At 34.7% G+C, this 106,933-nt stretch carries 95 protein-coding genes, 4 tRNA genes and 3 pseudogenes; 47 read left to right on the forward strand and 55 right to left on the reverse strand.

Going from position 1 to position 106,933, the window contains the following annotated elements; all coding sequences use genetic code 11:
- The coding region (locus A9G40_RS13320; protein ID WP_141675279.1) for a transposase at positions 1-679 on the forward strand (679 nt) is incomplete at its 5' end.
- 41 nt (positions 680-720) lie between these two features.
- Here the strand turns inward: A9G40_RS13320 and ilvC are convergent.
- Complete coding sequence (ilvC, locus tag A9G40_RS13325; protein WP_065583417.1) at positions 721-2,199, reverse strand: ketol-acid reductoisomerase; 1,479 nt, start codon at positions 2,197-2,199, stop codon at positions 721-723.
- Between the two features lie 174 nt (positions 2,200-2,373).
- Between ilvC and A9G40_RS15935 the strand changes: the two genes are divergently transcribed.
- From A9G40_RS15935 to ruvC, 7 genes are all read left to right on the forward strand, one after another.
- Complete coding sequence (locus A9G40_RS15935; RefSeq protein WP_065583418.1) at positions 2,374-2,610, forward strand: YhdT family protein; 237 nt, start codon at positions 2,374-2,376, stop codon at positions 2,608-2,610.
- Between the two features lie 7 nt (positions 2,611-2,617).
- Positions 2,618-4,078, forward strand: coding sequence for a sodium/pantothenate symporter (panF, locus tag A9G40_RS13335; RefSeq protein ID WP_065583419.1), 1,461 nt, complete (start codon positions 2,618-2,620; stop codon positions 4,076-4,078).
- The gene (gene prmA, locus A9G40_RS13340; protein ID WP_065583420.1) at positions 4,053-4,943 is read left to right on the forward strand and encodes a 50S ribosomal protein L11 methyltransferase; all 891 of its coding nucleotides are present in this window, start codon (positions 4,053-4,055) and stop codon (positions 4,941-4,943) included. The genes panF and prmA overlap by 26 nt, the downstream gene beginning before the upstream one ends.
- 12 nt (positions 4,944-4,955) lie before the next feature.
- A complete protein-coding gene (dusB, locus tag A9G40_RS13345; RefSeq protein ID WP_065583421.1) occupies positions 4,956-5,963 on the forward strand; it encodes a tRNA dihydrouridine synthase DusB in 1,008 nt (335 codons plus the stop codon).
- A 7-nt stretch (positions 5,964-5,970) separates the two neighbouring features.
- A complete protein-coding gene (gene fis / locus A9G40_RS13350) occupies positions 5,971-6,267 on the forward strand; it encodes a DNA-binding transcriptional regulator Fis (protein ID WP_034883623.1) in 297 nt (98 codons plus the stop codon).
- Between the two features lie 185 nt (positions 6,268-6,452).
- Entirely contained in the window at positions 6,453-7,196 is a 744-nt protein-coding gene (locus tag A9G40_RS13355; RefSeq protein ID WP_065583422.1) for a YebC/PmpR family DNA-binding transcriptional regulator, read from the forward strand.
- A complete protein-coding gene (ruvC, locus tag A9G40_RS13360; RefSeq protein ID WP_065583423.1) occupies positions 7,196-7,684 on the forward strand; it encodes a crossover junction endodeoxyribonuclease RuvC in 489 nt (162 codons plus the stop codon). The genes A9G40_RS13355 and ruvC overlap by 1 nt, the downstream gene beginning before the upstream one ends.
- 133 nt (positions 7,685-7,817) lie before the next feature.
- On the opposite strand, the gene A9G40_RS13365 is transcribed toward ruvC, so the two are convergent.
- Positions 7,818-11,027 (reverse strand): efflux RND transporter permease subunit, encoded by a 3,210-nt coding sequence (locus A9G40_RS13365; RefSeq protein ID WP_065583424.1) that lies wholly within the window; start codon positions 11,025-11,027, stop codon positions 7,818-7,820.
- Positions 11,028-11,041: 14 nt separating this feature from the next.
- Positions 11,042-12,241, reverse strand: coding sequence for an efflux RND transporter periplasmic adaptor subunit (locus A9G40_RS13370; RefSeq protein WP_065583425.1), 1,200 nt, complete (start codon positions 12,239-12,241; stop codon positions 11,042-11,044).
- Between the two features lie 402 nt (positions 12,242-12,643).
- On the opposite strand from A9G40_RS13370, the gene zipA reads away from it, so the two are divergent.
- The 4 genes from zipA to A9G40_RS13390 all read left to right on the forward strand — a co-directional run bounded on the left by zipA (position 12,644) and on the right by A9G40_RS13390 (position 16,607).
- Positions 12,644-13,567 carry a cell division protein ZipA gene (gene zipA / locus A9G40_RS13375; RefSeq protein ID WP_176700507.1) on the forward strand — a complete coding sequence of 308 codons (924 nt, stop codon included), beginning with the start codon at positions 12,644-12,646 and terminating at the stop codon, positions 13,565-13,567.
- 225 nt (positions 13,568-13,792) lie between these two features.
- A complete protein-coding gene (gene ligA / locus A9G40_RS13380; protein ID WP_065583490.1) occupies positions 13,793-15,823 on the forward strand; it encodes an NAD-dependent DNA ligase LigA in 2,031 nt (676 codons plus the stop codon).
- 70 nt (positions 15,824-15,893) lie between these two features.
- Complete coding sequence (gene luxS / locus A9G40_RS13385; RefSeq protein ID WP_065583426.1) at positions 15,894-16,409, forward strand: S-ribosylhomocysteine lyase; 516 nt, start codon at positions 15,894-15,896, stop codon at positions 16,407-16,409.
- 9 nt (positions 16,410-16,418) lie between these two features.
- Positions 16,419-16,607 carry a 2-hydroxymuconate tautomerase gene (locus tag A9G40_RS13390; protein ID WP_065568141.1) on the forward strand — a complete coding sequence of 63 codons (189 nt, stop codon included), beginning with the start codon at positions 16,419-16,421 and terminating at the stop codon, positions 16,605-16,607.
- A gap of 178 nt (positions 16,608-16,785) precedes the next feature.
- Here the strand turns inward: A9G40_RS13390 and ribA are convergent, their stop codons facing one another.
- Complete coding sequence (ribA, locus tag A9G40_RS13395; protein WP_065568142.1) at positions 16,786-17,397, reverse strand: GTP cyclohydrolase II; 612 nt, start codon at positions 17,395-17,397, stop codon at positions 16,786-16,788.
- Between the two features lie 102 nt (positions 17,398-17,499).
- On the opposite strand from ribA, the gene A9G40_RS13400 reads away from it, so the two are divergent.
- The 6 genes from A9G40_RS13400 (at position 17,500) to A9G40_RS13425 (ending at position 23,154) form a co-directional block, all read left to right on the forward strand.
- The gene (locus tag A9G40_RS13400; RefSeq protein WP_081302275.1) at positions 17,500-18,219 is read left to right on the forward strand and encodes a phosphatase PAP2 family protein; all 720 of its coding nucleotides are present in this window, start codon (positions 17,500-17,502) and stop codon (positions 18,217-18,219) included.
- Between the two features lie 117 nt (positions 18,220-18,336).
- Positions 18,337-18,642 (forward strand): LapA family protein, encoded by a 306-nt coding sequence (locus A9G40_RS13405; protein ID WP_065568144.1) that lies wholly within the window; start codon positions 18,337-18,339, stop codon positions 18,640-18,642.
- A gap of 12 nt (positions 18,643-18,654) precedes the next feature.
- Complete coding sequence (gene lapB, locus A9G40_RS13410) at positions 18,655-19,833, forward strand: lipopolysaccharide assembly protein LapB (RefSeq protein WP_065583427.1); 1,179 nt, start codon at positions 18,655-18,657, stop codon at positions 19,831-19,833.
- A gap of 12 nt (positions 19,834-19,845) precedes the next feature.
- Positions 19,846-20,631 (forward strand): YchF/TatD family DNA exonuclease, encoded by a 786-nt coding sequence (locus A9G40_RS13415; RefSeq protein WP_065583428.1) that lies wholly within the window; start codon positions 19,846-19,848, stop codon positions 20,629-20,631.
- On the forward strand, positions 20,621-21,733 hold the full coding sequence (locus A9G40_RS13420; protein ID WP_065583429.1) for a ribosomal protein uL16 3-hydroxylase: 1,113 nt from the start codon (positions 20,621-20,623) through the stop codon (positions 21,731-21,733). Before A9G40_RS13415 ends, A9G40_RS13420 begins: the two co-directional genes overlap by 11 nt.
- Positions 21,734-21,918: 185 nt before the next feature.
- On the forward strand, positions 21,919-23,154 hold the full coding sequence (locus tag A9G40_RS13425; protein ID WP_065583430.1) for an MFS transporter: 1,236 nt from the start codon (positions 21,919-21,921) through the stop codon (positions 23,152-23,154).
- A gap of 354 nt (positions 23,155-23,508) precedes the next feature.
- Here A9G40_RS13425 and A9G40_RS15380 read toward each other — a convergent pair whose 3' ends face one another.
- The 5 genes from A9G40_RS15380 to A9G40_RS13450 form a co-directional block, all read right to left on the reverse strand.
- Positions 23,509-23,772 carry a hypothetical protein gene (locus tag A9G40_RS15380; RefSeq protein WP_065583431.1) on the reverse strand — a complete coding sequence of 88 codons (264 nt, stop codon included), beginning with the start codon at positions 23,770-23,772 and terminating at the stop codon, positions 23,509-23,511.
- Between the two features lie 425 nt (positions 23,773-24,197).
- A tRNA-Gly gene (locus A9G40_RS13435) sits at positions 24,198-24,273 on the reverse strand.
- Between the two features lie 71 nt (positions 24,274-24,344).
- The gene (locus A9G40_RS13440; RefSeq protein ID WP_065583432.1) at positions 24,345-24,602 is read right to left on the reverse strand and encodes a DUF1145 domain-containing protein; all 258 of its coding nucleotides are present in this window, start codon (positions 24,600-24,602) and stop codon (positions 24,345-24,347) included.
- Positions 24,602-25,165 carry a 16S rRNA (guanine(966)-N(2))-methyltransferase RsmD gene (rsmD, locus tag A9G40_RS13445; RefSeq protein ID WP_065583433.1) on the reverse strand — a complete coding sequence of 188 codons (564 nt, stop codon included), beginning with the start codon at positions 25,163-25,165 and terminating at the stop codon, positions 24,602-24,604. The genes A9G40_RS13440 and rsmD overlap by 1 nt, the downstream gene beginning before the upstream one ends.
- A gap of 13 nt (positions 25,166-25,178) precedes the next feature.
- Positions 25,179-27,710 (reverse strand): PBP1A family penicillin-binding protein, encoded by a 2,532-nt coding sequence (locus A9G40_RS13450; protein WP_065583492.1) that lies wholly within the window; start codon positions 27,708-27,710, stop codon positions 25,179-25,181.
- 257 nt (positions 27,711-27,967) lie between these two features.
- On the opposite strand from A9G40_RS13450, the gene A9G40_RS13455 reads away from it, so the two are divergent.
- On the forward strand, positions 27,968-28,372 hold the full coding sequence (locus tag A9G40_RS13455; RefSeq protein WP_081302276.1) for a protein YgfX: 405 nt from the start codon (positions 27,968-27,970) through the stop codon (positions 28,370-28,372).
- Positions 28,373-28,418: 46 nt separating this feature from the next.
- Here A9G40_RS13455 and tusA read toward each other — a convergent pair whose 3' ends face one another.
- From tusA to A9G40_RS13485, 6 genes are all read right to left on the reverse strand, one after another.
- The gene (gene tusA, locus A9G40_RS13460; RefSeq protein WP_065566163.1) at positions 28,419-28,655 is read right to left on the reverse strand and encodes a sulfurtransferase TusA; all 237 of its coding nucleotides are present in this window, start codon (positions 28,653-28,655) and stop codon (positions 28,419-28,421) included.
- Between the two features lie 16 nt (positions 28,656-28,671).
- Positions 28,672-29,478, reverse strand: a complete 807-nt coding sequence (locus A9G40_RS13465; RefSeq protein ID WP_065583434.1) for a Cof-type HAD-IIB family hydrolase — start codon at positions 29,476-29,478, stop codon at positions 28,672-28,674.
- Positions 29,479-29,598: 120 nt separating this feature from the next.
- Positions 29,599-30,930, reverse strand: coding sequence for a type IV pilus secretin PilQ (gene pilQ / locus A9G40_RS13470; RefSeq protein WP_218058038.1), 1,332 nt, complete (start codon positions 30,928-30,930; stop codon positions 29,599-29,601).
- The gene (locus tag A9G40_RS13475; RefSeq protein ID WP_065583435.1) at positions 30,923-31,294 is read right to left on the reverse strand and encodes a hypothetical protein; all 372 of its coding nucleotides are present in this window, start codon (positions 31,292-31,294) and stop codon (positions 30,923-30,925) included. Before A9G40_RS13475 ends, pilQ begins: the two co-directional genes overlap by 8 nt.
- Entirely contained in the window at positions 31,291-31,764 is a 474-nt protein-coding gene (locus A9G40_RS13480) for a hypothetical protein (protein WP_065583436.1), read from the reverse strand. Before A9G40_RS13480 ends, A9G40_RS13475 begins: the two co-directional genes overlap by 4 nt.
- Positions 31,757-32,704 (reverse strand): PilN domain-containing protein, encoded by a 948-nt coding sequence (locus A9G40_RS13485; RefSeq protein ID WP_065583437.1) that lies wholly within the window; start codon positions 32,702-32,704, stop codon positions 31,757-31,759. The genes A9G40_RS13480 and A9G40_RS13485 overlap by 8 nt, the downstream gene beginning before the upstream one ends.
- Before the next feature lie 203 nt (positions 32,705-32,907).
- Between A9G40_RS13485 and A9G40_RS13490 the strand changes: the two genes are divergently transcribed.
- The 4 genes from A9G40_RS13490 to A9G40_RS13505 all read left to right on the forward strand — a co-directional run bounded on the left by A9G40_RS13490 (position 32,908) and on the right by A9G40_RS13505 (position 34,155).
- A tRNA-Val gene (locus A9G40_RS13490) sits at positions 32,908-32,983 on the forward strand.
- A 35-nt stretch (positions 32,984-33,018) separates the two neighbouring features.
- A tRNA-Val gene (locus A9G40_RS13495) sits at positions 33,019-33,094 on the forward strand.
- 9 nt (positions 33,095-33,103) lie between these two features.
- A tRNA-Lys gene (locus A9G40_RS13500) sits at positions 33,104-33,179 on the forward strand.
- A 367-nt stretch (positions 33,180-33,546) separates the two neighbouring features.
- Complete coding sequence (locus tag A9G40_RS13505; RefSeq protein WP_065583438.1) at positions 33,547-34,155, forward strand: tetratricopeptide repeat protein; 609 nt, start codon at positions 33,547-33,549, stop codon at positions 34,153-34,155.
- 437 nt (positions 34,156-34,592) lie between these two features.
- Here the strand turns inward: A9G40_RS13505 and A9G40_RS15110 are convergent, their stop codons facing one another.
- Both A9G40_RS15110 and A9G40_RS15940 read right to left on the reverse strand, forming a co-directional pair.
- Positions 34,593-34,742, reverse strand: coding sequence for an EexN family lipoprotein (locus A9G40_RS15110; RefSeq protein ID WP_218057699.1), 150 nt, complete (start codon positions 34,740-34,742; stop codon positions 34,593-34,595).
- Positions 34,743-34,976: 234 nt separating this feature from the next.
- A pseudogene (locus tag A9G40_RS15940) lies at positions 34,977-35,153 on the reverse strand (EexN family lipoprotein); the annotation flags it as partial.
- Between the two features lie 267 nt (positions 35,154-35,420).
- Between A9G40_RS15940 and A9G40_RS13510 the strand changes: the two are divergent.
- Complete coding sequence (locus A9G40_RS13510) at positions 35,421-36,380, forward strand: tetratricopeptide repeat protein (protein ID WP_065583439.1); 960 nt, start codon at positions 35,421-35,423, stop codon at positions 36,378-36,380.
- Between the two features lie 364 nt (positions 36,381-36,744).
- Here A9G40_RS13510 and A9G40_RS13515 read toward each other — a convergent pair whose 3' ends face one another.
- From A9G40_RS13515 to A9G40_RS13530, 4 genes are all read right to left on the reverse strand, one after another.
- The gene (locus tag A9G40_RS13515; RefSeq protein ID WP_065583440.1) at positions 36,745-38,703 is read right to left on the reverse strand and encodes a glycoside hydrolase family 3 protein; all 1,959 of its coding nucleotides are present in this window, start codon (positions 38,701-38,703) and stop codon (positions 36,745-36,747) included.
- A gap of 492 nt (positions 38,704-39,195) precedes the next feature.
- The gene (locus A9G40_RS13520) at positions 39,196-39,822 is read right to left on the reverse strand and encodes a LysE/ArgO family amino acid transporter (protein ID WP_065583441.1); all 627 of its coding nucleotides are present in this window, start codon (positions 39,820-39,822) and stop codon (positions 39,196-39,198) included.
- 84 nt (positions 39,823-39,906) lie between these two features.
- On the reverse strand, positions 39,907-41,253 hold the full coding sequence (locus A9G40_RS13525) for an APC family permease (RefSeq protein WP_065583442.1): 1,347 nt from the start codon (positions 41,251-41,253) through the stop codon (positions 39,907-39,909).
- Between the two features lie 106 nt (positions 41,254-41,359).
- Positions 41,360-41,779, reverse strand: coding sequence for an OsmC family protein (locus A9G40_RS13530; RefSeq protein ID WP_065583443.1), 420 nt, complete (start codon positions 41,777-41,779; stop codon positions 41,360-41,362).
- Positions 41,780-41,997: 218 nt separating this feature from the next.
- Here A9G40_RS13530 and A9G40_RS13535 point away from each other — a divergent pair, with 218 nt between their 5' ends.
- Complete coding sequence (locus tag A9G40_RS13535) at positions 41,998-42,804, forward strand: sulfite exporter TauE/SafE family protein (protein ID WP_065583444.1); 807 nt, start codon at positions 41,998-42,000, stop codon at positions 42,802-42,804.
- A 71-nt stretch (positions 42,805-42,875) separates the two neighbouring features.
- Here A9G40_RS13535 and mltB read toward each other — a convergent pair whose 3' ends face one another.
- Together mltB and A9G40_RS13545 are read right to left on the reverse strand one after the other, a co-directional pair.
- Positions 42,876-43,949 carry a lytic murein transglycosylase B gene (gene mltB, locus A9G40_RS13540; RefSeq protein WP_065566777.1) on the reverse strand — a complete coding sequence of 358 codons (1,074 nt, stop codon included), beginning with the start codon at positions 43,947-43,949 and terminating at the stop codon, positions 42,876-42,878.
- A 57-nt stretch (positions 43,950-44,006) separates the two neighbouring features.
- A complete protein-coding gene (locus A9G40_RS13545; RefSeq protein WP_065566787.1) occupies positions 44,007-44,996 on the reverse strand; it encodes a 2-hydroxyacid dehydrogenase in 990 nt (329 codons plus the stop codon).
- A gap of 333 nt (positions 44,997-45,329) precedes the next feature.
- On the opposite strand from A9G40_RS13545, the gene A9G40_RS13550 reads away from it, so the two are divergent.
- Positions 45,330-46,544 carry an AmpG family muropeptide MFS transporter gene (locus tag A9G40_RS13550; RefSeq protein WP_218058039.1) on the forward strand — a complete coding sequence of 405 codons (1,215 nt, stop codon included), beginning with the start codon at positions 45,330-45,332 and terminating at the stop codon, positions 46,542-46,544.
- Positions 46,545-46,553: 9 nt separating this feature from the next.
- Entirely contained in the window at positions 46,554-47,225 is a 672-nt protein-coding gene (locus A9G40_RS13555; RefSeq protein WP_065566775.1) for an NAD(P)H-dependent oxidoreductase, read from the forward strand.
- A 79-nt stretch (positions 47,226-47,304) separates the two neighbouring features.
- Here the strand turns inward: A9G40_RS13555 and A9G40_RS13560 are convergent, their stop codons facing one another.
- Positions 47,305-47,490, reverse strand: coding sequence for a hypothetical protein (locus A9G40_RS13560; protein ID WP_065566774.1), 186 nt, complete (start codon positions 47,488-47,490; stop codon positions 47,305-47,307).
- A gap of 367 nt (positions 47,491-47,857) precedes the next feature.
- On the opposite strand from A9G40_RS13560, the gene trxB reads away from it, so the two are divergent.
- Genes trxB through cydC form a run of 3 tightly spaced genes read left to right on the forward strand, consistent with a single transcriptional unit; the run spans position 47,858 to position 52,182 of the window.
- Positions 47,858-48,811, forward strand: coding sequence for a thioredoxin-disulfide reductase (gene trxB, locus A9G40_RS13565; RefSeq protein WP_065583446.1), 954 nt, complete (start codon positions 47,858-47,860; stop codon positions 48,809-48,811).
- Between the two features lie 15 nt (positions 48,812-48,826).
- On the forward strand, positions 48,827-50,557 hold the full coding sequence (cydD, locus tag A9G40_RS13570) for a heme ABC transporter permease/ATP-binding protein CydD (protein WP_065583447.1): 1,731 nt from the start codon (positions 48,827-48,829) through the stop codon (positions 50,555-50,557).
- Positions 50,551-52,182, forward strand: a complete 1,632-nt coding sequence (gene cydC, locus A9G40_RS13575; protein ID WP_065583448.1) for a heme ABC transporter ATP-binding protein/permease CydC — start codon at positions 50,551-50,553, stop codon at positions 52,180-52,182. Before cydD ends, cydC begins: the two co-directional genes overlap by 7 nt.
- Before the next feature lie 963 nt (positions 52,183-53,145).
- Here the strand turns inward: cydC and A9G40_RS13580 are convergent.
- The 3 genes from A9G40_RS13580 to A9G40_RS13590 all read right to left on the reverse strand — a co-directional run bounded on the left by A9G40_RS13580 (position 53,146) and on the right by A9G40_RS13590 (position 55,554).
- Entirely contained in the window at positions 53,146-53,784 is a 639-nt protein-coding gene (locus A9G40_RS13580; RefSeq protein ID WP_065583449.1) for a hypothetical protein, read from the reverse strand.
- Between the two features lie 222 nt (positions 53,785-54,006).
- Positions 54,007-54,579, reverse strand: a complete 573-nt coding sequence (locus A9G40_RS13585; RefSeq protein WP_065583450.1) for a DUF6037 family protein — start codon at positions 54,577-54,579, stop codon at positions 54,007-54,009.
- A 108-nt stretch (positions 54,580-54,687) separates the two neighbouring features.
- On the reverse strand, positions 54,688-55,554 hold the full coding sequence (locus tag A9G40_RS13590; RefSeq protein WP_065583451.1) for a DUF4238 domain-containing protein: 867 nt from the start codon (positions 55,552-55,554) through the stop codon (positions 54,688-54,690).
- A gap of 185 nt (positions 55,555-55,739) precedes the next feature.
- Between A9G40_RS13590 and A9G40_RS15945 the strand changes: the two genes are divergently transcribed.
- From A9G40_RS15945 to A9G40_RS13600, 3 genes are all read left to right on the forward strand, one after another.
- Complete coding sequence (locus A9G40_RS15945; RefSeq protein WP_442902737.1) at positions 55,740-55,958, forward strand: IS3 family transposase; 219 nt, start codon at positions 55,740-55,742, stop codon at positions 55,956-55,958.
- 139 nt (positions 55,959-56,097) lie between these two features.
- Positions 56,098-56,670 carry an SLATT domain-containing protein gene (locus tag A9G40_RS13595; protein ID WP_065583452.1) on the forward strand — a complete coding sequence of 191 codons (573 nt, stop codon included), beginning with the start codon at positions 56,098-56,100 and terminating at the stop codon, positions 56,668-56,670.
- A gap of 10 nt (positions 56,671-56,680) precedes the next feature.
- Positions 56,681-57,964: an SMODS domain-containing nucleotidyltransferase gene (locus A9G40_RS13600; protein WP_065583453.1), complete on the forward strand. Its 1,284-nt coding sequence runs from the start codon at positions 56,681-56,683 to the stop codon at positions 57,962-57,964.
- A gap of 69 nt (positions 57,965-58,033) precedes the next feature.
- Here the strand turns inward: A9G40_RS13600 and A9G40_RS13605 are convergent.
- The 3 genes and pseudogenes from A9G40_RS13605 to A9G40_RS15615 all read right to left on the reverse strand — a co-directional run.
- A pseudogene (locus A9G40_RS13605) lies at positions 58,034-58,263 on the reverse strand (IS3 family transposase); the annotation flags it as partial.
- A 12-nt stretch (positions 58,264-58,275) separates the two neighbouring features.
- Positions 58,276-58,686, reverse strand: a complete 411-nt coding sequence (locus A9G40_RS13610; RefSeq protein WP_065583455.1) for an Arm DNA-binding domain-containing protein — start codon at positions 58,684-58,686, stop codon at positions 58,276-58,278.
- On the reverse strand, positions 58,664-58,789 hold the full coding sequence (locus A9G40_RS15615; RefSeq protein WP_255305766.1) for a hypothetical protein: 126 nt from the start codon (positions 58,787-58,789) through the stop codon (positions 58,664-58,666). Before A9G40_RS15615 ends, A9G40_RS13610 begins: the two co-directional genes overlap by 23 nt.
- Before the next feature lie 187 nt (positions 58,790-58,976).
- Here A9G40_RS15615 and mutS point away from each other — a divergent pair, with 187 nt between their 5' ends.
- The gene (gene mutS, locus A9G40_RS13615; protein WP_065583456.1) at positions 58,977-61,538 is read left to right on the forward strand and encodes a DNA mismatch repair protein MutS; all 2,562 of its coding nucleotides are present in this window, start codon (positions 58,977-58,979) and stop codon (positions 61,536-61,538) included.
- 96 nt (positions 61,539-61,634) lie between these two features.
- Here the strand turns inward: mutS and dld are convergent, their stop codons facing one another.
- The 3 genes from dld to rlmF form a co-directional block, all read right to left on the reverse strand.
- Positions 61,635-63,332 carry a D-lactate dehydrogenase gene (gene dld, locus A9G40_RS13620; protein ID WP_065583457.1) on the reverse strand — a complete coding sequence of 566 codons (1,698 nt, stop codon included), beginning with the start codon at positions 63,330-63,332 and terminating at the stop codon, positions 61,635-61,637.
- 467 nt (positions 63,333-63,799) lie between these two features.
- Complete coding sequence (locus tag A9G40_RS13625; protein WP_065583458.1) at positions 63,800-64,636, reverse strand: YcxB family protein; 837 nt, start codon at positions 64,634-64,636, stop codon at positions 63,800-63,802.
- Between the two features lie 305 nt (positions 64,637-64,941).
- Positions 64,942-65,934: a 23S rRNA (adenine(1618)-N(6))-methyltransferase RlmF gene (rlmF, locus tag A9G40_RS13630; protein WP_065583459.1), complete on the reverse strand. Its 993-nt coding sequence runs from the start codon at positions 65,932-65,934 to the stop codon at positions 64,942-64,944.
- Positions 65,935-66,229: 295 nt separating this feature from the next.
- Between rlmF and A9G40_RS13635 the strand changes: the two genes are divergently transcribed.
- The 3 genes and pseudogenes from A9G40_RS13635 to mscM all read left to right on the forward strand — a co-directional run bounded on the left by A9G40_RS13635 (position 66,230) and on the right by mscM (position 71,611).
- Positions 66,230-67,663, forward strand: coding sequence for a sodium:proton antiporter (locus A9G40_RS13635; RefSeq protein WP_065583460.1), 1,434 nt, complete (start codon positions 66,230-66,232; stop codon positions 67,661-67,663).
- A gap of 476 nt (positions 67,664-68,139) precedes the next feature.
- A pseudogene (gene asd / locus A9G40_RS13640) lies at positions 68,140-68,985 on the forward strand (archaetidylserine decarboxylase); the annotation flags it as partial.
- 7 nt (positions 68,986-68,992) lie between these two features.
- The gene (gene mscM, locus A9G40_RS13645; RefSeq protein WP_065583462.1) at positions 68,993-71,611 is read left to right on the forward strand and encodes a miniconductance mechanosensitive channel MscM; all 2,619 of its coding nucleotides are present in this window, start codon (positions 68,993-68,995) and stop codon (positions 71,609-71,611) included.
- Here the strand turns inward: mscM and A9G40_RS13650 are convergent.
- Positions 71,608-72,138 (reverse strand): DedA family protein, encoded by a 531-nt coding sequence (locus tag A9G40_RS13650; RefSeq protein ID WP_065583463.1) that lies wholly within the window; start codon positions 72,136-72,138, stop codon positions 71,608-71,610. The genes mscM and A9G40_RS13650 overlap by 4 nt on opposite strands.
- 183 nt (positions 72,139-72,321) lie before the next feature.
- Between A9G40_RS13650 and fdhD the strand changes: the two genes are divergently transcribed.
- The 5 genes from fdhD (at position 72,322) to A9G40_RS13675 (ending at position 78,196) form a co-directional block, all read left to right on the forward strand.
- Positions 72,322-73,128, forward strand: coding sequence for a formate dehydrogenase accessory sulfurtransferase FdhD (gene fdhD, locus A9G40_RS13655; RefSeq protein ID WP_065583464.1), 807 nt, complete (start codon positions 72,322-72,324; stop codon positions 73,126-73,128).
- A gap of 278 nt (positions 73,129-73,406) precedes the next feature.
- Positions 73,407-74,225: a purine-nucleoside phosphorylase gene (locus tag A9G40_RS13660; protein WP_065568446.1), complete on the forward strand. Its 819-nt coding sequence runs from the start codon at positions 73,407-73,409 to the stop codon at positions 74,223-74,225.
- 59 nt (positions 74,226-74,284) lie between these two features.
- Entirely contained in the window at positions 74,285-75,523 is a 1,239-nt protein-coding gene (locus A9G40_RS13665; protein ID WP_065583465.1) for a nucleoside permease, read from the forward strand.
- Between the two features lie 181 nt (positions 75,524-75,704).
- Positions 75,705-76,628, forward strand: coding sequence for an EamA family transporter (locus A9G40_RS13670; protein ID WP_065583494.1), 924 nt, complete (start codon positions 75,705-75,707; stop codon positions 76,626-76,628).
- Positions 76,629-77,722: 1,094 nt separating this feature from the next.
- Positions 77,723-78,196, forward strand: coding sequence for a hypothetical protein (locus A9G40_RS13675; RefSeq protein WP_065583466.1), 474 nt, complete (start codon positions 77,723-77,725; stop codon positions 78,194-78,196).
- A 115-nt stretch (positions 78,197-78,311) separates the two neighbouring features.
- On the opposite strand, the gene amtB is transcribed toward A9G40_RS13675, so the two are convergent.
- The 9 genes from amtB to A9G40_RS13720 form a co-directional block, all read right to left on the reverse strand.
- Positions 78,312-79,592: an ammonium transporter AmtB gene (gene amtB, locus A9G40_RS13680; protein ID WP_065583467.1), complete on the reverse strand. Its 1,281-nt coding sequence runs from the start codon at positions 79,590-79,592 to the stop codon at positions 78,312-78,314.
- Positions 79,593-79,613: 21 nt separating this feature from the next.
- Positions 79,614-79,952, reverse strand: coding sequence for a P-II family nitrogen regulator (gene glnK, locus A9G40_RS13685; RefSeq protein ID WP_065568451.1), 339 nt, complete (start codon positions 79,950-79,952; stop codon positions 79,614-79,616).
- Between the two features lie 256 nt (positions 79,953-80,208).
- Positions 80,209-81,696 (reverse strand): dGTPase, encoded by a 1,488-nt coding sequence (dgt, locus tag A9G40_RS13690; RefSeq protein ID WP_065583468.1) that lies wholly within the window; start codon positions 81,694-81,696, stop codon positions 80,209-80,211.
- 47 nt (positions 81,697-81,743) lie between these two features.
- Positions 81,744-82,820: a 5-(carboxyamino)imidazole ribonucleotide synthase gene (purK, locus tag A9G40_RS13695; protein ID WP_065580861.1), complete on the reverse strand. Its 1,077-nt coding sequence runs from the start codon at positions 82,818-82,820 to the stop codon at positions 81,744-81,746.
- A 1-nt stretch (position 82,821) separates the two neighbouring features.
- Positions 82,822-83,322, reverse strand: coding sequence for a 5-(carboxyamino)imidazole ribonucleotide mutase (gene purE, locus A9G40_RS13700; RefSeq protein ID WP_065568453.1), 501 nt, complete (start codon positions 83,320-83,322; stop codon positions 82,822-82,824).
- A gap of 166 nt (positions 83,323-83,488) precedes the next feature.
- Positions 83,489-83,839 (reverse strand): RidA family protein, encoded by a 351-nt coding sequence (locus tag A9G40_RS13705; protein WP_065583469.1) that lies wholly within the window; start codon positions 83,837-83,839, stop codon positions 83,489-83,491.
- Between the two features lie 24 nt (positions 83,840-83,863).
- Positions 83,864-85,867 (reverse strand): excinuclease ABC subunit UvrB, encoded by a 2,004-nt coding sequence (gene uvrB, locus A9G40_RS13710; protein ID WP_065583470.1) that lies wholly within the window; start codon positions 85,865-85,867, stop codon positions 83,864-83,866.
- Between the two features lie 383 nt (positions 85,868-86,250).
- Positions 86,251-87,723, reverse strand: a complete 1,473-nt coding sequence (gene modF / locus A9G40_RS13715) for a molybdate ABC transporter ATP-binding protein ModF (protein WP_065583471.1) — start codon at positions 87,721-87,723, stop codon at positions 86,251-86,253.
- Between the two features lie 15 nt (positions 87,724-87,738).
- The gene (locus A9G40_RS13720) at positions 87,739-88,515 is read right to left on the reverse strand and encodes a TOBE domain-containing protein (protein ID WP_065583472.1); all 777 of its coding nucleotides are present in this window, start codon (positions 88,513-88,515) and stop codon (positions 87,739-87,741) included.
- A 294-nt stretch (positions 88,516-88,809) separates the two neighbouring features.
- On the opposite strand from A9G40_RS13720, the gene modA reads away from it, so the two are divergent.
- The 3 genes from modA to modC are packed head-to-tail and all read left to right on the forward strand — an operon-like array spanning position 88,810 to position 90,964.
- On the forward strand, positions 88,810-89,562 hold the full coding sequence (modA, locus tag A9G40_RS13725) for a molybdate ABC transporter substrate-binding protein (RefSeq protein WP_065583473.1): 753 nt from the start codon (positions 88,810-88,812) through the stop codon (positions 89,560-89,562).
- A gap of 25 nt (positions 89,563-89,587) precedes the next feature.
- Positions 89,588-90,277, forward strand: coding sequence for a molybdate ABC transporter permease subunit (modB, locus tag A9G40_RS13730; RefSeq protein WP_065583474.1), 690 nt, complete (start codon positions 89,588-89,590; stop codon positions 90,275-90,277).
- Between the two features lie 6 nt (positions 90,278-90,283).
- Complete coding sequence (gene modC, locus A9G40_RS13735; RefSeq protein ID WP_065583475.1) at positions 90,284-90,964, forward strand: molybdenum ABC transporter ATP-binding protein; 681 nt, start codon at positions 90,284-90,286, stop codon at positions 90,962-90,964.
- Here modC and A9G40_RS13740 read toward each other — a convergent pair.
- From A9G40_RS13740 to A9G40_RS13785, 8 genes are all read right to left on the reverse strand, one after another.
- Positions 90,943-91,695 (reverse strand): UDP-2,3-diacylglucosamine diphosphatase, encoded by a 753-nt coding sequence (locus A9G40_RS13740; protein ID WP_065583476.1) that lies wholly within the window; start codon positions 91,693-91,695, stop codon positions 90,943-90,945. The genes modC and A9G40_RS13740 overlap by 22 nt on opposite strands.
- Positions 91,688-92,179, reverse strand: coding sequence for a peptidylprolyl isomerase B (gene ppiB / locus A9G40_RS13745; RefSeq protein WP_065568462.1), 492 nt, complete (start codon positions 92,177-92,179; stop codon positions 91,688-91,690). Before ppiB ends, A9G40_RS13740 begins: the two co-directional genes overlap by 8 nt.
- Before the next feature lie 58 nt (positions 92,180-92,237).
- The gene (gene folD, locus A9G40_RS13750) at positions 92,238-93,095 is read right to left on the reverse strand and encodes a bifunctional methylenetetrahydrofolate dehydrogenase/methenyltetrahydrofolate cyclohydrolase FolD (RefSeq protein WP_065583477.1); all 858 of its coding nucleotides are present in this window, start codon (positions 93,093-93,095) and stop codon (positions 92,238-92,240) included.
- 59 nt (positions 93,096-93,154) lie between these two features.
- A complete protein-coding gene (locus tag A9G40_RS13755; RefSeq protein WP_065583478.1) occupies positions 93,155-93,847 on the reverse strand; it encodes a DUF2884 family protein in 693 nt (230 codons plus the stop codon).
- A gap of 785 nt (positions 93,848-94,632) precedes the next feature.
- A complete protein-coding gene (locus A9G40_RS13760) occupies positions 94,633-94,935 on the reverse strand; it encodes a hypothetical protein (RefSeq protein WP_065583479.1) in 303 nt (100 codons plus the stop codon).
- Positions 94,936-95,160: 225 nt separating this feature from the next.
- The gene (locus A9G40_RS13765; protein WP_141675280.1) at positions 95,161-96,492 is read right to left on the reverse strand and encodes a hypothetical protein; all 1,332 of its coding nucleotides are present in this window, start codon (positions 96,490-96,492) and stop codon (positions 95,161-95,163) included.
- 704 nt (positions 96,493-97,196) lie between these two features.
- The gene (locus A9G40_RS13780) at positions 97,197-98,537 is read right to left on the reverse strand and encodes a hypothetical protein (RefSeq protein WP_065583483.1); all 1,341 of its coding nucleotides are present in this window, start codon (positions 98,535-98,537) and stop codon (positions 97,197-97,199) included.
- Between the two features lie 715 nt (positions 98,538-99,252).
- Positions 99,253-100,572 carry a hypothetical protein gene (locus A9G40_RS13785; RefSeq protein ID WP_065583484.1) on the reverse strand — a complete coding sequence of 440 codons (1,320 nt, stop codon included), beginning with the start codon at positions 100,570-100,572 and terminating at the stop codon, positions 99,253-99,255.
- Positions 100,573-101,212: 640 nt separating this feature from the next.
- Between A9G40_RS13785 and A9G40_RS13790 the strand changes: the two genes are divergently transcribed.
- Entirely contained in the window at positions 101,213-101,479 is a 267-nt protein-coding gene (locus A9G40_RS13790; RefSeq protein ID WP_065568466.1) for a GrxA family glutaredoxin, read from the forward strand.
- Between the two features lie 53 nt (positions 101,480-101,532).
- Here the strand turns inward: A9G40_RS13790 and tsaB are convergent, their stop codons facing one another.
- The 4 genes from tsaB to A9G40_RS13810 all read right to left on the reverse strand — a co-directional run bounded on the left by tsaB (position 101,533) and on the right by A9G40_RS13810 (position 106,342).
- Positions 101,533-102,213, reverse strand: a complete 681-nt coding sequence (gene tsaB / locus A9G40_RS13795) for a tRNA (adenosine(37)-N6)-threonylcarbamoyltransferase complex dimerization subunit type 1 TsaB (protein WP_065583485.1) — start codon at positions 102,211-102,213, stop codon at positions 101,533-101,535.
- Positions 102,214-102,236: 23 nt separating this feature from the next.
- Positions 102,237-104,147, reverse strand: coding sequence for an ATP-dependent DNA helicase (locus A9G40_RS13800; RefSeq protein WP_065583486.1), 1,911 nt, complete (start codon positions 104,145-104,147; stop codon positions 102,237-102,239).
- A 231-nt stretch (positions 104,148-104,378) separates the two neighbouring features.
- Positions 104,379-105,353 (reverse strand): glycosyltransferase family 8 protein, encoded by a 975-nt coding sequence (locus A9G40_RS13805; RefSeq protein WP_176700508.1) that lies wholly within the window; start codon positions 105,351-105,353, stop codon positions 104,379-104,381.
- Between the two features lie 11 nt (positions 105,354-105,364).
- Entirely contained in the window at positions 105,365-106,342 is a 978-nt protein-coding gene (locus tag A9G40_RS13810) for a glycosyltransferase family 8 protein (protein ID WP_065583488.1), read from the reverse strand.
- Between the two features lie 145 nt (positions 106,343-106,487).
- Between A9G40_RS13810 and A9G40_RS13815 the strand changes: the two genes are divergently transcribed.
- On the forward strand, positions 106,488-106,933 hold a 446-nt coding region (locus A9G40_RS13815), incomplete at its 3' end, for a glycosyltransferase family 8 protein (protein ID WP_304363260.1).

The raw sequence follows: 106,933 nt of genomic DNA on the forward strand, positions 1-106,933 counted from the left end.
CCAGTTAGAGCGGTTTGGCTTTAATCCGGTTGGTGTCGGCCTTGATGCGGGTTATTTTACGGCTCCCATTTGCCATTTACTGCTGGCAGAGCAGATATATCCGGTGTTGGGTTATCGTCGTCCCACCCATGGTGCGAATCCCATCAGAAAAAAGCAGTTTATCTATAACAGTCAAAACGATACTTATACTTGCCCAAACGGGCAAACATTAATATATAAAACTACCAGCAGGGAAGGTTATCGTCATTATCATTCTGATGCAACAACCTGCAAAATCTGTCCGTTATTGTCACAGTGTACACAGAGTAAAAATACACAGAAAGTCATCACACGGCATATCTGGGAAGCAGATAAAGAGAAAGCCAACGAGATTCGTTTAAGTCAGTGGGGTAAAAAAGTCTATGCTCGGCGAAAAGAAACGATAGAGCGCAGCTTTGCTGATGCTAAACAACATCACGGACATCGCTATGCACGATTTAGAGGAAGAGCGCAGGTTCAAATGCAGTGTTTATTGGCCGCAACGGCTCAAAATATCAAGAAAATAGCGATAAAGCTATTTTTGTTACGTTTTTTTAAGCTATTTTTTAATTTATTTAATAAAATCCAAATTAAAAATCCTATTTATGGTTTAAATAAAAAAATAAACCCCGAATTATATCGAGGTTTGTCATCAATCTGAAAGGTGCTTTTGAGCACCTTTCTATTCTATGATAACATAGTTTAGCTTGCTACATTAATACGTTTCATATCTGTCATATAGCTACGCAGTTTTCGTCCAATAATTTCGATTGGATGATTGCGAATTTCATCATTTACATCACGTAAATAAGCATTATCAACACGACCTTCTGGAATCGCTTTACCAAGATCACCAGATTGCAACATTGGCATAAATTTCTCTCTTAGCAATGGTACCGCTGCATTAGCAAACAGATAGTTACCATACTCAGCTGTATCTGAAATGACGACATTCATTTCATACAAGCGCTTACGCGCAATAGTATTAGCAATAAGTGGTAATTCATGTAATGATTCATAATAAGCTGATTCAGGTAAAATACCAGATTCAAGCATAGTTTCGAACGCAAGTTCAACACCAGCTTTAACCATCGCAACCATAACAACTCCTTGATCAAAATAAGCTTGCTCGTCAATTTTACCTTGATATTCGGCGGCTTTTTCAAATGCGGTTTCGCCAGTTTCTTTACGCCATCTAAGCAGGTTGGCATCATCATTAGCCCAGTCTTTCATCATCGTTGATGAAAACTCGCCAGAAATAATATCATCCATATGTTTACGATAAAGATCGGTCATGATCACTTTTAATTCTTTTGCTAAAGCATTTGCTCTTAATTTAGCTGGGTTTGATAAACGATCCATCATTAAAGTAATACCGCCTTGTTTTAAGGCTTCAGTGATCGTTTCCCAACCAAATTGGAGTAATTTACATGCATAAGCTGGATCAACGCCATCTGAAACTAATTTATCAAAACAAAGTAATGATCCTGTCTGTAACATACCACAAAGAATGGTTTGCTCCCCCATTAAATCTGACTTAACTTCAGCGACAAATGATGACTGTAGAACACCCGCTCGATGCCCGCCAGTTGCTGCTGCCCATGCTTTAGCAATAGCTAAACCCTCACCTTTTGGATCGTTTTCTGGGTGAACAGCAATAAGTGTAGGCACTCCAAAGCCACGTTTATACTCTTCACGCACTTCTGTTCCTGGGCATTTAGGTGCTACCATTACAACAGTGATATCAGGTCGAATCTTTTCCCCGACTTCGACAATATTAAAACCATGTGAATAACCTAGCGTTGCGCCTTGTTTCATCAATGGTTGGATAGCTTGTACAACAGCTGAATGCTGTTTGTCTGGTGTCAAGTTAATGACAAGATCTGCTGTAGGAATTAATTCTTCATAACTGCCAACTTTAAAACCATTCTCGGTTGCTTTTTTCCATGATGCACGCTTTTCAACAATAGCCTCTTTACGTAATGTATAAGCAATATCTAAACCCGAGTCACGCATATTAAGACCTTGGTTCAGTCCCTGAGCACCACAACCAACAATTACAATTTTCTTACCTTTTAGAAAATCAGCTTCCGACGCAAATTCATTGCGAGCCATAAAACGGCATTGACCTAGTTGCTCTAATTTTTCACGTAAATTTAGTGTATTAAAATAATTTGACATTATTCTCTCCATGAGTTGAATTATTCATAATCAATTTATCAAGCACTATATATTACTTTTGTTATTGCTGAAATTGATATATTTAAAAGACTATATTGCATAAATTGCAATAAACTTGCTAAGTTAAGTACTTTCTTTTAATCTAAGCCACCTTCAATTCATCAATAAATCAATATGGATGCTCGATATAAGCAAGCAAGTAAAGAAGCTAAACTATCATTAGTATTAACATTTATTTATCTTCTTGGCTGGATTATTTGTGCTTACTGCGTTAGTAACAAACTAGGTTTTTTAGGACTCCCATTGTGGTTTGAACTATCTTGCATTATGGTACCTCTAGGTTTTATATTGCTGTGCTGGGTAGTTGTAAAATTTCAATTCAAAAATATCTCGTTAGAACAAACTAAGTGATTAACCAATGCATTTTGATATTATTTTACCGCTTGTTATCTACCTTATTTTTGTATTTGCGTTATCAATTTATGCTTATGTTAAACGCAAAAAAGTAAATCAATTTACTGATTATTTTATTGGTAATCGAACTATGGGTGGATTTCTACTCGCCATGACATTAGCTGCAACTTATATTAGTGCAAGCTCGTTTATTGGTGGTCCTGGTGCAGCTTATAAACTTGGACTTGGATGGGTATTGCTATCCATGATTCAAGTCCCTACCGTTTTACTTTCACTTGGTATTCTAGGTAAAAAATTTGCGATTTTAGCACGTAAATATAATGCAATTACCTTAAGTGATATTCTCTATGCCCATTACCGAAGTAAACTTATTGTTTGGTTTGCAAGCATAGCGCTTGTCGTTGCCTTTATTGGCGCAATGACAGTACAATTTGTCGGTGGTGCTCGCTTACTTCAATCTTCAGTTGGAATTCCTTATCATACTGGATTATTAATATTTGGTATTGGTACTGTAATTTATACTGCTTTTGGTGGCTTCAGAGCTAGCATTTTAAATGATGCATTTCAAGGTTTAATAATGATCATTGGTGCTATATTATTACTTGGGGCTATTATTTATAATGGTGGTGGAATTACGGCAATTATCACTCGATTGGCACAAATAGATCCCGCACTGCTAGCACCACAAGGACCAAATGATTTTATGGATTTTCCTTTCATGGCTTCATTTTGGATATTAGTCTGTTTTGGTGTAGTTGGCTTACCTCATACTGCGGTGCGCTGTATGGCTTATAAAGATAGCAAAGCTGTACATCGGGGGATTATTATTGGTACTATTGTTGTTACCATTATCATGCTAACAATGCACCTATCTGGCGCTTTAGGTCGTGCTATTGTTGATGATCTAACAATTCCTGATCAAATAGTGCCAACATTGATCATCAATGTATTACCCCCTTTTGCCGCTGGAATCTTTTTGGCTGCGCCACTTGCTGCTATTATGTCAACAATTAATGCTCAATTATTACAAGTTTCATCGGTAATAATTAAAGACCTATTTTTAAGCACGAGACATAGTAAAAAATATAATGATAAAATGCTAACTCGCCTATCCGTTATTATCACCTTTATTTTTGGCGGACTACTTATTTTGGCTGCTTGGAATCCACCAGATATGATAATTTGGCTAAATTTACTCGCTTTTGGTGGGCTTGAAGCTGTATTTTTATGGCCATTAGTCCTTGGATTATATTGGAAAAAAGCCAATGCAACTGGTGCGCTTTACTCAATGCTTGCTGGAGCAGCGAGTTACATATTATTAGCTGGCTATAATATTAAACTACTATCACTTCATCCAATTGTGCCATCGTTAACTATTGGATTGATTGTTTTTATTATAGCCAATATATTCGGTATATTTTGTAATAGAGAGAAAAATTATGCCTTGGATTCAACTCAAAATTAACACAACTAACAAACTTGCTGAACAAATCAGCAAGCAGTTAGAAGAATCAGGTGCAGTATCAGTCACATTTCAAGATACTTATGATAATCCTGTTTTTGAACCTTTACCAGGTGAAACTAAGCTTTGGGGAGATACCGATGTCATTGGGTTATATGATGCGCAAACAAACATTGATGAATTAAAAGCAATATTAAATATTGAGCAATATTCTTACAAAATTGAGCAATTAGAAGATAAAAATTGGGAACGTGAGTGGATGGATAACTTTCATCCTATGCAATTTGGTAAACGCCTTTGGATTTGTCCAAGCTGGTGCGAGGTACCTAATTCAAATGCAGTTAATGTTATGTTGGATCCAGGCTTAGCATTTGGCACTGGCACTCATCCAACTACTGCATTATGCTTAACTTGGCTCGATAGTTTAGATCTTACAGATAAATTGGTTATTGATTATGGTTGCGGATCAGGTATTTTAGCCATTGCAGCACTAAAATTAGGTGCAAAACGTGTAATTGGTATTGATATCGATCCTCAAGCCATCCAAGCTAGCCGAGACAATGCACAGCGTAACGATGTTAGCGAAAAACTAGAACTTTATTTATCAAAAGATATCCCTAATGATTTACAGGCAGATGTTGTTGTTGCCAACATTTTAGCTGGGCCATTAAAAGAGCTTGAGCCACATATAAGCAAATTAGTAAAATCACAAGGTAAGCTAGGGTTATCTGGTATTTTGTCCAGCCAATCATCTAGTGTTTGCATGGCTTATCAACCCCATTTTGAACTAGACCCTGTAGTTGAACAAGAAGAGTGGTGCCGTATCACTGGCAAAAAAAGTAAAAAAAATAACATTACCCCCTTTTAAGTTAGAAAAAAAATGCGTAATATAGCCGACCTTAATTTGCTTAGCATTGGTGAAGTAAAATTAAAGAATAATTTAATTGCTGCACCAATGGCTGGAATCAGCGATAAACCATTTCGTAATTTATGTTATCGATTTGGTGCTGGTATGACAGTTTCAGAAATGTTTTTAGCAAATTCGGATGTTTGGCATACTGATAAATCAGCTTTGCGAATGAAAGCAAGTGATGATATTGGTATTCGTGCAGTACAAATTGTCGGTTCAGATCCTGATGAAATGGCAAGAGCTGCTGAGTTTAACGTCAAACATGGCGCCCAATTAATTGATATTAACATGGGATGCCCTGCAAAAAAGGTCAATAAAAAATTGGCTGGATCTGCCTTAATGCAGTATCCTAAACTTATTAAAAATATTTTGCAGAAAGTTGTCGGCGCAGTCAATGTGCCGGTAACATTAAAAACGCGGACTGGATGGAATAAAGATCATAGAAATTGCATTGAAATCGCACAAATTGCACAGGATTGTGGCATAAAGGCAATTACTATTCATGGAAGAACACGTGCATGCTTATTCAACGGTGTGGCTGAATATGACTCGATTAAGGCAGTTAAAGAAAACGTTACTATTCCTGTAATTGCCAATGGAGATATTTGTACACCAGAACAGGCAAAAGATGTTTTTCAATATACGCAGGCCGATGCTATAATGATCGGTCGAGCGGCACAGGGGAGACCTTGGATATTTGAAGAAATTGCATTCTATTTAACACATGGACAGTTACAAAAAAATAAAAGTATTGATGAAGTAGAGCAAGTTGTGTTATCGCATCTTGATGAGCTTTATCAATTCTATGGAGAATACAAAGGATTAAGGATTGCCAGAAAGCATGTAAATTGGTATACCAAGAATTATGCTGACAGCGATCAATTCAGGCGCTTTTTTAGTGTACTTAGTAATACAAGTGAGCAAGTAAGCACACTAAAAGCATTTTTTAGTCAAATTAGAAATAACCCAAAGAGTTAAGAATACTATGTCAGAACAACGCGTTACAGCTGCAGCACTTAAATTTACGACTGTAAATTCTCAAGACCAAATAACACAAAAACCTTTGCGGGATTCAGTGAAGCAAGCTTTAAAAAACTATTTATCTCAATTAAATGGTGAAGACCCTACTGATCTATATGAGTTAGTGTTAGCTGAAGTTGAACATCCATTCCTTGATATGGTTATGCAATATACACGTGGTAATCAAACTAGAGCAGCTAACATGCTTGGTATCAACCGCGGTACACTACGCAAAAAACTAAAACAGTATGGAATGAGTTAATCACCTATTGTTTTATATTATACTATGACAAAAAAGCGCCTTCACATAAGGCGCTTTTTTGCTAACAACTAAAAAAAATCACTATAATCAATCTATCAAAAATGAATAAACATATTGATAATGAATTTTAAGTAAAAGTTTGTTAAAATACAGCGATTTTAAAATTATTTAATCTGGAGAATTTTATGGCAGGTCATAGTAAATGGGCCAATACCAAACACCGTAAAGCAGCGCAAGATGCAAAACGCGGTAAAATATTTACCAAAATTATTCGTGAGTTGGTAACCGCAGCAAAACTTGGTGGCGGCGATCCAGCGTCAAATCCACGGTTACGTGCAGCAATGGACAAAGCATTATCGAATAATATGACCCGCGATACCATGAATCGAGCGGTTGCTCGTGGTGTTGGTGGTGAAGATGATAGCAATATGGAAACAATCATTTATGAAGGCTATGGCCCTGCTGGTACTGCTGTCATGGTTGAATGCTTAAGTGATAATCGTAATCGTACCGTATCAGAAGTGCGCCACGCCTTTACTAAAACGGGTGGCAATTTAGGTACTGATGGTTCAGTTTCATATTTATTTACCAAAAAAGGAGTTATTTCATATCCGACGGGTACCAATGAAGATCAAGTGATGAATGCTGCGCTTGAAGCAGGTGCTGATGATGTTGTTACTTACGATGATGGCGCTATTGATGTTTTTACCACACCAGAAACATTTGGTGAAGTAAAAGATGCACTTGATGCAGCAGGGTTAGTTGCTGAAGCCGCTGAAGTATCAATGATTCCAGCAACAAAAGTCGATCTTGACATTGAATCTGCACCAAAATTATTACGTCTGATTGATATGCTCGAAGATTGTGATGATGTTCAAGAAGTTTATCATAACGGTGAAGTTTCTGACGAGGTCGCAGCAACGCTTTAATGGCCATTATTCTTGGCATCGATCCAGGCTCTCGTTTGACGGGTTACGGTGTAATCCGCCAAACTGGGCGTCAACTTTCCTATCTTGGCAGTGGATGTATCCGTACTTCTGTTGATGATCTGCCTACTCGTTTAAAACGGGTATATGCAGGTGTCAGTGAAATTATACTCCAATTTCAACCCGATATATTTGTTATTGAGCAAGTGTTTATGGCTCGTAATGCCGATTCTGCGTTAAAATTAGGTCAAGCCAGGGGTGCTGCTATTGTCGCTGCGGTTAATAATAATTTACCAGTTTTTGAGTATGCTGCTCGTTTAGTTAAGCAGTGTGTAGTAGGAACTGGTGCTGCAGATAAAAAACAAGTACAGCATATGGTAAAATTATTATTAAAATTACCAGCTAGCCCGCAAGCCGATGCTGCTGATGCTTTAGCTATAGCAATTACCCACGCTCATACCAGCCAACAATTAATAAAGTCTCGTAAGTAATATATACTAAATATCAAGTAATGGTAGACATCTATAAACAAAAAATACGCCAATAAATTGGCGCATTTTTTATCTTAATATCGCGTTAAAATGCATGCCCAATATGCAATTTGATCCATGCATTAAAAACTAACTATTCAGTTTTTGCTTTTGAGCGGTTGGTTGGTAACACAGCTTTATTTTTATGTTTAGTAAATAATTTAGTTATAAATAAGAAGAATAACGGTACATAAAATATAGTTAAAAATGTTGCTGTTAACATACCACCAATTACCCCAGTACCTACTGCATTTTGACTTGCAGAACCAGCACCACTATTTAATGCTAGTGGTAGTACACCAAGAATAAAGGCAAATGAAGTCATCAAAATTGGACGTAGACGCAAACGGCAAGCTTCAAGTGTTGCATCTATTAACGATTTACCTTCTTTTTCAAGGGCATCCTTGGCAAACTCAACAATCAAAATAGCATTTTTAGCTGACAGCCCCATAGTGGTCAATAAACCAACAATAAAGTAAATATCATTATCAAGTCCTCTAAACATCGTTGCATAAACAGTTCCTAAAATACCAAGAGGAATAATGAACAAAATCGAAATAGGCACTGTCCAGCTTTCGTATAACGCGGCTAGTGACAAGAATACCACAATGATTGAAATAATATAAAGTGTCGTTGTTTGTGAACCTGTTTGACGTTCCTGATACGAAATGTCTGTCCAATCAAATGTAAATCCTTTTGGTAACTGTTTTGATAATTCTTCCATCACAGTCATTGCTTGACCAGAACTCATTCCAGGTGCAGCTAAGCCACTTATACCCATTGCTGCTACACCATCATAACGTTCTAAAGAGGGTGAACCATAAGTTTTTGTTGTGCTTGCAAATGCATCATAAGGTACCATTTGCCCATTTTTATTTTTGACATGCCAATAACTAAAATCATCAGGCAACATACGGTAAGGTGCATCAGATTGCAGATAGACTTTTTTAACTCGGTTATTATAAACAAAGTCATCAATATAAGCAGAACCTAATGCTGTAGATAATACAGTATTAACACTACTGACTGACACACCAAGAGCCTGTGCAGTTTCAAAATCAACATTAATTTTATATTGAGGAACATCTAACATACTAGCTGGACGTACTTGTTGTAAATCAGGATGATGAGAGGCTTGCTCAAGCATTTGGAAAAACGCAGCAACTAATGCTTGATGCCCTAATCCCGCAGTATCTTTAAGCATATAAGAGAAACCATTAGCCATACCTAAAGATGGCACTGCTGGTAAATTAGTTACAATTACACGACCTTCGGTTATGGTTGACGCAAATCTCATGCCGTCTCCAACTAAAGCGTTAACTTTTTGATCGGCTCGTTTGCGCTCATCCCAATTTTTTAATCGGATAAAACCCATCCCCATATTTTGCCCACGACCAACCATGCTAAAACCAGCGACAGTAAATATTTCCTCAACAGACTTTACTTTTTCTTCAGTATAAAAACGAGCGGTTTTATTTAAAACTGACATGGTTTGCTCTAATGTGGAACCCGGTGGTAATTCAACTAAAACTAAAAGCACGCCCTGATCTTCATTTGGTAAAAAACCTGTAGGTAAACGGTTAAAACCGAATAACAATCCAACGAGTATTAAAGCATAACAAACAAAAGCAACTATAGGCTTACGGATAACCTTAATAACGCTTTTCTCATAAGAACGTAAACTTTTATCATAAAAGTGGTTAAACCACTTAAAAAAGCGTTTAGTGCCTGTTGAGCACCAACTAAATGGAGGTACCGACTCTAATTTCTCACCTAATGAACTTTTCTTAACTTTATTTTTAGACGGCGCTTTCAAAATCTGCACACAAAGTGCCGGTGTCAATATAATCGCCATCAATACTGATAATCCCATTGCCGTTACTATGGTAATTGAAAACTGGCGATATATCCCCCCAGCAGCACCACCATAAAACGCCATCGGCACAAATACAGCAGATAAAACAACAGCAATCCCAACTAATGCTGAAGTGATTTGCTCCATCGATTTAACCGTTGCATCATAAGGCGATAAACCCTCATCATGCATGATACGTTCAACATTTTCAATAACAACGATTGCATCATCCACCAACAATCCAATAGCAAGTACCATAGCAAACATGGATAAGGTATTAATGGTAAATCCACAAATATAGAGGATCGCAAATGTCCCCAATAATACAACAGGTACAGTGATAGTAGGTATAAGTGTCGATCGAAGATTTTGTAAAAATACATACATGACAATAACAACCAAAATGATTGCTTCAATTAATGTATGAATTACATTGTTAATAGATAACTTAACAAATGGGGTTGTATCATATGGAAAAGAATATTTAATATCTTCTGGAAAAATTTTAGATAACTCTTCTAATTTTTTATCCACCTTTGCCGAAGTATCTAATTGGTTAGCGCCCGTTGCTAAATATATCCCGAGGCCAGCTGATACATTGCCATTATAATGAGAAATAAAGTTATAATCCGACGCGCCAATTTCAACGATTGCCACATCTTTTAATAAAATGTTAGAACCATCGGTATTAACTCGAACAAGAATATTTTGAAATTGTTCAGGTGTTTTTAAACGCGATTGTGCGGTAATGGTTGCATTAAGCTCTTGCCCTTCATTTACAGGTAAAGCGCCTAACTGTCCAGCGGTTACTTGTGCATTTTGCGCTTGAATGGCTGCAATAATTTCTTCAATTGATAGATTAAAGTAGGTTAATTTATTGGGATCAAGCCAGATACGCATAGCATATTCAGAACCAAATAATTGAGTATCACCCACCCCTTGAACTCGTCGAATTTGATCTTGCACAGTAGAATAGACGAAGTCAGCTATATCAGCCTGTGTTTTTTTCGGATTAGTTGAATAAAAACCAACAACTTTTAAAAAGCTGGTATTGTTTTTAGCAACAGATACGCCATTTTTTTGCACACTCTCAGGTAAGCGAGACTTAATACTCTCTATCTTATTTAAAACTTGCACTTGAGCAAAATCAGGATTGGAACCAGGCGCAAAAGTCAATGTTGTTTGGACAAAGCCTTGTGCACTACTGGTTGATTTCATATAAATGAGGTTATCTAGCCCTGTTAAATTTTGTTCAATCAACTGAGTTACTGTATTTTCAATAGTTTGTGCATCAGCACCCGGATAAGTTGCACTAACAGTTACAGAAGGGGGAGCAATATCTGGATACTGTTCAACAGCCAGCAACTTTATACATAAGGCACCGCCTAGCATCATCATGATAGCAATTACCCATGCAAACACTGGTCTATCAATAAAAAACTTAGCCATAATTCAATCTACCCTTATTTCATACTATTTTGGAGAATACCATCTAATTGCTCCTGCGAAAGCTTATCAGGATCACCTATTTTTGTTACTTTCATTGGAGGGGCATCTTTAATTGGCTTTTCGATAGCGGTTAAATTAAGTAATCCAGTGATAATGACTTCTTCTCCTGCATTAATCCCTTTTGTTACAATCCAATAGCCACCTATTCCTGCATATACTTGGATACCCTGGCGATATTCTACTGTATTATCTGGTTTTAAAATTTTTGCAGTATATTGTCCAAATTGATTACTCGTAATTCCTTTTTGTGGAACAAGTATAGCGTTTTTTATTATGCCTAATGTTAGTCTAGGTTTAACAAACATACCTGGTAAAATCTTTCCATCACTATTTGAAAATTGCGAACGCAAAGTTACAGTGCCTGTTGTTTCGTTAACCGTCATATCAGAGAATTTAATAGTACCAGCTTCGGGATATTTTGAACCATCGCTGAAAAAGAGTTCAACATTATTGCTTTTAATTGGTTCATAAATTACATTTTCATCTTGAAGATATTTATTGTAACGAGTTGCTGCTTCAGTCATATCAATATAAATAGGATCAAGTTGTTGAACTAATGCTAATGGGGAAGGCTGCCCTGCTGAAACCAAAGCGCCTTCGGTAATACTTGATTTGCCAATATAGCCATCAATCGGCGAATACACTTTCGTATAATCCAAATTGACTTTAGCGGTATGCTCTGCCGCTTGTGCAACTAATACTGCAGCTTCAGCTCGCTTAGCATCAGCGGCAGCTTTATCGTAATCTTGTTGGCTAATCGACTTACTATTTAATAATCCAGCATAACGCTTAAGAGTAAGTTGAGCAATATTTGCATTTGCTTTAGCACTAGCAACACTAGCTACCGCACTATCATAGTTAGCTTGATAAATAGCTGGATCTATCTGATAAAGAGACTGACCTGCCTTAACATTTGAACTTTCATCAAACTCACGTTTTAAAACAATACCACTCACTTGAGGTCTAATTTCGGCAATTTGAGATGCGACAACTCTACCTGGTAAATTAATTTTTAATGTATAACTTAATGGCTCAACCTTAAATACAGTTACCTTTGGTAAACCTCTCTGCGGTTTACCATTATCACAACTTGTTAGTAAAAGTAGGCTGGCAAGCGCCACAGGCAAGGCTAATAATAGCTTGTTAAATCTCATAAAAATGACCTCAGTACACTTAATAATTATTTTATTAAAAATAGATCTTATCTTTAAACGTGATTGGCGATTTTACAAAAAATATGCATAAATTGTAAGTAACTTTACAAGTTAATAGCACGGAGTTCTAAAAAATGGAGAACTAAGTTATGATATTAAAAATATATATTGATAATTATGAATATTGTCAGAAATCAAGTAATATATATTAATTAATTTTTAGTGCTATAACGTATTTCAAAGAAAATGTTATACTAAAAACTAGGTGGGGTTGCTTTAATGAAGATTAATCTAGATTGTTAAAGAAATTAATATTTACATTGCTATACTCCATAATCATTTTTTTCAAAATATGATTGAATAATTTAAGTCTATATTTAATTTAATACAGAGATGGTTATTATGGATAATTTACGTATTGTTCTAGTTGTTGTTGCATCCTTAGTCATTATTGCATTGTTCATCCATGGATTTTGGATTAATAAAAAGGAGCGATCTTCACTTTTTAGTTCAGATAAAAAAGAAAAATTTTCACAAAGCACGCAACAAGATCAAAACTTTCCTACAAATGATATAGAAGAGGATGAGGTGATTTTACTCACTCCAAAAACAACAAAAAATGATGAAATCGTTGAAAATAAAGTAATTATCAATGAATCTATAAAAGAAAATATACCACAGCAAGATGATTTATTTACTGATCGGGATGAGCAGCTCAAAATTAATACAGACGTAGCAAAAGAACCCGCTACCGACGAAAATCATGACCTTTTTGAAAATGAACAACAACTTAATCTAATCCAAACAACCAAGGAAAAACATGTTGATGTTGATGTTAATATTGATACCAATAATCAAATTAACCATAACAACAAACCTGAAAAACTAGATATAAATAAAGAAGATCCCGCAACCGAAATTATCGTATTAAATGTCACTGGTATTAATGGAAAATTACTTCAAGGTGATGTACTACTTGCAAGTATTATGCAATCAGGTTTTCAATTTGGTGATATGAGAATTTTTCACCGCCATGTAGATCCTGCAGGTAACGGTTCAATATTATTTAGTTTAGCTAATATGGTCACACCAGGATATCTGGATCCTGAAACAATGCATGAATTTACCACACCAGGTGTATCTATTTTTATGATAGCTCCAACTGAAGGTAACAATCAGCAAAACTTCAAATTAATGTTACAAACAGCACAACGCATAGCGGATGATGTCAACGGTGTGGTATTAGATGATGAACACCATATGCTGACACCACAAAAAATCGACAGTTACAAAGAGCGAATTAAAAAGTCTTGTAACAAAATTTAACCACAACATCAATATTTATCAGTAAATTTAACACAAATCACCAACCACGGTTGGTGAGTGCGAATAAATATTGATGAAAAATGTTTATTTAAATGATCTCATTTAATCATACATTATTTCAATTAAAGTTGTAATAATATTCCCAAACCCGACGTTTTAATTTAAGAGTCTATTATCATGTCCCTATCGAATAAAACTGAACACTCAGTAAATTTAACTGAATCGATTGAAGATATAACAAAACAATTGACCTCGCTACGAAGCCTAATTAGGCATCATGAGTACTGTTATTATGTGCTTGACACCCCAGAAATTCCCGATGTTGAATATGATAAATTAATAAAACAGCTACAAACTTTAGAACAACAATATCCAGCTCTTATTACTCCCGATTCACCAACACAAAGAGTTGGTGGCACCCCATTAGAGCAATTTTCATCGATAAAGCATGAAATACCTATGCTATCACTTGATAACGTCTTTGATGATACTGGTTTTATTGCATTTAACAAACGAGTTAAAGATCGTCTTCATTTTAATGACAATGAACATGTTGAATATTGTTGTGAGCTCAAACTTGATGGACTTGCCGTCAGCCTACTTTATGAAAATGGGCACTTTATACAAGCTGCAACACGAGGTGATGGAACAACTGGCGAAGACATCACCGCAAATGTAAAAACCATAAAAGTGATTCCGTTAATTTTAAAAGGTGACAACATCCCAACTCGATTAGAAGTGCGCGGTGAAGTATTTATGACACACAAAGGATTCGAGAAACTCAATTCAGACGCAGAAAAACGCAATGAAAAGATATTTGCCAATCCACGTAACGCAGCCGCTGGGTCATTAAGACAATTGGATCCTAAAATCACCGCTAAACGGCCACTGACATTTTTTTGTTACGGTGTAGGCATTGTCGAAGGTGTTGCATTACCTAACACTCATTATGATCGCCTAATGCAATTTAAAGCGTGGGGATTACCAGTAAGTGATAAAGTAGAAAAACGTCAAGGTGCGCAAGCTGCTTTAGACTATTTTAAACAAATTGGTGAACAACGAATGTCATTAGATTTTGATATCGACGGAGTGGTCATCAAAGTCAATAGCATTGAACAACAAAATAAACTGGGCTTTGTTGCTCGTGCACCAAAATGGGCTACCGCATTTAAATTCCCCGCCCAAGAAGAAGTGACACAATTAAACAAAGTAGACTTTCAAGTTGGACGCACAGGAGCAATTACTCCCGTAGCCAGACTTAAACCTGTTTCAGTGGCGGGTGTTATTGTCAGCAATGCAACATTACATAATAGTGATGAAATTGCTCGATTAGGTATCCGTGAAGGCGACTATGTAACAATACGTCGAGCTGGTGATGTTATTCCTAAAATTGTTGCTGTTATATTAGATAGAAGGCCCAAAAACACAAAAGAAATCATATTTCCAACGCACTGCCCAATTTGTGGCTCACAAATAGTTCGAGATGAAGGTCAAGCCGTTTCACGTTGTGCAGGAGGTCTAATTTGCCCTGCACAACGCAAAGAAGCCTTAAAGCACTTTGTTTCACGCCGAGCAATGAACGTAGATGGGATGGGTGATAAACTTATCGAGCAACTAGTTGATAAAGATTATGTTAAAACTCCTGTAGATTTATATAAACTAACACTGCCAATGCTATGTAGCTTAGATAAAGTTGGCGAAAAATCTGCTAATAATTTACTAAATGCACTAGAAGCATCTAAAAATACAACATTAAACCGCTTCATCTTTGCGCTTGGCATTCCCAATGTTGGTGAAGTTACAGCCGAGAATCTGGTTAACCAGCTTGGCAGTTTACCCGCAATTGAAAATGCCTCACTTGAACAGCTACAAACAGTAAATGACATTGGCGCCGTTATTGCAGAAAGCATTATAGACTTTTTCCAAGAACCGCATAATCGCGATGTCATTGAACAATTAACCAGCAATGAAATTGGCATTCACTGGCAAGATCTTAATCTACAAGAACAAAAATCTGACTCTAATTCACCTTTTTCAGGTAAAACTATAGTATTAACTGGTACTTTATCGGTTTTAACACGAGATGAAGCCAAAAACAAATTAAAGCAACTCGGTGCCAAAGTAACAGGTAGCGTATCAAAAAACACCGATCTAGTTATTGCTGGAGAAGCCGCTGGATCTAAACTAAATAAAGCCCAAGAATTGGGAATAAAAGTGATTGACGAGCAGGAAATGCTAAATTTAATTGCTCAATAAATATAAATTTTATTGGTGCTAATTAATAGATTGATTAAAATAACGAGTATCAAAAAACAAGGAGGATATTATGCCTTTATTAGATAGTTTTAAAGTTGATCATACAAAAATGAAAGCACCTTTTGTGCGAATTGCAAAAACAATGATAACCCCAAAAGGCGATGACATTACTGTGTTTGATCTTCGCTTTACTATTCCAAACAAAGATAATTTACCTGAAAAAGGGATTCATACATTAGAGCATTTATTTGCAGGATTTATGCGTGAGCATCTTAGCAGTGATAAAATTGAAATCATCGACATCTCACCAATGGGGTGCCGTACAGGATTTTACATGAGCTTAATTGGCAAACCCAACGAGGAATTAGTTGTTGATGCATGGCAAAAATCAATGCATGCAGTATTAGCTGTAAAATCACAAAACCAGATTCCTGAATTAAACGAATATCAGTGTGGTACTTATAAAATGCACTCATTAGATGAAGCCAAAGCCATTGCTGAACAAATTATAAAATCGGGTATTGGCATATGTCATAATGATGAAATTGCATTGACGGATGAACAACTAGCTAAAATAAATAACTAGGAGCAAACTATGCCAAATGTCGTTATCGACTTTTTAGAAGGTCGTACAATAGAGCAAAAAAGAGAAATGGCAAAACGCGTCACTAATGCTATTGTTGAAACCCTCAACTGCAAGCCAGAAGCCGTACAAATTATCATGCACGAAATATCAAAAGATCAGATCGCTAATGGTGGCGTGCTGCGCAGTGATAAAGATTGATATTAACATTAAAAAATTATTGGTAAAACAGACAAGATCAATAAGTTAAAATCGCTCTTATATTACATTTTGTAAAAAAATCTCAAATATAAAACATTTGAGATTTTTTATTCTAACAACTTTTGCTGTTTTATAAACATTCAATCATAAATGAATTGACCGCTATTTAACCAAAAACTTAATGTTTACAATGACAGTGATGCAAATGAAGTAAGTGCCCCATCTTGCTTGCTTTTGTTTCTAAATAGTGTTCATTATTAGGATTTTCGCCAACTTCCAATGGCTCACGTTGCGTAATTTTAATTCCAGACTGTTCAAGCACTCTTATTTTTTCTGGATTGTTGGTTAATAAACGTATCTGAGATACACCTAATAACGTCAACATATCAGCACATAGAGTAAAATCACGTTCATCGGCTGCAAAACCCAACTTTTCATTGGCTTCAACAGTATCTAAACCTTGATCTTGTAACGCATAAGCCCTAATTTTATTTAGTAAACCTATATTACGTCCTTCTTGGCGATGGTAAATTAAAACACCTTTGCCTTCTTTTGCAATTTGTTTTAAAGCTGCCTCTAACTGAAAACCACAATCACAGCGTAAACTAAAAAGCGCATCGCCAGTTAAGCATTCAGAATGAATTCTTGTAAGAACTGGTGTATCATCGGATATATCACCAAATACTAATGCAGCATGATCCTTTTTTGTTGCAATTTCTTCAAATCCAACAATAGTAAAACATCCCCATGGCGTTGGCAGTTTTGCTTGTGCAACACGTTTTAATTGCATTATTGTCTCCGTTTTAAGTAAAACATAAAAAATATTTTATAAAAATAAATTTATCTTCTATGCTAAAATATTAAGCAAGATTATACTTAATTGAGTTTATAAATGGGTTTAGTAATAAAAAAAACAATAGCCATACTAGCTATTTTCTTGATTGCACCTTTAATTATTATAGCCATAAATTGGCATTGGCAACCAGCATCATTAAATAATACATCTAAATATTTATTCTTAATAACTGAAACAGCAAGCTTTCCTTGGGCAATAATTACATCGACAATTTTATTTTTAGTCTTTTGCCTATTACAGTCCAGTAAAACCAAAAATAAAATTATATTATTATGGTTGCTTCTTGTTAGCGCAATATTAAGTGGGCAAATAATTAAACACTTTTTAAAATTGCAAACAGCTGAGCCAAGGCCTTATGTACTTTGGATGGAAAAAGAATTTAATATTAATAAACAACAATTTTATTCACAAACGACATCAGAAAAAAAAGAGTTTATCCAGCAATTATTTAAAAATTCATCTACAATCCCAAATTGGTTATCTTACCACTGGCAAAATGAAACTAGTTTTTCATTTCCGTCTGGGCATACTTTATTTGCTGTAACTTGGGCTTTTTTAGCTTTGCTATTACTGAAATTCAAACAGCATTATGTGATAACATCGGTTATGATTATTTGGTCGATATTAATTGAAATCAGCCGATTATTATTAGGAATGCACAGCCCTATTGATATAATAGCAAGCGTATTAATTGCATGGATAATTTCATTAATCTGCTGTTTTTGTAATAGAAAATGGCATATAGTAGAAAGGTAATTTTCGAACGTCACTATAGTTGATAGATAGATTAACTGGCCAAAGCAATTTGTATAAATAAACAGGTATAATAAACAAAAACGTTTTAACTAAAAATAAAAAAGAAAGGTCAACATTATGAAATTTGTTATCTCAATTTTATTAATAATTATCATCTTTGCTATCTCAATTGCGATAGGCTCGTCCAATGATCAAATTGTCACATTTAATTATTTGGTTGCTAAAACTGAAATCCGCTTATCGGTGTTATTAGCCATTTTATTTGGTTCTGGTTTCCTTGTTGGTTGGATCTTAACTGGTATTTTCTTTATAAAATCTAAATTACAGCATTCATCAACAAAACGAAAATTGAACAAGCTACAAAAAAAATATGATGAAAGCATGGCTAATCATCAACAATTAAACTTAACTAAAAACCATTAAGAACAGATTACTATGTTTGAACTGTTATTTCTGTTACTTCCTATTGCGGCTGGATACGGTTGGTATATGGGTGACAGAAATGCTAAACAAAAACATCTAAACCAATCTAATCGCCTATCTCGTGAATATGTAGATGGGTTGAACTTTCTTTTGTCTAACCAAAAAGATAGAGCCGTCGATCTTTTCTTGGACATGTTAAAAGAAGACGAAGGCACGCTTGAAGCTCATTTAACGTTAGGTAACTTATTTCGCTCACGAGGAGAAGTTGACAGAGCAATACGAATTCACCAAGCGCTATTAGAAAGCTCGTCTTTAACGTTTGAACAACGACTATTAGCCATTCAACAGCTTGGTCGTGATTATATGGTTGCAGGCCTTTACGATCGTGCTGAAGAGATGTTTTTGCAATTAATTGATGAAGAGGATTTCCAACAATACGCATTGCAACAACTTATCATCATCTATCAATCAACCAGCGAATGGATAAATGCCATTAACATGGCGTCAAAACTGGTCAAACTTGGTAATGAAAAATATAAAACCGACATTGCACAATTTTACTGCGAATTAGCATCACTGGCTATTGCTAATGATGAGCTTGACAAAGCAAATAGTTTATTACAAAAATCAGCAACCGCTGACACAAAATGCGCTCGAACTTCGCTCATGCAAGGACGAATTTTTATGATCCAAAATAAAACAGAGCAAGCTATCAACTGTTTTCAACAAATATTACAGCAAGATAAAGCCTTTATTGGCGAAGCATTACCTTTATTAAAAGAGTGCTATTTAAAATTAAATAACCAACATGAATTTCAGCAATTTTTACAGTTATGTGTCGATCAAGACTCTGGCAATGTAGCCGAATTAATGCTTGCCGATCTTATTGAAAAACAAAAAGGTCTAGATGCTGCACAATACTATATGTACCGTGAATTACTTAAACATCCTAATTTAAAAGGATTTTATCGATTAATGGACTATCATGTTGCTGATGCGGAACAAGGCAAAGCAAAACAAAGTCTTTTACTTTTACGCAACATGGTGGGAGAACAAATAAAAGCAGTGCCTAACTATCGATGCCAAAAGTGTGGATTTACAGTTAATTCCATTTATTGGTTATGCCCAGCTTGCCGTTCTTGGTCCACAATAAAACCCGTTCGTGATTTTGAACAACTTTCTGATAAATAAAAAGAGATCTTTATGTTTTTAATTGATTCCCACTGTCATTTGGATAGCTTGGATTTTAGTACTAAATCTATCGAAGATATTTTACAAGAAGCAAACAATAACGATGTTAAGCACTGCTTAAGCGTGGCAACAACATTATCGGGCTATGAATCGATGAAAAAGCAACTTTTGCCCTACAAAAATCAATGCTCGTTTTCATGTGGAATTCATCCGCTTAACCTTGATGATGAAACGTACGATGCAGAAAGATTTGAAATCTTAGCACAAGAAGACAACGTTGTAGCACTTGGAGAAACAGGGCTCGATTACTATTACCAACAAGACAATCTAGAATTACAACAAACTATATTTAAAGAACATATTCGACTAGGTCGAAAGTTCAGCAAACCAATTATTGTTCATACCCGTAATGCTAAACAAGACACTTTAAAAATATTAAAAGACGAGCATGTCTATTCAGGTGTACTACACTGCTTCACAGAAGACATCGAAACCGCAAAACAACTATTAGACATTGGTTTTTATATTTCATTTTCAGGGATTATCACCTTTAAAAATGCCGAAGCTCTGCGAGAAGTTGCTAAATATGTGCCACTTGATCGTATTTTGGTCGAAACTGACTCCCCTTATCTTGCCCCTGTTCCATACCGAGGAAAAGAAAATCAACCCGCTTATGTTCGTGAAGTTGCACAATATTTATCTGTGTTAAAAGGTGTTTCATTGGAACAGATCGCACAAAAAACCACGTATAATTTTTGTCAATTATTCAATCTGCAAGGAAAATTAAATGAATTATAAATTAGCCATTGATTGGGATGATTTTTTAACAAACTATTGGCAAAAAAAGCCTGTAATCTTGCGTAAAGCGTTTGCTAATTTTATTGATCCTATTACGCCTGATGAACTAGCAGGTCTAGCAATGGAAGAAGAGATAGATAGCCGTATCGTATCGAATAAAAATGGTATCTGGGACGCGCAATTTGGGCCATTTACCCAATATGATGACTTAGGTGAAGATCATTGGAGCTTGCTAGTTCAAGCCGTTGATCATTGGCATACGCAAGCAGCGCGCTTAATTGAACCATTTAAATGCCTTCCACAATGGCAATTTGATGACTTAATGATTTCTTATGCAACAAAAGGTGCTGGCGTTGGACCACACATTGATAATTATGATGTCTTTATTATTCAAGGTATGGGGCGTAGACGTTGGCAAGTAGGTGATCGCAATCAAAATTATAAGCAATATAGTGCACACAAAGCATTATTGCATGTTGAAGACTATCAACCAATCATTGACGAAGAGATCACCGCTGGTGATATTTTATACATCCCCCTAGGTTGTCCACATAATGGCGTATCAATTGGTGAATCATTAAGTTATTCTGTCGGCTTTATAACGCAAACATCGCAAACATTGCTAAGTAACTTTGCCGATTATATCATTGATAACTTACCAACAGCTATTTATTATCAAGATAAGGATTTGAAGCTACCTAACGATCCGTACCAAGTCCAACCTTATGAACTTGCAAAAATACAAGATCAACTCATCGACTTAATCAAAACACCCAAATTATTCAATGATTGGTTTGGTAAGCATATTACAATACCAATGCACGATTTAAATATTATCCCAGTTGAAACGCCATACGATTATTATGAATTTGAATCACTACTAAAAAATGGCGCACAGTTACATCGGGTTCCCAGCATTCGTATACTTAAAGTGGGTGAGTTTGGCTACATTCATGGTGAAAAAATTGATTTACCTATGCCAATTATTGATCTGCTTTGTAAAACAGACACACTATGTTACCAACAGATACAAGACAAAAATACACTTCAAGTAATGCTTGATTTTGTCAACAAAGGCTATTGGTATTTTACTGAAGAATAACATAACTTATCCACCGATAATAAAATAGGTGGATAAAAATACAATTTAAAAGCTTTAAACTTGGCTTTTTATAAGTTTTAAGTATATACTTGCCCCGCTATAATTTACCTGCCGTTTAATCACAAATTAAACACCATAAAACGCAAATTTTAAGTAACTATCTATTTTAATAACTAGAGGTAAACATGAAACCTGACGTAGACTTAACCACGCAAGCTGAAAGTGAACACACAACCCCATATCAAAAGAAAACACTTTTTGCATCCACAGTAGGTTATGCACTTGATGGCATGGATATGATGATTTTAGCCGTCTGCTTTAACTTAATTTCAGTCAGTTTTAACCTAACAAAAACAGATTTAGGAACTTTAACATCAGTAACCTTACTTGGCGCAGTATTGGGTGGTATTTTATTTGGGGTGCTTGCAGATAAATATGGACGAGTAAAAGTCTTTTCATGGACAATTTTGATATTCTCCCTCTTTACTGGGTTATGTGCAATTTCACCTAACTATGAATGTTTTTTGATATTCCGTTTTTTAAGTGGACTTGGACTTGGTGGCGAATTCGGCATTGGTATGACCTTAGTTTCTGAAAGCTGGCCTAAACATAAACGTTCAAGAGCCACATCAATTGTGGCATTAGGCTTTCAAGTCGGTATCATTTTGGCTGCACTAACGGTAAACTTTATTGGTGAAGTTTATGGTTGGCGCTGGGCGTTTGCCATAGGGGTACTACCTGCTCTATTTGTTGCATGGACACGTAATGGATTAAAAGAGCCAGAAATATGGCAAAATCTAAAAAACCAAAACAAAAACCAAATTGCTATAGGTAAATTATTTAAAACTCCACGAACCACAGCAACAACACTAGGATTAACCATTGCTTGTGCTGTACAAAACTTCGGCTTTTATGGGCTGATGGTTTGGATGCCAAATATGATTGCAACAGAACTCAAATTACCGTTTAAAAACACCATGTTTTGGACCATTTCAACCACCATTGGCATGTCATTAGGGATCTTAATTTTTGGCTGGTTATGTGATAAATTTGGTCGTCGCCCTTCTTATATCCTATTTTTATTCATTTCAGCTGTTTCGATTTGGTTCTATTTCCATCAAACGGATATGTTGATATTAATCATATTTGGCTCAGTCATTGGCTTTTTTGTCAATGGCATGATGGGCGGATACGGTGCATTGCTTGCTGAACATTATCCAACTGATGCACGCTCAAGCGCCGAAAATATTATCTTCAATGTTGGGCGAGGTATCGCGGGAATATCCCAAGTGCTTATCGCTTATTTAGCCGAAATATACTCAACTAGCTATGCACTTGCATTACTTTCAGCGGCTTACTTATTATCAGCAGCTGCATTTGTCTTTTTAATACCTGAAACAAAAGGTAAAGCACTAGAATAAATAGATAAATAAAAGATAGGGCGCTTGTCCTGTCTTTTATATCAGCGTTTATATCAACTTAACCTAATAATCACTAATCCTCACCAAAATATCAGACTGTACTAGCCGCTATAAATGCGTTATTAAGGTAATACTGATTTTGGTATTGCGCTGGTGACATCTAGCCATTAGCTCAATGTCGGCGAACCCGCTTATAATCGGTTTCAATATATGTAAATAGGGCTTTATTGGCTTCTTCCTTGTTTTGTGATCATCATGAATAATGTTTTTTTAACGTATAAAAAAATTTCAGCAATGGTATATCCTAACAATTGTCAACCATGCTCACACTTTGGCTAAGTCCATACTGTAAAACTAATCGCTTAAAATCTGCGTTACAATATTGACTTTCTCGGCTACTAGGTAGTGAGAAATTGACGACAAAATAAGCTTTTTTGGGAGTGGTACAAACCAAATACTTATCAATAGACTTAATGTATTGGCCTGTACATCATAAAATAGTCTTGCTGCAAAAGGATTAATGTTACTATTTGTTACCACAAAAAACTTAAATAAAATCAATATCTTTTCTGAATGACTTTTATCGTACTCGACTCCCCGTTCTTTTTGACACCGCATAACCTATCTCCGTGATTGGTGAGCTTAACCGTACTTTATGTTGCTAATAGAGCGCTTTGATATTATCAAATAACCCATTTGATTTTGATTCACGTTTACACCAAGCGTAATAATCTGGCACGCTAATCTTTAATTGACGGCTGATCGGAGGTGCAAGATACTATGATAAATGTTGTTCCCTATATTTATACTTCACCGATTTGGATTATTGATAAAGCACACTTACACCTTTCTTAAGATGCTATTTGTCATTTTCAGTTTTTTAGCAAGCTGCATATTAGATAAGGCATAACTCACCGTCTATTGTTTATAATCTGTACTAAATTTTCAGTACTATAATGTATTCTGGTATGATTTTTACTTATATTCTAGAGAAGGCATTTACCCATTTTCTTGGCGAGTATTGCAATGCTGTGATGTTATATTGGAGCGGGAAACGAGGTTCGAACTCGCGACCCCGACCTTGGCAAGGTCGTGCTCTACCAACTGAGCTATTCCCGCTTATTTGAATACTTCGGAAGAAGTGGAGAGCATTATACAAAAAATTTTTTATTTGGCAACTATTTTTGCTTTCATTTTTTATCTTTCCAGCTAAGTGATTCAAAAATACCAAATAAGAACAAACGTAATACTTTAAATTTGTCTTGCTGCTTTTCTTGATTGGTCATGGTAGAATTTAACATCAACGCTTGTAAACCATGAGTAACAGCAAACGCAATTAAACCGACATTGGCGACCACATTGGCTGGCTTTGGATAAGGGTGAATAAGATTAAATAATAAAAACAACCATATAAACGAATATAATACTTTACCAATAAATATAAACATTAAATGCCTTCTTGTATAAAAAGATAACTGTGAACCTGCCCAGCAGTTTTTTCGCGATGCAAATGCCAATTAGTTGGAATATAAGCTGTTAAATCATGCCCTATTTCTGTTTCAATATAAATATAAGCTGATGGTTTTAACCAGTTGTTATTACCAAGCGCACTCACCGTTTTTGCTACCAATGCTTGATGAAATGGTGGATCGATAAATACAATATCAAACTGTTTTTCAGTAGGCTTATTTAACCACTGTAAGGTGTCAGTATGATAGACATTGATAGTATCTTTATCAATAAGCTGTTTGTTTTTATTAAGTAGTTGTGCTACTTGCTTATCTTTTTCAAGCAAGGTAACACTTTTAGCGCCTCGCGATGCGGCTTCAAATCCTAATGAGCCGCTCCCTGAAAAACAATCCAAACAATCACTATCATGTATCACTGGCATTAACCAGTTATATAGGGTTTCTTTGATACGATCCGTGGTTGGACGCAATCCTTGTTTGTCTAAAACTGGCAATTTACGCCCACGCCATTTTCCGCCAATAATTCTTATTGAACCATTCATTTTAAATCCTTTATCAGAAAAGCTCTGAAGTATTACCCTCTGAATCTGTTACACTAGTACCAACTTCCTGCGTAGCATAACCTGTTGGTTCAGTCCCTTTGATAAAATATTCTGACATTGTTTTAGAGCCAGATTGAGGCAGTAATCCTGTTTTTTCATCGATAGTAACAGAAATTACATTCTCTGGTTTGACATCTTCTCTTATTGGTACATCTTTTAGGGCAACTTTCATATAATCAACCCATACAGGATTTGCAGTCACAGCCCCTGCTTCAGCTCGAAAAGTTCGCCCTAACTCACGCCGGTGATCATCAAATCCCATCCAAACAGTCGTTACAATATTGCCGCCAAATCCAGAAAACCAAACGTCTTTAGATGCATTGGTTGTTCCTGTTTTACCGCCAACATCTTTCCTACCCAATGCTTTTACACGCCATGCAGTACCTTGCCAATTTGAACCACCGAATACAATAGAACGAAGACCATCTTTCATAATAAATGCGATTCCACTATTTACCGTATGCGGTGCATATTTTGGCGTTACATCAATCGTTTTATTATTGAGGTTTATATCTGGCAACACGATATTATCGTCTGATTTAAGGTTGGCTTGTTCTGGCTCTTCACTATCAGATCCATCAGATTCATTCTCAACATTATCTAATGATATTGATTTTACTTCTTCTGTAACAACATCATCATTACAACTTTGACAAGCAATCACCGGTTGATGCTGATAAATTGTACCAGATCCATTATTGTATTCTATTTTTTCAATTAAGTATGGGGTAATTAAATAACCGCCATTAGTGATAACAGAATATGCTCTTGCTACTTGTAACGGTGTAAATGAAGCAGAGCCTAACGCTAACGATTCATTATGTGAAATATTTTCTTTAGGGAATCCAAAACGCTCTAAATAAGTCGCAGCATAATCAATACCAACTGCACGCAAGGCTCTTACCATCATTACATTTTTAGACATACCTAGCCCTATTCTTAAACGTAATGGACCAGCATAATTAGGTGGCGAGTTTTTCGGGCGCCATGTAGCACTACCTGTAGAGCGGACAATTGGTGCGTCATTAAGAAGCGTAGCCATTGTTAAACCTTGCTCTAACGTTGAAGTATAAATAAACGGTTTAATATTCGAACCTAATTGTCGAAGCGCTTGTGTTGCTCGGTTAAATTTACTTAAATTGAAATCATAACCGCCTACAATTGCTTTAATGGCGCCATTATCTGAATCAAGCGATACTAAAGCTGCATTAACTGCTGGGATTTGTGCTAACTCCCAATTATCAGCAGATTTTTTCACCCAAATTAGTTGTCCAGCTGTTAGCGTGTCAGACACCTTTTTAGGAAATGCCCCTTGCCGAGTATCACTAATAAATGGCCGAGCCCATTTCATATTTTGATATGTAATAGTAATATTACTTTTATCAGATAATACGGCCGTTGCTTCTTTATCTGATGAAGTCATGACAACCGCTGGGCACATACCGCTATAACAAATATATTTATCAAGAGTTTGTTGAATTTGCTCCGAATTCCATGGCGTTTCATTTTGCTTCCATAATACTTTTTCAGCACCTCGATAACCATGCCTGATATCATAATCAATAATATGTTTTTGTACTGATTCAGTAGCCGCTATTTGATCTGTTTTCGAGATAGTCGTATAGACTTTATAGCCGTCCGTATAAGCATTTTCACCAAACTTATCGTACATAAATTGGCGCGCCATTTCAGCTACATAAGGAGCAGAAAATTCAATTTGTGGTGAGTGATAACTTGCTCCTAAAGGCTTTGTAATCGCTTCATTATATTCAGCTTGAGTGATATAGGATTGATCTAACATACGACCTAACACCCAATTACGTCTAGCCAATGCACGATCAGGGTGTGAAATAGGGTTAAACGCAGATGGCGCGTTTGGTAAGCCTGCTAATAGAGCAGCTTCATCAATGGTTAACTGTTCTGGTGTTTTACCAAAAAATGTATAAGATGCCGCTGCAACACCATATGCTCTAGAACCAAAATTAATCATATTAAGGTACAGTGCCATGATTTCTTCTTTCGATAACTCTTTTTCCATACGAATAGCCAAAATTATTTCTTTAGCTTTACGGGTTATACTTTTTTCAGGAGTTAAGAAAAAGTTTTTTGCGACTTGCTGAGTGATTGTACTACCACCTTGAGAAAACCCTTTATGTTTTAAACCAATATACATCGCTCGAGCAATACCAATTGGGTCGATACCAAAATGTTCATGAAAACGAGCGTCTTCGGTTGCTATAACGGCATTAACCACAATTGGTGGAATTTCGTTATATTTTAATGGGGTTCTACGACGTTCACCAAAGGTAGCGATTAGCTCGCCATCTTTACTTAATACTTGCATTGGCGTTTGTAATCGAACATCTTTTAATGTTGTAACGTCCGGAAGGTCTTTAGAATAATAAGCATAACCAGCAATACCAATAACCAAGCCACAAAGAAATAAACCGATGAATAATTTTAGAAGAAATTTTAACACTTTAATTAATATCACAAATCTTTCCTATCTAAATTTTTAAGGCAAAAATAATGGCATCAGAGTTATCTCTGCGCCAAATTTACTCAACCTATCTTTCGATAAGGATCTTCACATTGACATTAAAAGAAAATGCTAATGATTGATCGCTCACCCATTAAAACACACTAAAATTGTGTGCATTATCTCCCATCTTTAGCATTATTTTAAGCAATTTTTAAAGAAATCGTGAAATAATTCTATTTTAACCCAATACATCTTACATTATGTGGAGCATAAAACTTAACATATCCAAGCTACAATTAATGATTTCAACTCTGTTTTATTCAATACTTATGATGCTTTGTCTAGTCATGTTTGCTAATACATCCTTAAATACTTATACCTTTATTATTCTAATCTTATTAATAATTCAATGGTGGCATAGCCTATGTTATTTCAAAACAATTAAAGGTGAATTTGTGTTATTTCACACTATCAATCAAATTTATTGGCATAAACAGCGCTGGTATTTAATGCATACACCGCTTATATTCCGCTATGTTATTATCCTGAATTTAAAATCCAGACATGACGGTAAGCACTGTACACTTTTGTTAATGGCCGATAATCTTCAAGCCAATGATTGGCGTACATTACGTTTTTACCTAAAACAAGTTGATCTAACTTAACTCACGTACTTTTTTTATAAAATTTTTCATCAAAATAGCTGTTTAACTAATGTGATTTTTTAATCCAGTACTGATAAGGTTGAGACTCTATTTGTGATGACAGCAATTGGTGCTCCATATGGCGACAAAAACTAGGAACATCACGGGTCGTCGCCAAATCATCGGCAATCACATAAAGGACTTGCCCGATAGCCAGATCTCGAATTGCTTTCCTGATTAACATAATCGGTTCAGGACAGCGCAGTCCTAATGTATTGAGTTCTTTATCAAAAATTATATTCATTTTTTGAATCTGATCATTATAAAAATAATTTACTTAGGTAATGTGGCACAGCCTCTTCAGCATTTGATCCAATAACCTCTAATTTTGGTAACAATGCCTTTAGCTCAGCACTACCATTTTGCATTATGCAACCTTTACCGGCAGCTTTTAGCATTTCGTAGTCATTCATGCCATCACCAAAAGCAATACTGTCTTGTAAACTATAACCTAGTTTTTCAACAACCTTTTTCAATGCACTACCTTTAGACACATTTTCAGCCATTACTTCAAGGCAATTTAATGTTGAAAAGGCAATGCTAATTTTATTACCGAATTTTGCTTCTAACCGATTTTTTAACTGAAGCAAATGTGGGTAAAGCGCATCATCAGTAGTAGTAAAATAAATTTTAGCAATATCATTAGTATCAAAATCAAGTGGGTTAAATAACTGATAAGTAAACTGCGTGTCTTGGTAAAATCCTAATGAAAATGTATCTTCTTTATTGATTAACCAATGATCGCCACGATATAAATGAGTATAAACTAAAGGGTCATCCATACTCATTTTAGCTATTTCACAAGCAAGCGATGGCTCAATACTTTGGCTAAAAACTAAATTGCCCGTACTATCATGCACTCTCGCACCGTTAGAAGTAATCATAAAAGCATCAATTTCCATATTTTCCCGCATTTGGGCAACATCAATGTGGTGCCGACCAGTTGCAAAAACAAAATGGATACCTTTTTTACGAAGCGCTTGAAGGACTTGTTTGGTATAAGGCGATAAGCTATGTTCAGGTGTTAATAAAGTACCGTCTAGATCAGAAGCAACAACATGCATAATATTCTCTACTTTTATAATAAATGGTAATAATAACGACTAAAATTATAGACTTTAAAACAATAATTACTTATCAAAGCCAAAGCTAAAACAAGTTAAAATATAATACAACTCCATTGACATTTACTCAACCAATTGTGGTGTAATAAAAATAACCAGCTCACGTTTTTGTTGTTTGTTACTATTGTGTTTAAATAAGCGACCAATTAATGGCATGTCCCCAGCACTAGGCACTTTTTGCTTATTTTTAGTATTAACTTGTTGAACTATACCGCCTAATACAACGGTTTCTCCATTTTTTATCTGAACTTGTGTTTTAATTTCTTGCGTATCAATAGCTAATACTTCACCGTTATCACTACGTTTTATTGAACGCCCAGCCGTATTTTGCGTGATATACAAATCTAAAACCATCAGCTCATCAGATAATATTTTAGGTGTCACTTCTAACCCCAAAACAGCATGCTTGAATTCAATTGAAGTAGCACCATTACTACCGCTAGAAACCTCGTAAGGAATTTCTGTACCTTGTTTTATTGACGCCATATTTTGATTAGCTGTAAGTAAATTAGGGCTGGCTATAATCTCAAGTTGATTCTCAGATTCAAGCGCTGACAACTCTAAATTGAGTAAATGCCCCGATAGTTTAGCTAAATTAAAACCAACTGTAGAGGTTGAATGGCTGACGCCAAGCCCAACATCAAACTTATCTAATAATTGCGATGAAGACCCTTCATACCCCCATTTAATACCTAGTTCTGACATACTTTCATCACTCATGGTAACAATATGCGCTGAGATATGAACTTGGGGCATCGGTTTATCCAGTGTTTTAACTAATTTTTTGATATTTGCAAATTGTTTTGGTACATCAGCAATAACGAGAGAATTGGTCCGTTTATCAAATGTAACCCGACCTCGTGGTGATAACAAATCTTGCTGTTGAATCATTTCAATTAAAGTTGTTGGATCTGCATAATTAACAGCTATAAATAAAGAACTAATAGGTTGGTTTAATTCTTTTTCTCTTTGTTCTGATTGTTGTTTTTGCAATAAAATTTCAGGATCTATCGCTTTAGAAATAAGCAAAATATTATCATCAATTTCTGCTTGTAAATTCGCTGAATCTAATATGATTTTTAGCGCTTTATGCCAATCAACATTATTAAGTTTAATGGTCTGTTTAATTGATATATCTTCTGACATAACCAGGTTCATTTGTTTACTATCGGCTAACGCTTGCAAGATAATTGCAATATCCGTTTGATAAAATGCCATTGAAATATTTTTTTGCTGATCAGCGTTTGATGATAGGAGTATATTGGCATTACTAGTATTTGTGTTGATTGCTAAAAATATAAATACTATCAGCAAACGGCTTTTAACCTTAGTTAATATGTAGATAACCAATTGTAACTCTTGATATTTTTGGTTTTCGGCAATTTTATTACTCATTTAGCAACATCGTCCATAATACAATATTATGGCAATAATCAGGTAAATCTGCTTGCCATATTATTTTATCGTTTAGTGAAGATTGTACATACCAAGGAAACAAAACATTTGGCACTGTATTATCAGTTATTGCTAACCAATGATTATCAGAGGCTAACCAAATTTGTTGATAATTCTGATCAATTTGTTTCATAAACCCTCTAAAATGCCAAGCTTGAATTTGCTCAAGTAGTAATGCTGTTTGTTCACTACAAGAAACTCGGTAATGTTGTTGAAAAGGATCGCTTTCCAACAGGATATTAGCTTTTAACTCAAAACAGATAGCACAAAATAAAACAATACATTTATAAAGATAGGGCTTCATTGATGATCCTTTTCAAACAATAAAGTAAACATTATTTGTAACTGTTGATCTTGCTTGCTGATTTTAAGATTTTTAAAATCAAGATAGTAAAAATCATCGGTTAATGATGAAATAAAATTAATAAAATCAAAAAACTGCCCCTCTAACTCAATATCCCAATTAGCTGTTTTATCTGTTTGATAATGCTTAAAAGATACTAATGAAAGATGATTTTGCTCGATCGCCAATGCGAATTCCCTATCTGATATCAAACTATATAAACTATTTTTACTTGCCTGATAACGGCTAGCTTTTGCTTGTAATTGCTCATTTTCAATAACTATTTGCTGATATGACTCGACTGCTAGCTGTGCTTGTTGCCGAATATCTTTAATAAACAACAGATAAACGATTACAAAAAACACCAAACCAAATAAAACACAAAGCATATATTGTTGCCAAATTGGGCGTTCAAAAAAATCACTATTCACTAAGCATTATTTCCATTTCAAAAAATAAATGATTTTTATTGGATAAGATTGTTTTAACTTGACTGTTACTTATATTTTTTAGCGTTAACAAACTTTGATTAAATTTAGTTAGCTCAACATAACTAAAGCTTTGCCCTTCAATCTTTACTTTTTGTGGCTCATAATAAAAACAATCAAGCCAGATTACAGAAGGCAACTGCTGTGAAAGCAATACTAAAGATTGCTGAATTTGTTTTTGACTTAATGATGGATTAGGCAAATCATGCATTAGCTCTTCAGTTAGCTTTTGTGTTATACCTTGTTGTTGCAAGCGTTTTTCATCATAAGTTTGTAGCTCGTTTTGAGCTTGCATCCACAAATAACAGAGCAAACAACCGATTACACCAATAACACTAGTTGCCACGAATATCAGTTGCCGTTGTTGCTTTGTTTGCTTCTCTTGCCGCCAAGGTAAAAAATTAATTTTAGTATTTTCAAACCCACACCCTACAAACGTTAATAACAATCCATACTTATTAAAAAGATTAATCCAATTTTCAATATAATGACGTTCAGCTATCACCACTGTAATTTGCTTTTTTTGTTCAGTTGAATAAGCGAAATCAAAAAACACACTTTTAGCTGGTAATTGAAATAATTTATGGATGTTAGCTTCAACATATAAACTCAATTCATTGAATTTGAGCTTTACATCAGGCAAAGCTAGTTGTTGCATTTGGGTTAAATTAATGTCCAAATTGAGCTCAAATTCAGTACGAGCAGAAAATTTTTTTTGTAGATCATCAATGAAAACCGCTAAATCAGCCTCATTTTGATAATTCCATACAATTAGATCTTCGCTAGCATTTGATGTAGTGTGTTGCTTAACTGCGCTCACTATCCTATAACGTAAAATAGTAGGTTCGACATAAATAATGATGCGTTTTTTATTAAAAAGCATGATGGACTATCTTTTAATTTTTGCTAACAACATGGCTTAATCCTAATTGCCCTTTTTAAAATAAGAATGGATAAAAGGTATTTTTGCGAACTATCACCCAAAAAATGTTTAAAATTAAATCGAACGAAGCAAATTTTAGAGAAATTTAAAAAAAAAGGTTGACTGAAATAAGGCGTGCCTTATAATGCACACCCACACGGTAAGGGTGATTAGCTCAGTTGGGAGAGCACCTCCCTTACAAGGAGGGGGTCACTGGTTCGAACCCGGTATCACCCACCAATCTTTACCGTGACGTTTCTATAATGAAACACGTGGGGTGATTAGCTCAGTTGGGAGAGCACCTCCCTTACAAGGAGGGGGTCACTGGTTCGAACCCGGTATCACCCACCATCTTTAGATGGGTCGTTAGCTCAGTCGGTAGAGCAGCGGACTTTTAATCCGTTGGTCGAGCGTTCGAATCGCTCACGACCCACCATTTCATCATATTGGCACTCAGCAGGTAGACATTACCTAATATAAAATAAGAAAAGTAATAGAAATACTAGCTAGTATTTAGCAAATTTATTTAAAATAAACTGTTATAATTGATAGTGCTGCCTTAAACGAATAAAACTCACAACATTCTGAATAGTTAAGATAAAAATTTACTATTTTTGCTTCAAAATCTAATCAATACTCATTCCCTAAGCTAAAAAGTCATGGTTAATTACAGTGTATTATTGAATAAATAACAATATTATACTTCTTTTACGATCGCGATTAAGGTTGAAACAAACTAATTAAGCTATACTAAACAAATAAATACGATAAAATACTCGGTATTTATTTTTGAAGGAAGTTGTATGCTAAAGTTTTTTGCTACGTTATCACTAGTTTTATGTTTTAGTGTTGCGGCAAATGCCGATCAACAAACTATGTTTGATTTTAATCAAGAGTATCAAAAAGCAACAGAACAAAATGATGCTGAAGCGCAGTACCACGTAGGCCTTATGTATGCCGATGGTTCATATGCTAAAAAACGCCAATTTAAAGGTATCGAAAATGGATTCGAACAGCAATCAGAAACACAGCCTGACTATATTAAAGCAAAAGAATGGTTTGAAAAAGCAGCCAATCAAGGCAATATTGCCGCTCAACATAGCTTAGCTTTATTGCACTTTAACGGGCAAGGCACAAAACAAAACTATTCAAAAGGAATTGAGTGGGATACAAAAGCAGCTAAAAAAGGGGATGCAATTGCCCAATATACATTAGCCATGCTCTACTACCAAGGCACAGGTGTAAAAAAGAACTATTTTAAAGCAAAACAATGGTTTGCTAAGGCTGCAGAACAAAACTATTCTGATGCAAAAGATCACTTAATTGTTGTAACAAAAAAGGTCAATGCCATTGTAGCCAAACAACAAGCCAAGAAAAAACAAGCTAGTGATAATGATTGCGGTTGTGACTAAAACCAAATGTGACTCAAAACAAATAATAGCAACGTATTGATTTAATGTTAACTTATAAGTTATAAGAAGTTAATGCAACGTTTTCCTATGCAACAGATAACCAAAGTGATATTGAGAAAGAACCAGGTTATTGACGCGCTAATTATCAATTTCAAATAAATGGTAAGCAGTCAGAATTTGCCAAATTAGTTGATGACAACAGTACCGAAAAAAATAATTTTATCGAAACAGATTAATCTATTTTTAAATGACAATAAAGCAGAAAAAGGAGATAAGATTATAACGCAAGATGATAAGTTAATAATTAATAATAATAAAATTAAGACTATAAACTTATCACAGATAGAATTTTAAAATCAGTGGATCACTATATTAATTCCAACTTGCATTACCAACTCTATTTTTGGAAAAAATTGCTTTGTGAGAGTTCTGGCAATTCAAACTATCGCATCAATTTCACCGTTCTCACATTTTTTACGGTATTCATCTAGTAGTTCTTTATTATTTTTGAAATCGTCAACCGTATAGGTTTTCTCATTACATCCAAATAAGAACATGGCAGTAATCAATATTAGTATTTTTTTCATATAAATTCCTTACAATCGTTGGTTAATATTAGATTAAGTTTTATTGTGTTTTATTAAAAAATCATTTACAGCTAACCTAAGTAAATCAGAAATTGTTTTCAAAGGTAACTTTGCCAAGAAATAAGATTACTATTCAAAATGGCGACATGTTTATAATAAATAAGAAAAATCAATTTATTATAAATGCGTCATCACAAAGAATATTAAAAGCCACAATGTAGCTTCTTAGTTAAATTAATTCCGTGCGTGAGGGTTGCTAGCTGACGTGCTTAAACTTAAAATTGCTTGGAAAGAATTTTCACAATTTAAACTATCCCCATCTATTTCACCGTTCTGGCACATTTTACGATATTTATCTGGTAATTCTTTGTTATTTTTGAATTCTTCTACACTATAGGTCTTCTCATTACATCCGAATAAAAAATATTATGATTCTTTTTGGTGCTTGTTTCTATATGGTAGAATCCAATCCTTTACCCTCACGTTCCATCACGTAAACTTGAAAACTAGACAGCAATAATAAATGAACATGTCTGCACATTAAAATAAATCGACATGTAATCAGATAAAGATAAAAAAGATATTTATGCTTATTAAATAATCATAAATAAGCTTGCAAATAAATAAAAAAGATCCTTTAATAAAAATAATATTTCCCCAACTAACACAGGCAGATAAATGAAAAAATTAACATTGATAATTTGCTTATTAATATCTGTAAACATTTCAGTTTTTGCACAACTAAATACAAAATACAATTTTAATGTTGAATATAAAAAAGCGACTGAACAAAATAACGCTCAAGCACAATACAATTTAGGTTATATGTATAACTATGGCCTAGGTGTTAAACAAGATTATGCAAAAGCTATTGAATGGTATCAAAAAGCAGTTAATCAAAATCACTCTGATGCCCAAGTAGCTTTAGGCTATATGTATGCTACAGGTCAAGGTGTAGAGCAAAATTTACTAAAAGGAAAAGAGTTATATGAAAAAGCAGCATTGAATGGTAATGCTCTAGGTCAATATAATATGGGGACACTTTACGAATTTGCAGAAAAAAAACATTATCGTAAAGGAATTGAACAAAATTTAAATGATAACAGTATCAGTCAAAATTATTTTAAAGCCAAAGAGTGGTATGAAAAAGCAGCAAAACAAGGTAATAAAGAGGCACTCAATAATCTAGGCGTTTTCTATTATAACGGAACTGCTGTAAAAAAAAGCTACACGACAGCCAGAAAACTTTATGAGCAAGCTGCCCAAAAAGGCAATATGATGGCAAAACATAATTTAGCTAATATGTATTACAATGGATTGGGTGGGTTAAAAAAAGATTTTGCCAAAGGCGTTGAGTTAGATACTGAAGCTGCGGAATCTGGCAATCCAGATGCGCAATGTAGCTTAGGCTGGTTATATTATCAAGGGTCATGGTTTGCAAAAGATTACAGTAAAGCATTAGAGTGGTTTCGGCTTTCCGCGCAACAAAATTATGCGGATGCTCAATACTATTTAGGTATCATGTATCAAAATGGCCAAGGAGTTGCACAAGATATTTACAAAGCAAAATATTATTTTCAGCAAGCTTGTAAAAATAACCATAAAGATGCTTGTAAATATGTAAAAAATATTCTTTGATTATGATTATTCCCAAACGAATTTTTCAGGCCTTATTGTATTGCTAATAAATAACTTTTTTATTTAAACGAGCAATGATATAAATGAGTTGTGGATGGGGAAAATAACTTTGTATCGGCAACATTATTAATTACCCTATTTCTGCATTGAGGGTAATTTTGATGATTTAATTTATTCAAAATTACCCAAATCGTCTTAATTTTTAATATGTTAGTTTTAATATCTTCGCTAATTCTATTATCAAGCCTATTAATCTTTTTTCACCCATGTTTATTGGCTTTCTTTGTGCATTAGAATGCGTTAAAAACAGGCAAACACACAAAATAATTTACAAAAATAATTTATAAAGCCAATGCGTTATCCCTCACTGCGTTAAACCATAACCAAGCGGATAGAGTGCTTTCATATCATTAGGCAGATCTGAAGATTGTTGCTGTACGCTATCCATTGAGTCTGGTAGTGAAAATGGTATTTTAGCTACGTAAGGTTTGTCACCAAATAATCTATCAAACAATACTTCATCATTTACCCCAAAATTAGCAATAACAGCACTAGCGTATTGTTTTAATGGAGTGACAATTGCTGGCCTATCTAAATAAACAGTAACAACAACAGGATGCGTTTTACTTGCTTGCGCAATAAATTCAATATCTTTATCGTTAGGAGGAAATGCTAAAGATCCCTCATGATGCTCTAAGCCAAAAAAGTAACCTTTATGATTTTGCTCATAAGGTGCATTTATTCGGGCAACAACCACATCAGCTTGCTCTAATTTATCAACAATATTCACTTTATTCTTTAACAGATTTTTAGCATTTGGTAAAAATCCATATAAATAGATTTTGTTATTGGCGTTTAATGGTAATGTTTTTTGTATATTTTCAAGTAATACCAAAGAATTATATTGGGCCTGACTCGCCATCTTTTGAAAATCTTTGTTGCCAACAATACTTGTTTTGTTTGGATCTACATATGGTGTTTCAAATTGACCTAGAGAAAATTTTTGAATCAAAATCGCTAAAACGGCTTTATCGATATTTTTTTCGGCAATTTTTTTATTCTTAACAGCAGTTACAATAATTGAACTATCGCTAACCCCGCCAAACTGTTGAATGCCAGCATGAAAAGCTTTAATAAAGCGTTGCTCTTTAGTAAGATCCTCAACTCCCCATGGCATGCCTTCAACTTTCGGTTTAATTCCCGAAGCTGTTCCATTAACACAAACATCATTACAATCATTAGTAATACTCCAATCACTTATAACAACACCTTTAAACTGATAAGTATTACGTAATAGATCTTGCAATAAAAATGAATTAAACCCACCGCCAACAGCATCAAATTTATGATCACCTAGCTGAGCATTTTTCAATATAGAATAAGTTGGCATGACACCTGCAACATTTACCTCAAAAGCGCCTGTAAATGGAATAATATGTTCTTTTAAGCTATCTTTATGGGTAAAAAGCGCATATTTACCATAAGCACTATGACTATCAAATCCATTTTCGGCAGCACCATATCCCACCCAGTGTTTCACAACGGCAGCGACACTTTGCGAATTTAGACCTGTACTACCATTTTGTATTCCAGATATATAACCACGAACCATTTTTTTGCTTAACTCAGGATTTTCACCAAATGTCCCCTCAAATCTAGCCCAACGCGGTTCTGTACCTAAATCGGCCATGGGTGACAAGGCTTGCGTTACACCTAATGAACGGTATTCTTGACGGATAATATCGCCATATTCATTGATATCTTTTTCACGACCAATAGCCGCCATGCCTAATGTTCCAGGCCACTGACTAAAACCACTTTTTATACCTAACTCATTACCATAATAAAACGTATTTCTAGGATCAACACTTATTGTCAATGGAATGGATAAACGAGAAGATTCAGCTATTTTTTGTAACTGATTATTCTGCTCCGCAAAATCTTTAGGATTAACTTCTAATCTGGTTATAAAGCTATTAACTTTATCTTTCAGAATCAAAACAGTCAGCTTTTTAAAATCATATTTATCACCACGCCCTATTTCATTATTTACACTTGGCGCATTGCCATGCATCATTATCCCAGCTTTCTCTTCTAATGACATTCTTGAAAGCAAATCCTGTGCTCGTTGCTGTGGCGATAAACGCCAATCTTCATATGGAGTTAATTTTCCATTTTTATCCATATCTTTAAACTCAAGACCATCCACAGTTATTTTTTTTAATTGATTGCTTTCAATTTTGACTTGGTCAATAGCAAATAATGGACTTGTGGTAAGAACCGCACTAATTAATAGTGTTAGTTTTAAAATATTACTTTTCATTGTTTTCTCCTTAAGTGATCTATTACGCATTTATTAATAGTAAATTTATAAAATAACTGAATTGAATAAACAGTAATAAACCATCTTATATCTACGCTATAACTAATCCATACGCTTCAACTTTCCTTTATATAAAACAAAACCCTTATATAAAAAAACCTAAACACTTTATTAACCAAAATGTTTAGGTTTTGCCTGTATAGACAATTAGCTGTACAGTAACAATCCAAATTTATACTATGTAAGCTAGCACTAATTATATAAAGAAGATATCTTATAATTTAACAAATACATGTAATTGTGATAATAGTCACATTATTATTTCATAATATTATTTGATAATTGCTCTCAAGGGGGAGATAAAAATGCCCAAAAGAGCCTTTATTATTTAAAGATCTTAAATGGATGTTTGATGAGCAAAGTAAGGATGTTTATTAATAGGCAGAACGCTCTTTGAATCATATAGGCTATAGCCTATTTACTGTTCTAACTTTAATTGTTATAAACGACATAAAAAACTAGCCGATAAGCGATGTACAACATGACAGTGCCAACTAGACAATCTAATATTACCCACATCTTTTTTTGTTTAAATAATGGCGCTAACAATCTTGCACCATAACCAATACCAAAGAACCATACAAAAGAGGCACAAACAGCGCCAATCAAAAATGCCAGTTTTTGTTCACTATTTAATGTGCCAGCTATTCCCCCAACAATCACAACCGTATCTAAATATACATGTGGGTTAAGCAAAGTGACCGCTAACGTTGCAACTACCACCTTGATTAAACGGCTATTATTCACATTTTGAGATTCTATTTGCATATTGCTTGTGCCTTTAATTGCACTTTTAAACGCACTAAAACCATACCAAATTAAAAAAAACACCCCCATTATTGCTAGCAGATTTGTGATTAAAGGATTACAACTAATGAAAGAGCCCACCCCTAGAATGCCAATCGACATTAATACAAAATCACAAATAAAACAAATTGCCGACACATAGAAAATATGGTTTTTTAATATTCCCTGTTTGAGAACAAATAAATTTTGTGCACCAATAGCAATGATTAGGCTAGCGGAAACTAACGCACCACGTAATATTTCTGATAGCATTTTATTATAACGCCTGTGGAAAATAGGAAAATACTGTCATCTTAATTAAGATGCAATAAATCTTCAATAAATGTATTAAGTTTATTATTCATGTTTTTCTAAGCAAACTAATTGAGCCTGCTCTTTGTTTAAATAGAGAATAATCATACCAATTGCTAACCAAATTACACCGACAATTTTTGCATCATTATCAATATGTAGTAATACAGGTAATAACACTATAATACCAATAATAGGCATAAAGATATTTAAAACCCAAGAACGCCAACCCTTTGAACGTTTTTTAAACTTAAAGTAGCCGATTACAGATAAATGTAACATAATAAATGCCGTTAACGCACCAATATCAACAAATGACACTAGAGCTGCTAATCCTTTATCATGATTGGCAGCAATAACAACTAAACATAAATTAAATAGCGCAGAGCATAAAATAGCCATTGCTGGCACGCCACTTTTTTTACCCACTTTAGCAAAAAATGAAGGTAAACGCTTATCGCGCCCCATACTGAATAAAAGACGACTTGCGGCAGCTTGCCCAACCATTGCAGCAAATGATGCACCAATGGCTTTCATCAAACTTAGCGCCCATCCTAGGTATAAGTTAATTTCTTGATTAACAATATTATAGTAAGCTTTACCCTGTAGTTCAGGATGACTACGCAAATATGCTGAATTATAAGGATTAAGTAAAGCACCAACATAAATTTGAATTACAAATAGGCAACCTGCTAAAATTAAACAACTCATAATTGCTTTACTCACTAAATTATGGGAACCACCGTTTTCTTCAGAAAAAGTTGCAATAGCATCAAATCCCAAATAAGAGAGCACCGCAATAGATACAGCATTAAACAGATTAGCCCAGCTAAATAAATCACCGCCCCAAAAAGGTTTCAACCAATCTCGACTAATATCACTAGTTGCTATTAGCCAAATAGCAACAAATAGCACAGCAAACAATACAATAATTTCAAATAGTAAGATAATTAATGTAATTTTCGCCGATTTTTTGATGCCAATTAAATTCAACGTGGTAGTTAATACAACCGCCAAGCAAGTCCATACCCATACAGGTACTTCAGGAATTAAGGCATTGAACGAAATACCGCTAAATAAGTAAGCAACAGCAGGAATAAACATATAATCAAGCAATAACAACCAACCGACTAAAAATCCCACATTAGCATGAATGCCAATCGAACAATAAGCATAAACCGCTCCTGCATGGGGTAAAGCATTTGCCATTCTAGCATAAGAAAATGCGGTAAATGCCATTACCAAAGTTGCTACAATATAAACTAAAACAACTGCACCATCACTGATTGCATCTAAAACACCAAATAATCCTATTGGTGCCGCTGGTCCAATAAAAAGCAATCCCAGAATAACCATATCCCGAAATCGCATAGTTTTACTTAACTGTTGCATAACCACTCTCTTATTACACTGACTAATAAAATGTTAAATGATTAATGCAAAACACACTAAGATCAGGTTGTTATTAGATTATAATTATTCGTTATAAGAATAGACTTTAATGATATTCCCTAACCTCATAGGTATAAGACATTTTTGCGGTTTCCCCTAGCATGATAGAGGCACTACAGTATTTTTCTGAAGCAAGCTTCACTGCTCTTTCTACTGCTTGATCATCAACATCGATGCCTGTAATCACAATATGGAAATTAATAGATGTATAGACTTTTGGTGAAGATTCTGCTTGAGTTTTATCAATTTCTATCCAAAGATCGCGAATATCTTTTTTATTATTTTTTAAAATAGCGATAATGTCATAAGCCATACAACCTGCTGCACCATGTAACAAAAGTTCCATAGGACGAGCACCGCGATTACGCCCTCCATGTTCAATACCACCATCCATAACTAACGAGTGTCCACTGGCTGTTTCGCCTAAAAAACCAAAATCATCAATCCACTTTAAACGATCTTTCATTATTCACTCCCGCCAATTTATTTTCAAACTTTTATTCGTTACCATCTGCTAAATAACATAAGATTTTTTAGCCATCTTGTCATCTTTTAATTTACTATTTTGCAATCAAACCTGATAATGATATTAAACGGTGGATCAGTAAAATCAATTATCTAATTTTAATTTTTACTTAACAAAAAAGATGGGTTATTAGTGTTACCATACCTTAAGGATTAAACATGATTCTTGAATTTATTATATTCCTTTCTATAGGCGCTGTTGCGGGATTATTAGCTGGTATGTTTGGTGTTGGCGGTGGTGCATTAATAGTGCCCTCCTTAATCTTTACCTTAAATTATTTTAATCTAGGTAATGCTTGGGTTAACCATATCGCGATTGCAACCTCATTAGCAACCATCATTGGCACAAGTTTATCTTCAAGCTATATTTATAATAAAAACAATAATATTCAATGGAATATCCTTAGAAAAATGGTTTTAGGTTGTATCATAGGCACTTTAGGTGGTTCGTATATGACGCCTTATATTCCAGGGGTTTGGTTAAAATGGATATTTATCATTTTTCTTATTTATGTTAGTGGCCAATTTATTTTACAAGCGAGTAAAGTTTCACAAAATCATACTAGTAAAAATATTTCTATTAATAACAGCATTTTTATATTTGCAGGAACCTTAATTGGCATTTTTGCTGCACTTGTCGGCGTGGGTGGTGGTGTTTTAGTTGTACCATTTTTACAAAAATGTGGCATAGATATGCGAAAAGCAATTGGAACATCGGCTGCTTTCACTTTACCCGTTGCTATCGGTGGTACAGTTGGCTACATCATTGCGGGTTGGCATACCCCACAATTACCCCAATATTGCTTAGGCTTTATTTATTTACCTGCGGCATTAACTATTATGCTGGCGAGCATTCCTATGGCAAAAGTGGGGGCACAAATTGCACAAAAATTATCAATAAAAAAGCTGATCAAGTTTTTTGGTGTATTTTTATTATTACTTGCAATAAAACTGATTATTTCTTAAATATTATTGGCAGATATAAAAAAGGTCGCATAACAACGACCTAATAAAATTTGATATTAAATATTCGATAGTTATCTTGCTTCTTTAACTGCAAGTCCCAATTGCCAAACTGCCATGGCATAATGCATGCTATGGTTATAGCGGGTTATGGTATAAAAATTCGGTAAGCCATACCAAAATTGGTAACGATCACCCATATCAAGGCGCAATAGACTCACCTGAGTATGACCATCTAGTGAGCCTTGTGGTTTCAAGCCAGCTTTTGCAAGCGTTTCAATTGAGTATTTAGTGCTAAAACCTGAGTTAAGTGATGGAGCCTGACCATCAGCCATTACCGCCACTTTCTTACCTCGTTGCCAACCATATGACTTAAAGTAGTTTGCAACACTACCGATAGCATCAACTGGATCCCACAAATCAACATGACCATCATGGTTAAAGTCAACGGCATGACGTCTAAACGCTGACGGCATAAATTGACCATATCCCATTGCGCCAGCAAATGATCCACTTAAATCAAACGGATCAACGCTTTCATCACGGCACATCACCAAAAAGTCTTCTAATTCGTTAGAAAAATATTGTGCACGCCTTGGATAGTAAAAGGCAAGCGTTGATAGCGCATCAATAATTTTCGTTTTACCCATTACTCTACCCCAACCTGTTTCGACACCGATAATGCCAACAATAATTTCAGGTGGAACACCATATTCGGTATAAGCACGCTTTAACTCTTTTTCGTATTGGTTCCAAAATTCGACACCACGAGGGAGGTTGCTTGCCGTAATAAATTTATTTTTATAACGAATCCAAGCACCATTTGGTCCTGTTGCAGGCCCTGATTTTGGTGCTTGTTTATCCATTAAATTAATTACCCAATCAAGTTTATTGGTCTGAGCAAGCACATTGCGAAGCTGTTGACGGTTAAAACCATGCTTGCTCACCATTCTATCGATAAATTTTTCTTTATCTATTTCTAATGACGGACTTGCGGTTTTAGATGGATTGTGATCTTTTTCGAGATAAACACCGCCTTTGACATTTGCATGCCCACGGTGTTCTTTCATTGGCGATGTTGAAGATCTATTACTGCTACAAGCTACAAGCAATAAAATTAAATTAAGACAAACGATAATACGGCGCATAAAAAAATCCATATCTTAAGTAATTAAAAAATCGACAACATCATAAGGGATTTCTTATTATTTAACAATATTTGAGCATGATTTACCTTCCGCAACTTGCTTAATATTGCTCAAAGTGGTGTCAGAAATATTCAACAATGCTTCTTGCGTCAAAAAGGCTTGATGACCTGTAAAAATAACATTATGGCAAGAAGACAAACGACGGAATACATCATCTAAAATGACATCATTTGATTTGTCTTCAAAAAATAGATCACGTTCATTTTCATAAACATCCATGCCCAAAGCACCAATTTTGGTTTGTTTTAATGCTTCAATAGCAGCTGTTGCATCAAGTAATGCTCCACGGCTGGTATTGATAATCATCACGCCATTTTTCATCTTTTGGAATGAATCTTTATTTAATAAATGATAATTTTCTGGTGTCATTGGACAATGTAATGTGATCACATCTGACTTGGCATATAGCTCATCTAATTCAACATATTGCGCCCCTAGTTCAACCACAATATCATTAGGATAAGGATCATAAGCAAGAATATGCATACCAAAACCTTTCAATATACGAATAACCGCTTGACCAATTTTGCCGGTACCAATAACGCCAGCAGTACGATTGTGCATATTAAAGCCAGTTAACCCATCTAACGAAAAGTTAGCATCACGAGTGCGTTGATAGGCTTTATGCGTTCTTCTATTTAGCGTCATCATTAAAGCCACTGCATGCTCTGCAACGGCTTCTGGCGAATAAGCAGGCACTCGCACTACAGTAATTCCCAATTTTTCAGCTTCTGCTAAATCAACATTATCAAAACCAGCACAACGAAGTGCTAAAATTTTAATGCCATAACTGGCTAATTTTTGTAGTACTTTTTTATCGACTTCGTCATTAACAAATGCACAAACAGCATCATACCCTTGAGCTGTAACAGCCGTTTTATGACTGAGTTTATGTTCATAATATTCAATATCAAAACCAAACTTTTTGTTTGCCATTTCTAAGTGTTCTTTATCGTAATGCTTGCTACTAAAGACAGCGACTTTAATTGAACTTTTCATATTACTAAACCCCTCTTAATGGTAATTAGTTATTTTTTACTGGTTGTTGGCGTTAATCTTTATACTCAAACAATTTTTATACTGAAACACAACACATAGCCTTTACAATTTTTAACAAAAAAGACTTTTAGCTTTCAAAAAAATATTGCGTATGAATTTGTTATGTTGGCAATATCACTTTAGGTAACAGTGTTTACCTTCACTTATCAAATTATTTTTATAGGTTATATGCTATGATAGCACTTTGCTAAAAACTAACAATAAAGATAGATAATGAATAATGCGCAAAATTCACTTTTGAAAACAATTTTTAACACCAAGATGCTAATCTGCATTTTTACGGGTTTTGCTTCTGGTCTTCCTTTTTATTTATTATTACAACTATTACCTGCTTGGTTAATAAGCGATGGTGTAAATATAAAAACAATTGGTGCTTTTTCGTTAACGCAAATTCCTTATATTTTGAAATTTATCTGGTCGCCATTTATGGATAATATTTCACCGTTTAATTTAGGGCGACGCCGCGGTTGGATGCTGGGTTGCCAAATTGTACTCACTTTATCAATCGCAATATTGGGATTTTTTTCGCCTAAGTTAAACATCTGGTTAATTGCGATTACCTGCTTTATTATTGCGCTATTTTCCGCCACTCAAGATGTTGCGCTTGATGCATTTAGACGAGAATTATTAATTGATAAAGAATTAGGGCTCGGTAATAGTATTCATACAAACGCTTATCGAATTGCAGGTTTAGTACCTGGTTCATTATCACTTATATTATCAAACTATTTACCGTGGAATAGTGTTTTTATCATTACAGCACTATTTATGCTACCGGCTATCATAATGACATTGCTGGTCAAAGAGCCTCTTAATCAAATGCCAAAAAATCACCATTTTAAAGATATCATCATTGAGCCATTTAATGAATTTATTACTCGAAATGGGCTTAAAACAGCAATTTTAATATTAGCATTTATCTTTTTATATAAATTAGGCGATAGTATGGCTACTTCATTAGCCACACCTTTTTATTTACAAATGGGCTATAGTCGCCCCGATATTGGCTGGATAGCAAAAAATGCCTCTTTATGGCCAAGCGTATTGGGTGCACTAATTGGCGGTATTTTGATGATAAAAATAGGAATAAACCGCGCACTATGGTCCTTTGGTCTTGTACAAGTTATTTCAATTTTAGGATTTGCTTGGCTTTCGGTGGAAGGTGCTTTTAATGCTATAGGGACATACCAAAAAGCTTTATTAGCAATAGTAATTGGTTTCGAATCACTTGGCGTTGGCCTTGGTTCTGCCGCATTTGTAGCGTTTATCGCAAAAACAACCAATCCGCTTTATACTGCAACACAATTTGCTTTATTTACTAGCATAGCATCAATTCCAAGAACATTAATTAATGCGACAACAGGCATTATGGTTGAATATTTGGGGTGGACAACATTTTTTAGTTTATGTACGATTCTCGCCATCCCAGGTATGTTATTATTATTAAAAGTTGCCCCATGGAATACCAAATCGTAAGGAGAAAATATGGATAAGCTAACCCAAGCATTTGATTTTAGACATGCATGTAAAAAATTTGATCAAACAAAAAAAATCAATAATGATGATATTGAATATATATTAGAAGCTGGCCGACAATCTCCCTCATCATTTGGTATGGAGCCTTGGCATTTTGTGGTCATTGACAGTGATAAAATAAAGGCACAATTGCGATCGGTTTGCTACAATCAAGAGCAAGTGACAAGCTGTTCACATTTTGTGATCATACTTTATCGCAAAGCCAATAACTTCACTTCGCAAAGTGATTACTTACGCCGAGCTATTGCTCGTACTTTACCTAATCCCAATGATCAAACAGCAATCGACATTGCTTGTCAAGCATTTATTAATTTTTGCGAGCAAGGACTTGCTGATGGTTTAACCATTAATCACTGGTCAGAAATGCAAGATTATATCGCTAGCGCCAATATGATGACAGCAGCTGCATTTCGAGGCATTGACTCATGTGCAATAGGTGGATTTGATCACGATAAAGTAATACAAATTTTAGAAAAATATATACCGCAGTTAAGTAGTGAATCATTTGGTGTTGGGCTATGTTTAGCATTCGGCTATCGAGCCGGAGAGCCTACAGCACGTGTTCGCTGGCCATTACTAGATATAACAACATATTTATCGGATGACAATTCAACGAGCTAACCAATTGAATACCTTCAATCGCCAAACGGCGAATGAAGGTATAAATGAAAAAACAGCAGAGCTTTATTTAATTAATTGTTTATTTAATTAATTGATAGAGCGCTTCAGCTTCAGATGAAGCCGAATCCATGATAAAGGCAACACCAGATAAAATATTACCAACTTGAGGATCGCTAATATTTTGTTGTACCGAATTTAAAATCTCTTGTGCCCAACCAATTTTTCTAAGCACTGCTTCTACATTTTCTTTTGAAGGATTGTTCATCTTATCTCCCCCTTGTTTTGTTAGGATGTCGAGTAAACTAATAATAAAAATGTTATTGCTAAATGTTAGGAAAAAATTTAAGAATAAGAAAAGCGCATATTTTAAACACTGAAAGTAAAAAACCAAAACAAACAAAGTTTAAAAAAGAATAAATATCTTTAAAATAATTGAAAAGAAAAAGATAACCAATTAATTCGCAAAAAATTAACTCAACGCAAATAATACAAATACAACCTGTTATGATTGCCTATTGATACAATAATCAATTTTTTTTACACTATAAGGATTAATAATGTTAGACTTATCTGCTATAAGTTGCACTAGTTTTGCTAAAAATGACCAAAGTCAAAATAAGTAAGGATTTAAAATGAAAACCAAACATGCCCGTTTGTTAATACTTGGTTCTGGCCCTGCAGGTTATACCGCAGCAGTTTACGCTGCACGTGCAAACCTTTCCCCCGTATTAATTACAGGAATGCAACAAGGTGGACAACTTACTACAACCACAGATCTTGAAAACTGGCCTGCTGGTGCACCTGACTTAACAGGATCAGAATTAATGGTCAAAATGAAAGAACATGCTGAAAGGTTTAACACCGAAATTATTTTAGATCACATCGATCGTGTCGATTTTAGCGAAAAACCTTATAAGCTTTATGGTAGTGAAACGCAATACAGCTGTGATGCATTGATCATCGCTACAGGGGCTTCAGCACAATATTTGGGCTTACCATCAGAAGAGGCTTTCAAAAGCAAAGGGGTATCAGCTTGTGCAACTTGCGATGGTTTTTTCTATCGTAACCAAAAAGTTGCCGTTGTTGGCGGTGGTAATACTGCCGTTGAAGAAGCCCTTTATTTAGCCAATATTGCTAGCGAAGTACATTTAATCCATCGTCGAGATACCTTCAGAGCTGAAAAAATATTAATGGATCGCTTAGACCAAAAAATAAAAGAAGGTAAAGTGATCTTACATACACACCGCATCGTTGACGAGATTTTAGGTGACAACATGGGCGTTACAGGCGTTCGAATCCGTAGCACACAAGATACAAATTTAACTGAAGAAATTTCTGTTTTAGGCGTATTTATTGCTATTGGACATAAACCCAATACGACCATTTTCGAAGGACAGCTTGAATTAAATGAAGGCTATATTAAAGTGCAATCAGGCACACAAGGAAATGCAACACAAACCAGTATCGAGGGAATATTTGCAGCTGGTGATGTAATGGATCATATTTATCGTCAAGCGATTACTTCAGCAGGTACGGGCTGTATGGCGGCTTTAGATGCCGAACACTATTTGGACAACTTAAAATAAACAGTAAAGAGCTTCATGTCATTAGATAAAAAACGCCAAGCCTATTTACTTGGCTGGTTAAAACAGTATGCAAAAATGCATAAAAGTAATTTATGGGCTTCGATTTTAACTGGCTTTGTTTTAACAATATTAGTGATTATCCAAGCTGCGTTGCTTGCAATTATTTTACAAAAAATCATTATTGAGCAACACCATTTTACGGATATCTTACCTTTTTGGGGCGGACTAATTGGGGTATTACTCGGTCGGGCATTTTTTATTTATCTGCGTGAAAAAATCAACTTTGCCATAGGCCAAAAAGTTCGCAAGCAAATTCGACACCAATTAATTAACCAACTTGAATTGCATGGTCCGGCTTACTTAAATCAAAGCACGATCGGCGCATGGAGTACGTTACTTATTGAACAAGTCGATAAATTGCATGACTTTTTTGCACGCTATTTGCCACAAATGCGATTGGCAAGCATGACACCGATTTTAATTTGTATAGCGATATTCCCTTTTAATTGGGCCGCCGCTACAATTTTACTTTGCACAGCACCACTGATTCCTATTTTTATGATCTTAGTCGGAATGGGGGCTGCCGATATCAATCGTCGCCATTTTAAAGCCCTCGCTTATTTAAGTGGTCACTTTTTAGATCGTCTAAAAGGTCTCAATACCATTCGGCTATTCAACCAAGGCGAAAAACAAACTAACGAAATAGCTCGTGCTTCTGAGGATTTTCGTATAAAAACGATGCAAGTACTCAAAATTGCATTCTTATCTTCTGCTGTATTAGAGTTTTTCACATCAATTTCAATCGCCATTGTGGCGATTTATTTTGGTTTTTCCTATTTGGGAGAATTTGATTTTGGCGCATACAACGGAACTGTTACCTTATTTGCTGGTTTTTTTGCGTTAATTCTAGCACCTGAATATTTTCAACCATTACGTGATTTAGGCACCTACTATCATGCTAAAGCAGAAGCAATCGCAGCGGCTGATAATATCGAAACTTTTTTAAGTAAAAACATTGTGCAAAAACAACCTAACATTAAAGCAACTAACATCAAATTGAATGAACCATTACAAACCATTGAAGCAAACAACTTAATTGTACTATCCAGTGAACAACAGTTTATCGTTGGCCCACTATCGTTTAATTTGCAAGCACCGTTTAAATTGGCTTTGATTGGTACCAGTGGCGCAGGGAAAACGTCGTTAATGCAAGTGTTGCTCGGTTTTTTACCTTATCAAGGTTCGCTAAAAATTAATGGCATCGAATTTAACCAATTAGACATAAATGATTGGCAGCAAAAGGTGAGTTGGATAGGGCAAAATCCTTATCTGCTAAATAGCACTATTCGCGATAATATTTTACTTGGCAAGCCAAATGCCACAATGCAAGAACTTGAAGAGGTAATCGCCAAAACACAATTAGCCGATGTAATTGCCAAATTACCACAAGGAATTGAAACCCAAGTTGGCGAAGATGCCGTGCGTTTATCTGTTGGGCAAGCACAACGAATTGCTTTAGCCAGAGCTATGCTAAAACCTTGCCAATTAATTATTCTTGATGAGCCAACGGCTAGTTTAGACAAGCAAACCATGCAAAATCTAGATCAACAACCTATTGCCCCCAACAGCATTACCATTACTCACCAAACAGATGATATGCAGAATTATGAACAAATCTGGCAACTAGCCCACAGCAAGCTACATCAAGGTAAGCTACCTTGTGATAGCGAGGAGGATTTATGTTAGCCACATTGCGCCCTTATATAGCTCTTTATAAACACTATTTTTGGCAAATTTTAGCTGGTTTATTGTTATCAATTCTTACCCTATTTGCTAGTGTCTTTCTATTATCTTTATCAGGATGGTTTTTAGCTTCTACCGCTTTTGTTGGCGTTGCTGGTTTGTATTCGTTTAATTATATGTTGCCAGCAGCCGGCGTACGTGCGGCAGCGATTGCTCGCACCGCTTCACGTTATATGGAGCGTTTGGTTGATCACAACACTACATTTAAAATCTTAGCTTATCTAAGAACGCTTGCTTTTCGTAAAATTTTGCCATTAAGTGCTAATCAACTTGCCCACTACCAACGAGCAGATTTACTTAATCGCTTCATTGTTGATATTGATGCGCTTGATCACTTATACCTAAAACTCTTTGCCCCTATTGTAACTGCTTTGGTGACCATTGGCATTTTATTTATTGGGCTTGCAACTATCAATTTACCCATTGCACTAATCATTACTATCATACTTACAATTACATTACTTGTCGTTCCCGTTATTTTTTACCAAGCAGGAGAACAGCTAGGCAAAACGCTGGCCAAACAACAAAGTGAGTACCGAACATTATTAATCAATTACCTGCAAGGGCAAGCTGAACTGACCCTATTTAATGCGCAACTGCGCTATCGCACTCAGCTTGATGAACTGGAATCAGATTGGTTGTATAATCAGCAGCGCCAATCGACATTAATGGCGTTATCAAGTGCATTAGTCTTACTAATTGCAGGCTTTTTAACGTTACTTGTGCTATGGTTAATTACCCAATACACCTTATCACCTTTAGTGGCTTTATTTGTATTTGTTAGTCTTGCCAGTGCCGAAATCCTTATGCCAATTCCCGGTGCATTTATCTTTTTAGGACAAGTGCTTTCTTCTGCCACACGCACCACCGCTATTTTCAATCAAACACCAGATATTAAATTTGTGCCAAAAGGCAGAACGATAGATCTAAACGTGGCAAAATTACAATTTAAGCAAATCAATTTCACTTATCCCAATCAGCCTTTTGCGGTATTAACTGATTTTTCATTGACAGTTGAACATGGTGAACATATTGGCATAATTGGTAAAACAGGTTGTGGTAAATCGACATTGCTAAGCCTAATAAATCGCACATGGCAACCTCAATCAGGCAATATTTATATCAACAATGTTGAACTCAATCAACTTGATGAAAAAACATTACGGCAAACGATTGCTATGGTGCCACAAGTGATCACGATATTTAGTGACACCTTAAAGCAAAATTTACTCATAGGCAATCAACAAGCGACCGAGCAACAATTAATAGATGTATTATACCAAGTTGAGCTCGACAAACTATTAGCTACGGATCAAGGCTTAGACTTACTTATTGGACAAGGTGGCCGAACACTATCCGGTGGCGAAATTCGCCGTATCGGCATTGCAAGAGCCTTACTGCATAATTCCCCATTAATTTTAATGGACGAACCAACAGAAAGTCTTGATCGACAAACCGAGCAACAAATTATTCAATTAATAAAGAAAACCTGTAAAGATAAAACATTGCTCATGGTCACCCATCGCCTGACCAACAATCCGCTATTTGATCGAATTATTTCGCTTTAACAAATATAAGATCTTAAGAAACGACATCAAAACGGGGGTTTTATGCGAAATCCCCTCCCCCTCATGCATAAATTAAGTAAAAAACCGCCAATTTTCACAAAATGAAAACTTCAATAAAATCAATGTGTTTTCTGAATGATTTTTAGGATAAAAAACAGCTTATAGGAAAGTTGCAGTTTCGGGCATTTTAGCTTTTGTAAATAAAATAAACGATTAATAATAATATCAAAGCGGGGATTTTGTGCGAAATCCTCTACCCTCATGCATAAATTAAGTAAAAAATCGCTAATCTTCATAAAATGAAAACTTAAATAAAATCAATAGCTTTTCTGACTGATTTTTAGGATAAAAAACAGCTTATGGGAAAGTTGCGGTTTCGGGCGTTTTAGTTTTTGTAAATAAAATAAGCGATTAATAATAACACCAAAGCGGGGATTTTGTGCAAAATCCCCTCCCCTCATGCATAAATTAAGTAAAAAATCGCTAATTTTTATAAAATAAAAAATTCAATAAAATCAATTGTTTTCCTGACTGGTTTTTAGAATGAAAAACAGCTGATAGGGAAGTTGCGGTTTCGGGCGTTTTAGTTTTTGTAAATAAAATAAGTGATTGATGATAACACTAAAGCGGGGGGGTTTAATTCCTACACATAGCACACAATACGCTCTACTTATAATTACTCGTATCATCCATGATACTCACCTCTTCTAGGTCATCTTAGTGTAGCTAAGATGTTCAAATTTTTTGCAGAAAAATTTGCTCCACTTTTGCCACAGAGACTTTAACGAAATGGTGCCGATTTTACAAACCACTTATCCTTCAGGAAAAACAGTAATTTTGGATGATATCAAGGCTTCCTATCTTCCTCATGTTTTTATTTGCTTTTTATTGATTGATTTGGTGTGTTATTTTTATTGATAATGTTAAACCGCAGTATAAGCGGTTTGACATTTTTGATAAGCATTATTTTTTAGCATAAAGTATAAACGGTATTTTTTTATATTGTTTAGTTCTTTTACCCCATTCTTCTAGCTTGAGTAAGCAAAGATGGTAGTTTTCGTCTTGTGCCGGTTTAGCGCCAACGGAGAATAAATAATCTTTGCCTGCTTCAGGAGTAAATTCAAATGCGCGGTTTATCCCGTTGCAAACAAAAAACTTGGTATAACCTTGACGAAACCATCCTGGTTCAACTTTAGTTGACATTCCAACTGTAAAACCAAAAATAAATGGTTTATTTGGAATGACATTAATTTGACTTAATGGTTTGACGTAATCACCAAAAACCGTTACGCCATGAATATCTGTAACTGGCGTTACAGCCTCTGTATCACCAAATCGAAAAGGAACCATACCACCATTGTCATAATGGGTTGCTTCATCATATATCCGCATCTTTACGTTAACATCACTTGCCCCTATTTGAATAACGGTAACTCTTGCTTTAGGTTGATTACCCGTTGGTTTAACTTCAGAATAAAAACGACTTTTTGATAAAAATTTAGCATGAAATTCTGCTAGCCATTGCGCTATATGATATTCGGCAGAACTTTTATAAGTGGAGCATGATACGATAAATAACGCAAATGCCACTACGCATAACATTCTAAAAAATTTAAACACTTATACTCTTTATATTTAAGTTAGATTTATAAAATAACACCTATACAAAGCTAATTCAATAGGTAGGCATAAAAGATATGAATGTAATATTCGCCTATTTGATAAGCTCAATTAACGTTACCTATATCCCTATAAGATATCTAATCAAGACGCCTTATCTATTAAATCACTTCAGGATAGCAAATAGATCATAATTGGAAGTTATCACATCTTCCAATTATGGCCCAAATCAACTGAACTCCATTTTGATGAGGCTTTCATTTTTATACTATGTTGAAGAGCATCTTTACCAAGCAGTAATAAAGTTTTCTTTCGGTTTTCTTCTGATGCTCCATTTGGTCTTTTTTCGCTAGTCCAATATATCCATGTATCAAAATAAGGCTTTTCTCTTTCTTCTATAATATCACGTCTTAACCGTACAACTTCACTTACTGTAGGGTTATTTTGAATAGATGCTATTGTAGGCAAAGAAGTGTTTAGTTGGTCTAAGAATTTTTTAGGCTCTAGTTTTCCGGTGCTAAAACCATTATTCAGTACCTCCGCCAATTCATAATAGAAACCATCAAAATATGGCCTTATTTTATATCCCTTCATTACTTCAAATTTAAAAAAATGAGGGTTAACACCTCTTGAAGTCAAGGCTAAAATAAATGGATCTTCTCTTGTAGAAAATAAGCAATCAAAACTAGCGGATCCAGTTGTTATTCTAAACTGTTGCATATCAACTGAAATCTGCAACATACTTTGGTGAAGTTGGCGTAATGAAGACATTTCCATACTAGATTCCTCTCTTATAGTTATCATTTAATATTGATACCTGACAATAAATTACTTCAGCATTTGAATATGGAATAACTAACAAAAACATTCAAAATAAAAAAACTATCAGATTATTAAGAAATCAAAATCTTCTTTTGTTGCAGCAATAAGATATTTATCTGCTTGATTATATTGGCAATAATTTAGAAATTTGTCATCATCATATAAAATAGCATCGGAACAGCAAGAATCTTTTGCAAATTTCAAATATTTCCATGGAGATATTGGTAATACAATATAATCTTTTCTCCATATAACTGGATTATCACTTGTTATTAAAGGCTTCCTTGTATTTTTAAGAGATATTTTGGTATAATATTGATGGAAAAAAGAACTTTCCAAAAAGGTATCAATTAATAGCAAGTAAGGAAAAAACTTATCTGGATTATCAGTAACAACGCCAATATCTTTATAAATTTCAGGCAGATGAGCTCGAAAAAATTTAGTTCTTGAAAATAAAAAAGCAATATATAGTTGCAAATTAACTAAGTTCTCGTCCAGAATATTTTTTACATGCTCTCCTTTATCGATAATATCACCGATCACTTTATATCCTGCTTCTATTTGACTAAAAAAAAATTTTTCTATGGAGATATTTTTATCCGCTCTTTCGACACAAAGGCTAAGACTTAACATACCTTTATCTATAATTTCTTTTATATCGCTATCTTTTACTTCTTTTCCGCTATTAACTATAGGTATTTTTTTATAAAAATAATCACGTAATTGTTTAGTTTCAGGATCAGTTAATTTTTTGACATCATAAAAATAACTTTCGGAAAATAAATTTTTAATATTTTTCTGTTTTATATTGTTAGTACTTTTATCCAATATAAAAGGAAGACGTTCATTCTTTTTATTGGGATTAGAAATAATTGCCCAACGCGATAAATAATGTTGAGGTACATAATGTTGATTTTTATATTCTGCCATATTTATTTTACTTAAAACTACTTATAAAGACTTATAATATAAAACATTCTGTAGTGGCATGTCCATCATAACAATGACCTTATTAAACTGGCAGTAATTAGTGTAACCTGTCTCAGGTATTTCATTCAGATAGAGGAAAAGAATTTAATAATCATCTACTTGATGAATGTTTAAAGGAATTTGGCATTCAACGCTCATTAAGCCATAAGGGATATCCCTATGATAATACCGTTGCTGAAGCGAAATTTAAAGCGGTGAAGACTGAATTTGTGTCAAACACGATTTTTGATTCACTTGAACAGCTTAGGTTGCCATTTAATCACTATATAGATTGGTTTAATGACAATAGGTTTCATTCTTCTTTAAATTACCCGTCACCTATTGAATATAAAATCAACCTATGACCTTATCTTTTTGGTACTAAAATGTGTAGACATGCCATTGAAAGTATGGCTAAAATTATGGAGGTGGATTTAAAAGTAATAAAGAAGATTATTAATCGAACTTAACTGATTTATTTAAATAAATATTAAGATAATTAACATGAGTCCAAAAGAAAATTATAAATTAGCTTTAGAAGCTCAGATTAGAGAAGCTTACGGAAAAATAGTCTATAGCCAAACTTGTCATCACAAGATGGCGGAACGCTTTTATAAATATAATCGTAGATGGAAATGGGTTCAGATTATACTATCTGCAATTATTAGTTGTTCAATTGTATCTATACTTTTTTATGATGAATTCTACTCAAAAGCTATTAGTGCAGTGCTGTCCGGCGTACTAACGGGAATAAATTTGTACTTAAAAAATTCTAATTTATCCGAACATACTAAAGAGCATCAAAAAGTTGCTCATGAACTATGGAAGGTAAGAGAGGAATATGTTTCATTACTCACTGATTTAGATGAATTAGATAAGAGTGTGATGGTTAAAAAAAGAGATGAGTTACAAAATCGTACTTATGAAATTTATAAGAATGCGCCAAAAACTGATTCAAAAAGTTATAAAGAAGCTCGGAAAGTGTTAAAAAATGAAGAAGAACAAACTTTTTCCAAAAAAGAATTAGATCTTATGTTACCACCTGCTTTAAGAAAAAATAAAACTAATCTTAGATAAGGAATTGATAATGTCAGTTACTGATATGTTTAAAGAGTTTTTAGCTAATTTAAAAATTGATAACTCTGAACAAATTACTTCTCGTTATGAGGAAATTACTTGCTGTCTCAATAAGAAGTATAGATGCAGTGACGCAAAAACAAGTAATAGGCTGCAAATTGGTTCTTATGGTAGATGGACTGCTATTAAAGGTATTTCTGACCTAGATATGCTTTATATTATGCCTAATTCAAAATGGTATGACTATCAAAATTCAGGAGGACAGTCAAAACTTCTAAAAGAGGTTAAAGATGTAATTCAACGTAGATATCCAACAACAGAGGTAAAAGTTGATAGATTAGTTGTAACAGTGACATTTAATAATTTCTATATTGAGGTACAACCGGTTTTTGAACTTGATGATGGTAATTTTCAATATCCCGACACTTATGATGGTGGTAGTTGGAAAATAACTAAGCCCCGTGAAGAAATTTCTGCAATGAAAGAGTTTGTTGATAATAAAAATAACAATCTCCGTTGCTTATGCAAAATGGTGCGTGCATGGAAAAATAATCACGGTATTGCCATGGGAGGATTACTTATTGATACATTAGCGTATAACTTCTTAAATAGTAATACTTATTATGATGATAAAAGTTTTTCTTACTATAATCATTTAAGTAAAGATTTTTTTGAGTTTCTAAAAGATCAAGGGGATCAAGATTATTATCTTGCATTAGGAAGTCGCCAACAAGTTAAAGTTAAAAAAAAGTTTCAACAAGCAGCAAAAAAAGCTTATGAAATGTGCCTAGATGCTATTGATTCTGGTGGTAATGATATTGCATATGATAAATGGAGAAAAATCTATGGTTCGGCATTCCCTTGTAGACCAAAACAATTATCAGAATCGCGAGCTCAATTATCTTATAATTTTAGTAATACAGAAGAATTTATTGAAGATAAATACCCTATAGATATTCGTTATAGTTTTAAATTAGATTGCATAGTTACACAAAATGGATTTAGACCATTCAGGCTAAGTTCCCATACTCGGAGATTATCAGTAAATAAAAGACTTAATTTTGTTGCATCTGATATTGATGTGCCAGAGCCCTATATTATAAAATGGAAAATCTTAAACATAGGTCAAGAAGCAGAACGAAGAGATTGTATTAGAGGGCAGATCCTTAATGATAATGGAAATAAAGAGAAAATTGAGTCAACCAGTTTTACTGGAGATCATCTGGTCGAATGCTACGTTATAAAAAATAATATTGTTGTTGCAAAAGAAAACATTATTGTCCCCATAGAATAGTACTTGTATGCATTGTACTAGCTCAAGCCTAATCCGACAGTTACCAGTTTTTATTGGGTCTCTGTCAGGTTAAATCTGGTTCAGATTTTTTTCTTCCCAGTTCCGTTTTCCATCAAGCAATGTTTCCATTGGTGTTCGACCACAGCACATTTTTCCCTGTATCCCAGATGAGCTCGTTCATTATTGTAATAATGCAGCCAATTGTCCAGATCTGTTTGGAGTGTTTCTAAATCTGAATAGCGCTTTTTACGAAATGTCACCATATAAAACTCATGTAAAATATTTTTATGAAAACGCTCGTGTAACTACCCCTAAAATAGTACAGCAGATTTATTACCTAAAACTTGTACAGGATCAGCATATAGTGTTCTTCTAACTTCATTTTGACCTTTAAGCTTTCTTGCTCCTTTTATTACTTTACCATCTTTAGTATGGCGATCTTGGATATATTCTGTTAAATATAAATCAATCATTTTCTTAATGGTAAACTTAGATTTATTTTCTTGAGCTTTTTTAAGTTGTAGTTCATTAATTTTTTGTTGTTCTCGTAGCTCTCTAGGACAATATCCACTTTCTCGAATTTTTTTCAACTCTTGCAATTTTATACGATCCTCAGCTAATTGCATTTGTGGGAAATAACCAATAGTCATTTCAACTAATTTACCATCAGTTCTTCGAAATCTATATATAAACCGTTTTTTACCAGTTTTTTGAACACTCAACTCTTAAACCACGATTTTCATTACAATCGGATAATACTTTACCATTCGGCTTTAGTTTTACTATAGCTTGATGTGATAATGCTTTTTGATCACCATTTGCCATAAAATACCCCTCTGCTATGAACTAATAATCAGTTATAATAAAAAGATGATAACTATTATGTTAGTTATACTTTTAGTTACACTAATGATTAAGAATTAGTGAGATTTTATGAGTTAAAATGATATTTAATGAGACCAATTGAATTTATCAACATATTGAAATATAAATAAAAAACACAAATAACACTATGAATGAAAATGAAAACTTCACCGACCACACACCCATGATGCGGCAATATTTAAAACTCAAAGCCGAAAACCCCGATATTTTGCTTTTTTATCGCATGGGTGATTTTTACGAAATGTTTTATGACGATGCTAAACGTGGCTCGCAGCTTTTAGATATTTCGCTCACTAAACGTGGCTCTTCAAATGGTGAGCCTATTCCTATGGCAGGTGTGCCCTATCATGCTGTTGAAAGCTATCTAGCCAAGTTAATTTCGCTCGGTGAATCAGTCGCTATTTGTGAACAAGTTGGCGATCCGGCCACCAGTAAAGGTCCCGTTGAACGTAAAGTTGTTCGTATTGTTACCCCAGGTACTGTCAGTGATGAATCGTTACTAGAGGATCGCAAAGACAATTTACTGGCTTCAATTTGGCAACAAAACCGCCATTATGGTTATGCGACACTCGATATCAGTTCAGGTCGATTTTTTGTTTTTGAATGTGATAATTTCGAGGCAATTCAAGCCGAATTGCAACGAACAAGTCCCGTTGAATTGCTTTATCCCGAAGATTTTCAATCCATGCCATTAATTGAACATCGTCATGGTTTACGCCGTCGCCCACAATGGGATTTTGACCTTGAAACGGCAAAACAGCAACTTAATTTACAATTTGGTACCAATGACCTTGTCGGATTTGGTGTTGAAGACTGCCATTACGCACTTTGTGCAGCGGGGTGCTTATTGCAATATGTTAAAGATACCCAACGCACGGCGCTGCCTCATATACGTTCAATTATCAAACAATCAGCCTATGATTTTGTGGTATTAGATGCAGCCACTCGGCGTAATCTAGAAATTACTGAAAATCTAGCTGGTGGCACTGAAAATACCGTTGCTGAAATACTTGATAAAACCCAAACGCCAATGGGTAGCCGAATGCTTAAGCGTTGGTTACATGCACCAATTCGCAATTTGACAATATTACAAAATCGCCAACTTGCGATCAGTGAATTACAAAATTATATTGATGATACCACCCCATTATTAAAACAAATTGGCGATTTAGAACGTATTTTAGCAAGGCTCGCGTTGCGAACTGCTCGCCCTCGTGATTTTGCTCGTCTGCGTGATGCTTATAATTTATTACCACAGTTACAAAATCTATTGAGTTGCCTTACTTCGCCCGCATTAATCACATTGCGTGCCAAAATAAACCAATTTGATCGCATAGCAGATATTTTAAATCATGCTATTGTTGATGCCCCGCCCGTGATTATTCGTGATGGCGGTGTGATTGCTGGTGGATATAATGCAGAGCTAGACGAGCTACGAAGCCTTGCTGATGGTGCAACCAATTATCTAGAACAGCTTGAAATACGAGAGCGTGAAACTCTTGGCATTGATACGCTTAAAGTGGGCTTCAATGCGGTGCATGGCTACTATATCCAAATCAGCCGAGGTCAAAGCCATTTAGCACCAATTCATTATACTCGTCGTCAAACACTGAAAAATGTTGAACGGTACATAATCCCCGAGCTTAAAGAGTATGAAGATAAAGTCCTTACAGCTAAAGGGCGAGCATTATCGCTCGAAAAACAACTTTACGAACAGCTATTTGATCTATTAATGCCCGAACTCGCCGATATGCAAATTAGCGCTGATGCCATTGCAGAGCTTGATGTTTTAACCAACCTTGCAGAGCGCGCATTAACACTTAACTATCAAACCCCAACACTATCAACCAACGCAGGTATAGAAATTAAAGATGGGCGGCATGTGGTTATTGAACAAGTATTACAGACGCCTTTTATTGCCAATTCACTATCATTATCGCCAAGCAGACGCATGTTAATTATTACTGGACCGAATATGGGGGGGAAAAGTACTTATATGCGTCAAGCGGCTTTGATTGTGTTGCTTGCCTATATTGGTAGTTTTGTACCTGCATCAAAAGCAACAATTGGCCCAGTAGATCGCATTTTTACCCGAATTGGCGCTTCAGATGATTTAGCTTCAGGGCGTTCTACGTTTATGGTTGAAATGACTGAAACGGCCAACATTATGCATAATGCCACAGAACAAAGCCTTGTTTTAATGGATGAAATCGGTCGAGGCACCTCAACTTATGATGGGCTTTCTTTAGCTTGGGCCTGTGCCGAAAATTTAGCTAATGAAATCAAATCAATGACACTGTTTGCCACCCATTACTTTGAATTAACCCAACTACCTGAACATCTGCAAGGTGTTTATAACATCCACTTTGATGCTATTGAACACGATAATACTGTTGCTTTTATTCACGAAGTATCTGAAGGTGCGGCTAGTAAAAGTTTTGGTATTGCTGTTGCTGGGCTTGCTGGCGTACCCAAAGCAGTATTAAAACGAGCTAAACAAAAATTGAAAGAGCTAGAAATTATTTCCAAACAATCTGCTGGTAGCCATATTGATAAATCGCAACTTTCGTTGATGATCAGTGAGCCTGCAACGTCAGAAGTCGAAGAAGCATTAAAACAGATCGATCCTGATGCTTTAACACCTAAACAAGCTTTAGAAATGCTATATCAATTAAAAAAATTATTGTAATGTGCAAGCGCAATAATTGTTTTATCACATTACAATTTAACAACTATCAATAATCACTGCCAAATTGACTTTTGGCAGTTAGATTTTTAGGTGTGATTACGCCCAATGCTTTTTCTTTGATGTTTTACCAATACCAGGGTTAAAGCTATTTGTTGGATCGATCTGTTGATAGAATTTTTTCAAATCATCATTCGCATGATACAAATGCCCAACATTATGCTCTGCTGGATACTGAGCCCCTCGCTGGTCGAGTAATGCTAAAATATCGTGCTTAACTTTATCGCAATCCACACCTTTTTTGGCAATATAATCTTGATGAAAAACATAACAGAAAAAATGCCCATAATACATTTTGTGAATAAAATGTTGATCGATATCTTTTGGTAGCGTTTCAAACCAATCGGTATCATTGCGTTTTAATGCAATATCAAGTGCCACAATGTCTTCTACTGTTTTACTATGCACATTGCGGTAAGCCGTTGCAGCTCCTGCGGCAGCAAAGCGGTGTAACATCGCTGCTTGAGCTTCCTTTTCATTACATAAAAAATAATTACCATTTTTATTTCGAAAATAGCCTTTTAAAAAAGATTCAGCCTCAGCGATTCCATCATCTGCCATTTTTAAGATAAGATGATGCTGGTAACAATCACGATAATTGCGCAACGACTTGGGCAAGTGCTTTGGTAATAATTTACAAACAAAAATAGAAAACCGATCCGAAAAATTCTTAGGAAAGAACGGAATTTTAGCGGTAATGCGATCTACAACATTCTTAAAAACAAACAGGCGTGGCATCATATCTGTGCCTAATTTCTGAATAGCAAGAAAAGTTGGTTTACCATAAATAGCTGCAATATCAAAAGCCACACGATGCATGTATTCGCCCGACACAGGTAAGGTTTTAAATTGACGCAAAATATGGCGACGAATATCATTTAATTCAGTAATATTATTTGTGCCAATATAAAATACAGCTGATTTATTTTCTAAAGGAAAGGTATCTAAGCGCACAGCAAAAACCATTAAACGTCCTGCACTACCCGACGCTTCATAATGGCGGGCTGGATCGGCATTAAATCGAGCAGGCGTATTAGCATCAACTTGACGAACATGCTCACAATAATGATCATCATGGCCTAAACCTGCATCTGCATTTATATCTTTATCGGTATAAGTATGATTTTGCAAATTCTGCAAAATCGTTTCTGGCTCATCCCCCAGCTCAATACCTAAATGATTAACTAAGTGCAATTGCCCTTGCTGATCTAATTGAGCAAAAACAGCCATTTGAGTATACGCAGGTCCTCGCTGAATAAGCGCACCGCCAGAATTATTACAAACGCCTCCCATTACTGATGCACCAATGCAAGATGAGCCAATCACTGAATGTGGACCTCGATGATATTTTTTTAATTCTTTTTCTAGCCGATAGAGCGTGCTACCTGGCAAGCAAACAACTTGTTCACCATTTTTAATAACATTAATCCCGTCCAATCTGCGAGTGCTAACAATAACGATAGGGCGATCATAATCATTGCCATCTGGCGTAGATCCTCCTGTTAAACCTGTATTCGCTGATTGTGCAATCACAATCACATCAGCCTCAACACAAGCTTTTAAAACTTGCCATTGCTCAACAAGTGTGCCTGGCAAAACTACCGCCAAGGCATCTCCCTTACCAAAGCGAATACCCTGACGGTAAGGGAGTGTTCGGCTAGGAGTAGTTAAAGTATATTTATGTCCAACAATACTTTGTAGCTTCTCAATGAGTTTAGCTGTTTGATTACTTTTCATATCGGTATGTCCCATGTATATTGAAAATTGTATTGCGTTAACACTGGTTATTTAATAATCAACCATCTTAACTAAAAGCTACACAATTAGCTATCGGTATTTCACCAATCTTTACCGCGCGTTAATCGTTATTTTTCATGAAAAATAGGTTAACCGTGAAGCATAGTCGTTAAGTTTAAGCGTAAATAATGGATAAGTTATCGGTTATCATTGAGCATCAAGTGCAAGAATTTACGCTTTCTTATACATTCACTTTTTTATGATGGAATGGGCATATGCAATTTTTATCATTAACAATAAAAAATCGATTTGATATGATTTATCTTATTTTAAGATGTATTATTGCTTTCTCGCTTAATCATTAACTTTAATCTTAGAAATAACAACGTAACATCCGTAAAAATAAGACAAGAAAATATCCCTCTGGGTAGTTGAGAGGCGTAAGATTAAATGCATACCAAATATGACTAACAATAATTCTTATTTTGCTTAAAACTTTCCTCAAGTTTTTGCCGTTGCTGATGAGTAAATTCGTCATAAAAAAGAAAATAAAAAGAATATTTTTGTATTTGTATTAAATAGCCTTTCTTTAATTTTCTTATCTTATAAAATTCCGAATATTTAATTTTAAACCCAGATAGTTTTTCTTTATATGTGCATTCTAATTTATCATTATAAAATGTGATAATTGCATGGCGATAAACGCTATTCACCGATTTAACAATGCGATTCACCGATAATCGCAAACACAATTGATACCCAACCACGGCAAAAATAGAGCCCAATAGCATAGATAGAGAAATTTGATAAAAAATAAAATCTATCAGTATAATAAAAAGTATTACAAACATTCCGATCGTTATATTACGGTACAAATACTTGAGCCCCGTTAGGATTCTTTTTGTTGTCACTTCGTAATTGTCAATAACAGCTAATGGTGCGTTACACTCTTTTTCGTAATATGGTCTTAATTTATTGTCTAATATTGTTAAATGTTCGGGTTTAAATAGGTCAAATTTAATAAAATAAAATATTGTGCAACTAACAAAAAATAGATACCCATCTGCTTTTTTATGGATTTGATAAAAGTCTTGATAATAGTAAGTATTGGTTTCACTTTTATCCTGATTATGTAATAGCATTTTTTCATCATCAAATGTGATTAGAAAATTTCGCATATTGTCGGCTATTGAGCGGTCTAAACTCTCGGCAAACTCTTTATCTAGCACGCCTGACTGAGCATAGTACGAATCTAACAAATATTGCGAGTTGATTTTATATTCTACAGTTATTTTTTTATTCATTGTTTAGCTCTTCATTGAATAATTATTATTAAATATACTATTTAATCATTCCAATTATGTATACTATTTTTAATTACGCCTATTGGTTATCAGAACAAAACGCACACAACAATTTACTCAAAGCTTATCCAAAGCGAGTAAAATAACCCACCAATACTTAACGTTTTTATTTAAAACGACTTACTATTCTATTAAATACCTTAAAAACGGTGTCGATATTAAGATCCAACCACCAATAAAATCTAAATTGACACGCCTCTCCCCATATTTGGTTTACTTTTGTGATGCTTTTAAAATAAATGCAGTTAATATGCTGAGTTGTTTTTTATTGAAACGGATGTATTTCCTGAAATCTTTTTAAAAAGATCTTTACGCTCATTTTTATTAAAAAATGTCCACGCTACAAATCGGCTTACTTTTTGTCCTTGTGCCATGGGTATAATTTTACTATCAATGACACCTGCCACTTTTAATTGTTTTTGTATTAATTCTAATGAGGATTTTTTAGATACTAACGAAGTAAACCATAAGCATTGATGTTTAAACACTACACTTTCTTTAATCATCTTTGTAATAAAAACACTTTCACCACCTTGACACCAAAGCTCGGCATGTTGCCCACCAAAGTTAAGAACTGCTTTTTGTGTTGGGCTTGTTAACTTACCTAAATTTGTCAGCTTTTTACGCGTACTGACTAATGCTTCTTGCTCAGAAGAATGAAATGGTGGGTTGCACAGTGTTAGTAGGTAAAATTCTTTGGGTTTAATAATATGTTTAAAAATTGCCGTCTTGTCTTTCTGTAATCGACATAACACATATCCATTTAATAGGTTATTAGCTTGGCAAATTAACGATGCTGTTTTAATAGCGATCGGATTAATGTCGCTACCAACAAACGACCAGCCATATTCAGCACGCCCAAGAATAGGGTAAATCACATTTGCACCAACTCCGATATCAAGCACTTTCACTTGCTTGCCACAAGGGATCTGATTACCGTTGTCTTGTGCTAATAAATCTGCTAAAGAATGAATATAATCTGCCCTTCCAGGAACTGGTGGGCATAAATAACCATCAGGAATATCCCACCACGATAACTGGTAATAATGGAGTAAAAGCGCCTTATTGAGCATTTTAACTGCTTTAGGATCGGCAAAATCAATCGACAAATTGCCATAACCATTGGGCTTAACAAACTGTGCCAAACTAGGCAAAGTTTGAATGAGCAGATCAAAATGATAACCGTCTTGATGTTTATTACGGTTATGCAAAGAAGGCTTTTTGAATGATACTGGCACACTGTTCCTATTTTATTGAAAATTAAATAGTCGCTATTATAAAATATTTAGAGCAATTAAGCGAAAATACCGACATTGCAAAACAAGAGTAATATCACTAAAAAATAATCAGTACAGAAATTTATTACCCTCTATCGGTTAACGCCAGCTTATAATGGCGTGATTATAATATTTCATTGTCTCTGTTGTGGTATTTAATTGATAAAACTGAATAAAAAGTAATAAAACGCTTTTTAAAATTAATTTTAGTTTTTATTTGTTATAATTGCACCAATTTAAAAAAGTAAAAAATGATATGAAAAATTATTTTAACTTACCGCTGGTATCACTTTTTGCATTATTGCTTTTCCCTTTTGATCTTTATGCAATGGGTTTTAACGAATATGATTTATCACTACATTGGGTGATTCCTTTTGTGGGGATATTACTTTCTATTGCGTTAATTCCGCTATTTTTGCCACAACTTTGGCACTACCATTATGGCAAGATTATTATTTTTTGGACGTTGTTATTTTTAGCCTTTTTGTTGTTTTCATTTGGTTTACAAACCGCCATCAACATTACCGTTCATGCAATTATGGTGGAATATCTTCCCTTTATCTTGTTATTGTTGGCACTATTTACCGTTTCAGGCGGAATTTTGATTAAAAGCGATGTGCTTAGCACACCCAAGCTAAATGTTGGTTTGCTGGCAATCGGAACGGTATTAGCCTCAATCATGGGTACTACAGGCGCAGCAATGTTAATGATACGCCCTTTAATCAGAGCCAATCGAGAGCGAAACTGCGCCGTGCACACGGTTATCTTTTTTATCTTTTTAGTCGCCAATATTGGTGGCGGGCTAACGCCACTGGGCGATCCACCTTTATTCATTGGCTTTTTAAAAGGTGTTAATTTTGGCTGGACAGTTAAATATATGTTATTGCCGATTTTACTTAACTCATTGTTGTTATTAGTTATTTATTATATGATTGATTGCCACTACTTTCGTTTACAATATGGTAATTTGCCCACTTTGACTTCAACCACAAAAAGTACAAAAGTTAAAATTTATGGTATAAGAAATATTTTTTTATTATTGGTAATTATTGCTAGTGTACTAATGTCGGGCATTTGGCACTCATCAATTTACTTTACCGTTTTAGATGCACACATTACTTTACCTAATTTAATTCGCGATATTATTTTCATTACCATAACAATAATTTCGATAAAAATAACCCCGAAACAAGTACGTGCAGGTAATGAATTTAATTGGGCTCCCATCGTTGAAGTTGGAAAGCTATTTATTGGCATTTTTATTACTATTGTGCCTGTGCTAGCTATTTTGCACAAGGGTAGCAACGGCGCGCTAGCGCCTTTAGTATCGCTAGTAACCAACTCTCAAGGCGAGCCAGTTAATAGTATGTACTTTTGGTTATCTGGTTTGCTTTCGGGTTTCTTAGATAATGCACCAACCTATCTTGTTTTTTTCAATTTGGCATCGGGTCATGCGGTAATATTAATGACAACACTTAACAAGACATTACTCGCTATATCAATGGGATCGGTTTTTATGGGGGCACTGAGTTATATCGGCAATGCGCCTAATCTTATGGTCAAAAGCATTGCCACTCAAAATAAGATTAACATGCCCAGCTTTTTTGGTTATATGAAATGGTCAATATGTATATTAATTCCTGTGTTTATTATCGATAATTTAGTCTTTTTTGTATTTTTTAGCGAGTAGTAGCACATAATCAAATAATATGATTATTTCATTTAAAAATTAAGCACTAAAATACCTATGGATAAAATAATTTCTATTTACCGCCATATTGTGAATTTTGCTTTAAATTCGACAAGAATAACGCCTTAATAAATTTTCATTTTGGCGTTTTAAATAACCCTCACCACTCATTAATTATGGTGACAAAATACACATCAATTGTCATCCATCATCAAGTTGAAGTATAGGTTTTCTGCTCAAGTGATGATTCACTCAGTGAATTTTTATTTCATTACTTCCATACCATTTTGTTAAATAAATTTTATCTAACTTAGGTGACTAATGCATACAATGATGAATAATTTTGCTTTCTGTGGTGTGCAATGTGTTTAAAATGTAAGTAACTAATATCATATATTATAAGATTCAGTCGTTTTACACTTTATGTGTAAATATTGTTATAATGTTCGCATTTGCGAACTTATTGAGAGTGATATATGTTAAATCAGTTAAAAGCAATTATTCAGTATCTTCTACCTAAACAGTTATTAACCGCTATATTTGGTTGGCTTGCCAAAAAACAGTTGGGAAAGGTCACAACATGGATGATTATGGGCTTTTGTAAACTATATAAAGTAGATTTGAGCGAAGCAAAAATTAGCGATGCAAAAGCGTTTAAAACATTTAATGACTTTTTTGCTCGTGAATTAAATGATGATGCTCGCCCGATTGATACTGGAGATAGCTCCGTTATTATGCCGGCCGATGGTGTCATTAGCCAATTTGGTACTATTCAAGATACCCAAATGTTACAAGCTAAAGGGCATTTTTATTCTTTAGAGTCACTGGTTGCTTGTCATGCTGATATGATTAAGTTTTTTAAAAATGGTTCATATGTAACCACTTATTTATCACCTAAAAATTATCACCGTTTTCATATGCCTTGTGACGGTATTTTGCGTGAGATGATTTATGTGCCTGGTTCACTATTTTCAGTCAATAAAGCAACAACCGAAAGCATTCCTAATATTTTTGCACGTAATGAACGTGTAATTTGTTTATTTGAAACCGAATTGGGGCCAATGGCACAAATTTTAGTTGGTGCAACCATTGTTGGTAGTATAGAAGTGCTATGGGAAGGCATTATTACGCCACCGCGTGAAGGTATTATGAAACGCTGGAATTATGCCGAAGGCATACAATTAACCAAAGGACAAGATATGGGATGCTTTAAATTAGGCTCAACGGTTATTACGCTCTTTGCATCAAATGCCATTGAGTTTGAAAGCTATCTTAAGGTGGGGGATGTTACTCGTGTGGGTCGAAAATTAGCCAATAGGATATAGCTTTATGTGGATTCGTAGTGTTTTGTGCCTTGCTGTGGTGTTGTTTTCTTCACTCACCTTTGCTGAAGAAACCATGCCAATCATTAATAATGAAGAAGATCTTTCACAAGTTGTTCACCAGTTGAGTGATAAAAATGATGAGCTCAGACAAAATATGGAGCTACAAAAAACGCATTTAACCAGTATTATTAATGAACAAAACAATATCACTACACAGATTTCACATGTACAAAATACGCTAGCCACGCTTGATGAGCAAGGTGAATGGCTGAGCTTTTCAACAGCGCTTGGCGAAACTTTACGTCAACAATTATTACGCTTACCCGAAAAACCTAAATCGCAAGCACTTGATGCCGAAATTGCCGAAGCAAAAGCCCAACAACTTAATTATAGCAATATTTTAACTTCCTTAGGTGATTATCCAACTTTAACCAATCCACTTAATAGTGTGAAAGAGGCCACGCAATATCGCCGTTTAATTCGAGAACAAACCGAATTACTTAAGACGCTTATTTCTGGCACGGATACCACCATCTTAGAATTAACTAAATTAAAAATTGCAAATAAGCAACTCACCAATGCAATTGACGAAGTGAACGATGCTGCACATCGTTACTTCTTTTGGGTGGCAGATGTCAACCCAATATCGATGAGCTATCCAATCAACTTAGCTAAAGATGTGGTTTATGCGATTTTTTCAATCGATACCCTTTCACAACTTTATAATGCGAGCGCAGAAGTGCTTAGTGCGCCAAAGCCACTGTTTTTAATTATTTTGTCGTTAATGTTTGTGTTTGCGCATTTTAAGATGCGCACTAAATATAACATTTTTTTAAATAAATCAGCGAGCCGCGTCGGTAAAGTAACACAAGATAGTTATTCTTTAACGCTAAAAGTGGTTATGTTTTCATTAATTATGGCGTTACCAGTACCAATTTTGTGGGCGGTGTTTGGTTATGCGTTGCAGATTAATTGGGATTATCCCGTCGCCTTTGCATTAGGTTATGGGGTGAATGCAGCAGCACCAATTTTATGGGTATTTATTATTTCAGCCCATTTTGCCTCATCGAATGGGCTTTTTATTGCCCACTTTGGTTGGCCTGAACGTAGCGTACGTGCAGCAATGAAATATTATCAACTTTCGATTTGGCTTGTGATTCCATTAGTAATGATAGTCATGAGTTTTGACGAGTACAACAATCGTCAATTTGCTGGCACCATTGGTCGCACGGCTTTTATTTGCCTCTGCTTTGCTTTAGTGTTTATGACTAACGCCATTCATCGTGCAGGGGTTCCTCTTTATATTGATAAAAAAAGCTCTGGTGATAATTTATTAAGTCATATTTTATGGTTTATCTTATTGAGTGCGCCATGGCTTGCCATTATTGCGGCTTGTTTGGGCTACTTATCGACGGCCCAATTGCTATTGGGGCGTCTTGAAGCATCGGTCATTATTTGGTTTGCACTGTTAGTTATTTATTTTATGATTCGCCGTTGGATGTGGATCCAAAAGCGCCGTATTGAATTTGAGCGCACCAAGCAACGTCGTTTAGAGCGCATGCAACGTGCCAAATCACACGATGAAGATATTAATTCACTTAGCGACAACGTTGATGAACCCATTATTGATTTAGATGCTATTAGTGCTCAATCTTTACATTTAGTGAGATCAATTATTATGATGATTGCGCTCATTAGTATGATTTTGTTATGGTCAGAGCTACATTCAGCTTTTGCCTTTATGAATAATATTAAACTGTGGAAAACAAATGCCATTGTTAACGGCACTGAAATTGAGCAATACATTACTCTTGGAGCGGTATGCATTGCGATTTTAATCATGACAATTACCGTGCAGTTAGTCAAAAATTTGCCTGCTTTGTTAGAATTAGGCATTTTACAACATCTAGAGCTAGCTCCAGGAACAGGCTATGCTATTTCCACCGTTTCAAAATATATTATTTTGATGGTAGGTTGCATGATTGCGTTTTCTTTTATTGGTATCGATTGGTCTAAAATTCAATGGCTTATTGCTGCACTCGGTGTTGGGTTAGGTTTTGGTTTACAAGAAATATTTGCTAATTTTATTTCGGGTTTAATTATTTTATTCGAAAAACCAGTACGCATTGGTGATACAGTGACAATTCGTGATTTAACAGGCAATATCACCAAAATAAATACTCGCGCCATTACCATTGTGGATTGGGATCGCAAAGAAATTGTAATGCCTAATAAGGCTTTTATTACTGAACAATTGGTAAACTGGTCGTTATCTGATTCGATAACGCGTATTGTGTTAACCATTCCAGCAACGATTGATGCAGATAGTGATCTGGTTATCAAACTACTACAACAAGCTTCAAATGAATGTGAATATGTGCTTAACGATCCTGAACCTCAAGTCTTTTTAGTAGATATTCAAGAAGGCATTCAGTTGTTTGAGTTACGTGTTTTTGCTGCCGAGATGGGACACCGCATGATGCTCCGAAGCGCTATACATAAGCTAATACTTGAAGCTTATCGTGAACATCATTTGACATTACCATTCCCACCATTACAAACCAATTTGGAAGCGTTAGGTCGCAAAAGTGGACGTCGTAGTTATACTGTTGGTACCATTTAGTTAAATAGTGTCTCTAGCCATGGCACACCGAAAGCGCCGGGAGCAAGCAATACAAATGCCCAGACGGGTGCAGATGCAATATTGGCCAGATTAAATTTGGCAGCTGGCATATGCATTGTGCCAGCGATTAATGGCACAATTGCACGTAATGGTCCAAAAAAGCGCCCAATAAACACTCCTAGCACTCCATAGCGCAAAAAGAATTGTTCGGCACGATAAACTAATTTAGGGTGTTTATTGAGAGGCCATGAAGCAATAACTTGTTGATGATAGTGCTTTCCTAACCAATAAGATAAGAAATCCCCTAAAACAGCTCCCATGGTAGCAGCAATTAATACAGGTAAAAATGATATTGCACCGCCACCGATTAGAGCGCCTATCCCCAATAAAACGGCAGTGGCAGGAACCAAAAGCGAGACAATCGCCAATGACTCACCAAATGCTAATAAAAATATAATCGGTAACGCCCAAATTTGATGATGCTCAATAAATTGCATGGTTGTCAATGTGATTTCGTGTAGTGACATGGGTTAGCTTGTGAACTATCAATTGATTATAATCAACCATTTTACCATAATATTAGGCGTTTAGAGCTAAGAGCACTATCTATTGTATAATTTTACACAGCATTAGCGTTTTTTAAATTTATTAACATTTGAGCTTGCACTTATGATAACTTTAATGATAACCCAATTAATAAGAGGTAAATTATGACAATCGGTATTGAATCAATTCTTGTGCGTAAATTTAAAAATAGTGAACTACAAAATCCACAACCTGACACACTAGCTATTGAAAAACCAATTGCATTAATTTATAACGGAATTTCTCATGTGGTAATGATGGCAACACCAAAAGATTTACATTATTTTGCAATTGGGTTTTCATTAACTGAGAATATCATTCAATCGGTTAATGATATTTATGGTATTGATGTTGTTGATAGCTCCAAAGGTATAGAAGTGCAAATTGAACTTTCGTCTCGGCGCTTTAGTGAACTAAAGGAGAAACGCCGTAATTTGGCTGGGCGCACAGGCTGCGGTATTTGTGGCACTGAGCAAATAGATCAAGTCTACCAAGCCATTCCTTCTTTGCCTTTAACAAGCCAGATTAAGCTAACTGATTTTAGTGCTACGCTAAACTATTTATCACAAGTTCAACATGTAGGTGAACAGACTGGTTGCACACATGCGGCCGTGTGGTTAGATTTGAAAGGGCAATTTATAGCAGGTTTTGAAGATATTGGCAGGCATGTGGCATTAGATAAACTGCTTGGATTTAGAGCAATGCAATTGCCTAACAACGCTAACTTTCAACAAGGCGTGGTATTAGTATCAAGCCGTGCTAGCTACGAAATGGTACAAAAAGCGGCTAATTGTGGTGTAGAGATTTTGTTAGCGGTTTCAGCTGCAACCTCAATGGCTGTTGATTTAGCCAAACAGTGTAACTTGACGTTATTAGGATTTTTTAGAGGTGATAAAAGCGTGATCTATTCTGGTGAAGATCGACTAATCTAATGCCGATTTTCGCCTTGATCAATTTTGATTATCAAAAATTAATTTTTAATTTATTGAATAATAAAGAATAAAAAAAATTATCTTATTCAATCCAAGATGCCGCCATTCTCACCTTTATTTATTGAGTGAAGATCATCATAATATATACCTCAGAGTTTACTCTGTTTTTTAGTTACTTTATAAGCTTATTATCCAATTAAGCTAAATAATAGGTTATTATTATTTATTTTATTGTGCCTGTTTTACTTTAGCATTTAACTTTTTGAAAGGATACCATCATGCATCAAACTTCAGATATTCAACAAGCCGTTAACTATATTCAAAAACACACAGATAAAAAACCAACTATTGGTATTATTTTAGGTTCAGGTCTAGGACCTTTTGCCGATACACTTGAAGATGCCGTTCATATTGCTTATGACACAATTCCTCATTTTGCAAAATCTGGCGCCGTTGGTCATGCCAATGAACTAGTTATTGGAAAATGTGGCGACAAAACAGTAGTGGCAATGAAAGGTCGCTTTCACTATTATGAAGGATTTTCGTTAGATCAAGTCACTTTTCCTGTTAGAGTGATGAAAATGTTAGGTGTTGAAAAATTGATTATTACTAATGCATGTGGCGCTGTGAATACTGGCTTTAAACCAGGCGATTTAATGCTGATTACCGATCATATCAACCTAACTGCTAATAATCCACTTATTGGACCTAATAACCCTGATTTAGGCGTGCGCTTTTTAGATGTAAGTGAACTTTATAACAAACAATTGCGCGCAACAGTAATGGATGTAGCAAATGAACTTAATATTACCTTACGTGAAGGTGTTTACGCTTGGTGGACTGGCCCAACTTATGAAACACCAGCCGAAATTAGAATGATCCGCGTTTTAGGTGCCGATGCGGTTGGTATGTCAACCGTACCAGAAGCCATTATAGCGCATCATTCAGGTATAAAAACCATTGGTATTTCATGCTTAACCAATATGGCTTGTGGCATTTTAGATCAACCGCTAGGGCATGAAGAAGTGATAGAAACAGCAGAACGCGTTAAATCAACCTTTTTACAACTTATTACAAAAACGATTGAACGTTTTTAATCAGTACTTTTTATTTGTGGTTTTCTATAAAAGATTTTACTTTATTTTAGGAATAAACAATGAACATAAAAAATAGATTAAAAATAATGATGTTTTTCCAATATTTTATTTGGGGAAGCTGGTTGGTGACTTTTGGTGCTTATCTACTAAATACTTTGCACTTTTCAGGTGTTGAAGTATCAATGATTTTTAGCACTAAAGCTTTGGCTGCATTAATTACCCCATTTATTGTTGGTATTATCGCTGATAAGTTTTTGCAAGCCAAACATCTTTATATGTTTTGCCATGCCATTTGTGCAATTGCACTTTTTTATGCTGCATCAATAAACAATGCAACGCTTTTATTTTGGGCGATGTTAGGCAATGCGTTAGCGTATATGCCTACTATTGCTTTATCTAACTCAATTAGTTATCACTGTTTAGATAAAGATAACTTAGATACGGTAGCCACATTCCCTAAAATACGCGTCTTTGGTACAGTAGGTTTTATTATTGCAATGTGGACTGTCAGTTTATGTAAATTAGAGTTGAGCGCTGCTCAACTCTATATTGCTTGCATTGCCTCTTTAATACTTGCGATTTATAGCTCAACCTTACCCAATATCGAAACGCAAAAAAAACCAAAACAGTCTTGGAGTTCTTATTTAGGGTTAGATGCGTTTGTGTTATTTAAAAACCCAGTAATGGCTGTATTTTTTCTATTTGCTATGTTGCTTGGTGCAATATTACAAGTCACTAATACTTTTGGTGGCGCTTTCTTACATGATTTTGGTAAAACCCAGGAATTTCAAAATAGTTTAATTGTACAATACCCCGCTATCTTATTATCTGTTTCACAAATGGCTGAAGTTGCGTTTATCTTAACTATCCCATTTTTTCTCAAAAAATTTGGTATTAAAAAAGTCATAATGATAAGCATAATTGCTTGGACTCTCAGATTTGGTTTATTTGCATTTGGTGATCCAACGCCTTTCGGGTTTGCACTACTTATGCTTTCAATGATCGTTTACGGCTGTGCATTCGACTTTTTTAATATTTCAGGCTCTATTTTTATTGAAAAAGAAGTTAACTCAAATATTCGAGCTAGCGCTCAAGGACTATTTATGACCATGGTCAACGGAATTGGTGCTTATTTTGGCTCAATTTTAAGTGGTGTTGTTGTTGACATCTGTACGCATAATGGTGTTAAGGATTGGCAAACAATTTGGTTAATTTTTGCTTGTTATGCACTTGTGCTAGGTATTGTTTTTTATTATTCATTTAATTATAACTATACTAAAAACAATTCTGTAGAGTAATCCCTTGTTTATGTAGATTAGCGGACTTTAGAATATCACTTATCACTGTTTTGCTACATTTTTTAAATAAATGAGTTAAAAGCCATAGGGGGGCGAATAAAACAAGTCCCCTAGGGCTTTTATTGTGTTTTTTGTCGATATATTCAACAATGTTATTTTTTTAGTGTTACGAGATTTAATTATGAAAGATAAATTTTTAGGTGGTTTTTTGGTTTTCTTAGGTGCATGTAGTTTTGGTGTGCTTTCTTCAATTGTAAAAACTGCTTATAAAACGGGCTATACACTAGGCGAAGTTACTGGTGTCCAGTGTTTTTTGGGGATGCTAATGTTATGGAGCCTTCACCTTATTGTTAAAACAATCCGCAAGCCCAAAACAACAACGGATAATGCATTATCAAATTCGGCTACTAAAATACCTCAACTAACAAAAAAATGGAAGGTTTTTGCCGTTGGGCTTTTTCCTGGGTTAGTAGGTATTTGTTATTATCAATGCGTGCAATTAGTACCTGCATCAATTGCAATTATTTTATTAATGCAATATTTATGGATTAGTGTCATTATTGATTTTGTTATTTTCAAAAATAAACCCTCTATCACCCAACTAATCACCGTTATTGTGATTATTTTTGGAAGTAGCTTAGCAGCTGGTATTTTTAATCAAGATATTAGTTTAAATTTAACAGGTTGCTTTTTCGGCTTTCTAGCTGCACTAATGTATTCGCTCTTTATTAGTTCTAGTAGCAATATTGGTAATGAATTACCTAAACTTGAAAAAAGTGCTTTAATGATTACTGGCGCATGCTTTATCACCTTTTTAATTTTTCCACCTTTGTTTTTCTTTAAGCTTGATATTAGCGATAAACTATATCAATTAGGATTTTTATTAGCATTACTTGGAACTGTGTTACCTCCTTTTTTATTTTCGATCGGAATACCTAGAATAGGTATTTCTTTGAGTGCGATTCTGTCAGCTGCAGAGCTACCTGTTGCGGTGACTTGTTCATTTTTTTATTTGCATGAATCGGTTTATTTTAACCAATGGGTAGGCGTGATTATCATCCTGCTCACAATTGCTTTACCGAACTTAAAAAACATAAAAAAGTGAATTAACTCAAAATAACTGGGTAGGCGAATACCCTGCCCTTATTATTTATTTTAGTTGTTTTTGGCTCATTTTATTTAAAAATTAATTAATAATCGTTTTTAAAACAATATAAACCCGTATAGTTTATTGTAAGTCATTTTTAACCATTAAATAACATACTACTTTAAGTAAAAGATTAGTTGCATTTAAAAAACAATCCAGCCCACCTTTAGCTTATTATTAAGCATTGATTAGATACTTAACTGAAGTGTTGAATAACATTTATATTTATTATTTAGTAAAAAAGTGGTATAATAATTCAACTTCGTCTTGATTAATAAATAGTGAACTAGCTTTATTTGTTAGTATTGCAAAAGCAATGAAGTAATAATGCCCTCGGGTATTGAAAACCTAATTTATCTTCACCATATCTATAGTTGTTTTGTCAATTTAGCTAGCTTTGCTAAAATTTAGTCCAAAGATGAATAACTTTATAAGTCACTCTATTTTTACGCATTAGCAATCAAACATGTTAAAAATTATTATGATATATGTGTTAGTTTTACATTGTATTTATGAGGTTTAAAGAAGAACCTTTAACAAAAAAAATTATATCTAGCAATATTATTGAACTCTCCAAAACTAAATGTGTCTTAATAAGAGTCATGACTATTTAAATAGTTCGTTATTCGACTCTTGAGATGTTTTAGTCAAGTATTAAGTAAAGGCGTTGTGCTATTGGTTGATACTATCTTCGCCTTTAAAACATGACCTATAAGTAAATAAGACTATTTAGCCTAGCCTTAGAATATAACAATTGGTATTTTGAGTATTAGTATGTTACGAACATGCTTTAGTTATTTTTCATTTGGAACTGTTTATCTAGCGAAGGCTGTTACCAATAGCCTTTTATTTTTTAAACTTTTTTGCTTTGTAATTCAAACTCATTAGTTTGAATATTTCTTGAAGAATTAAAATAACTATTGGAAATATTATTGATCTTTATATTAAAGCGCCATGTTACCCTTAAAGATCTTTACGTAAAATGTAACAATCGCTTTTTGGTATTGAAGGTCTTGTTACCTTTTTCTTTTAATTAAAAAGGAAGTGACAGAATGAAGACATTTAAAAAACCTTTATTTACCTTAGTACATAGTAATGATGCAATACCTGAACATAGAACACTAGCTTATTTAGATCCTACATTAAATTATTATACTGATCATATTGATGAGATTATTGCATTACGTGTTAAGGAACTTAAATTACACCATTCAGAATATAGGGAGTATCATGATAGTAATAGAATTAATAAAGGCGGTTTTTCCTTTATTTTTAATGAAATATTTGAATCAGAGCACCATAAAAAGCAGATTAGTATGCTGAAAGATGAAATTGCTATTGCCAAAGAATCTAATAAGATAAAAGAGTTATTAGATACTCGAATCAAAAAAATCGCTAACGCTTACCCTGAGTTGCAGTTTAATTTTAATGATATGCAAGCTTTACCCGCTAAAGTTAAAGAGTATCTTTTTGCTCCACCTTTAATTTTAACTGATGATAATGCAATTATGCTTTGGGATGATTAAGCTTTGGAATATCACAAGAAGTAGAATAAAGAGTAACACACTAAGCACGGCCACAACATTATAGCGATAGCAGGAAACAAAAAAGCTCGAAATATGAGCTTTTTTGTGTTTACAGTTAACTATTAAATGCACTTTCACCATGGCTATTGATGTCAAGCCCTTCTCTTTCATGTTCTTCCGATACACGCAAACCAACGCACAGATCTGCAATTTTATAAGAAATAAAAGAAATAACCGTGGTCCAAATTACACAAGTTATAATACTCATCAACTGAATGCCAACTTGGCTTACCATAGTAATACCTTGTGTATAACCGACACCGCCTAATGATTCTGATGCAAATACACCTGTTAATATGCAACCGACGATGCCACATACACCATGTACACCAAATACGTCACAAGTGTCATCAATTTTTAAAATTCGTTTGAGTGTTGATACGCCCCAAACACCAGCAAAACCACAAATAAAGCCAATTAACATAGCCCCACCTACTCCGACTAGACCTGCGGCTGGTGTTACCCCAACTAATCCTGCTATTACACCCGATGCAGAACCAAGACAAGACGGTTTTCCGCGAAAGAACCATTCAGCCAATGTCCATGCTAAAACTGCTGCGGCAGTTGCTGCAACTGTATTAATAAAAGCTAAACCAGCAATTTCGTCAGCATGTGTTGATGAGCCGGCGTTGAAACCAAACCATCCAATATAAAGAATGGCTGCACCAAGATAAACATAAGGTAAGTTAAACGGTTTTAGTGGTTCACGATTATAGCCAATTCGATTTTTGATAAAATAAGCACCAATTATTCCTGCAACCGCTGCATTAATATGTACTACAGTGCCACCTGCAAAATCAAGTGCTCCCTCATCACCTAAGATACCACCACCCCATACCATATGCGCCATAGGAATATACGAAAATGTAAACCATAGCACCATAAAAATGAGTACTGCTGAAAAACGAATCCGTTCAGCAAAAGCTCCCAGAATTAAACAACAGGTAATGCAAGCGAACGATCCTTGGAATGCGACCCAAATTAATTCATAAATAGCTCCTGATACATTATTAATACTTATACCTATTAATAATGCGTGATTCAAATTTCCATAAAACCAGTTACCCTCTCCAAAAGCAAGTGAATAACCATAAACAATCCATAACACAGAAATTAGCGAAAAAACAACCAATACTTGTGTTAACATCGATAACACATTTTTAGAGCGCAATAAACCACCATAAAATAAAGCAATGCCCGGAATAGACATAAAAAGAACTAATGCTGTGCAGATCATCATAAATCCATTATCGGCTTTATCAGCTATGCCAACTTCACCAGCAAAAGCAGAGCTTGAAAATAAAATCGTTAAACATAAAATAGCTTTTTTCAACATAATGATACCCTTAACAATAAATTACAGCGCCGAGTCATCGGTTTCACCAGTGCGTATACGCACTACATGTTCAAGTGCAGTGACAAAAATTTTGCCATCGCCGATTTTGCCAGTATGCGCAGCCTTAGCCACAGTGCTAATAACCTCGTCAAGCTGATCATCGCTAATGGCTAAGTCGATTTTAACTTTAGGTAAAAAATTGACATTATATTCGGCACCACGATATAGCTCTGCATGGCCTTTTTGACGCCCAAAACCTTTAACTTCAGTGACAGTTAATCCTGTAATACCTATATTAGATAACGCTTCTCTAACTTCTTCTAACTTGAAAGGTTTTATAACTACAGTAACTAATTTCATTCAATGCTCCTAATAAATTTGAAATACAAAATGAATAATGCAAAGAACATGCCAGAAATTGATAACTTGAACTAAATTGAATTATTTAAGAAGAATATGGAAGTAGTTGAGGTAAAGATCTAGTCTTAATCGTTTTTACCGATGATGAGTAATATAAATAATCGCGGTTTCTTTAGATATTTTAACTATTAGCCACGCACTAATCTGGTGCCAATGCATATTAGTAGTGCCCAATCATTTAATCAATTGCTACAAACTAGAATGTGACCATTAACTTGCGATATTCATCATAAGCAAAGTGATCGGTCATACCGCTAATATAATCTTGCAATAATCGGCATCGGTAATAAAATTCCATACAAGCGAAACTTGTTTTATTTGAATTAAGTTCGCTGATTGCTTGTTTATAAGCTACACAATGTTTTGAGGATAATTTATGATATAAGCGTGTCTCAATGGGATAATGTTTGTGATGTTGATTGTCAACCAATTTTAAAAAGTCATGAGTTGGCATATTAAGCAATGGACTATAAATATCAAGCAATCCACTAATAATTCGGTACCCTTGAAGTTCAATATTTTCGACCGATTCATGATTGAATACATGTTCAAATCCAACTTTTTTAAAAATATTTAATAACTTATATTCAGCGCTATGATCTTCAAGTAAAGCATGATTAAATGATCCATGATAGATTGCTTCAATATTTTCAATAACACGTTCCGCTGCATGGGGTACCAGCTTACCTATAGTGTTAACACGTAAATACATAAAGAACTGATCAATACCAATAGCATCAAATCCATTCTGTTTTAAGTTCTCATAAGGTCGATTAACAACGGTATCAAACAGATCGTCTTTTTTAACTGGTCCCCATGCTTCTGCTAGGTATGCGTAGAGCTGTTTTACTGTTAGGATTTTCTTTTCAACAGCATCTTCTAGATCTGCAATGCAATATGAGATATCGTCGGCGGCTTCCATAATGTAGGTCAATGGATATCGATGGAACGGTTTAATATCGAGCTGTTTAGATAGCTCTTTTATAAATGGCTCTTCTGATAAATAATAACCTGGTTTTTTCATTAAATAAGAAAATTCAGCCGGCACTTGTTTAGACCAATAGGCCGGTTTGGAATATTTGAGAATTGAGGCAATTTGTGAATAGGTTAAATTAAGACGCAATATTGTATGCACTAATCGAATTGCTTGTGCATTACCTTCAAAATTAGATAGATCTTGGCGGATTTTTATTTTAAGTTTTTTGATTTCATCGGTATCGTTATCATTTATATCAAGCGCACTATAAGCTGTCGGTTTTCCAAGCCCTAGGTGTAACATAAACCATTGATTAATAGCAGCCTCACCAAAATGACCAAATGGGGGATTGCCAATATCGTGCATTAAACAGGCCATCTCAACCAGACTTTCGATAGCCATTACGCAATTATCAAATCCATATTTTTCTAGTTGCCTAGATTTGCTTAGTCGATTGACGATTTCTTTAACAATATAGCGACCCACTTGTTGCACTTCCATAGAATGAGTGAGCCGTGTTCTAACCACTGAATTTCGTTCTAGTGGAAAGACTTGCGTTTTTTGTTGTAATCGACGAATGGCAGCGGAATTAATAATACGCTCGCGATCGCTTTCAAAACAACGCACTATTGAGTACTCATCAGACAGTATTTCACGCTGTTTACTGGCGTAACGCTGATAATTAATTTTTTGGTTGAAGTTGACCATGGATCTACCCTTAAATTTAATCGCCTTGATTGGTTTAACTTACTAAATTACAATAATTTTTGTTTTGCCCATTCAATGCTTATTTGATAATCACAAGGCAATAGCAATATTAAAGTGTCTAATGCTTTTAGCAGTTTGTCAGGTTGATTATGAGTTAAATTTAAATGCCCTACTTTACGCCCAACTCGGACTTCTTTTTCATACCAATGTAGATGAACTAAATCGATAGATAACCAATTAATATTTAATTCTGTACCAATTAAATTAACCATAACCGAAGGTGCAAACACATCAGGTTTAGGTAATGGCAGCCCTAATATAGCTCGAAGATGTAGCTCAAATTGGCTTATTGAGGCACCATTTTGCGTCCAATGTCCACTATTATGCACGCGCGGTGCAAGTTCATTGATCAGTAATTCATCACCAACAATAAAACATTCCATTGCCATTACACCAATATAATTTAATTTATGCATAATGGCAGATAGCATTTTTTCAGCTTTTGCCTGTAATAATGAATGGGAAGCATTAGGTACTGCAACACTCATTTTTAATATGCCATCTTGATGTAAGTTATGGGTAAGAGGATAAAATACTGTTTCACCTTTTGCGTTACGAGCGCCCACTAATGACATCTCTTTGTCAAATGGAATAGCTTGTTCAACAATAGCGTGCTGATAGAGATCATCTGGCACGTTTATTGGGTTATTAACCGAAATTCGCCATTGCCCTCGCCCATCATAACCACCAGTGCGGCGTTTAACAATTAATAGCTCACCCAGTTCGGTAAACAGTTTTTGCCAATCCTGAGATTGATTAAGTAAAAACCATTTGGCGGTAGGTAAACCAAGTTGATCGAGTAGCTGTTTTTGCGTTAAACGATCAGCAATAAGCGGAAAGATATCTCGATTAATAAAATGAGGGTGTTTAGCTAGAATCTGTGTAAATGGTGTATCTGACCAACGTTCTATTTCGGCGGTTATCACTGATTGTTGATATGGAATTGTCGTTGGTTCTTCCTCTAACCCTACAGGGTAGACTTTAATACCTAATGGTTCACCAGCTTGCTTAAGCATTCGTCCTAATTGCCCGTTACCCAGTACACAAACAGATCGAAGTTTCATATTATGCATTCACTCTTGGATCGGGATGATTTAATACATCATCCGTTTGATTTAATCGCCATGTTGATAAACGTTGATAAATAGCTTTATCATGCAAAGCTAAAATTTGCGCAGCAAGTAATGCCGCATTGGCTGCCCCCGATTTGCCTATTGCCAATGTGCCAACAGGAATGCCTTTAGGCATTTGCACAATGGAATATAAGCTATCAACGCCACTTAGGGTAGCAGTTTGCACGGGAACACCGAATACAGGAACGAGTGTTTTGGCTGCTAACATGCCAGGTAAATGGGCAGCACCACCAGCACCCGCAATGATCACATCAAAGCCTTTTTGCTTAGCATCTTCGGCAAAGCGAAATAATTTATCAGGAGTACGGTGAGCAGAAACGATTTCAACATGGTAGGGAATAATCAATGTATCAAGAATATCAGCGGCATGTTGCATTGTATTCCAATCACTTTTAGATCCCATAACAATGGCAATTTTAGGTTGAGTGTGCATAGCAAATGTGAGAATAATTAAAATAGAATGTATGCAAAGTATACACTAAAATTTTGTTAATGGGGATCATAATGGCTTTATCACTTAGCAACAAAAAAACTACAATTAACGAGGTAAAGAAAATGACCTTAGAGGTAGCCGAATAGTATCGGCGATAATAGAAAAACTAGGCTTTTACTGCTGCCACGATTTTAATTTCTATCAAATATTCTTTTTTCATTAACTCAGCTTGCGCTGTACAACGTACTGGTGCACTACCTTTAGCTACCCATTCGTCCCATGCTTTATTCATCCCTGCAAAGTCACTTTTATTAACTAAAAATAATGTTACATCTAATATACGCGTTTTATCACTGTTAGCTCGGGCTAATATTTTGTCAATTTCAGCTAATGCACTTTTGGTTTGCACATAAGCGTCATTTTCAAGATTAGTAGGAACGCTTGTGTAATAAATAACGTTATTATGGATCACAGCTTCAGACCAACGATCATCTGGATCAATTCGAGTTATTGTCATCTTTTTTCCTTGTTAAATGCGCCATCAAGATACTTTTATAAAATCCGCACGTAATTTTTTTATTTCATCACGCAACACACCTGCTTTTTCAAATTCAAGATTTTGAGCAGCTTCATACATCATTGCTTCAAGTTCTTTCACTTTTGCTTGTACTTCTTTAACTGAAACATAATGGTATGGTTTGCCTGGTTCAAATGCCTGTACTTTGGCTGTTGACTTTTTAGTGCTTAAACCTGCTTCTAATATGTCTTTAATTTCTTTGCGTACCGATTTTGGTGTAATGCCATGCGTTGTATTAAAGTCTTCTTGTTTTTTTCGACGGCGAGCAGTTTCGTCAATCGTTTTTTGCATAGCTGGCGTTATTCTATCAGCATACAATATGGCTTTACCATTCACATTTCGAGCTGCGCGCCCAACGGTTTGAATGAGAGAACTTTCCGAGCGCAAAAAACCTTCGCGATCAGCATCTAATATTGCCACTAAAGAGACTTCTGGTATATCTAGCCCTTCTCTTAATAAGTTAATCCCAACGAGTACATCCACTTTTCCTAAGCGTAAATCTCGAATTATTTCCATTCGTTCAACTGTGTTGATATCTGAATGTAAGTATTTTACATTGACACTATGTTCTGACAAATAATCAGTTAAGTTCTCTGCCATACGTTTAGTTAGTGTAGTTACTAATATTCGCTCGTCGTTATTAATACGAATTTTGATTTCAGATAGCAGATCATCAACTTGTGTAGCAACGGGCCTAACCTCGATAATAGGATCGAGCAGCCCCGTAGGCCTAACTACTTGCTCAATGATTTCTCCACCAGATTTTTCTATTTCATATTTGGCTGGTGTTGCTGATACATAAATAGTTTGTGGCATAATATTTTCAAATTCAGTAAACTTTAAAGGTCGATTGTCTAGCGCTGATGGTAAGCGGAATCCATATTCAACCAAATTAAGTTTTCGAGAACGATCACCATTATACATTGCCCCCAATTGCGGAATAGCAACATGAGATTCGTCAATAAACAATAAACCATCTGCTGGCAAGTAATCAAATAACGTTGCAGGTGGATCACCTGGATTGCGTTGAGCTAGAAAGCGTGAGTAATTTTCTATCCCAGAGCAGTAACCAAGTTCACTCATCATTTCAATATCAAATAGTGTTCGCTGGGTTAAACGTTGCTCTTCCAATAGGCGATTATTGTCTAATAACACCTTTTGCCGTTCTTTTAGCTCCTGTTTAATTTGTGCTATGGCATTTTCCATAATATTTCTTGGTGTAACATAGTGCGTTTTAGGATAAATGGTGATTCGCGATACTTCACTAACACTGCTACCTGTTAAAGGATCGAACATTACAATACGATCGACTTCATCATCAAATAGCTCAACACGTACAGCAAGCTCATCAGAGTCAGCAGGAAAAATATCTATCACGTCCCCCCTCACGCGAAACGTACCACGACTAAAGTTTATTTCGTTACGAGTGTATTGCAATTCAGCCAAACGAGTTAAGATTGATCGCTGATCAGTAATCGTGCCTTTTGTTAAGTGCAATATCATCGACATATAAGTTTCTGGCGCACCTAAACCATAAATGGCTGAAACCGAAGCAACGATCACAACATCACGCCGTTCTAATAGTGATTTAGTGGCAGAAAGACGCATTTGTTCTATATGTTCATTGATTGATGCATCTTTTTCAATAAAAGTATCAGTTGATGGCACATAAGATTCAGGTTGATAGTAATCATAATAAGATACAAAATATTCCACCGCATTTTCCGGGAAAAAAGCCTTCATTTCGCCATATAACTGGGCTGCTAATGTTTTATTGGGCGCCAAAATGATTGTAGGGCGGTTATGCTGAGCAATAACATTTGCCATAGTAAATGTTTTACCCGATCCTGTTACCCCTAATAAAGTTTGATGTGCAATTCCGTCATCAAGATTTTGATTAATTTTTTTTATAGCTTCAGGTTGATCACCAGCGGGCTTAAATTCGGAACATAATTTAAAGTTTTTCATTACTCACAACCTAATATTTTACCTATTAATAAAAAATTATCCCCAAAAGGACTTGACCTTCAAAAATCTTCTATTTTTTGTTCAGTTTCCTTTTTAATTTATAAAAAAAACAACAAATGCACCTCTTGATTTATGTTATCTTATTGATATTAAACAAAAAACATTTTTGTGCTTAAGTTACAATCAAATCAAGAAAAATCCTGATAGTGACTGAGGTTAGCGCTTTTTTCAATAAACTATTAACAGAGTTATCCACAGGTAACGGGGATAACTTCATAAGTGTAGCCTTTATAAAATGTTTTCATTTATCAAGATAAATTTTCAAAAAAAAATCCTTTTTATTTTGAAGATCATTTCTATTTTTAACATCAATTTTAATAGATCTAACTAATTATTTTACTTAGCTGTTCAATTTGATATTGATAGCTATGATCAAACTCAGGAACAAAAGTTAATCGATGTGTGATGCATTTTGGGGCATCCTCAGCATGATGGGAAACAAATATCAACTGTGTGTGCCCCTCATTAATTAAACGATCTATCCAGCGTTTTACTAATTCTCTATTAAGATGATCAAGTCCTTGTAACGGTTCATCTAAAATAAGCAGTGTCGGATGTTTGACCAAAGCTCTGGCAATAAGTATTAACCTTTGTTGCCCCCAAGAAAGCGACTGAAACGGTTTATCGGCTTGCGCTTGCAATCCTAGCAATTGTAACCATTCATCAACCAGTTTAGCTTGTTTATCACTTGTTGCTTGGTAAACACCAATCGAATCAAAATAGCCAGACAATAACACGGTTTTAACACTAGAACTAACACGATAATTCAAATGCAGGCTACTGCTCACATAACCGATATGGCGTTTAATATCCCAAATCGTTTCACCCGAACCACGTTTGCGCCCAAATAAAGTAAGATCATTGCTATATCCTTGCGGATGATCGCCTGTTATTAAACTTAATAACGTTGATTTACCTGCGCCATTAGGTCCAACAATTTGCCAATTTTGCTTGGCTTTTACTTGCCAAGTTAATCCATTAATAATTGCTTTATCATCATAATAGACATAACCATTTTTTAATATGACACGATCTAATTGATCGGCTAATGGTGTTGGGGGTTCATCGGCCTCTGGTAAGGACATATTGGGTATATTTTCTAAATCAGCTAATTGCTTAACTATTGTATCGTTTAATATTGTGCGCTTTGTGTCAATTTTCAATAGTTGACAATCGGCTAATATGCCAATATTTTCGATAAAAGTAGGGATCTCGTTAAATCGATTTAAAACAAGAGCAATAGTGACTCCTTGCTTTGCAAGCACTGCAAGTATTTCTACTAAATTTTCACGGGATGCGACATCTAAACCATCAAAAGGTTCATCTAATATTAAAAAATCAGGTTGTTGCATTAGCGCTCGGCAGATTAGCGTTTTACGTGTTTCCCCTGTTGAAAGATATTTAAAACGTCTAAGTAATAAATGTTCAATCCCAAATTGTTGTGCTAGTTGCTGGCAAAGCTCTTGATTACTCATATTTTGTTGAATAATTTGTTTAGTGCTCAGCCCCGTATCATTTTCACCTTCACTTAACATGTCAGTATTGTTTCGCTTCCATTCATCATTAATCAGTTTTTGAAGTTGTTCAAAAGAGATATGAACTATAGATTTAAATTGATTGATAATTTTCCCTGATAATTGTTTTTGTTTGCCTGCCAATGCTTTAGCAAGTACAGATTTACCACTGCCATTACGCCCTACAAAAGCAACATTACCAGCTTGTTGAATTGTTAATGATTCAATAGTAAAAACTTGGTAGTCATTAATTTTAAAATGTGCATTTTCTATCTGTAGCATGATAACCTCATATTACTAAACTAATGTAGTAACAATAATATGTTGTGGATTAATAGATAGTTTAACCTGTTTACCTATAATTAATCTCGATTGCTTAATTTCATTAACTAATTTGCTAGCATAGAGCACTATGCCAGAGGGTAGCGAACAAGCGATTTCACTCCATTTGCCATCAGTCGTGATTTTTTCAATAGTGACCGATAGGCAGTTCTCATTAACATCGTTCAATTCAATTAAGGGAGCTTTAATTAGCAACAAGACTGTTTTATCTGTACCCAACTTTAACCGTTCAATACTTGGTTGAGTGATGTAAGCTTTTAGCTCTGTTTTATTATCACTTAACTGCACAGTAATAAATCCAGCAATCCCACTTGTTTGAATCTGTTTAACAGCACCATATAACTGATTACGTGCACTAGTTTGCAAAGATAAACTGGCTGTGGCTTTTAAAATATCATCTAATGGAATTTTGTCGTCACTAAGAATATTAAATGCTTTTTGTTGTAGATGAGTTAATAATTCATAAAGTTGAATAAACCTAACAGCATAGGCACTTAACTTAGTTCCTCCTCCATTTTTACCACCAATTGCTGTAATTAAAAAAGGCTTAGGCGCTAGCTTGTTAATCTCATTGATAGCGTCCCATGCTGTTTTATAGCTGACACCAATTTCCTTGGCAGCTTGACTTAATGACCCCGTTTGTTCAATAGCTTTTAACAACGCAATGCGCCTCGGGTCGGTAAATAGCTGTTGATGAATATTCAACGTTAATAAAATTTCAGGAGAAAACATAATGTAACACCATGAACAATCAACTAATTAAAGGAAAGAGTAAGGTAATTATTGTAGACCCTTTTTGACATTCCTTCAAAAAAGTTAAAAATCTTATTGGTTGTTTTATAAAAAACCGTTTTATAGAATTTGTTTAATTGTACTTTATAGATAAAGTTTGTTATTATCGATATGTTATTTTTTATATAGCGATTATTAAATATTCTATTGATAACATAAAATTTATTTATAATAATCAATCCAATATATAGCATTGTCAGCCCAAATAAACTTACTATTATTGTGAGGAGTAAAATGAAAAAAGTTATTGGAATTTTGCAAATTATCATAATGATGACAGTAACCTTTTTAGCATCAGCAACCGAAAAAATAACGGTATTCGCTGCTTCGTCATTGACTGATTCTATACAGAATATCGCTGCTATTTATAAAGTTGAACATGAAGATACCGATATTGTGTTTTCATTTGCTTCATCATCAGTATTAGCTAAACAAATTGAACAAGGTGCACCTGCTGATATCTTTATGTCAGCGGATCAAAAGTGGATGACTTACCTTATTGAACATAACGTAGCTAAAAATAAACAAGATCTTTTGAAAAACACATTGGTTCTTATTGCTCCCAAGCAATCGAAATTAAATCATGTTGTTATTAATACTCAAACTGACTGGGAAGCAATTTTACCTAAAGGGGGAAAAATAGCCATTGGCGATCCAGATCATGTTCCTGCTGGGCTTTACGCCAAAGAATCCTTAACCAACTTAGGAATATTTAATAAATTGTCACCACAATTTGCTCCTGCTAGCAATGTACGTGACGCATTGATGTTAGTCGAGCGTAATGAAGCTACGCTTGGTATTGTCTATAGCACAGATGCAAAGGTAAGCGATAAGGTAAAAATTATTGGGACATTCCCTATGGATACTTTTAAGCCTATAGAATATCCCATTACCTTATTGAATCCCAAAGCAAACGATTTTTATCAATATTTAAATTCGCCACAAGCTAAAGCCATTTTTAAACAATACGGTTTTATAATAAAATAATTTATCGCCAAGTGTATTTTGAAATATGTTATTAAGTGAATTTGAATGGCAAACTTTATTACTTAGTTTAAAGATAGCTACTTCGGCAATTGGGTTTAGCTTACCAATAGGAATTTTAACTGCTTGGGTATTAGCCCGCTGTCAATTTTTTGGTAAATCGTTATTTGATAGCATTATACATCTTCCACTTGTTTTACCTCCCGTAGTTTTAGGTTATTTATTGCTAATAACTATGGGCCGGCATGGTGTAATTGGTGAATGGTTAAATAATAATTTTAATATTAGTTTCAGCTTTAATTGGCAGGGGGCAGCTTTAGCTTCGGCGGTGGTAGCTTTTCCGCTAATGGTTCGATCAATTCGTTCAGCCATTGAATCGATTGATATCCGCCTTGAAAACGTAGCGCGTACTCTTGGTGCTCATAAATGGCGGGTGTTTATAACTATCACGTTACCTTTAGCTGTTCCTGGCATTTTAATGGGGATGGTGCTAGGTTTTGCACGTTGTTTAGGAGAATTTGGTGCAACCATTACGTTCGTATCAAATATTCAAGGTGAAACCCGCACCTTACCTCTCGCAATGTATACATTTCTGCAAATTCCCAATGGTGAACACAGTGCACTACGGCTTTGTATTATTTCAGTTGTGTTATCACTAATTGCACTTTTTTTATCCGAATTGTTAAATCGTTGGCATAAAAACAAAATTGTAGGATAATAACTCATGTTACAAATACAAATTAGCAAACAACTGGCTTCATTTTCGTTCCAATTCAAGCATGACATAAAATGTCAAGGTATCACCGCTATTTTAGGGGTTTCTGGATCGGGAAAATCCACACTAATTAACCTTATTAATGGGTTAATTAAGCCTGATCATGGCTATATTCAACTAAATAATACTCTTCTGGCTGATTGCAATAGACATCTTTTTATTGCCCCAGAAAATAGGCAGATTGGCACCATTTTTCAAGATGCATTACTTTTCCCTCATTATAAAGTTATAAAAAACCTTACTTATGGAGCTAAGAATTTAAATCTGTCAAAATTTGACGAAATCGTCAATGTGCTTAATATTCGTTCATTATTAAATCGTTATCCAGCCACTTTGTCTGGTGGCGAAAAGCAACGAGTGGCAATAGGTCGAGCGCTATTAACCAACCCGTTATTGCTATTGATGGATGAACCACTTTCGGCGCTTGATATGCCAAGAAAAAAGGAATTATTAATCTATATTAAAAAATTATCCAATGAGTTAAATATACCCATTATTTATGTGACCCATAATATTAATGAAGTTAAACAGATAGCCAATAATGTGGCAATATTAGATCAAGGGAAGCTGATTGAATTTGGTAAGGTCGAGCATGTGTTACAAAGTGATTATTTGAAAGAATGGCTATAAAGCTCCAAAGTATTGCTATCTTGTGATTGCTTAATGTATGTCACACCATCATGCCATGCGCCAAGAACAAGGCGAGTTGCACTGCGCCCTTCAATTTGAAAATGGTGAGTTGCAGGTTTATGTGTATGACCATGCACCATAATATCAGCTTTATGCTCTGTCATCATCTTAACCACAGCGTGTTGATTTACATCCATAATAGTTCCAGATTTTATTTGATTATGTTGGCTACTTTTTTGTCGTAGCTTAGCCGCAATTTTTAGTCGAAGGAACAAAGGCAGTAATAAAAACAGTTTTTGTAACCATTTATTATGCATGATTTTTCTAAACTTTTGATACTGAGAATCGTCAATACATAATAAATCACCATGTAAAAATACGATATTTGTTTCTTGATTAGGTAAACAATTAATTTCTGGCAATATAGTCATATCACATTGCTGAGCATACTTTTTACCTAATAGAAAATCGCGGTTTCCATGCACAAAATATTTAGTGATGCCTCGTTTTGATAACCAGCACAATGCTTGGACAACTTGTTGATGTAATTCAGTCTTTACATCATCACCAACCCAATAATCAAAAAGATCGCCTAAAATATAAAGCTCACAATTTTCAGGTAAGGTATCTAGAAAAGACAAAAAACCTGCGGTTATATCGCTATAACCAGAAGCAGGTTTATTATCTGCTAGATGAATATCTGCAATAAAATAACGAGCTGGATTATTCAACCGTTACACTCGTAATAATAATATCTTCAACAGGAACGTCTGAATGCATGCCACTGCGCCCTGTTTTTACAGCTTTTATTTTATCAACCACATCAAGCCCATCAGTGACTTGTGCAAACACGCAATAGCCATAACCATTAACGTCAGCAGAACGGAAGTTGAGATAATCATTATCAACTACATTGATAAAAAATTGAGCTGTCGCAGAGTGTGGATCTGATGTGCGCGCCATCGCTAATGTACCACGATCATTTTTTAAACCATTATCTGCTTCGTTTTTAATAGGCGCATTCGTCTTTTTCTGCTTCATGCCTGGTTCAAAACCGCCACCTTGAATCATGAAATTATTAATAACACGATGGAAGATTGTATTGTTATAAAAACCAGCTTTACAATATTCAACAAAATTTTTGACGGTTTCAGGGGCTTTATCGTCAAAAGTTTTGATCTTAATATCACCTAAATTAGTGTGAAATATAATCATTACATATTCCTTATTTTTATTTAATGTACATCTTTCTATAAAATTTAATGAGTCGGGGTCAATTTGGCTTACTAAATTTTTCACATGCTTCAAGCGTGTTACTCATTAACATAGCAACAGTCATTGGACCAACACCACCCGGAACAGGTGTGATCCATCCAGCTCTTTCAACAGCCACATCAAACTCTACATCACCTGCTAATTTACCATTCGACAAACGATTGATACCAACATCAATCACAATTGCTCCTGGTTTAATCCATTCACCTTTAACATAATTTGGAATACCGACACCTGCAACCACTATATCTGCATTATTGACATGCTTTGCTAAATCAACGGTACGGCTATGGGTAATGGTAGTTGTACAACCTAATAGCAACAATTCTAATGCCATTGGACGACCAACAATGCTTGATGCTCCTACAACAGTTGCATTTAAACCTGATAAATTTATCCCCGTTGATTCTAGCATTTTAACCACACCATATGGCGTACACGGGCGTAAAATAGGATCGCGTTGTAGTAAGTGTCCAATATTATATGGATGAAAACCATCAACATCTTTACTTGGATCGATACGTTCAAGGACTTTTGTTTTATCAATATTATCAGGTAAAGGGAGTTGCACTAAAATACCATGCACATCTGGGCGTTGATTAAGCTCATCAATTAATGCCAGTAACTCATCGGTAGTTGCCGATAAAAAGTCATAAGCAAAGGAAGCAAAGCCAACGTCATCACAAGCTTTTTGTTTATTTTTAACATAGATTTTCGATGCAGGATCTGAGCCAACTTGAATCACAGCCAAACCTGGAACAGATAGACCTTTTTCAATGCGTGTTTTAACTTTATTAACAATATCCGTTCGTATTTGTTGTGCCAATGCTTTTCCATCAATAATATGTGCAGTCATAAGCTTCCGTTTAGCTATCTTAGTCGTGTTATCATTTTCGCAAAAGTTTTTATTAATGTCTATTTACTTGTGAATTGATTGTTAAGTTGAGTTAATATTAGAGTATATTGCTCATCAATATCTGTTATAACTGAACAAATATGTGCATCAAAAGCTTTTAATTTAGGCTTTTGAGCTTTCCACTCATTTTTAGAAATTTGTTTGATTGTGGCTAAATTCTTAAAAAAATTAAAATGCAAAATACTGCCACCCACGACATTATAGAAAATGCGCTGACCAATATCTTCACCCTCTTTTTTTAGATTATTAAAATTTTGGTAGGAAAATCGAGTATAACCATTTTCAGTAATAATCGCAGTATGTAGCAACTTAACTAAACGTTTATATAACTTATTTAACTCTCCTTTGAGTTCATTATCATCACTCAACTGATTTTTTATTGCTTTTTCAAACACCTCTTTAACTTCAGTTAAAAGATTTACTGATTGTACCTCTAAAAGAGGTAGCTGTTGGCGTAATTCATGTTGAAATTGAGTGAGTTCTTTTTGTAATGAAGGGTTAAGTATTGCTAATTTTTCATTTAAGATAACACGACCATTTTGAGTTATAGTTAAATCATTTTTTTTATTAAAAATATGTACACTTTCTTTACTTATCGTGATGTTGTAACTAGGTTTAACTCCACACTCTTTTCTAGCGGCAAAAACGGAAACAGGAAAGAATAAAACAATTAATAGTAAATATTTCAACATATTTATACCCAATTAGTTAATCATATAGATTATAACTTCTAACAGGTAAGAAACATAATGAAATTCAATGAGAATTATAATCTTAAACGGCTATAAATGTACTTATAACAAGCGAGCTGAATCTAGCTTGGATTTTAATTAGGCTCATATGTTTCAAAATAGAAATAGAAAATTTAACATAAAAAAACACACCTGCTACAATTTCATTAATGTATTGTTTTATTGTAAAAAAACCAAAAAGGAATTGCCCTGATAAAATTTCTACCTATAAGAAAATTAATGAGAAAATATTTGGCACTTGTACCAATAAAAACAAAACAACATTAGCATGTATTATTTAGCCTATATTTGTAAATAGGGACTATTTATTGCTTTTTGCTTCGGTTTGCGATTTTGGCTAAATTTATTTAGATCATTCATAATACTATCTTCTTTTGGTTTTGCCTGTACCTTGTGGAATTATCTCGCACATTTGCATGAAATTTTAGTAAGAATGGGGGTATCCTTCCCTACTTTTTAGCTGTTTGAAGAAAACTACACTTTATCTAGCTTACTAGGCATAATTCAAATAAAAGCTATGTAGATTTGATACAAATTTTGTTGAATTGCTTCAAACTTATTGTAAATAAGATTTCAGGTAATTATATGTTTAAGTAAAAAATCCATACAATAAATAATAATAAATTAAGATTATCATTTATGCTTAAGTTTTACTAAATGAAGAACCTTATTATCATTTTAGCTTTGCTACAGACAGCTTTAAAGCTTTATCAATAACTGCTGCCTTAAGCTTTTAATAAGTTATCGGTAATCATGTTGCCATTCATCCCTAGTTGCCAATTTATTAAAAACACGACTTGTTGCGGATTTAAGTGAAATAATTTAAATGAATTTTGAATATGATGCTTCGCTTTTTTATACAGCTCAGGCTTCCCTACAAATAGATGATTAAGCCAGTTTATATGATACGTTAATTCAAAATCACTAGCAACTTCATACCCGATGGTTTTTTGAGCATTGTTGAACCGTAATGTAAAATTCTGTTTTGGGAATACACAATAAACAATTCTGTAATTTTTCAATTGCATTTAAAGATATTTCCAACTTTCGTTGATATAATTCATTAATAATATATGAAGATTGTTTATAAACTCTAAAAAAACCTTTATCAAGTATTGCTTATTTTTTGGCAAAATTAATTTTCATTTTTTATGAATACTTTTTGGGCTAGATAACGCTACTGCGTTATCTTACTGGCTACTGGATTATAACCATCATACTGGTCACTGATGACTAGTTTTCAATTTAATTCTTTATTCTTTACAGGCAACAGAAACGCCTCCGGCTGGCAATCGCCACCCAATCCAACCATCATGACTATGAACTACATAGTGACTGGAGCTTGTCGGCGACCCATTAAATTTATCTTTAGTCCAATAATGAACACCAAATAGCCAACCAGAATCAGGATAAGTCACTTGATCTGACCATCCCCACTCTGCGAAAAGCGATTGACCTATTGATCGAGTATAAGCATTTGATAAAAAATCGTCTCCAGCATTTTCAAACGACGCTTCATTCCCCACTAGCTCAGATCGAGGAGAATTAGACATTTGCAGGCGAGTCAGCATATTTTGTTCACCACCACAACGTATTTTTGCCTCTTCAAATGATCCCCCAAAATTACCTTGAGGTATGGCCCAAATACTTCTTGGATCAAATGTATAATCGATTTTAACTTGGGTATCTCGAAGCAAAGTGGCACGAACTGTTATTGGACCTGCTGGCTTCTTGTTTAAAATCACATAACCTTTAGTTGTATCTATGGCAACTTGTCCACCATTGTCATTTACAATACTATATTTGTAATCACTTTGTGCACCAGTCATTACTAACTGAAATTTAGCACCAGGAAAGCCTGTTGTGGGAAAAGTGCTTGATGACACAGTTGGTTTAGCTTTAAAACCATAATTTGGCACATAATCTTGAGTATAACCTCCGCCCGCAGAATTGCGTTGTGCATAGTTTGGATCATTCCAAAAATAGCGCCCAATATCATCCACACCATCCCATTGATGCTCTGGTTTTTTTTCTAAAGAATAAGGTTTAGCATAGCAAATTTGTGTTCTAGCCGCTATTTGGTACGTTTTGGTTAATGTAATAGATTTACTTTCTTTTGGGATGCCATACGCCGAATATGCTTTAACATTGGTTTTAATGATCAGTTTTAATGGCATTGCATAACCACTGCCGCAACCCATGATTTTTTTCTTATCATCACCCTCTATCCGTTTTCCCGTATTGTCGTACCACCAATAATAGGTCGTTTCTAATTTAAACGGAACACTCGGATCGGCATTATCGCCATCAATATCACGATAATTTTTCACTTTATCCAAATTCTTGGAATCATATCTTGAAATCACAAAGTCATTAAACGTTAAATTGCCGTCAAATTCCTTAATTTCACCCGTTTTTATATTACCATTTGCTTCACTATAAAAAACACCGTTAACCGTAAAACCTTGCTTATCTGCACTGGATAACGCGATAACCTCTGGCGCATTGCCTATAATAACGTTTGTTGTAGTGGCAGTTAATATGGCATGCGATGAACTTACTATTGCCAATTGCGATAATAACACAAAACTCGTTTTAGTTAGTTTCGGTTTTAAGCAAGCTGCAAGTGCCGTTATTTTTGTTATAAAATCAGGTTTAAATGGGAAGAAGGTAAAATTAAAAGAAGATAAAACTAAATACCAAAAGCTTGAACCAAGTACAGAATACTGACTACCATTAGGAAAATGCTCTGTGCTCTGTGCTCTGTGCTCTGTGCTCTGTGCTCTGTGCTCTGTGCTCTGTGCTCTGTGCTCTGTGCTCTGTGCTCTGTTTCATATCGTATTTTATCATATTTTCATCATCCTCTATACTCTTTTTTACTGATTTATTTATATAAGCAGTTAGTTTTAATTTACTGACAATGCAAATTTGTAATGCATTATACAATAATATCAACCTTATTTTAAAAGAATAATACGTTTATGTTGCCAACTTTTTTGTAAAGTTTTATTAAGAAGTAAATAGAATTGCCTAATAAGGCATTTTAAATTTTAATGGTTATCACATAGATAACACACTAATTTTATACTAAAACATTACATTATCTCTATAATTTTTAATTTAAAAATAATTAGTTGCGTTAGAAGATAGACTAATTTGTTATAAGCACGGAAAAATAACCTCTCATAAAACAACAGTGCACATTCTAGCACTGTCGTAAGATCTATTTTTAACCGTTAAAATTATATATTTAAAATATAGCTAAATATTTTTTTATATGCCAAAGTGATTAACGTTTACACGCTATCTTGCTAGTATCTCCTTTTTCTGCCTCAAGCACAGAAACGTAACCGGATAAATTAACTGTAAAATAAATATTATATTGAGCATTGTTTATTTCTCGCGTCCAATAAAGAATATAGTAAGTATTTTCTATAGGCCAATTAGATTCAGGGTAGTTTATGCCAGATACCCATCCCCATTCGCCCATAATTGAACCACCAATCGATCGAGTAAAACTGTTTGGGTAAACACTCCAATTTTCATTTTCTGCAACATTAATAGCTGGAGAATTAGTATAGTCTTTACGTAAAGGTATATTTTTGATTCCACCGCACAAATTTATTGCATCGGATAATGTGATATTTTCATTTTTTTGAGGCTCTAGCCACACAATAGTAGGGTTAAATCTATAATCACGGATGATAGAAGTATCTCTTTTTAAAGTTGCCCTCACAGTGACATTTCCAACAGGTTTGCTCATAAGTTTTACAACGCCATTATGATCAACTGAAATATCTCCTCCTCCATTGTTAATTACTTGGTAATGGTAATCCGTTTGTGCACCAGTCATCACTAATTGAAATTTGGCGCCTGGGAACCCAGTTGTTGGAAAAAATTGCTTATTTGCGGTTATAGGATTAACTTTAAACCCAAAAAAAGGAACATAATCAGCACTATATCCTCCACCATGAACTGGATGGCGACTTATATTAGCTGCGTTCCAAGCCCAAGGCCCAGAGATCGGAGATGTAATGCTCGGATCATATGAGCGCCATTGCTGGTTTTTGGAAATTACTATATCATTTGGTTTAGCATAGCAAATTTGTGTTCTAGGCGCTATTTGATACGTTTTGGTTAGAGTAATAGGTTCACTTTCTTTTGGGATCCCATACGCCGAATATGCTTTGACATTAGTTTTAATGATGAGTTTTAATGGCATTGCATAACCACTACCACAGCCTATGATTTTTTTCTTATCATCACCCTCTATCCGTTTTCCTGTATTGTCGTACCACCAATAATAGGTCGTTTCTAATTTAAACGGAACACTCGGATCAGCATTATCACCATCAATATCACGATAATTTTTCACTTTATCCAAATTCTTGGAATCATATCTTGAAATCACAAAGTCATTAAACGTTAAATTGCCGTCAAATTCCTTAATTTCACCCGTTTTTATATTACCATTTGCTTCACTATAAAAAACACCGTTAACCGTAAAACCTTGCTTATCTGCACTGGATAACGCGATAACCTCTGGCGCATTGCCTATAATAACGTTTGTTGTAGTGGCAGTTAATATGGCATGAGATGAACTTGCTATTGCCAATTGAGATAATAGCACTAAACTCGTTTTAGTTAGTTTCGGTTTTAAGCAAGCTGCAAGTGCCGTTATTTTGGTTATAAAATCAGGTTTAAATGGGAAGAAAGTAAAATTAAAAGAAGATAAAACTAAATGCCAAAAGCTTGAATCAAATACAGAATACTGACTACCAATAGTTAGGAAAATGCTCGGTGCTCGGTGCTCGGTGCTCGGTGCTCGGTGCTCGGTGCTCGGTGCTCGGTGCTCGGTGCTCGGTGCTCGGTGCTCGGTGCTCGGTGCTCGGTGCTCGGTTTCAAGTTGTATTTTACCATATTATTATCATTCCTCATACTTATTTTTAATTTTTTATATAATATAAATAGTTAGCTTAATCTAACAAGCAATCAAAATTTATAGCATATTACATAAATAAAATAACCTAACCCTATTTTAGATGAAAATGCATTGTATGTTATCAACTTTTTTGTAAAGTTTTGTTAAGCACCCATTTATTAAATGCAGATAAAAATCAGCATATGATTGTTGTGTCATAAAAATGAAATAAAGATAATATCCCCTTTGCTGGAAGATATTCTTGCCCATCTCAACTTACCGAAAATGAATCATCTATTAAAATTTAAACACTTAACCCAATATCACTTATAAGTATGCAATCAATTTGCTTTAGCTACTACGGCTAAGTGAAAATGGCACCTTAAACTAGATAAGGCACCTACAACAGCTTAGGCCATTAACACTATCCCCTACAGGCTACATAATTAATCCACGTTTCATCTCCTTCACCAACATGGCCTGAATCAGCATAGACATGATAATGCCTTTCCGAATAATCCGATCTGTTTCCTGTCCAATAAACACCATTTCGCCATTGGGAGTCAGGATAAGCCTTTTGATTGATAAATCCCCACTCACTAAATAGTGAACCATCAATAGCTCGCGTTAAAATCCCGCCCCAAAAAACGGCAGGATCATCTTTTTCAAAAGTAAAAGGAGCATTAGTTAGCTCATATCTACCCAGAACATTATTAATACCCCCACACTTTTGCCAAGCACTTTCCTTATGCGCTTTAAAATCGCCTTGAGGTATAGCCCAAACAGACGTTGGCGTAAAACTATAATCATGATTAATCGATGAATTTCTCTTTAATGTCGCCCTTACTGTGACTGTTCCCGTCGGTTTACTTATTAATTTAACCATACCATCTTGATCAATCGAAACTCCACTTCCTGGGTTATTAATGATTTGATAGCGATAATCAGTTTGAGCTCCTGTCATTAGTAATTGAAATTTAGCGCCAGGAAAACCTGTAGTTGGAAATTTTCTACCTCCAGACACCGTAGTAACCACTTTAAAACCATAATCTGGCACATAATCTTGGGTATAACCTCCACCACCTTTTGAGCGTGTCCGACCATCTGAAGCGTTCCAATACATTAGATAATGTAAATCTGGATTATCACCAGGTTTACCCCATTGGCGATCGGGATAAATGATCGCGCCATTTGGTTTGGCATAACATAATTCAGATCTCGATGCTATTTGATATGTTTTAGCTAATGTACTAGGTTTACTTTCTTTTGGGATCCCATACTCAGAATAGGTTTTTACTTTTGTTTGAATTATCAATTTTAATGGCATTGAAAAACCGCTTCCACAACCTATAATTTTTTTCTTATCATCACCAGTTATGCGTTTTCCGCTATTGTCATACCACCCATAACTAGTCATTTCTACTTTAAATGGTTGCTGAGGATCGGCATTATCACCATCGATATCGCGATAATTTTTCACCCTATCTAAGTTTGTTGGTGCATAAGTTGCCACTTTAAAATCATTAAGCGTTAAGTTACCATCAAATTCTTTCACTTCACTAGACTTTATAGTGCCACTCGCCTCACTGTAAAAAACACCATTAACCGTAAAACCATGTTTATCTGCACTTGATAACGCAACCACTTGCGGTGCATTCCCTGTAATAATCTGACTTGAAGTTGCTGTTAGTATTGCATTAGCATAGCCAACGTATATCCATTGTAATAATAAGATTAACCCCATTATTTGAGTAAGTTTCGGTTTTGAGTGAGCTATGAGTGCCGTTATTTTGGCAACAAAGTGAGATTTGCAATGGAAGTGTTTAAAACAAAAAAGTAACACTAAAGATAAAACGTTTTGCTGTAATATCAAAGTTGAAAATAAAAAAATTAACAAAATGCCCGATGCCCGATGCCCGATGCCCGATGCCCGATGCCCGATGCCCGATGCCCGATGCCCGATTTTAAGTTATATTTTACCATATTATTAGCACCCCTCATACTTATTTTTAATTTTTTATCTATATAATATAAATGGTTAGCTTAATCTAACAAGCAATCAAAATTTATAGCATATTATATACGTAAAATAACCTAACCCTATTTTAGATGAAAATGCACTGTATGTTATCAACTTTTTTGTAAAGTTTTGTTAAGAATGGTATATGATGGATATTAAAATCCGCTAAATTTTTTTAATAATAAATCTAAATTACTAAAAAATAATCAAGCAGATTGGAACAATCTAATATAAAACCTGATTCGCTTCTCAAGTCGTAAATCAATAGATATAATCTATTTAACTGACAATATTTAACTACTTTTTTTCTTCAATAAGTGAAGTATATTAGGCTTATATTTAAAACAAAAGATAAAGGTGAAAAATGTATACTGTAATTTTTGGTCGCCAGGGATGTCCTTATTGTGTTCGTGCTAAAGAACTAGCTGAAAAACTTTCTCAAGAACGTGATGATTTTTCTTATCGTTATGTTGATATTAATGTTGAAGGTATTACTAAAGAAGATCTATCTAAAAGTGTTGGTAAACCTGTTGAAACAGTGCCACAAATATTTATTGATGAAAAACCAATTGGTGGCTGCACCGACTTTGAAGCCTATGCTAAAGAACATTTGGGCTTATTTAAAGAGTAATCAAAATTATCAAGAACTAAGCCACCTTTAGGTGGCTGTTTAAATAGTCATTATTAGCGGCCAGGTAGTTTTTTCCATGTAACTTCATTACGTAAATAAGTTGGTTCTACATCTTCAACATTAATTATTTCGCTTTTTTGCCATTTATTCTTAGCAAGAACAACAAGATCTTGTGCATGAGGCAATAGAATATCGCTTTGTTTTATATTATTCATCATATTAGGATAAGTTTGCCAACCAGTGCCGGCACAATAGCTATCATTAAGAATATGATCTACTTTTTCTATTACTTTTTCAGGTGCAATAACACATTCTGGAATAACTTCGTGCCATTGCTCGTTGCTGTAATGATACTGTCCTAAGTAAACTTCATTCATTCTAGCATCAATAGCTGCAATGACATTTGTTGCATTTTGTGTGCGATATGCCCCTTGCGCCAAAGTCATCAACGTAGATACCCCTATCATAGGTTTATCAATGCCTAAAGCTAAACCTTGCGCTACACCAATGCCAATTCTAACCCCTGTAAAACTACCAGGCCCTTGCCCAAAAGCAATAGCATCAACTTGAGAAAGAGAACAATCTGATTGTTTAAGGAGCTTATCAACCATTGGCAATATTTGTTTAGTGTGATCGCGAGCAGATACAACAAAATCATGAGTGATTTCGTTATGATAAAATAAAGCGACAGAACAAGCTTCTGTTGAGGTATCAATAGCTAAGATGGTATTCATTTTTTCCCAAAATAATTTAATTTTTATAAGTCAGTTTTAGATAACAAGAAATTAATAACTTTATTTATATCCCGTGTTCTTGGCGATGGCGGCAAACTATTAATAAATGTTGCGCCGTAAGGCTTCATAACCAAACGATTATCGCAAATAATAACCGCACCACGGTCGTTGTGATGGCGAATTAATCGTCCGACACCTTGTTTTAAAGTAATAACCGCTTCGGGTAATTGTACATCATAAAATGCATCACCACCTTGCATTTGGCAATCTTCCATGCGAGCTTTAATTAAAGGATCGTCTGGAGAGGTAAATGGTAATTTGTCTATAATAACACATGACAATGTATCCCCTCTAACATCAATACCTTCCCAAAAGCTGCTTGTTGCAATTAATAAAGCATTACCGCTATGAATAAACTGCTCAAGTAATTTAACCTTACTTGTTTCACCTTGGACTAACACCGGTAATTTTGTTAACTCTCGAAACTGTTTAGCTAAGGCGTTCATCATCGCATAAGAAGTACATAAGAAAAAACAACGGCCATGATTTGCTTCAATAACGGGCAGTAAAATATCAGCCAACTTTTCAGCATTTCCCTTTTCGTTTGGCGATGGGATATAGCGAGGAACACACATAACAGTTTGATGCAAATAATCAAATGGGCTTTCTAAAATAAGTGAATCAGCATTCGTTAATCCTAAACGTTTAGTAAAATAATCTAATTGGTTATTGACTGATAGCGTTGCTGAAGTAAAAATCCAACTACCTTTTCGTTCTGTTAATAATTCAGTGAATTTATCCGCTACAGATAATGGCGTTAACGCAAAAATAAAATAGTTATGGCTACTTTCATACCAATAACTAAAGCCAGTTACATTTGTTTCCTGCAACCGTTTTAAAAGTGTATTATATTGGTTAATTCGTTCCAAACAGTTATCTAATGTTGAAGAACGCCCTACAGCCAATAGTAAGACCTCATGACAAAAACTTAGAGCGTCTAAAAGATAAGATAACTCTTTTTTTATCGCTTCTTGATTAAATAAAAAACGTAAATTACCTTTTGGCAATTGTTGATTGATCGCAATGCGTAAATCTTGAGTACATTTTTGTAGTTTGTCGGCACATTGTTGTAATTGTGACATATCTTTAACCTCAGTGCGATAGCAGAGATTAATTTCTTTGGACAGATCAAATAGTTGCCTGCTACTTAGTTGTTGCCCGAAATAATGGCAAGCGAGATCAGGGAGCTGATGTGCTTCATCAAAAATCATTACATCAGCTTTAGGGATAAGCTCACCAAAACCTGAGTCCTTTACCACCACATCAGCTAAAAATAAATGGTGATTAACAACGACAATATCTGCATTTAATGCTCGCTTACGTGCTTTAACCACATAACAATCGTTATAATGTTCACAATCACTACCCAAACAATTATCATTCGTACTGGTTAATATCGGCCAAATTGGATTGTCTTCCGTAACAGTTGTACATTTGCTAATATCACCATCTTTAGTTTTGATTGACCAATTTTTTACACGAGCTAAATCAACACGTAAATCTTTATCAAGATCTCCCGCTACGGCGTATTGATGATATAACCGCTCTAAACAAAGATAATTAGAGCGGCCTTTAAGTAAGGTTATCTTTCCAGAATAATTCAATGCTTTTTTGATAATTGGCAAATCTTTACTAAATAATTGCTCTTGTAAATTTTTAGAGCCAGTTGAAAGTATTACTTTTTTATCACTACGCAACGCGGGAACCAGATATGCAAAGGTTTTACCAGTACCTGTTCCCGCTTCAACGACAAGTGAATGTTGTTTTTTTATTGATTCTGAGACTTTACTTGCCATGTTTCGTTGTGGCTCTCTTGCCACAAACCCATCAATAGCTTGAGCAAGCAAACCATTTTCTGAAAAATCATCAATCACTTAAAAGACACCTAATAAAAAGATAAGTTCAATACACAAAGTCGGTCGACTAAAAGTTTTAATAGTCGACATATAATACATCAATGACCTAGCCCAAAAGAGATATAATAGCCTGTTAAGTGAATCATTAGCATTATATTCTATATAATGAATCTACCCTTACATTTATTTCTAACAACTAATAGTAAATTAGATTACATAACATTCAGAGCTGAATACTAATGCCGTAAACTATTTCGTAAATTTAGCCCTTAAATAAATTAAATAGTGTTTTACCGATGCTAAATATTTTTTTTGTTTAAACATCAACCGAGAATAAGCGCGTATTGAGGAGGTTTTTTTGTCGTTATATAAAATTAAAGGATCATTCTTCCACGGAGATTTTTCTAAATAAAGATCATATAACTTAGAACGATAAGGCTGATGCCAAGGTTTGTTCTTTGTAATGTAATGAATTAACACAGTATCCTCAGGAACACTAGAGTCCTCATTACCATTGATTGACAATGCTAACAAATTATTATACTTCTTTGCTAATATAATTCTTTTTTCGCCTACTACTATATTTAATACATCCTGGTCAGGATAATGATATTTTTCGCCACTATTTAATAACTTTAATGTTTTTGAAGTAATATTTTCCTGATACCAAAGTGGTATATTAATTAACATCACACCAGAATTAAAATACGTCCCATAGGTTACATGATACTTTGCGCATTGCGAGTCCTGCATATATGGTTCATCAGCAACAGCTGCGACAATAGCATTATTTAGAGAAATTTCATTGATAAAATCAAATTTTTTTAGGCAAAGCGTATCGCTATCAACATAGAGTAATTTTTTAGTGACATCCTTTAAAATCATAGGCGCAATTAAGCGAACGCATGCCGCAATAGGAAACAGCTCAGTATTTTTTTGATCAACTTTAAATTGCTCATTAATAACATATTCAGTTATAGATGTATTATGGGATTTAATGGCAGCAAATTTTTGTCTATTATTATCAGAAACATTATGAGTAAAAATATGGAAATGAATCTGTTGTTCATTATTATTTTCAATTATTGAAATAATATCTACACCTGCTGATAAAGCATAATTGTCATCGAAACACAAAAGAATATGTAATATACTTTCGTTATCCCAAAAATCACATGAGAGTAAAAAATTCTTTTTATTAATAAATTTATCAACGTCAACCACAGCATTACCCCTTAACGTTTTTTGCAAGTTTTATGCTTCAAATAAATCAAATAATATTTGAATGCAGCAAAGTATTTATTCTGACTAGCTAGTAATTTTGCATACCGTCTAGTGGTTGATGGTGCGTTTTCATTGGCTAACAATAATTTATCTTTTGCCCATGGAGATAATTCGATATAATGTCGATACAGTGGGGTGATATAAAGCTGGTACCACGGTTTATTACCTGTGACATAATGGATAATTGCGCTATCATTGCTAATAAGGTTATCTTCTTTTCCCCCCACAGTAAGTGAAGTGAGTCGATTGAAACGCCTAGGTAAAAATACTGTTTTACCTTGCATTAAAATATTTAAAACATCTTGATCCGCAAACTTGTATACTTTACCACTGTTGATCATTGCAAAGGCTTTTTCAGTAAGATTATTTTGCACCCACATATCTGTATTAATATAAATCACTCCAGCATTAAAGTATTCACCATGAGGAATACCACAGGCAAGACATTGTTTTTCTTGCGTCTTATCAACATCAGGAACTACTGCTGAATATTTATTAGTTAAATCGGTATTAATTAATTCATTGAGATTATCGGTACATAACACATCACAATCTAAATATAAAACTCGAGAAGTAACTTTATTTAGCATTTGTGGGACAATAAATCGTAAGCAAGTTGATGCTGAAACATGTAAAACTAATGTATCTGGATTTATTGAAAAATTATCACTAATTTCATAACAAATTATACTAATATTTTCTTTACTTAATTGATTAAATATTATAATTTTCTCATTAGAAACATTATTAGCAAATAAATGGAACACGATATTTTTATCAGGATTATTTAAGATTACTGAAGACATAGCAATGCCTGCTGGCATTGCATAATTATCATCAAAGCAAAATGCTATATGTAAAGTATTTAATGATTCTATGGTATTATTAAATAATGTCCTAATTTTGCTAATAAAAAGATTTTCTGCCATTTTGTGCCAATTTTTAGATAATGTTAAAAATTATTCTATTATAACATATGTTAAATTAAACAATGAAGTAATAATAAATTTTATGTTGACATATTGATTTAGTAATGACTAAATAGCGTGGTTGATTTTTTAAAGAGTATTAGAAATGAATAGCAGAATTAACATTGCATATTGTACCGATTCAAATTACCTTGAGCATGTAGGTGTATCGATTACCTCTATTATGCTTAACAATATGCATAATAATATTCATTTTCATGTTTTTTTATACGATGTATCTCCCAAAGACCAACAAAAATTACAAAAAATTAGCCCATTAATTAATATCTATATTATTCCTTTTGAAGAGCTAGCTAAATATAAAGATCATAAGAGCAATAAAATAACTCATATTAACCGCTCAATGTATATTCGATTATCTGTGCCAAAACTATTATATGGCAAAATTGATAAATTTATTTACTTAGATGCAGATACCCTATGTTTTTCTGACATATCACCGATTTTAAATATTAATATAGATTCGGTTATTTGTGCTGTGACGCCTGACTCATTAGATAAACAAAATATGTTAAAAAATAAAGAAAGGCT

The organism is Gilliamella sp. Nev3-1 (genome assembly GCF_001690435.1).
GTDB classification, from domain to species: domain Bacteria; phylum Pseudomonadota; class Gammaproteobacteria; order Enterobacterales; family Orbaceae; genus Gilliamella; species Gilliamella apicola_C.

What these genes read in the sequence shown, in the direction of transcription:
- ilvC (WP_065583417.1), bottom strand. Translation starts at nt 2,199, where the DNA reads ATGTCAAATTATTTTAATACACTAAATTTACGTGAAAAATTAGAGCAA.
- A9G40_RS15935 (WP_065583418.1), top strand. Translation starts at nt 2,374, where the DNA reads ATGGATGCTCGATATAAGCAAGCAAGTAAAGAAGCTAAACTATCATTA.
- panF (WP_065583419.1), top strand. Translation starts at nt 2,618, where the DNA reads ATGCATTTTGATATTATTTTACCGCTTGTTATCTACCTTATTTTTGTA.
- prmA (WP_065583420.1), top strand. Translation starts at nt 4,053, where the DNA reads ATGCCTTGGATTCAACTCAAAATTAACACAACTAACAAACTTGCTGAA.
- dusB (WP_065583421.1), top strand. Translation starts at nt 4,956, where the DNA reads ATGCGTAATATAGCCGACCTTAATTTGCTTAGCATTGGTGAAGTAAAA.
- fis (WP_034883623.1), top strand. Translation starts at nt 5,971, where the DNA reads ATGTCAGAACAACGCGTTACAGCTGCAGCACTTAAATTTACGACTGTA.
- A9G40_RS13355 (WP_065583422.1), top strand. Translation starts at nt 6,453, where the DNA reads ATGGCAGGTCATAGTAAATGGGCCAATACCAAACACCGTAAAGCAGCG.
- ruvC (WP_065583423.1), top strand. Translation starts at nt 7,196, where the DNA reads ATGGCCATTATTCTTGGCATCGATCCAGGCTCTCGTTTGACGGGTTAC.
- A9G40_RS13365 (WP_065583424.1), bottom strand. Translation starts at nt 11,027, where the DNA reads ATGGCTAAGTTTTTTATTGATAGACCAGTGTTTGCATGGGTAATTGCT.
- A9G40_RS13370 (WP_065583425.1), bottom strand. Translation starts at nt 12,241, where the DNA reads ATGAGATTTAACAAGCTATTATTAGCCTTGCCTGTGGCGCTTGCCAGC.
- zipA (WP_176700507.1), top strand. Translation starts at nt 12,644, where the DNA reads ATGGATAATTTACGTATTGTTCTAGTTGTTGTTGCATCCTTAGTCATT.
- luxS (WP_065583426.1), top strand. Translation starts at nt 15,894, where the DNA reads ATGCCTTTATTAGATAGTTTTAAAGTTGATCATACAAAAATGAAAGCA.
- A9G40_RS13390 (WP_065568141.1), top strand. Translation starts at nt 16,419, where the DNA reads ATGCCAAATGTCGTTATCGACTTTTTAGAAGGTCGTACAATAGAGCAA.
- ribA (WP_065568142.1), bottom strand. Translation starts at nt 17,397, where the DNA reads ATGCAATTAAAACGTGTTGCACAAGCAAAACTGCCAACGCCATGGGGA.
- A9G40_RS13400 (WP_081302275.1), top strand. Translation starts at nt 17,500, where the DNA reads ATGGGTTTAGTAATAAAAAAAACAATAGCCATACTAGCTATTTTCTTG.
- A9G40_RS13405 (WP_065568144.1), top strand. Translation starts at nt 18,337, where the DNA reads ATGAAATTTGTTATCTCAATTTTATTAATAATTATCATCTTTGCTATC.
- lapB (WP_065583427.1), top strand. Translation starts at nt 18,655, where the DNA reads ATGTTTGAACTGTTATTTCTGTTACTTCCTATTGCGGCTGGATACGGT.
- A9G40_RS13415 (WP_065583428.1), top strand. Translation starts at nt 19,846, where the DNA reads ATGTTTTTAATTGATTCCCACTGTCATTTGGATAGCTTGGATTTTAGT.
- A9G40_RS13420 (WP_065583429.1), top strand. Translation starts at nt 20,621, where the DNA reads ATGAATTATAAATTAGCCATTGATTGGGATGATTTTTTAACAAACTAT.
- A9G40_RS13425 (WP_065583430.1), top strand. Translation starts at nt 21,919, where the DNA reads ATGAAACCTGACGTAGACTTAACCACGCAAGCTGAAAGTGAACACACA.
- A9G40_RS15380 (WP_065583431.1), bottom strand. Translation starts at nt 23,772, where the DNA reads ATGCGGTGTCAAAAAGAACGGGGAGTCGAGTACGATAAAAGTCATTCA.
- A9G40_RS13440 (WP_065583432.1), bottom strand. Translation starts at nt 24,602, where the DNA reads ATGTTTATATTTATTGGTAAAGTATTATATTCGTTTATATGGTTGTTT.
- rsmD (WP_065583433.1), bottom strand. Translation starts at nt 25,165, where the DNA reads ATGAATGGTTCAATAAGAATTATTGGCGGAAAATGGCGTGGGCGTAAA.
- A9G40_RS13455 (WP_081302276.1), top strand. Translation starts at nt 27,968, where the DNA reads ATGTGGAGCATAAAACTTAACATATCCAAGCTACAATTAATGATTTCA.
- tusA (WP_065566163.1), bottom strand. Translation starts at nt 28,655, where the DNA reads ATGAATATAATTTTTGATAAAGAACTCAATACATTAGGACTGCGCTGT.
- pilQ (WP_218058038.1), bottom strand. Translation starts at nt 30,930, where the DNA reads ATGAGTAATAAAATTGCCGAAAACCAAAAATATCAAGAGTTACAATTG.
- A9G40_RS13475 (WP_065583435.1), bottom strand. Translation starts at nt 31,294, where the DNA reads ATGAAGCCCTATCTTTATAAATGTATTGTTTTATTTTGTGCTATCTGT.
- A9G40_RS13485 (WP_065583437.1), bottom strand. Translation starts at nt 32,704, where the DNA reads ATGCTTTTTAATAAAAAACGCATCATTATTTATGTCGAACCTACTATT.
- A9G40_RS13505 (WP_065583438.1), top strand. Translation starts at nt 33,547, where the DNA reads ATGCTAAAGTTTTTTGCTACGTTATCACTAGTTTTATGTTTTAGTGTT.
- A9G40_RS15110 (WP_218057699.1), bottom strand. Translation starts at nt 34,742, where the DNA reads ATGAAAAAAATACTAATATTGATTACTGCCATGTTCTTATTTGGATGT.
- A9G40_RS13510 (WP_065583439.1), top strand. Translation starts at nt 35,421, where the DNA reads ATGAAAAAATTAACATTGATAATTTGCTTATTAATATCTGTAAACATT.
- A9G40_RS13515 (WP_065583440.1), bottom strand. Translation starts at nt 38,703, where the DNA reads ATGAAAAGTAATATTTTAAAACTAACACTATTAATTAGTGCGGTTCTT.
- A9G40_RS13520 (WP_065583441.1), bottom strand. Translation starts at nt 39,822, where the DNA reads ATGCTATCAGAAATATTACGTGGTGCGTTAGTTTCCGCTAGCCTAATC.
- A9G40_RS13525 (WP_065583442.1), bottom strand. Translation starts at nt 41,253, where the DNA reads ATGCAACAGTTAAGTAAAACTATGCGATTTCGGGATATGGTTATTCTG.
- A9G40_RS13530 (WP_065583443.1), bottom strand. Translation starts at nt 41,779, where the DNA reads ATGAAAGATCGTTTAAAGTGGATTGATGATTTTGGTTTTTTAGGCGAA.
- A9G40_RS13535 (WP_065583444.1), top strand. Translation starts at nt 41,998, where the DNA reads ATGATTCTTGAATTTATTATATTCCTTTCTATAGGCGCTGTTGCGGGA.
- mltB (WP_065566777.1), bottom strand. Translation starts at nt 43,949, where the DNA reads ATGCGCCGTATTATCGTTTGTCTTAATTTAATTTTATTGCTTGTAGCT.
- A9G40_RS13550 (WP_218058039.1), top strand. Translation starts at nt 45,330, where the DNA reads ATGCTAATCTGCATTTTTACGGGTTTTGCTTCTGGTCTTCCTTTTTAT.
- A9G40_RS13555 (WP_065566775.1), top strand. Translation starts at nt 46,554, where the DNA reads ATGGATAAGCTAACCCAAGCATTTGATTTTAGACATGCATGTAAAAAA.
- A9G40_RS13560 (WP_065566774.1), bottom strand. Translation starts at nt 47,490, where the DNA reads ATGAACAATCCTTCAAAAGAAAATGTAGAAGCAGTGCTTAGAAAAATT.
- trxB (WP_065583446.1), top strand. Translation starts at nt 47,858, where the DNA reads ATGAAAACCAAACATGCCCGTTTGTTAATACTTGGTTCTGGCCCTGCA.
- cydD (WP_065583447.1), top strand. Translation starts at nt 48,827, where the DNA reads ATGTCATTAGATAAAAAACGCCAAGCCTATTTACTTGGCTGGTTAAAA.
- cydC (WP_065583448.1), top strand. Translation starts at nt 50,551, where the DNA reads ATGTTAGCCACATTGCGCCCTTATATAGCTCTTTATAAACACTATTTT.
- A9G40_RS13580 (WP_065583449.1), bottom strand. Translation starts at nt 53,784, where the DNA reads ATGTTATGCGTAGTGGCATTTGCGTTATTTATCGTATCATGCTCCACT.
- A9G40_RS13585 (WP_065583450.1), bottom strand. Translation starts at nt 54,579, where the DNA reads ATGGAAATGTCTTCATTACGCCAACTTCACCAAAGTATGTTGCAGATT.
- A9G40_RS13590 (WP_065583451.1), bottom strand. Translation starts at nt 55,554, where the DNA reads ATGGCAGAATATAAAAATCAACATTATGTACCTCAACATTATTTATCG.
- A9G40_RS13595 (WP_065583452.1), top strand. Translation starts at nt 56,098, where the DNA reads ATGAGTCCAAAAGAAAATTATAAATTAGCTTTAGAAGCTCAGATTAGA.
- A9G40_RS13600 (WP_065583453.1), top strand. Translation starts at nt 56,681, where the DNA reads ATGTCAGTTACTGATATGTTTAAAGAGTTTTTAGCTAATTTAAAAATT.
- A9G40_RS15615 (WP_255305766.1), bottom strand. Translation starts at nt 58,789, where the DNA reads ATGGCAAATGGTGATCAAAAAGCATTATCACATCAAGCTATAGTAAAA.
- mutS (WP_065583456.1), top strand. Translation starts at nt 58,977, where the DNA reads ATGAATGAAAATGAAAACTTCACCGACCACACACCCATGATGCGGCAA.
- dld (WP_065583457.1), bottom strand. Translation starts at nt 63,332, where the DNA reads ATGAAAAGTAATCAAACAGCTAAACTCATTGAGAAGCTACAAAGTATT.
- A9G40_RS13625 (WP_065583458.1), bottom strand. Translation starts at nt 64,636, where the DNA reads ATGAATAAAAAAATAACTGTAGAATATAAAATCAACTCGCAATATTTG.
- A9G40_RS13635 (WP_065583460.1), top strand. Translation starts at nt 66,230, where the DNA reads ATGAAAAATTATTTTAACTTACCGCTGGTATCACTTTTTGCATTATTG.
- mscM (WP_065583462.1), top strand. Translation starts at nt 68,993, where the DNA reads ATGTGGATTCGTAGTGTTTTGTGCCTTGCTGTGGTGTTGTTTTCTTCA.
- A9G40_RS13650 (WP_065583463.1), bottom strand. Translation starts at nt 72,138, where the DNA reads ATGTCACTACACGAAATCACATTGACAACCATGCAATTTATTGAGCAT.
- fdhD (WP_065583464.1), top strand. Translation starts at nt 72,322, where the DNA reads ATGACAATCGGTATTGAATCAATTCTTGTGCGTAAATTTAAAAATAGT.
- A9G40_RS13660 (WP_065568446.1), top strand. Translation starts at nt 73,407, where the DNA reads ATGCATCAAACTTCAGATATTCAACAAGCCGTTAACTATATTCAAAAA.
- A9G40_RS13665 (WP_065583465.1), top strand. Translation starts at nt 74,285, where the DNA reads ATGAACATAAAAAATAGATTAAAAATAATGATGTTTTTCCAATATTTT.
- A9G40_RS13670 (WP_065583494.1), top strand. Translation starts at nt 75,705, where the DNA reads ATGAAAGATAAATTTTTAGGTGGTTTTTTGGTTTTCTTAGGTGCATGT.
- A9G40_RS13675 (WP_065583466.1), top strand. Translation starts at nt 77,723, where the DNA reads ATGAAGACATTTAAAAAACCTTTATTTACCTTAGTACATAGTAATGAT.
- amtB (WP_065583467.1), bottom strand. Translation starts at nt 79,592, where the DNA reads ATGTTGAAAAAAGCTATTTTATGTTTAACGATTTTATTTTCAAGCTCT.
- glnK (WP_065568451.1), bottom strand. Translation starts at nt 79,952, where the DNA reads ATGAAATTAGTTACTGTAGTTATAAAACCTTTCAAGTTAGAAGAAGTT.
- dgt (WP_065583468.1), bottom strand. Translation starts at nt 81,696, where the DNA reads ATGGTCAACTTCAACCAAAAAATTAATTATCAGCGTTACGCCAGTAAA.
- purK (WP_065580861.1), bottom strand. Translation starts at nt 82,820, where the DNA reads ATGAAACTTCGATCTGTTTGTGTACTGGGTAACGGGCAATTAGGACGA.
- purE (WP_065568453.1), bottom strand. Translation starts at nt 83,322, where the DNA reads ATGCACACTCAACCTAAAATTGCCATTGTTATGGGATCTAAAAGTGAT.
- A9G40_RS13705 (WP_065583469.1), bottom strand. Translation starts at nt 83,839, where the DNA reads ATGACAATAACTCGAATTGATCCAGATGATCGTTGGTCTGAAGCTGTG.
- uvrB (WP_065583470.1), bottom strand. Translation starts at nt 85,867, where the DNA reads ATGAAAAACTTTAAATTATGTTCCGAATTTAAGCCCGCTGGTGATCAA.
- modF (WP_065583471.1), bottom strand. Translation starts at nt 87,723, where the DNA reads ATGCTACAGATAGAAAATGCACATTTTAAAATTAATGACTACCAAGTT.
- A9G40_RS13720 (WP_065583472.1), bottom strand. Translation starts at nt 88,515, where the DNA reads ATGTTTTCTCCTGAAATTTTATTAACGTTGAATATTCATCAACAGCTA.
- modA (WP_065583473.1), top strand. Translation starts at nt 88,810, where the DNA reads ATGAAAAAAGTTATTGGAATTTTGCAAATTATCATAATGATGACAGTA.
- modB (WP_065583474.1), top strand. Translation starts at nt 89,588, where the DNA reads ATGTTATTAAGTGAATTTGAATGGCAAACTTTATTACTTAGTTTAAAG.
- modC (WP_065583475.1), top strand. Translation starts at nt 90,284, where the DNA reads ATGTTACAAATACAAATTAGCAAACAACTGGCTTCATTTTCGTTCCAA.
- ppiB (WP_065568462.1), bottom strand. Translation starts at nt 92,179, where the DNA reads ATGATTATATTTCACACTAATTTAGGTGATATTAAGATCAAAACTTTT.
- folD (WP_065583477.1), bottom strand. Translation starts at nt 93,095, where the DNA reads ATGACTGCACATATTATTGATGGAAAAGCATTGGCACAACAAATACGA.
- A9G40_RS13755 (WP_065583478.1), bottom strand. Translation starts at nt 93,847, where the DNA reads ATGTTGAAATATTTACTATTAATTGTTTTATTCTTTCCTGTTTCCGTT.
- A9G40_RS13760 (WP_065583479.1), bottom strand. Translation starts at nt 94,935, where the DNA reads ATGCAATTGAAAAATTACAGAATTGTTTATTGTGTATTCCCAAAACAG.
- A9G40_RS13785 (WP_065583484.1), bottom strand. Translation starts at nt 100,572, where the DNA reads ATGGGGTTAATCTTATTATTACAATGGATATACGTTGGCTATGCTAAT.
- A9G40_RS13790 (WP_065568466.1), top strand. Translation starts at nt 101,213, where the DNA reads ATGTATACTGTAATTTTTGGTCGCCAGGGATGTCCTTATTGTGTTCGT.
- tsaB (WP_065583485.1), bottom strand. Translation starts at nt 102,213, where the DNA reads ATGAATACCATCTTAGCTATTGATACCTCAACAGAAGCTTGTTCTGTC.
- A9G40_RS13810 (WP_065583488.1), bottom strand. Translation starts at nt 106,342, where the DNA reads ATGGCAGAAAATCTTTTTATTAGCAAAATTAGGACATTATTTAATAAT.